Source organism: Nostoc commune NIES-4072 (assembly GCF_003113895.1).
Lineage (GTDB): Bacteria > Cyanobacteriota > Cyanobacteriia > Cyanobacteriales > Nostocaceae > Nostoc > Nostoc commune.
This window is the reverse complement of sequence record NZ_BDUD01000001.1, coordinates 4,318,513-4,433,855: the sequence shown is the minus strand read 5'-3', so window position 1 is coordinate 4,433,855 and position 115,343 is coordinate 4,318,513. Positions and strand designations below refer to the sequence as shown.

98 protein-coding genes, 2 tRNA genes and 4 pseudogenes (1 of these 104 running past the window's edge) are annotated in these 115,343 nt (G+C 41.2%); 57 read left to right on the top strand and 47 right to left on the bottom strand.

Translation table 11 applies throughout. From position 1 onward, the window contains the following. Positions 1-56 precede the first annotated feature (56 nt). The gene (locus tag CDC33_RS19530; RefSeq protein ID WP_109012641.1) at positions 57-314 is read right to left on the bottom strand and encodes an Asr1405/Asl0597 family protein; all 258 of its coding nucleotides are present in this window, start codon (positions 312-314) and stop codon (positions 57-59) included. 465 nt (positions 315-779) lie between these two features. On the opposite strand from CDC33_RS19530, the gene dpsA reads away from it, so the two are divergent. The 7 genes from dpsA (at position 780) to nblB (ending at position 9,779) form a co-directional block, all read left to right on the top strand. Further along, on the top strand, positions 780-1,334 hold the full coding sequence (gene dpsA, locus CDC33_RS19520; protein WP_100898647.1) for a DNA starvation/stress protection protein DpsA: 555 nt from the start codon (positions 780-782) through the stop codon (positions 1,332-1,334). A 552-nt stretch (positions 1,335-1,886) separates the two neighbouring features. Continuing rightward, positions 1,887-5,153 (top strand): carbamoyl-phosphate synthase large subunit, encoded by a 3,267-nt coding sequence (gene carB, locus CDC33_RS19515; protein WP_109009940.1) that lies wholly within the window; start codon positions 1,887-1,889, stop codon positions 5,151-5,153. Positions 5,154-5,784: 631 nt separating this feature from the next. Continuing rightward, on the top strand, positions 5,785-6,741 hold the full coding sequence (locus tag CDC33_RS19510; protein ID WP_109009939.1) for an RNA polymerase sigma factor, RpoD/SigA family: 957 nt from the start codon (positions 5,785-5,787) through the stop codon (positions 6,739-6,741). 259 nt (positions 6,742-7,000) lie between these two features. Next, a complete protein-coding gene (locus CDC33_RS19505) occupies positions 7,001-7,345 on the top strand; it encodes a DUF760 domain-containing protein (protein WP_109009938.1) in 345 nt (114 codons plus the stop codon). 588 nt (positions 7,346-7,933) lie between these two features. After that, entirely contained in the window at positions 7,934-8,455 is a 522-nt protein-coding gene (mutT, locus tag CDC33_RS19500; protein WP_109012640.1) for an 8-oxo-dGTP diphosphatase MutT, read from the top strand. Positions 8,456-8,553: 98 nt separating this feature from the next. Next, positions 8,554-9,018 carry a CBS domain-containing protein gene (locus CDC33_RS19495; protein WP_181374080.1) on the top strand — a complete coding sequence of 155 codons (465 nt, stop codon included), beginning with the start codon at positions 8,554-8,556 and terminating at the stop codon, positions 9,016-9,018. A gap of 95 nt (positions 9,019-9,113) precedes the next feature. Further along, a complete protein-coding gene (gene nblB, locus CDC33_RS19490; protein WP_109009937.1) occupies positions 9,114-9,779 on the top strand; it encodes a phycobilisome degradation protein NblB in 666 nt (221 codons plus the stop codon). Between the two features lie 160 nt (positions 9,780-9,939). On the opposite strand, the gene CDC33_RS19485 is transcribed toward nblB, so the two are convergent. Next, positions 9,940-10,548: a PEP-CTERM sorting domain-containing protein gene (locus CDC33_RS19485; RefSeq protein WP_109009936.1), complete on the bottom strand. Its 609-nt coding sequence runs from the start codon at positions 10,546-10,548 to the stop codon at positions 9,940-9,942. A 555-nt stretch (positions 10,549-11,103) separates the two neighbouring features. Next, positions 11,104-11,622: a DUF456 domain-containing protein gene (locus CDC33_RS19480; protein WP_109009935.1), complete on the bottom strand. Its 519-nt coding sequence runs from the start codon at positions 11,620-11,622 to the stop codon at positions 11,104-11,106. 179 nt (positions 11,623-11,801) lie between these two features. On the opposite strand from CDC33_RS19480, the gene CDC33_RS19475 reads away from it, so the two are divergent. Next, positions 11,802-11,987: a hypothetical protein gene (locus CDC33_RS19475; RefSeq protein WP_181374079.1), complete on the top strand. Its 186-nt coding sequence runs from the start codon at positions 11,802-11,804 to the stop codon at positions 11,985-11,987. A 71-nt stretch (positions 11,988-12,058) separates the two neighbouring features. On the opposite strand, the gene CDC33_RS19470 is transcribed toward CDC33_RS19475, so the two are convergent. From CDC33_RS19470 to rpaB, 3 genes are read right to left on the bottom strand one after another with little or no spacing between them, the layout of a single operon-like run. Then, the gene (locus tag CDC33_RS19470) at positions 12,059-12,697 is read right to left on the bottom strand and encodes a cofactor assembly of complex C subunit B (protein WP_109009934.1); all 639 of its coding nucleotides are present in this window, start codon (positions 12,695-12,697) and stop codon (positions 12,059-12,061) included. A gap of 10 nt (positions 12,698-12,707) precedes the next feature. Beyond that, the gene (locus CDC33_RS41330; RefSeq protein WP_280524423.1) at positions 12,708-12,836 is read right to left on the bottom strand and encodes a hypothetical protein; all 129 of its coding nucleotides are present in this window, start codon (positions 12,834-12,836) and stop codon (positions 12,708-12,710) included. A 4-nt stretch (positions 12,837-12,840) separates the two neighbouring features. Further along, positions 12,841-13,569, bottom strand: coding sequence for a response regulator transcription factor RpaB (rpaB, locus tag CDC33_RS19460; protein ID WP_100898636.1), 729 nt, complete (start codon positions 13,567-13,569; stop codon positions 12,841-12,843). A 170-nt stretch (positions 13,570-13,739) separates the two neighbouring features. Between rpaB and radA the strand changes: the two genes are divergently transcribed. The 7 genes and pseudogenes from radA to CDC33_RS19430 all read left to right on the top strand — a co-directional run bounded on the left by radA (position 13,740) and on the right by CDC33_RS19430 (position 20,132). Then, positions 13,740-15,266, top strand: coding sequence for a DNA repair protein RadA (radA, locus tag CDC33_RS19455; RefSeq protein WP_109009932.1), 1,527 nt, complete (start codon positions 13,740-13,742; stop codon positions 15,264-15,266). A 118-nt stretch (positions 15,267-15,384) separates the two neighbouring features. Next, entirely contained in the window at positions 15,385-16,134 is a 750-nt protein-coding gene (locus CDC33_RS19450; RefSeq protein WP_181374227.1) for a Uma2 family endonuclease, read from the top strand. Positions 16,135-16,420: 286 nt separating this feature from the next. After that, a pseudogene (locus tag CDC33_RS38915) lies at positions 16,421-16,570 on the top strand (serine/threonine-protein kinase); the annotation flags it as partial. Between the two features lie 100 nt (positions 16,571-16,670). Continuing rightward, positions 16,671-16,907 (top strand): hypothetical protein, encoded by a 237-nt coding sequence (locus CDC33_RS19445; RefSeq protein WP_439956617.1) that lies wholly within the window; start codon positions 16,671-16,673, stop codon positions 16,905-16,907. Beyond that, entirely contained in the window at positions 16,900-17,379 is a 480-nt protein-coding gene (locus tag CDC33_RS19440; protein WP_109009931.1) for an HNH endonuclease, read from the top strand. The genes CDC33_RS19445 and CDC33_RS19440 overlap by 8 nt, the downstream gene beginning before the upstream one ends. A gap of 44 nt (positions 17,380-17,423) precedes the next feature. After that, complete coding sequence (locus tag CDC33_RS19435) at positions 17,424-18,278, top strand: Uma2 family endonuclease (protein WP_109009930.1); 855 nt, start codon at positions 17,424-17,426, stop codon at positions 18,276-18,278. A 603-nt stretch (positions 18,279-18,881) separates the two neighbouring features. Next, positions 18,882-20,132 (top strand): serine/threonine-protein kinase, encoded by a 1,251-nt coding sequence (locus CDC33_RS19430; protein WP_109009929.1) that lies wholly within the window; start codon positions 18,882-18,884, stop codon positions 20,130-20,132. 215 nt (positions 20,133-20,347) lie between these two features. On the opposite strand, the gene CDC33_RS19425 is transcribed toward CDC33_RS19430, so the two are convergent. Then, the gene (locus tag CDC33_RS19425) at positions 20,348-21,256 is read right to left on the bottom strand and encodes a c-type heme family protein (RefSeq protein ID WP_109009928.1); all 909 of its coding nucleotides are present in this window, start codon (positions 21,254-21,256) and stop codon (positions 20,348-20,350) included. Between the two features lie 289 nt (positions 21,257-21,545). Here CDC33_RS19425 and CDC33_RS19420 point away from each other — a divergent pair, with 289 nt between their 5' ends. Next, entirely contained in the window at positions 21,546-23,438 is a 1,893-nt protein-coding gene (locus CDC33_RS19420; protein ID WP_109009927.1) for a serine/threonine-protein kinase, read from the top strand. A 100-nt stretch (positions 23,439-23,538) separates the two neighbouring features. On the opposite strand, the gene CDC33_RS19415 is transcribed toward CDC33_RS19420, so the two are convergent. After that, positions 23,539-23,967, bottom strand: a complete 429-nt coding sequence (locus CDC33_RS19415) for a putative toxin-antitoxin system toxin component, PIN family (protein WP_109009926.1) — start codon at positions 23,965-23,967, stop codon at positions 23,539-23,541. Then, positions 23,967-24,188, bottom strand: a complete 222-nt coding sequence (locus CDC33_RS19410; protein ID WP_094327679.1) for an AbrB/MazE/SpoVT family DNA-binding domain-containing protein — start codon at positions 24,186-24,188, stop codon at positions 23,967-23,969. The genes CDC33_RS19415 and CDC33_RS19410 overlap by 1 nt, the downstream gene beginning before the upstream one ends. Positions 24,189-24,345: 157 nt before the next feature. Here CDC33_RS19410 and CDC33_RS19405 point away from each other — a divergent pair, with 157 nt between their 5' ends. Continuing rightward, positions 24,346-25,239, top strand: a complete 894-nt coding sequence (locus CDC33_RS19405; RefSeq protein WP_109012636.1) for an SDH family Clp fold serine proteinase — start codon at positions 24,346-24,348, stop codon at positions 25,237-25,239. A gap of 31 nt (positions 25,240-25,270) precedes the next feature. Here the strand turns inward: CDC33_RS19405 and CDC33_RS19400 are convergent, their stop codons facing one another. Beyond that, positions 25,271-25,972 (bottom strand): peptidoglycan-binding domain-containing protein, encoded by a 702-nt coding sequence (locus tag CDC33_RS19400; RefSeq protein ID WP_109009925.1) that lies wholly within the window; start codon positions 25,970-25,972, stop codon positions 25,271-25,273. 449 nt (positions 25,973-26,421) lie between these two features. Between CDC33_RS19400 and CDC33_RS19395 the strand changes: the two genes are divergently transcribed. The 7 genes from CDC33_RS19395 (at position 26,422) to CDC33_RS19355 (ending at position 35,169) form a co-directional block, all read left to right on the top strand. Continuing rightward, on the top strand, positions 26,422-27,840 hold the full coding sequence (locus CDC33_RS19395; protein ID WP_109009924.1) for a hypothetical protein: 1,419 nt from the start codon (positions 26,422-26,424) through the stop codon (positions 27,838-27,840). Between the two features lie 263 nt (positions 27,841-28,103). Beyond that, positions 28,104-28,565 (top strand): ribosome maturation factor RimP, encoded by a 462-nt coding sequence (rimP, locus tag CDC33_RS19385; protein WP_109009920.1) that lies wholly within the window; start codon positions 28,104-28,106, stop codon positions 28,563-28,565. A 199-nt stretch (positions 28,566-28,764) separates the two neighbouring features. Next, on the top strand, positions 28,765-30,051 hold the full coding sequence (gene nusA / locus CDC33_RS19380) for a transcription termination factor NusA (RefSeq protein WP_181374076.1): 1,287 nt from the start codon (positions 28,765-28,767) through the stop codon (positions 30,049-30,051). 149 nt (positions 30,052-30,200) lie between these two features. Then, on the top strand, positions 30,201-30,470 hold the full coding sequence (locus CDC33_RS19375; protein WP_109009916.1) for a YlxR family protein: 270 nt from the start codon (positions 30,201-30,203) through the stop codon (positions 30,468-30,470). Positions 30,471-30,952: 482 nt separating this feature from the next. Then, on the top strand, positions 30,953-34,108 hold the full coding sequence (gene infB / locus CDC33_RS19365) for a translation initiation factor IF-2 (RefSeq protein WP_109009913.1): 3,156 nt from the start codon (positions 30,953-30,955) through the stop codon (positions 34,106-34,108). Between the two features lie 104 nt (positions 34,109-34,212). Next, the gene (locus CDC33_RS19360) at positions 34,213-34,833 is read left to right on the top strand and encodes a low-complexity tail membrane protein (RefSeq protein ID WP_109009911.1); all 621 of its coding nucleotides are present in this window, start codon (positions 34,213-34,215) and stop codon (positions 34,831-34,833) included. A gap of 138 nt (positions 34,834-34,971) precedes the next feature. Continuing rightward, on the top strand, positions 34,972-35,169 hold the full coding sequence (locus CDC33_RS19355) for a hypothetical protein (protein ID WP_012412012.1): 198 nt from the start codon (positions 34,972-34,974) through the stop codon (positions 35,167-35,169). On the opposite strand, the pseudogene CDC33_RS19350 reads toward CDC33_RS19355, so the two are convergent. Then, positions 35,166-35,528: pseudogene (locus CDC33_RS19350) on the bottom strand (alpha/beta hydrolase); the annotation flags it as partial. The gene CDC33_RS19355 and the pseudogene CDC33_RS19350 sit on opposite strands and share 4 nt — an antisense overlap. Positions 35,529-35,795: 267 nt before the next feature. Continuing rightward, the gene (locus CDC33_RS19345; protein ID WP_109009909.1) at positions 35,796-35,996 is read right to left on the bottom strand and encodes a hypothetical protein; all 201 of its coding nucleotides are present in this window, start codon (positions 35,994-35,996) and stop codon (positions 35,796-35,798) included. 205 nt (positions 35,997-36,201) lie between these two features. On the opposite strand from CDC33_RS19345, the gene CDC33_RS19340 reads away from it, so the two are divergent. Continuing rightward, positions 36,202-37,896: a DUF1565 domain-containing protein gene (locus tag CDC33_RS19340; protein ID WP_109009907.1), complete on the top strand. Its 1,695-nt coding sequence runs from the start codon at positions 36,202-36,204 to the stop codon at positions 37,894-37,896. A 449-nt stretch (positions 37,897-38,345) separates the two neighbouring features. Here the strand turns inward: CDC33_RS19340 and CDC33_RS19335 are convergent, their stop codons facing one another. Then, positions 38,346-38,639, bottom strand: coding sequence for a DUF3493 domain-containing protein (locus tag CDC33_RS19335; RefSeq protein ID WP_109009905.1), 294 nt, complete (start codon positions 38,637-38,639; stop codon positions 38,346-38,348). A gap of 33 nt (positions 38,640-38,672) precedes the next feature. On the opposite strand from CDC33_RS19335, the gene CDC33_RS19330 reads away from it, so the two are divergent. After that, positions 38,673-38,744 (top strand) — tRNA-Thr (locus tag CDC33_RS19330). A 398-nt stretch (positions 38,745-39,142) separates the two neighbouring features. Here the strand turns inward: CDC33_RS19330 and CDC33_RS19325 are convergent. The 3 genes from CDC33_RS19325 to CDC33_RS19315 all read right to left on the bottom strand — a co-directional run bounded on the left by CDC33_RS19325 (position 39,143) and on the right by CDC33_RS19315 (position 40,457). Next, entirely contained in the window at positions 39,143-39,571 is a 429-nt protein-coding gene (locus CDC33_RS19325; protein WP_109009903.1) for a hypothetical protein, read from the bottom strand. Positions 39,572-39,693: 122 nt separating this feature from the next. Beyond that, the gene (locus tag CDC33_RS19320) at positions 39,694-40,086 is read right to left on the bottom strand and encodes a hypothetical protein (RefSeq protein WP_146195841.1); all 393 of its coding nucleotides are present in this window, start codon (positions 40,084-40,086) and stop codon (positions 39,694-39,696) included. Between the two features lie 182 nt (positions 40,087-40,268). After that, positions 40,269-40,457 carry a hypothetical protein gene (locus tag CDC33_RS19315; RefSeq protein ID WP_109009417.1) on the bottom strand — a complete coding sequence of 63 codons (189 nt, stop codon included), beginning with the start codon at positions 40,455-40,457 and terminating at the stop codon, positions 40,269-40,271. 60 nt (positions 40,458-40,517) lie between these two features. Between CDC33_RS19315 and CDC33_RS19310 the strand changes: the two genes are divergently transcribed. Both CDC33_RS19310 and CDC33_RS19305 read left to right on the top strand, forming a co-directional pair. Then, a complete protein-coding gene (locus CDC33_RS19310; protein WP_109009418.1) occupies positions 40,518-41,768 on the top strand; it encodes an RNA-guided endonuclease InsQ/TnpB family protein in 1,251 nt (416 codons plus the stop codon). A gap of 4 nt (positions 41,769-41,772) precedes the next feature. After that, positions 41,773-42,003, top strand: a complete 231-nt coding sequence (locus tag CDC33_RS19305; RefSeq protein WP_244919288.1) for a hypothetical protein — start codon at positions 41,773-41,775, stop codon at positions 42,001-42,003. 182 nt (positions 42,004-42,185) lie between these two features. Here the strand turns inward: CDC33_RS19305 and CDC33_RS19300 are convergent, their stop codons facing one another. The 7 genes from CDC33_RS19300 to CDC33_RS19270 form a co-directional block, all read right to left on the bottom strand. Further along, positions 42,186-43,229, bottom strand: a complete 1,044-nt coding sequence (locus CDC33_RS19300) for a M42 family metallopeptidase (protein ID WP_109009898.1) — start codon at positions 43,227-43,229, stop codon at positions 42,186-42,188. A gap of 13 nt (positions 43,230-43,242) precedes the next feature. Beyond that, positions 43,243-43,407, bottom strand: a complete 165-nt coding sequence (locus CDC33_RS19295; RefSeq protein ID WP_280524455.1) for a PEP-CTERM sorting domain-containing protein — start codon at positions 43,405-43,407, stop codon at positions 43,243-43,245. Between the two features lie 367 nt (positions 43,408-43,774). Then, entirely contained in the window at positions 43,775-45,178 is a 1,404-nt protein-coding gene (locus CDC33_RS19290) for an S-layer homology domain-containing protein (protein ID WP_109009896.1), read from the bottom strand. Between the two features lie 454 nt (positions 45,179-45,632). Further along, on the bottom strand, positions 45,633-46,427 hold the full coding sequence (locus CDC33_RS19285) for a glucosaminidase domain-containing protein (protein ID WP_244919287.1): 795 nt from the start codon (positions 46,425-46,427) through the stop codon (positions 45,633-45,635). A 152-nt stretch (positions 46,428-46,579) separates the two neighbouring features. Continuing rightward, positions 46,580-47,338 carry an N-acetylmuramoyl-L-alanine amidase gene (locus CDC33_RS19280; RefSeq protein ID WP_109009894.1) on the bottom strand — a complete coding sequence of 253 codons (759 nt, stop codon included), beginning with the start codon at positions 47,336-47,338 and terminating at the stop codon, positions 46,580-46,582. Positions 47,339-47,668: 330 nt separating this feature from the next. Then, the gene (locus tag CDC33_RS19275) at positions 47,669-48,289 is read right to left on the bottom strand and encodes a hypothetical protein (protein ID WP_244919286.1); all 621 of its coding nucleotides are present in this window, start codon (positions 48,287-48,289) and stop codon (positions 47,669-47,671) included. Between the two features lie 267 nt (positions 48,290-48,556). Then, complete coding sequence (locus tag CDC33_RS19270; protein WP_109009890.1) at positions 48,557-49,501, bottom strand: DNA polymerase III subunit delta'; 945 nt, start codon at positions 49,499-49,501, stop codon at positions 48,557-48,559. Positions 49,502-49,749: 248 nt separating this feature from the next. On the opposite strand from CDC33_RS19270, the gene CDC33_RS19265 reads away from it, so the two are divergent. Then, positions 49,750-50,331: a DUF411 domain-containing protein gene (locus CDC33_RS19265; RefSeq protein ID WP_109009888.1), complete on the top strand. Its 582-nt coding sequence runs from the start codon at positions 49,750-49,752 to the stop codon at positions 50,329-50,331. Between the two features lie 118 nt (positions 50,332-50,449). Here the strand turns inward: CDC33_RS19265 and CDC33_RS19260 are convergent, their stop codons facing one another. Beyond that, positions 50,450-51,439, bottom strand: a complete 990-nt coding sequence (locus CDC33_RS19260) for a tetratricopeptide repeat protein (protein WP_109009886.1) — start codon at positions 51,437-51,439, stop codon at positions 50,450-50,452. Between the two features lie 251 nt (positions 51,440-51,690). Beyond that, a complete protein-coding gene (locus CDC33_RS19255) occupies positions 51,691-52,080 on the bottom strand; it encodes a hypothetical protein (RefSeq protein WP_109009884.1) in 390 nt (129 codons plus the stop codon). Positions 52,081-52,686: 606 nt separating this feature from the next. On the opposite strand from CDC33_RS19255, the gene CDC33_RS19250 reads away from it, so the two are divergent. The 4 genes from CDC33_RS19250 (at position 52,687) to metX (ending at position 56,425) form a co-directional block, all read left to right on the top strand. Then, on the top strand, positions 52,687-53,577 hold the full coding sequence (locus tag CDC33_RS19250) for an SGNH/GDSL hydrolase family protein (protein ID WP_109009882.1): 891 nt from the start codon (positions 52,687-52,689) through the stop codon (positions 53,575-53,577). Between the two features lie 290 nt (positions 53,578-53,867). Beyond that, positions 53,868-55,172 (top strand): O-acetylhomoserine aminocarboxypropyltransferase/cysteine synthase family protein, encoded by a 1,305-nt coding sequence (locus CDC33_RS19245; protein ID WP_109009880.1) that lies wholly within the window; start codon positions 53,868-53,870, stop codon positions 55,170-55,172. Further along, the gene (locus tag CDC33_RS38900) at positions 55,173-55,376 is read left to right on the top strand and encodes a hypothetical protein (protein ID WP_181374075.1); all 204 of its coding nucleotides are present in this window, start codon (positions 55,173-55,175) and stop codon (positions 55,374-55,376) included. Continuing rightward, on the top strand, positions 55,373-56,425 hold the full coding sequence (gene metX / locus CDC33_RS19240) for a homoserine O-acetyltransferase MetX (protein ID WP_109009878.1): 1,053 nt from the start codon (positions 55,373-55,375) through the stop codon (positions 56,423-56,425). The genes CDC33_RS38900 and metX overlap by 4 nt, the downstream gene beginning before the upstream one ends. A 541-nt stretch (positions 56,426-56,966) precedes the next feature. On the opposite strand, the gene CDC33_RS19235 is transcribed toward metX, so the two are convergent. The 3 genes and pseudogenes from CDC33_RS19235 to CDC33_RS40555 form a co-directional block, all read right to left on the bottom strand. Beyond that, positions 56,967-58,163: an aminotransferase-like domain-containing protein gene (locus CDC33_RS19235; RefSeq protein ID WP_244919285.1), complete on the bottom strand. Its 1,197-nt coding sequence runs from the start codon at positions 58,161-58,163 to the stop codon at positions 56,967-56,969. Between the two features lie 108 nt (positions 58,164-58,271). Then, a pseudogene (locus CDC33_RS41325) lies at positions 58,272-58,418 on the bottom strand (GntR family transcriptional regulator); the annotation flags it as partial. Positions 58,419-58,430: 12 nt separating this feature from the next. Continuing rightward, the gene (locus tag CDC33_RS40555) at positions 58,431-58,571 is read right to left on the bottom strand and encodes a hypothetical protein (protein ID WP_244919284.1); all 141 of its coding nucleotides are present in this window, start codon (positions 58,569-58,571) and stop codon (positions 58,431-58,433) included. Positions 58,572-58,724: 153 nt separating this feature from the next. Here CDC33_RS40555 and CDC33_RS19230 point away from each other — a divergent pair, with 153 nt between their 5' ends. After that, positions 58,725-58,940, top strand: coding sequence for a hypothetical protein (locus tag CDC33_RS19230; protein WP_109012634.1), 216 nt, complete (start codon positions 58,725-58,727; stop codon positions 58,938-58,940). Positions 58,941-59,025: 85 nt separating this feature from the next. Here the strand turns inward: CDC33_RS19230 and CDC33_RS19225 are convergent, their stop codons facing one another. Beyond that, complete coding sequence (locus CDC33_RS19225; protein ID WP_109009876.1) at positions 59,026-60,612, bottom strand: hydantoinase B/oxoprolinase family protein; 1,587 nt, start codon at positions 60,610-60,612, stop codon at positions 59,026-59,028. A gap of 55 nt (positions 60,613-60,667) precedes the next feature. Here CDC33_RS19225 and CDC33_RS19220 point away from each other — a divergent pair, with 55 nt between their 5' ends. Beyond that, on the top strand, positions 60,668-61,150 hold the full coding sequence (locus CDC33_RS19220; RefSeq protein ID WP_109009874.1) for a GNAT family N-acetyltransferase: 483 nt from the start codon (positions 60,668-60,670) through the stop codon (positions 61,148-61,150). A 5-nt stretch (positions 61,151-61,155) separates the two neighbouring features. On the opposite strand, the gene CDC33_RS19215 is transcribed toward CDC33_RS19220, so the two are convergent. Further along, positions 61,156-63,246 carry a hydantoinase/oxoprolinase family protein gene (locus CDC33_RS19215; protein ID WP_109009872.1) on the bottom strand — a complete coding sequence of 697 codons (2,091 nt, stop codon included), beginning with the start codon at positions 63,244-63,246 and terminating at the stop codon, positions 61,156-61,158. Positions 63,247-63,588: 342 nt separating this feature from the next. Next, positions 63,589-66,398: pseudogene (locus tag CDC33_RS19210) on the bottom strand (ATP-binding protein). A 771-nt stretch (positions 66,399-67,169) separates the two neighbouring features. On the opposite strand from CDC33_RS19210, the gene tmk reads away from it, so the two are divergent. Then, entirely contained in the window at positions 67,170-67,805 is a 636-nt protein-coding gene (gene tmk / locus CDC33_RS19205; RefSeq protein ID WP_109009870.1) for a dTMP kinase, read from the top strand. A 122-nt stretch (positions 67,806-67,927) separates the two neighbouring features. On the opposite strand, the gene CDC33_RS19200 is transcribed toward tmk, so the two are convergent. Next, on the bottom strand, positions 67,928-68,230 hold the full coding sequence (locus CDC33_RS19200) for an acylphosphatase (RefSeq protein ID WP_109009867.1): 303 nt from the start codon (positions 68,228-68,230) through the stop codon (positions 67,928-67,930). A 318-nt stretch (positions 68,231-68,548) separates the two neighbouring features. Here CDC33_RS19200 and CDC33_RS19195 point away from each other — a divergent pair, with 318 nt between their 5' ends. The 3 genes from CDC33_RS19195 (at position 68,549) to CDC33_RS19185 (ending at position 72,301) form a co-directional block, all read left to right on the top strand. Continuing rightward, positions 68,549-68,926: a DUF1823 family protein gene (locus tag CDC33_RS19195; RefSeq protein WP_109009865.1), complete on the top strand. Its 378-nt coding sequence runs from the start codon at positions 68,549-68,551 to the stop codon at positions 68,924-68,926. A gap of 312 nt (positions 68,927-69,238) precedes the next feature. Beyond that, the gene (locus tag CDC33_RS19190) at positions 69,239-70,897 is read left to right on the top strand and encodes an alpha-amylase family glycosyl hydrolase (protein ID WP_109009863.1); all 1,659 of its coding nucleotides are present in this window, start codon (positions 69,239-69,241) and stop codon (positions 70,895-70,897) included. 348 nt (positions 70,898-71,245) lie between these two features. Next, positions 71,246-72,301, top strand: a complete 1,056-nt coding sequence (locus CDC33_RS19185) for a 3-deoxy-7-phosphoheptulonate synthase (RefSeq protein ID WP_109009861.1) — start codon at positions 71,246-71,248, stop codon at positions 72,299-72,301. Between the two features lie 409 nt (positions 72,302-72,710). Here the strand turns inward: CDC33_RS19185 and tnpA are convergent, their stop codons facing one another. Beyond that, positions 72,711-73,136 (bottom strand): IS200/IS605 family transposase, encoded by a 426-nt coding sequence (gene tnpA, locus CDC33_RS19180; RefSeq protein WP_109009859.1) that lies wholly within the window; start codon positions 73,134-73,136, stop codon positions 72,711-72,713. A gap of 75 nt (positions 73,137-73,211) precedes the next feature. On the opposite strand from tnpA, the gene CDC33_RS19175 reads away from it, so the two are divergent. Together CDC33_RS19175 and CDC33_RS19170 are read left to right on the top strand one after the other, a co-directional pair. Beyond that, the gene (locus CDC33_RS19175; protein ID WP_109009857.1) at positions 73,212-73,394 is read left to right on the top strand and encodes a hypothetical protein; all 183 of its coding nucleotides are present in this window, start codon (positions 73,212-73,214) and stop codon (positions 73,392-73,394) included. 279 nt (positions 73,395-73,673) lie between these two features. After that, on the top strand, positions 73,674-74,426 hold the full coding sequence (locus tag CDC33_RS19170) for an IS200/IS605 family accessory protein TnpB-related protein (RefSeq protein WP_244919283.1): 753 nt from the start codon (positions 73,674-73,676) through the stop codon (positions 74,424-74,426). A 135-nt stretch (positions 74,427-74,561) separates the two neighbouring features. On the opposite strand, the gene CDC33_RS19165 is transcribed toward CDC33_RS19170, so the two are convergent. After that, the gene (locus tag CDC33_RS19165; RefSeq protein ID WP_109009855.1) at positions 74,562-75,065 is read right to left on the bottom strand and encodes a 2TM domain-containing protein; all 504 of its coding nucleotides are present in this window, start codon (positions 75,063-75,065) and stop codon (positions 74,562-74,564) included. Between the two features lie 253 nt (positions 75,066-75,318). Here CDC33_RS19165 and CDC33_RS19160 point away from each other — a divergent pair, with 253 nt between their 5' ends. Both CDC33_RS19160 and CDC33_RS41320 read left to right on the top strand, forming a co-directional pair. After that, positions 75,319-76,035: an ROK family protein gene (locus CDC33_RS19160; protein WP_109009853.1), complete on the top strand. Its 717-nt coding sequence runs from the start codon at positions 75,319-75,321 to the stop codon at positions 76,033-76,035. A 209-nt stretch (positions 76,036-76,244) separates the two neighbouring features. After that, on the top strand, positions 76,245-76,799 hold the full coding sequence (locus tag CDC33_RS41320; protein WP_109009851.1) for a peptidoglycan-binding domain-containing protein: 555 nt from the start codon (positions 76,245-76,247) through the stop codon (positions 76,797-76,799). Between the two features lie 198 nt (positions 76,800-76,997). Here the strand turns inward: CDC33_RS41320 and CDC33_RS19150 are convergent, their stop codons facing one another. From CDC33_RS19150 to CDC33_RS19135, 4 genes are all read right to left on the bottom strand, one after another. Continuing rightward, the gene (locus tag CDC33_RS19150; RefSeq protein ID WP_244919282.1) at positions 76,998-77,690 is read right to left on the bottom strand and encodes a DUF4276 family protein; all 693 of its coding nucleotides are present in this window, start codon (positions 77,688-77,690) and stop codon (positions 76,998-77,000) included. After that, the gene (locus CDC33_RS19145; protein ID WP_109009847.1) at positions 77,651-78,745 is read right to left on the bottom strand and encodes an AAA family ATPase; all 1,095 of its coding nucleotides are present in this window, start codon (positions 78,743-78,745) and stop codon (positions 77,651-77,653) included. The genes CDC33_RS19150 and CDC33_RS19145 overlap by 40 nt, the downstream gene beginning before the upstream one ends. Before the next feature lie 267 nt (positions 78,746-79,012). Further along, a complete protein-coding gene (locus tag CDC33_RS19140) occupies positions 79,013-81,433 on the bottom strand; it encodes a sucrose synthase (protein ID WP_109009845.1) in 2,421 nt (806 codons plus the stop codon). A gap of 1,286 nt (positions 81,434-82,719) precedes the next feature. Continuing rightward, positions 82,720-82,792, bottom strand: a tRNA-His gene (locus CDC33_RS19135). Between the two features lie 124 nt (positions 82,793-82,916). Between CDC33_RS19135 and CDC33_RS19130 the strand changes: the two genes are divergently transcribed. Next, positions 82,917-83,300 carry a DUF4359 domain-containing protein gene (locus tag CDC33_RS19130; RefSeq protein WP_109009843.1) on the top strand — a complete coding sequence of 128 codons (384 nt, stop codon included), beginning with the start codon at positions 82,917-82,919 and terminating at the stop codon, positions 83,298-83,300. A 41-nt stretch (positions 83,301-83,341) separates the two neighbouring features. On the opposite strand, the gene CDC33_RS19125 is transcribed toward CDC33_RS19130, so the two are convergent. Continuing rightward, positions 83,342-84,070, bottom strand: coding sequence for a PEP-CTERM sorting domain-containing protein (locus CDC33_RS19125; protein WP_109009841.1), 729 nt, complete (start codon positions 84,068-84,070; stop codon positions 83,342-83,344). 206 nt (positions 84,071-84,276) lie between these two features. Here CDC33_RS19125 and CDC33_RS19120 point away from each other — a divergent pair, with 206 nt between their 5' ends. Both CDC33_RS19120 and cobA (CDC33_RS19115) read left to right on the top strand, forming a co-directional pair. Then, entirely contained in the window at positions 84,277-85,044 is a 768-nt protein-coding gene (locus tag CDC33_RS19120) for a sirohydrochlorin chelatase (RefSeq protein WP_109012633.1), read from the top strand. Next, complete coding sequence (gene cobA / locus CDC33_RS19115; protein WP_109009839.1) at positions 85,045-85,824, top strand: uroporphyrinogen-III C-methyltransferase; 780 nt, start codon at positions 85,045-85,047, stop codon at positions 85,822-85,824. It abuts the gene before it with no gap. 30 nt (positions 85,825-85,854) lie between these two features. On the opposite strand, the gene CDC33_RS19110 is transcribed toward cobA (CDC33_RS19115), so the two are convergent. Continuing rightward, the gene (locus CDC33_RS19110) at positions 85,855-86,472 is read right to left on the bottom strand and encodes a hypothetical protein (RefSeq protein WP_109009837.1); all 618 of its coding nucleotides are present in this window, start codon (positions 86,470-86,472) and stop codon (positions 85,855-85,857) included. A 442-nt stretch (positions 86,473-86,914) separates the two neighbouring features. On the opposite strand from CDC33_RS19110, the gene CDC33_RS19105 reads away from it, so the two are divergent. The 8 genes from CDC33_RS19105 to CDC33_RS19070 all read left to right on the top strand — a co-directional run bounded on the left by CDC33_RS19105 (position 86,915) and on the right by CDC33_RS19070 (position 97,959). After that, positions 86,915-87,883 carry a homogentisate phytyltransferase gene (locus tag CDC33_RS19105; RefSeq protein ID WP_109009835.1) on the top strand — a complete coding sequence of 323 codons (969 nt, stop codon included), beginning with the start codon at positions 86,915-86,917 and terminating at the stop codon, positions 87,881-87,883. A 3-nt stretch (positions 87,884-87,886) separates the two neighbouring features. Then, the gene (locus CDC33_RS19100) at positions 87,887-88,360 is read left to right on the top strand and encodes a tetratricopeptide repeat protein (RefSeq protein WP_109009833.1); all 474 of its coding nucleotides are present in this window, start codon (positions 87,887-87,889) and stop codon (positions 88,358-88,360) included. A gap of 622 nt (positions 88,361-88,982) precedes the next feature. Further along, entirely contained in the window at positions 88,983-91,124 is a 2,142-nt protein-coding gene (locus tag CDC33_RS19095) for a hybrid sensor histidine kinase/response regulator (protein WP_244919281.1), read from the top strand. Between the two features lie 176 nt (positions 91,125-91,300). Continuing rightward, complete coding sequence (locus CDC33_RS19090) at positions 91,301-92,527, top strand: tetratricopeptide repeat protein (protein WP_109009831.1); 1,227 nt, start codon at positions 91,301-91,303, stop codon at positions 92,525-92,527. Between the two features lie 488 nt (positions 92,528-93,015). After that, positions 93,016-94,653: a uroporphyrinogen-III C-methyltransferase gene (gene cobA / locus CDC33_RS19085; protein ID WP_109009829.1), complete on the top strand. Its 1,638-nt coding sequence runs from the start codon at positions 93,016-93,018 to the stop codon at positions 94,651-94,653. Between the two features lie 46 nt (positions 94,654-94,699). Then, a complete protein-coding gene (gene coaE, locus CDC33_RS19080; protein WP_109009827.1) occupies positions 94,700-95,296 on the top strand; it encodes a dephospho-CoA kinase in 597 nt (198 codons plus the stop codon). Between the two features lie 611 nt (positions 95,297-95,907). Then, a complete protein-coding gene (locus tag CDC33_RS19075; protein ID WP_109009825.1) occupies positions 95,908-97,395 on the top strand; it encodes an IS5 family transposase in 1,488 nt (495 codons plus the stop codon). A gap of 237 nt (positions 97,396-97,632) precedes the next feature. Further along, the gene (locus CDC33_RS19070) at positions 97,633-97,959 is read left to right on the top strand and encodes a hypothetical protein (protein WP_109009823.1); all 327 of its coding nucleotides are present in this window, start codon (positions 97,633-97,635) and stop codon (positions 97,957-97,959) included. Positions 97,960-98,093: 134 nt separating this feature from the next. On the opposite strand, the gene CDC33_RS19065 is transcribed toward CDC33_RS19070, so the two are convergent. Continuing rightward, the gene (locus CDC33_RS19065) at positions 98,094-98,459 is read right to left on the bottom strand and encodes a DOPA 4,5-dioxygenase family protein (RefSeq protein ID WP_109009821.1); all 366 of its coding nucleotides are present in this window, start codon (positions 98,457-98,459) and stop codon (positions 98,094-98,096) included. A gap of 177 nt (positions 98,460-98,636) precedes the next feature. Beyond that, the gene (locus tag CDC33_RS19060; RefSeq protein ID WP_109009819.1) at positions 98,637-99,167 is read right to left on the bottom strand and encodes a universal stress protein; all 531 of its coding nucleotides are present in this window, start codon (positions 99,165-99,167) and stop codon (positions 98,637-98,639) included. Between the two features lie 387 nt (positions 99,168-99,554). Between CDC33_RS19060 and CDC33_RS19055 the strand changes: the two genes are divergently transcribed. Continuing rightward, positions 99,555-100,160, top strand: a complete 606-nt coding sequence (locus CDC33_RS19055) for a hypothetical protein (protein WP_109009817.1) — start codon at positions 99,555-99,557, stop codon at positions 100,158-100,160. 489 nt (positions 100,161-100,649) lie between these two features. Here the strand turns inward: CDC33_RS19055 and CDC33_RS19050 are convergent, their stop codons facing one another. Beyond that, on the bottom strand, positions 100,650-107,285 hold the full coding sequence (locus CDC33_RS19050; RefSeq protein WP_109009816.1) for a HAMP domain-containing protein: 6,636 nt from the start codon (positions 107,283-107,285) through the stop codon (positions 100,650-100,652). A 402-nt stretch (positions 107,286-107,687) separates the two neighbouring features. On the opposite strand from CDC33_RS19050, the gene CDC33_RS19045 reads away from it, so the two are divergent. Further along, entirely contained in the window at positions 107,688-108,377 is a 690-nt protein-coding gene (locus tag CDC33_RS19045) for a Uma2 family endonuclease (RefSeq protein ID WP_109009815.1), read from the top strand. 499 nt (positions 108,378-108,876) lie between these two features. On the opposite strand, the gene CDC33_RS19040 is transcribed toward CDC33_RS19045, so the two are convergent. Next, the gene (locus CDC33_RS19040) at positions 108,877-109,317 is read right to left on the bottom strand and encodes a hypothetical protein (protein ID WP_109009814.1); all 441 of its coding nucleotides are present in this window, start codon (positions 109,315-109,317) and stop codon (positions 108,877-108,879) included. A 740-nt stretch (positions 109,318-110,057) separates the two neighbouring features. Between CDC33_RS19040 and CDC33_RS19035 the strand changes: the two genes are divergently transcribed. After that, on the top strand, positions 110,058-111,575 hold the full coding sequence (locus CDC33_RS19035; RefSeq protein ID WP_109009813.1) for a glycosyltransferase family protein: 1,518 nt from the start codon (positions 110,058-110,060) through the stop codon (positions 111,573-111,575). Positions 111,576-111,767: 192 nt separating this feature from the next. On the opposite strand, the gene CDC33_RS19030 is transcribed toward CDC33_RS19035, so the two are convergent. From CDC33_RS19030 to bchH, 3 genes are all read right to left on the bottom strand, one after another. Then, positions 111,768-111,953 (bottom strand): type II toxin-antitoxin system HicA family toxin, encoded by a 186-nt coding sequence (locus CDC33_RS19030; RefSeq protein ID WP_109009812.1) that lies wholly within the window; start codon positions 111,951-111,953, stop codon positions 111,768-111,770. Then, positions 111,950-112,171 carry a type II toxin-antitoxin system HicB family antitoxin gene (locus CDC33_RS19025; protein WP_109009811.1) on the bottom strand — a complete coding sequence of 74 codons (222 nt, stop codon included), beginning with the start codon at positions 112,169-112,171 and terminating at the stop codon, positions 111,950-111,952. Before CDC33_RS19025 ends, CDC33_RS19030 begins: the two co-directional genes overlap by 4 nt. Positions 112,172-112,246: 75 nt before the next feature. After that, on the bottom strand, positions 112,247-115,343 hold the 3' portion of the coding sequence (gene bchH / locus CDC33_RS19020) for a magnesium chelatase subunit H (protein WP_109009809.1). Its footprint extends 665 nt past the window's final position; 3,097 of the gene's 3,762 nt are visible here — the last part of the coding sequence; the start codon falls outside the window, past its right edge; the stop codon is at positions 112,247-112,249.

The window sequence follows — 115,343 nt, the reverse complement described above, 5'->3', positions numbered from 1 at the left end:
TAACCTCCTTTTAATTAATACAAGCTATCAAGGGAAATGTTCTCAGTAGCTAAAGATTAGAACTGTTGGTAGCGACTTTTCCAGCAGTGCTCAAGAGTCCAAATCTGGTCTTGGCGAGAGGCTGTTAATCGCCGTATCACACTCCAAAGTTGAACAGCTGTCATAGGAGAGCTAATTTCAACTTGCAATGGCTGGTTAGCCTGACAACTACAGGGAATGTCTAACTCCTTTAGGCGTTGATAGACTTGCCAGCGATCTGCCCAATTCACCTCTACAAGGTGGCTGCTTTCTATTTCTGAACTAAACGATTTCAAGAGAATTGCCCTCAAAGTGCAACAAACTTGCAGTAACTACCGCCATTTAACTCTCTGCTTTTTGAAAGTTTAAAAAGTTTAACCTCTTAAAACCAGCATACCTTAAGTGCAAACAATTCTCAGTAATTTTGGAAAAAAAATCAAATTTTTGCAGCCATTGCATATTGAAAGGGGGCAGAGGGCAGCTTTCAAGGGAGAAGTTTCCCCTTTTCCCCCTGCTCCCTGCCCCCCTGCTCCCTGCTCTTGTTAGGAAAGATGCACATTTAATCTGGGATGTCAATGATAATGATAAAATTATGCAACTTGATGAGCGTGCCATCATCCAGCCGACAATAAACCTGAGATTTTTAGTAAGTAAAAATACAAAATATTGACATGGCGAATTGGCTTGCTCTTATTATTAAAATGTTAATATGTTAAGAATAAGCAGTTAAAATCTATAACTGTTAAAAAGAGAGGAACGCAATGTCTGAAACACAAACTTTGTTACGGAATTTTGGTAATGTATATGACAACCCTGTGTTGTTGGATCACAGCGTAACTGCTCCAGTGACAGAAGGATTCAACGTTGTATTAGCTAGTTTCCAGGCACTATACTTGCAGTACCAAAAGCATCATTTTGTAGTTGAAGGCTCAGAATTTTACTCTCTGCATGAGTTTTTTAACGAAAGCTACAACCAAGTACAAGACCACGTTCATGAAATTGGAGAACGTTTGGATGGACTGGGTGGTGTGCCAGTAGCGACCTTCAGCAAATTAGCAGAATTAACCTGTTTTGAACAAGAATCTGAAGGTGTATACTCTTCTCGCCAGATGGTGGAAAATGACCTAGCTGCCGAACAAGCAATCATTGGCGTAATTCGTCGTCAAGCTGCTCAGGCAGAAAGTTTGGGCGATCGGGGTACACGCTATCTGTACGAAAAGATTTTGTTGAAAACTGAGGAACGTGCATATCATTTATCTCACTTCCTCGCTAAAGACAGCTTAACTTTAGGGTTTGTCCAAGCTGCTCAAAGCTAAAACTCTCATAATCTAGATTTGTCTACCTAGACTGAAAGAAAAAGTTAGCAGCACTAACTCTTAAAATATTATAAAAAATGGCAGAGAATGGTATTTTTATCTATCTGCCATTTTTAATTTAAGTAAACATATTTTCATAATATTTAACATTGCAAATATTTAGCAATTAGATAGTTAATAAATATTTTTAGTTAAGAAATTTATTTATATTTAATAAAATAGATAGGTATATGCCAGAATAAATAATCGTCTTTTGCCAAATCTCACCAAATTAAATAATAAATATTCGCAAAAACTTTAAAAATTTTAGCATCGCAATTAAATAAAATTAGAAATACAAAATACTTATTGGGCATTGGGCATTGGGCATTGGGCATGGGTCAATATCATAGTTCTTCTTCCCCTGCTTCCCCACTCCCCACTTTGTACAGACGCGATTAATCGCGTCTGTTTGTCATCAAACTTAGAAAACTTAATAATAAAAAGCACGAGAGGGGGTAAAGACCCTTAAAATAATCAGGATTTGTATTCTCGTATTCCAAGGCAACTACTATGCCCCGCCGTGATGACCTCCGGAAGATTCTACTGTTAGGCTCTGGCCCAATTGTGATTGGACAAGCCTGTGAGTTTGACTACTCTGGCACTCAAGCCTGCAAAGCGCTGCGAGAAGAAGGCTATGAAGTGGTTTTGGTCAACTCCAACCCTGCAACAATTATGACCGACCCAGAAACGGCCGATCGCACTTACATTGAGCCGTTGACACCAGAATTGGTCGAAAAAGTCATTGAGAAAGAACGCCCTGATGCTCTCCTACCAACGATGGGAGGACAAACCGCCCTCAACATCGCCGTTGCTTTAGCCAAAAATGGCGTGTTGGAAAAGTACAGCGTTGAGTTAATCGGCGCTAAACTACCAGCCATTGAAAAAGCCGAAGATCGAAAACTTTTTGGTGAAGCAATGGCAAGGATCGGAGTAGCTGTATGTCCCAGTGGCACAGCCGAATCTTTAGAAGAAGCCAAAGCTGTTGCCCGCCAAATTGGTAGTTATCCCCTAATTATTCGTCCAGCTTTCACAATGGGTGGAAGTGGCGGCGGTATTGCTTACAACCAAGAAGAATTTGAAGAAATGGCACAGGTGGGTATAGATGCCAGCCCCGTTTCGCAAATTCTCATTGACCAGTCTTTACTCGGCTGGAAAGAATATGAACTCGAAGTGATGCGTGATTTAGCAGATAACGTGGTTATTATCTGCTCCATCGAAAACCTTGACCCGATGGGCATTCACACTGGAGACTCGATTACCGTCGCTCCCGCGCAAACCCTCACTGATAAAGAATATCAAAGGCTGCGGGATATGGCAATCAAAATCATCCGCGAGATCGGTGTGGAAACTGGTGGTTCTAATATTCAATTTGCCGTCAATCCAGTTAATGGGGATGTGGTTGTAATTGAGATGAACCCCCGCGTTTCCCGCAGTTCGGCTTTATCTTCCAAAGCTACGGGTTTCCCCATCGCCAAAATGGCCGCAAAATTGGCTGTGGGCTACACCTTGGATGAAATTAAAAATGACATCACCAAGAAAACTCCCGCGTCTTTTGAGCCGACAATTGACTATGTAGTGACAAAAATCCCTCGCTTCGCCTTTGAAAAGTTCCCCGGTTCCGACCCAGTGCTGACAACCCAAATGAAATCAGTTGGGGAAGCAATGGCAATTGGGCGCACATTCAACGAATCCTTCCAAAAGGCGTTGCGATCGCTCGAAACCGGACGCGCTGGTTGGGGTTGCGACAAAGCCGAAAAATTACCTAGTGGTGAACAAATCCGCGCCCAACTGCGAACACCTAACCCCGATCGCATTTTCTCCGTGCGCCATGCTTTACAACTAGGAATTACTGCTGAGGAAATCTACGAACTAACTGGTATTGACCCTTGGTTCCTAGATAAATTTCAACAACTATTAGATATCGAGAAATTCCTCAAGCGGACACCCTTGCAGCAATTGACAAAAGAGCAACTTTATGAGGTGAAGCGGGACGGATATAGCGATCGCCAGATTGCTTATGCCACCAAAACCACCGAAGATGAAGTTCGCGCTTACCGCAAGTCACTAGGGATTATCCCAGTTTACAAAACCGTAGATACCTGCGCGGCTGAGTTTGAAGCGTTTACTCCCTACTACTATTCTACCTACGAAGAAGAAACAGAGGTAATGCCCGCAACCAAGCCAAAAGTGTTGATTTTGGGTGGTGGCCCCAACCGCATTGGCCAGGGAATTGAGTTTGATTATTGTTGTTGTCACGCCGCTTATGCTTTGAAGAAAGCGGGGTATGAGACGATTATGGTCAACTCTAACCCAGAGACAGTTTCGACAGACTACGATACCAGCGATCGCCTTTACTTTGAGCCATTAACAAAAGAAGATGTTATTAACATCATTGAAACTGAAAATCCAGTCGGGGTGATTGTCCAGTTTGGCGGTCAAACACCATTGAAGTTGGCTCTCCCATTACAAGAATTTCTTAGAAATAACACCTCAGAGCTGCTTACCAAAATTTGGGGTACATCGCCAGATTCCATCGATATGGCAGAAAACCGGGAACGGTTTGAAAAGATTCTTCAACAGTTGAATATCTCCCAACCGCCTAATGGTGTTGCGCGGAGTTACGAAGACGCGCTGATTGTCGCCAAACGCATTGGCTATCCGGTGGTGGTGCGTCCCAGCTATGTGTTAGGGGGACGAGCGATGGAAATCGTTTATTCCGATTCTGAGTTGGAACGCTACATGAGCTTTGCAGTACTCATAGAACCAGAACATCCGATTTTGATTGATAAGTTTTTGGAAAATGCGATCGAAGTCGATGTAGATGCGATCGCCGATCATACAGGACGGGTAGTGATTGGTGGTATCATGGAACACATCGAGCAAGCGGGGATTCACTCAGGAGATTCCGCTTGTTCCTTACCTTCGATTTCCCTATCACCAGCAGTTCTCAATCAAATTCGCACATGGACGGTGCAGTTAGCGCAAGCGCTGTCAGTTGTGGGGTTGATGAATATTCAATTTGCCGTTGTCGGCGCAAGCAGTTATTCTCCGCAAGTTTACATTTTGGAAGCCAACCCCCGCGCCTCGCGTACAGTGCCCTTTGTTTCTAAAGCAACGGGCGTGCAATTGGCAAAACTAGCATCCTTAATTATGTCAGGTAAAACCTTAGAGGAGCTACACTTCACCGAGGAAATCATTCCGACACATATTGCTGTAAAAGAAGCAGTATTACCCTTTAATAAATTCCCAGGAACTGATACAATATTGGGCCCAGAAATGAGATCCACTGGTGAGGTGATGGGGATTGACAGCGACTTTGGCCGGGCTTTTGCCAAAGCGGAAATGGGTGCTGGGGAGCGTTTACCACTAAGTGGAACTGTATTTGTATCAATGAGCGATCGCGATAAAGCTGCTGCCAGTGGTGTGGTGAAGGAGTTTATCGATTTGGGCTTTACAGTAATGGCTACCCTTGGTACACGGCGAGTTCTACTCGAACAGGGGTTAAATATTGAATTAGTGTTAAAACTCCATGAAGGCCGTCCCCACGTCCTAGATGCAATCAAAAACCAGAAAATCCAACTTATTATCAATACACCTTCAGGAGAAGAAGCCCACACTGATGCTAGGTTAATTCGCCGCACAGCTTTAGCCTACAAAATCCCCATAATTACTACCATCGCCGGCGCAAAAGCCACCGTCGCCGCCATCCGTTCTTTACAAAATACGACTTTGGACGTAAAAACCATTCAAGAATATTGCCCGATTGCAAGGGAGTAGGGGAGGTAGGGGGCAGGGAGCAGGGAGCAGGGAAGAAGAACTATTAATTATTGTCCAATGCCCATTCCCCAGTCCCCAGTCCCCAGTACCCAATACCCAATCACCACTCTCTAGTCCCCAGTCCCCAATACCCAATCACCAGTCCCTAATCCCCATTCCCCATTCCCAACAAAAATTAAGTAATTGTTATAAGAGAATGACTATAGTTCTCATTAGAGATACCTTAACAAATATGAGGAAAATTATTTGAACTGAGAATTTCTTAAATTTACTTCAAGTCAGCCTAGAGAGAAAGGGCAACGTTGCATGAACTGGAACAACCAGGAAATTTAATGTCGCTATATAGCCAAAATATTCTCATAAATGTTACAATTGTTAATACGGCTCCAATAGAAAAATGTTTAAAAAGCGACCTTTTATCTAACTGTAGATACTTGTGCAAAGTAGGAAATAGCTGTAACTTTTAGCAGTTAAGAAGCCTAAATTTGATTATTATGAGCAGCCGAGTTTCTCGGATGCGTAAGTTGCAAACCATACTATAGGTTCCCAGCCTAACTGGGTAGCACCCTAAAAAAGCATCTATCCCTTAATGACCCTACCGCCAAACCCATCATTACCAAAGAGTAGCGCCATGAAGACCGCTCAGACAGCCACAGACCTCGTGCGGACTTACCTGCGTGAGATTGGCCGTGTGCCACTCTTAACACACGAGGAAGAGATTTTCTATGGTAAACAGGTGCAACGTTCTTGCACTTTGCACGAATCAAGAGAATCTCTTGCCACCCAGTTAGGTCGTCAACCGACTTTAGAAGAATGGGCCAAAGCGACAAAGCTAGAACCAGCAGAGTTAAACGAAGCGATCGCTGATGGTGAGATTGCCAAGCGTAAGATGGTAGAAGCCAATTTGCGGCTGGTAGTCTCCGTTGCCAAAAAGTACATAAAGCGCAACGTCGATTTACTGGACTTGATCCAAGAAGGTAGTATTGGTATGCAACGAGGCGTAGAAAAGTTTGACCCTACCAAAGGGTATAGATTTTCTACTTATGCCTATTGGTGGATTCGGCAAGCAATTACTCGTGCTATAGCCGAAAAAGCTCGCACCATTCGCCTGCCTATTCATATCACTGAAAAATTAAATAAAATTAAAAAGGCCCAGCGCCAATTGTCTCAAAAATTGGGACGCGCTCCGACAGCTGGTGAACTAGCTGAAGAATTAGAATTAACTCCCAAACAAGTGCGAGAGTATCTAGAAAAGGCGCGTTTGCCCCTTTCTTTAGATTTGCGCTTGGGTGATAATTACGACACCGAACTCGGAGAAATGCTGGAAGATCCAGGAGCATCTCCAGAAGAGTTTGTCATGCAATCTTCCTTATCTTATGACTTAGATCGCCTGATGGGTGATCTTACGCCACAACAGAAGGAAGTCATCACACTACGCTTTGGCTTAACTGATGGGCAAGCCCTGACGCTGGCTAGAATTGGTGAAATCCTGAACATCAGCAGAGAACGAGTTCGGCAAATTGAGCGAGAAGCTTTAACCAAACTTCGCAAGTCTAAAGCCAACATGGGTGAATATTTGGCAAGTTAGGAGTAGAGACGCGATTAATCGCGTCTGTGCAGGAGTGAGGAGTGAGGAGTTTTTAAGTAACTCCTCACTTTTTACTTTATTTATTAGGGTGAGAAAATACGCTGACTTTGGTACGGTTACGCCTACTTCCACTCTTAAGCTTGGCTGTTACATTAGTTGACAGGAAGACAAAAGAGCTAGCTAAGTCTAAACCAAAACAGACATTCAATATTCAAATAACAAGCACCGCAGCTAGCAGTGGTAGTTAAGGAGCTAAAAAATGAATAACTCATCCAATCGTGTCTCAGAATTTTTCAATAGCGAATCAGAAACTAGTGATTTACTATGGCAGTATGTTAAATCCTTGAGTCCAGAAACAGTTACGCAACTATCTAAGCCTAAGTCTGCCGAAGTTTTTCAGGTAATGGAACGGAATATTATAGGACTATTGGGTAATTTACCTTCAGAAAACTTTGGGGTTACTGTGACTACCAGTAGAGAAAGTCTGGGTCGGCTTCTAGCTTCTGCTATGATTAGCGGTTATTTCTTGCGTAATGCTGAACAGAGAATGGATTTTGAAATCGCCCTACAAGGAACTGAAACCAACAGCAGCGAAATTGACTAGAAATGTAATAGTATCAATATTCTTGTTGGGTTTATAGCTAGTCACAGTCATGGCGATATGAATTTAAAATAAACCTCTGCGAAATCTTTGCTCCTAATTCCCAATCAAGAATCAGCTAAATCTTTTTAAAATATCGAAAACAGTGACTCATTAAAGTTGAATTTAAACGTATAGGCGCTTTACTGAACCGCATATTAGGAGTGCAGAGATTAGCGCAGAGGTTTGCAATCTGGTTCTTTATGAGCTTGTGTAGTTTGGTAATCAATTGAATTAGAGGTGTATCTCTAAATGATTAATACACATGCGTAGGTAAACTAACTACGATAAATGATAATTCACAATAAATTCAAACTCGGCAAAGTAGTCTAAACTCTGCCGAGTTTTATTATGAGTCAAGAGCATACTTTGAATCAGGGATTAAAAGTGGAAAATTAAGAACTTTATTGTAAATTAAAGAGTTTAAGACCCCAACTGTTATATGTAGCATTAATTACTCTGCGGGTTTTGCTACAGTCGGGATTTAAATGCCTGTCAGAAATGTCTTTAATTTTGAATTTTGAATCGTTAACTCTGCCTATCTACCCATATATGAGTAAAATAAACTCTCTCCTACCCCATAAAATCATTGGTGTTGCAGTAATTTGGAACGAGCAAGAGCAAATTTTAATTGATCGCCGTCGTCCAGAAGGAGCAATGGGTGGTTTGTGGGAATTTCCTGGCGGTAAAATTGAGCCTGGTGAAACTATCAGCGAGTGTATTCAACGAGAAATTTCCGAAGAACTGGGAATAGTAATTGAAGTAGGAGAGCATCTGATTACTATTGACCACACATATACAGACTTGCGTGTTACCCTCACAGTACATCATTGCCGCCATGTTACAGGCGTTCCCCAGCCTTTAGAATCCGATGAAATTCGTTGGGTAACTTTGGAAGAACTGGAGGAGTTTACTTTTCCTAAAGCAAATATTCAAATTATTGCTGCTTTAAAGGGGATGGGGAGTAGGGAGTGGGGAGTGGGGGGAGATGAGGGAGATGAGGGAGCAGGGGAAGAAGGGGAAGAAGAATTATTAATGATCAATGCCCAATGCCCAATGCCCCATGCCCAATGACCAATACCGTAACAATCTATTAATTGCATCAGGTTGAGTCCCGCAATTTTCTACAATAAGCGCAGGGACTTTGATTAAAAGTGTAAATAAATAAATAAATGCCTAAAACCGTTGCCGATGTGATGAGCCGCGATCCTATTGTCGTCCGGGCGGAAACTCCACTGAATGAAGCTATCCAAATTCTCGCAGAACGCCACATCAGTGGACTACCTGTTGTGGATGATGTCGGTAAATTGGTGGGTATTATATCAGAAACCGATTTGATGTGGCAAGAAACTGGTGTTACTCCACCTGCCTACATCATGTTTCTTGATAGCGTTATCTATTTAAAAAATCCTGCTACTTATGAACGTGATTTGCACAAGGCTTTAGGGCAAACCGTTGGGGAGGTGATGAGTAAAAACCCGATCGCTATTTCCCCTAATAAAACTTTAAGGGAAGCCGCTACAATCATGCACGATCGCAGCGTTCACCGCTTGCCAGTACTTGACGACACGGATCAAGTAATTGGTATCCTTACTCGTGGTGATATTATTCGGGCAATGGCAGCAAGTCAAGATTAATCGTTATTTGTCATTAGTCATTTGTCATTTGTCAAAAGTTTTTTGACTGTTGACGAATGACTGTTTTTTACACCTTTGAAAATCAGGATAATTAGATGAGTATTACTCCGGAGTCTGTTAAGCAATTGCTCAGTTCTGAGAATTTAGGCGATCGCTTACGTGCAGTAAATCAAATCCGCGAACTGGAACCAGGGATCGGCTTTGAATTAATTCAAAGTGCTATTGGCGATAGCAATTCCCGTGTCCGTTACTCGGCGGTGAGTCAAATGGATACACTCGGAACACAAGATTTACAGTTATCCTTGGATATCTTGCGCGATCGCTTGCTTCATGACTCCGAAGTAGATGTACAAGCAGCAGCAGCAGACTGTTTGGGCGCTTTGAAGTTACGTGAAGCTTTTGAAGACTTGCAACACCTTTACCATACAACTGGTGAATGGTTAATACAATTCAGTATTATCGCCACATTAGGAGAGTTGGGCGATCCACGAGCCTTTGAACTACTCAAAGAGGCACTTTCATCAGAAAACGAATTAGTCCAAACTGCTGCTATTAGTTCTTTAGGTGACTTGGGAGATTTACAAGCGGTTCCTTTGTTAGCTCCCTATGCAACCAATCCAGATTGGCAAATTCGTTACAGACTTGTACAAACCTTGACTCGTTTGGGTAGTGCAGAAGCCAAATCTATATTAGAAACTTTGGCTAATGATGAAGTAGATGCGATCGCAACTGAAGCGAAACAATCTTTGCAATCAGTTTAAGTCTATCTCAGATTAATAAAATTGGACTTTAAATAGATTTGTGTGACAAAAGACAAAATTCGACCTGGTTGGAGAAATTTTACATTCCAAGCAAATCGAATTGATAAATTAGAGTTATTTTTAGTTGCTAAAAGTAACTTTTTTATATTTAGAATTAGGTCTATTGAGCGAAACTTTTGCGGCGGCGAGACATAGCCATTACTGCACCTACTGCACCCAAGCCTAATAATGCAGCTGGTTCGGGAACGGCAGTTACAGTAAGACCTTTGAAACTTGCCGAAATTCCACCACCACTGTATGCACTAGTTGCATCTGCTAAAGTACTTAAGGTTGTGAAATCAATGTTGCCTATTGCATTAGTTCCATCCTCAAACACTCCCGTGAAATTAAAGCTGATCTGTGTACCTCCGAAGATTGATGTAAATGCTGGTGTTAGAAGATTAGTTAAACTAAGAAGTTTAATATTGTCTTGAGAACCAACATCTATAAACTTAGAAGGTAAGCTGGCATTTGAGAAGCTGTAAATAGTCCCATTTGTATCGCTCAGAAAATCTCCCTGTTTGACTCCTAACGCAATTGATCCTGGGTTAGGAGCGAAGGTTGTACCAGTATTAGTAATGTTGGCTACAGTACCATTTCCATCAAACGTAAAACCACCAGTGTATGCTTGTGCAGAACCAGCAGAGGTAAACAACCCAGCAGTAGCTAAGGGGATGGCAGCAGTAACAGCTAGAGTTGCATTTAGTAATCTAGATTTAAAATTAATCATTATCGTTTTAGGCTCCTAGTAATAACCTTAAATCAGAGCAATTGCTTTACTTTTAATCTCAGTAATTTATGGAAAATACTGTCAGTGAAAGCGAAATTTGCCTAATGTATTTCTTATCTCCATAAAATCACATAGACTTAGAGCCTGCAATATTTACTGAGTGGTCTTCATCACATCTTTAAGGCCTTACTATCCTTCATGAAATTTTAATTTCTTATATATATGTACTTCGTATATTTCAGACCCCGTAAGGTTTAGATTGTTGGCGATAGCTCCGGCTTTAGGAAAGGCTGTTTATATAGTCTCAACAAAATAGGAATTTTATATACTTATAATTACTTAACTATATTTTAGATAAATGGAGTATCGGTGTATCTTATATAATCTTTTTAGTTACAAATACTTAGTTAAACGGTTCTTCTTGGAGAATCAAGGAGAGAAACCTCTGTATTTGTTTACTATGGATGGTCTTTTTTATCAAATTCCATGTTTGTAATAAATAGCTAACTGCTAGCTATTTATTACTCTTCTCAAATATGTCAGAACTTTGGAATGCTAAGAGCCAAATACCTGTGGCCAAGTTGTCGCAACGAAAACTACAACTGCGGCGATCGCTAACAACCCTTGAATCAAATTTCCAATCAAAGAGCCGACTACAATTCCTATACCCGCTTTAATCGCCAATCCGAATTCACGTCGGTAAAGATACTCACCGATAATTGCTCCCAAAAGCGGGCCTAGTAAAATTCCTAACAGTGGGCCACCAAAAGGCAATGTTGGTAATAATCCTAAAAAACCCACTACTAAACCGACAATTGCGCCAATTTGCCCCCACTTGCTCGCTCCAGCTTGTTTTGCTCCCACATAACTAGCTAAAAAATCCACTCCAACACTCAGCAGTAAAACTATAACCGTCACAATTAAGGGAATCTTGATAGCTGCAAAGGAACTACTAACGATTCCCCAGACGATAATTGCAATTAAGATTAAGCTGCTACCAGGAATGGCAGGAACTACAGCACCAATGATACCCACAACCATTACAGCCAGTAATAGCCAATAAATAATTTGCATAGATAAATTTCTAAATTTACGATTAGGGGCGCACAACTGTACGCCCCTAATGCATATTGTATCTGGGCGAGAAGGAGAAAAATGCTTAGATTTCAACCTGAACCAAATATGATTTTCTAGTTCAATCTGGTAAAATCTCTCTCTATATCGTTCTTGGCTCGTCTTGGTAATTGTCGGTTGTGGGGACTACAGAACCTGGACTTTCCTGGGTACTTATGCGGGCTGGCGAGTTATTGAAATGGGTTGATTCAGGAGAATATGAAAATGTGATTCAACAGAAAAATTTAGAGACACCAGAAGAAACGGAAGAAGAAGGAAAAACACTGGAAGAAAAAGGAGGGTGGAATTTTTTGACTTCTTGGTGATTGAATTTTAGATTTTAGATTTTAGATTTTGGATTGCTGATTTTAAATTAAATTCTAAATTAGGGAATCACCTAAGAGCCAAGAGTAACGGCTAGTTTATCAGCAATTGCGGCAATCCAGTTTTCATCTTGTTTGGTGTAACTGCGAGGAGCATTAGCGCCTAAAATTAGAGCGCCTTGCTTACCAATAGGTTGACAAATTACACCTTGAGTATTTTCTGGTAAATAATCAAATTCAAGCCTACCTGGATATACTTTTAGCGCAACTAGATAAATCGGCTTTTGTTTTTCGAGTACCTGTTTTAAAATTACTCCTGGTACAACCTCAGCTTTAGTACCCAGAATCCCACGACGCAACAAAACTTTACCTTGATAATAAACCACCAGCGATCGCGTTACTGTATTGGTCAACAATAAATGAGATGCCCAGGCTAGCTCTGTTTTCACGGCTTCAGGTAAATCTGCTGCTAGTACAAAACCAACTTCACCAATTAGTTCTACAGTATCAGGCGATCGCGGCTGAACTTGCTGCCAAATTAAACCCGTCAAAATTAACACTGCACTCAAAATCACACCCACCACATCACCACGCGATTGAGATTGGGTTAGTTCTGGTGTCAATAAACGGTTAATCAGCAAAAGTACAGCGCCTAGCCCACCCACGACAATGGGTAGACGCCGCAAAATTCGATTAGGATCAGGTTTGGTCATTAGTCATTAGTCATTGGGCATTGGGCATTGGGCATTGGGCATTGGGCATTGGGCATTGGGCATTGGGCATTGGGCATTGGACAATAATTAATAGTTCTTCTCCCCCTGCTTCCCCTGCTCCCCCTCCCCCCTGCCTCATCTCCTCACTCCTCCCCTGGTTCAATAATTCGCTGGAAAAGATAACCAGTACCTCGGGCTGTAAGAATCAATTCTGGGTTGCTAGGATCATCTTCTAATTTTGCCCGCAGACGGGATATATGCACATCCACTACGCGGGTATCAACATGGCGCTCTGGTGTGTAACCCCAAACTTCCTGCAAAATTTCCGAACGAGAAAAAGCTTCTCCAGAGCGACTGACTAACAACTCTAGTAAGCTGAACTCCATGCCGGTCAATCGAATCCGCTCATCGCCTTTGTAAACTTGACGCTTATTCGTATCGATTTTGATGTTAGCGACATGGATTACTCCAGAACTGGGAATGCCAGAAGCACCGTTTTTATCTACCCGCCGCAATACCGAGCGAATTCGAGCTTCTAACTCTTTGGGGGAAAATGGTTTAACTACGTAGTCATCAGCACCCAATTCTAGACCGGTGATGCGATCGGCCACATCCCCCAAGGCTGTTAGCATAATAATAGGGACATCTGATTCTTTTCGTAATTCTTGACATACACCATAGCCGTCTAGCTTTGGCATCATTACATCTAAAACTACTAGATCAGGATCAGTTTTGCGAAAAATATCTAATGCTTCTTCCCCGTCGCCAGCCGTTACTACATCGTAGCCAATCATGGAAAGGCGCGTTTCCAAAATCCGGCGAATGCTGGCTTCGTCGTCTACCACCAAGATTTTTTCTTTATGGCTTTCCAAGTTTCTCAACGCTCCTTCACTAAAAATTTACATGATTAATTTTTAATACCATAATATTAAGATATCATTCCATCAATTGATTTGGAAAAAGCTCTAAATACTACTATTATTAGTTTTTAGTTTTTTTCAAGAATTAAGTAAATATTAAGATTATTTAATAAGATTTAAGAATGGCAAAGGCAAAAACCTTTTTTGTGTGTAATGAATGTGGAGCAGAATCGCCCCAATGGTTTGGTAAATGTCCTGCTTGTGGCACTTACAACTCTCTAGAAGAACAAATTTCTATTCAATCCTCAGTAGATGTACCCAGTCGGGGAGGAGTGAGTGGTTGGCAATCAACTCAAACTAATGGCAAATCTCAGGCTAAACCAGCTAAAGCGCGAGCCTCTTTAACATTTAACCAAATTACCGATCGCCAAATTGCCCGGTGGGAGTCTGGTTATGGAGAATTGGATCGAGTGCTTGGTGGCGGGGTTGTCCCTGGCTCTATGGTGCTGATTGGTGGCGATCCAGGTATTGGTAAATCGACTTTATTGTTGCAAGTATCAAATCAATTAGCACAGAAATATCGCATCCTTTACGTAACTGGTGAAGAATCGGGACAGCAAGTAAAATTACGAGCTTCTCGTTTAGGAGTATCAAAAAGTGTAAATGTGGTTAATGATGAGAATACCACTGTGGTAGTAGATGCGACACTTCCCATAGACCCTGACAGTATAGGTGCAGATTTATATGTACTACCAGAAACAGATTTAGAAGAAATTTTACGGGAAATAGACTCTTTAAAGCCTAACGTGGCGGTGATTGATAGTATCCAAACAGTGTTTTTTCCAGCGCTGACTTCTGCACCAGGTTCAGTAGCTCAGGTACGGGAATGTACGGCAGCATTGATGAAGGTGGCAAAGCACGAAGATGTCACTATGCTGATTGTGGGACACGTTACCAAAGAAGGAGCGATCGCAGGGCCAAAAGTTTTAGAACATTTAGTGGATACTGTGTTGTATTTTGAAGGCGATCGCTTTGCCTCCCATCGGTTATTACGGACAGTGAAAAACCGTTTTGGGGCAACTCACGAAATCGGCATCTTTGAAATGGTGACAGATGGACTGCGGGAAGTTGCCAACCCCTCAGAGCTATTTTTAGGCAACCGTGATGATCCTGCACCTGGTACTGCCATTGTCGTTGCTTGCGAAGGCACTCGCCCGATAGTTGTAGAATTGCAAGCTTTGGTGAGTCCCACCAGCTATCCCTCACCCCGTCGTGCTGGTACTGGCGTAGATTACAACCGCTTAGTGCAAATTCTTGCCGTCTTAGAAAAACGGGTGGGAATTCCCATGTCGAAATTGGATTCTTACGTTGCTTCTGCGGGTGGGTTGAATGTGGAAGAACCTGCGGTAGATTTGGGAATTGCGATCGCAATTGTAGCTAGTTTCCGCGATCGCATCGTCGATCCAGGTACAGTATTAATCGGTGAAGTTGGCTTAGGTGGACAAGTGCGATCGGTTTCCCAAATGGAATTGCGGTTGAAAGAAGCAGCTAAGTTGGGATTTAAAAGAGCGATCGTGCCAAAAGGGACAAAATTTCCTGACTTAAATATTGAAATATTACCAGTATCTAAAGTAATAGATGCGATTATCGCCGCCATCCCGCATCAGGAATTGACAGCAGACGATTTAGAACCTGATGAAGATGAGTAATTCTGGGACTGGGTACTGGGAAGATGAGCGAGTAGGGGGAGAAGAATTAATAACTAATGCCCAATGCCCAATGCCCAATGCCCAATGCCCAATGCCCAATTCCAAAGGAAAACCCACTATGACAACCCTCACCCAAGACTACCAAATCACTTGGGAAAAACTACCCGATGATTACAAACTCCCAGATGATCCAGTGGACAACATCAATCAACCAGCTTTAGCTGCTGCACTCACGGAAAGCCTACAATTAGTCGGAAAAATTTCAACTAATACTCTAACAACAACTAATTACGGTATTTGTGCCACCCTAAACAACAAAATGGTCATTAAAGCCCCTGATTGGGCTTTTATTGCCAAAATTAATGTTAGTAGAGAAGAAGTAACACGCAGTTATACCCCTCAACTACAAGGTGAAATTCCCGTAATTGTAATGGAATTTATTTCCGATACACAGGAGACAGAATATTCTATCAAAGCGACATATCCCCCAGGGAAATGGTTTTTCTACGAGCGCATCTTAAAAGTACCAAACTACATCATCTTTGAGCCAGATAGCGGCAGTATCGAAATGTATCGCTTACACAACACAGAACAGTACATTTTGCAAGAGCCTGATGAAAATCAACGCTACTGGATAGCAGAAATGAATCTTTACCTTGGGGTGTGGCAAGGTACTCGTGAAAACCGCACAGGAAAGTGGTTGCGGTGGTGGGATGAACAAGGAAACCTTTTACCTTGGGGTTCCGAGTTAGCCGAACAGGAACGCCAGCGTGCCGAACAGGAACGCCAACGCGCCGAACAAGAACGCCAACGCGCTGAACGACTAACAGCACAATTGCGGGCGGCGGGAATTGAGCCAGAAGTGTGATGAATGTTTTAGGAAAAATTAAAAGCCACTGATCCCCGGCTTCTTTGACAAGTCGGGGATCTTATTTCTCACAAATGATTAAGTAGGGCTGAATAGCAGTTGTTAGGTAAGACGAGGGTTTAACAACTGCGATGTCTACGACGGGCTACGCCTACACCATAAGTTTATTACGATTGAATACACTGCTTATTTTAGGCTGCATCAGCAGCACCTTAAATCTTTATCGACACAAGACAGAGTTTTGTGTGTGCCAAAATAAATACCAATAAAACTACGGTTTTTATCTATGGCGTGGAATCCAGGGCAGCAGTTATTTGGCGATCGCTACATAATCGAGAGAAAATTGGGTGAAGGTGGAATTGGCATTACCTATCTAGCAAAAAATCGACGAGGTGAATTGCGAGTCATCAAAACCCTCAGAGAACAAATCCTGGATTACTACATCGGGATTTAAAACCAAGTAATATCAATGTTCATAGCTATTAAAACACTACAATAGAAACACAATATTGATAAATTGTATCGCCCTCAGTATAATGACTGCAATTGCTAGACCTTCATCCTTAATCCGCAGTATCAGAATAGAAAAGCTGGATAAGTTTCACCTATTCAAATTTAATGATGAACTGCAAGCACGGATGGAAGAACTTTTAGAACGCAAAAAAGTTGATTTACTAACTCCAGAAGAAATTATCGAACTTGAAGAGATTGCAGAACTAGATAGGATTTTTACCCATATAAATGCGATGTTAGTAGCTCAACACAATGATTGATGATGCTACTAAAGAAATTGTCCGTAAACGCGCAAATTATCTGTGCGAATATTGCCATTCTCCAGAACGCATTTCCACTACAATATTTACAGTAGACCATTTGATACCAAAGTCTATTGGTGGTTCTGATGAACTTAATAATTTAGCCTTGGCTTGTCGTCGTTGTAATGAACATCGCTACAACTTTGTCGCTGGATATGACTCAGAGACTAAAGCAATAGTACCCCTATTTAATCCTCGTCAACAAATTTGGTCAGAGCATTTTCTTTGGTCAGCAAATGGTAAGACAATTTTTCTTTGGTCAGCAAATGGTAAGACAATTATTGGAGTTACCGCCACTGGTAGAGCAACATGCAAGCGACTTGATATGAACGACGAACGCTATCCAGAAAATGACTCTATTCTGAGTGCGCGAGGTTTTTGGATTCAAGCTGGCTTACATCCTCCTAATGAAGATCCAAGGGCAAAGTAATCAATAAAAATAATAGCCGAAAAATATTAAACCCAATTTTTACTATGACTTCTTCTCCTCACTATATTCGCCAATCTGACCCGCCGCTTCCTCCTTGGGAAACACTACCAACGATGTATGATTTACCAAGTGATAACCCAGAGGAACCAGGCTTGCCAGACGATTTTCACTTTTTACAACCCTTACTTTTATACTTAACTTTTCAGCCGATTAACTGGAATCCGGAACTAGTCTACAGTGCGGCTGACCTTAATCTCTATTATGATTTACAGCATCCTTTGTGGTATAAGCGCCCAGATTGGTTTGGTGTAGTAGGGGTAAGAAAATTATACAAAGGGCAAGACTTACGATTAAGTTATGTAACTTGGCAAGAGCCAGTAAATCCCTTCGTGGTTGTTGAGTTATTATCTCCAGGTACGGAAGACGAAGATTTAGGCACAACAAGAGAAAGTGCAGCAGATAAACCTCCTAGCAAATGGGAAGTTTATGAGCGAATTTTGCGGATTCCTTACTATGTTGTTTTTAGTCGCTATACTAATGAACTTCGGGCTTTTCAGTTAGTCGGCGGTCATTATGAACCGATGAACTTGACTAATGGATACCTACTAATGCCAGAGATAGATTTAAGTTTAGGCTTATGGCAAGGTTCATTTCGAGATATTGAAAGGTTGTGGTTGAGGTGGTTCACTTTGACGGGAGAATTAATTCCCGCACCCGCAGAGGAAGCTGCTGCTGCAACTGAACGAGCTATGATTGCTGAACAAGAAGCTAGGGAAGCTAAACAAGAAGCTATAGAAGCTAAACAAGAAGCTACTCAAGCCAAACGAAAAGCGGAACAATTAGCAGAACGTTTGCGTCAGTTGGGCGTGAATCCGGATGAACTAGATGAATTATTGTAGCTTCAAAAGTATTTTATTATACGTAGCGTAATTTTCTGCTCTTGAGGAATCACTTGTAATGAAAACTTTGATAGCCCATGCCGAAGCAGTTATTTGATAACGATATTAACTCTCAGAAAGATTAATTTTTGAGAGCGATGTCTACGACGAGCTGCGCTAACGCATATTCAGCACTTGAAATACATATAATAATTTTTTCGGGAAGTCTATAGCAACCTTAGTTTTTCTGAGAAACTATCATATCATGCTATATCCTTACTGTTCCAAAGCTCAGTGCCAATTGAATTACTAGAGGTAAAATGTGGTTCATCTGCAAATCCAAAAGGCGATGCCCAGAGCAGTCGCAGAGATTACCGCAGACACTGATTAAATTCTGGCTGCTAAAATACGTAAGTATGAGTAGTATGATCGAACTACTCAGGTAAAAATTGTCTATTTGGTCACACAAGACCGTCGAAAGATTGTAGAAGAGTGTATTTCCTTGTCTTGACAGTGATGCTAACCTCAATTTTAAGGATGTTATAAGCTTTTATCTGCTAGAGTTTCTGACTTTCAGCAAACTGAATAATTAATCAATAATAAAATCGCTAGGAGTGCGATGAAATGTCACAGTCCCCTATGACAAGACCAGAAATAGCTGCTGGAACTCTAATCGATAACCGCTATATTATCCAAAAACTTCTGGGGCAGGGAGGATTGGGGCGAACTTACTTGGCCTTTGACACTCGTCGGTTTAATGAAGCTTGTGTTCTCAAGGAGTTTGCGCCCATTGGCACAGGGGAGAGTGGGCTGGAACAATATCGCAACTTGTTTAAAAGAGAAGCAAAAATTCTTCATCAATTACAACATCCTCAAATTCCCAAGTTTTTGGCTTGCTTTGAAGGAGATGGTCGGTTATTCCTAGTACAAGAGTATGTTGACGGTAAAACATATTCTAGGCTGCTAGGAGAACTTCAACGTCAAGGAAGAAACTTTTCTGAAGAAGAAGTTATAGAGTGGCTAAAAAATCTGCTACCTGTTTTGGAATATGTTCACCAGCACAACATTATCCATCGAGATATTTCGCCTGATAATATCATGTTACCTGATGGTAAGGATCTGCCAGTGCTGATTGATTTCGGTGTAGGCAAGCAAATTGCTGACATGAATGAAAGCAGAAGTTCTAACAACCAGGTGACTTTTGTTGGCAAAATGTCCCTTGTCGGTAAAGTGGGGTATGCTCCGCGTGAACAGATTAGCTTGGGTTTATGTTCTCCCTCTAGTGACCTTTATGCTTTGGGAGTAACAGCTATTGTATTACTCACAGGTAGAGATCCATCCTTACTAATGGATCAATATTCCTTAGAATGGAACTGGCGTTATTATACCTATGTTACTGATGGATTCGCTCAAGTAATCGATCAGATGTTAGCAGATAGACCTAACAAGCGATACCAAGCAGCAAGTGAAGTTCTTATAGATTTAGAGCGGATTGGAGAACCAAAACTGGTAATGTCTCCTGCAATCATGCTTGATGATTTGCCCCCCACCGTATTTAATCCTGAATTTCAGCCTATGTCGGCAATATCGCAGTCATACAACCAACCTGGAGAAACAATTTTTAGTTCACCTACTTCATCAGCTATTCCGCAAATTGGGCAAATCAAAGAACAGCAACCTCCCCTCCAACCAGCATTTATTAAACATTGTCACCAAGAGTTAGCTTACCACATTGGGCCTATGGCAAATATCGTTATAGAAGAAATATTAGATCAAAATCCTTACATTTCACCCGACCAATTTATTGAACTCATAGCCAGGGAAATTCCTGACTTTCAAGCAGCTTTTGAGTTCAAAAAAAGCTTATTCTCATAAATAAATATTTAGGCCACCATTCATTTAGAGATAATTTTGAATTGTTTAACTAATTCTCAAAGTTTAAGTAAAGAGCAACTAAGCGCAGCCATTTTTGTGGTTGAGTCTAAATCTTCGTTGCACAACTGAATCACAAATTACCTTAACGTTCGCGTGGCGTCTCTTAGCGATAGCACAGCGTTAGCAAGGAACGAGCGTCATTACGAATTACTATTTTAATCCCCTATACTTCCTTGAGTGCGTTTGATTCTTTTCATTGCCATTTCTAAACTTAACTGCATCCGTTTAAAGGCTTTAGCTAAATTACCGATTTCATCATTAGACATTTGCTCAAATTCAACTTCCATGTGTCCAGTACTAACTTCTTCAGCGATGCGAGTCATGCGTTTGAGAGGTATAACAACTTGTCGATTCAAGAAATAGTTTACTAACAGGATAGTAGCTATAAAAATAGTTGATACAATTAGAATAATTACTAAGGAAGACTGATGAGCTTTGTTGATGACGTTATTTGCTGGTACTGTAATAATCTGAGCGCCGACAATTTCATTCAGCTTCCACCCAAATCCATTAGCTGTACCATAAAGATTAATCATACTTGGAGGTGCAGCTTCTGGTACACTATGACAGACTAAACAACTTTGTTCAGAAACTGGTAAGGGACGAGCAATATAAAATATATCTCCACCAGGAATTGAGCGAAATCCACTCAGTTCTTTAAGGTCTGATTTATTTCTGAACTTTTCTACAATTTCCGTCTCAAAAACGTCAGCCTTATCCCGAAGATTTGTGGGATTGAGAGTTGCTTCTTTGTAAAAGAAATCACGGTAGTCTGGTGTTTTCCGTAAAATCTCAAATACCTCCCGTGCTGAGTATGCAGGCACACTTTGCGGCAGAAACTCAGTTGCCAATTTATCAGCTAGCTCTGGATTAACTTGAGTATTGGTATATTTACGAATAGAACTCATGGTTTGCATGAGCATAAGACCTGTTGAGCTAATATCTTGTTTAGCATTCTCTCTAAGCAGAGAAGAAAGAGCAAATCCACTCAAGCTTAGACCGAATGTTAGAATTATCAGTAGGAGAATTGTAAATTTTTGTTTCAGCTTTAGATTCTTTAGCATAATTTCACATTACCTACAAGTCAAATTATTGTGACCAAATATCGCTAAAGTCATCGTTTACTTTAGCATGAACAATTAAATAAAATTTTGCTGTAAAGGTATAGTTTACCTAAAACTATTAAGGTATTACCCAACTCTATATTAGTAATTATTGAGGTTAATGAAAATGTTCTCTAAGTAAATAATGCAAAAAGCTACAACAGCGAAACAAAATTGAATTTCCAAAAATTCGTGTTGGCTGTTCTGATACCGTGCCAAAATAAATACCAGGAATTGTCAAATATTACTAATGGTGTGGAATGCAGGAAAGTCTTTATTCGGTGGACGGTACATTATTGAAAGCCAACTAGGTGAAGGCGGAATTGGCATTACTTATCTTGCCAGAAATCAACGGAATCAACTGCGAGTGATTAAAACTCTTAAAGAAGAAATCTTGAATCACCCCGCCTGGATACTCCACCGAAACAAGTTACGGCAAGACTTCCGTGATGAAGCAGTAAGGCTGGCTGTGTGTCATCATCCTCATATAGTACAGATAGAAACCATCTTTGATGAGGGAAATTTGCCCTGCATGGTGATGGATTACATCGAAGGCGAAGACTTAGGACAGCGCCTAAGACGGATGGGAGTGCTATCAGAAGGAGAAGCGCTACTGTACATTAGGCAAATTGGCGACGCTTTAACGCTAATTCACTCTAAAGGGCTGCTGCATCGGGATCTCAAACCACGTAATATTATGATCCGCATTGATAAAGCAGAAGCAGTGCTGATAGATTTTGGCATCGCTAGAGAATTTATTCCCAATATGATCCAAAGGCATACAGTGTATCGTACTCCTGGTTTTGCCCCACCTGAGCAGTATGAATCAGAAGCGCCACGAGGAGAATATATTGATATCTACGCCTTAGCTGCTACTTTGTATAATTTGCTTACCGCAGTTATACCGACAAGTGCAGATGATAGACGCCACAATATTAATTTAGAACCACCACAATATTTTAATCCTAAAATCAGCGACAGGGTAAATCAGGCTATTATGTGCGGCATGGATTTGGAGTCAACCTATCGTCCCCAGTCTGTGCAGGAGTGGTTGGATTTATTGAGTTCTGATACTGGTGGCGATAAAATACCACCAATATCATCTAACTTAGTGATAACGCGTAGACTTAAACCACCTCCACTTGTATTAGATCAACAGAAGTGGCAATGTGTACAGACCCTCAAAGGTCATTCTAGTATGGTTCATGCGATCGCCATTAGCTCAGACGGGCAATTTATTGCTAGCGGCAGTAATGACCATACTATTAAACTTTGGCAACTAGGTACTGGCAAGCTAGTGCGTCAACTAGGTCGTTGGTCTTCTGGTCATTCCAGTATGGTTCATTCCGTCGCCTTTAGCCCAGTCTCCTCAAAGCTTTCTTATCAAAGGGAGTCAGGCAAATCTGCGGGAGTTGCAGAACTGAACTGGGAAATTTTAGCTAGCGGTAGTTGGGATAACACCATCAAATTGTGGGATATAAACACAGGCAAAGAAATTCGTACTCTCACAGGTCATACTAATTGGGTAAATTCCGTTGCCTTTAGTCCAGATGGCAAATTTCTAGCTAGTGGCAGTGTTGACTGCACAATTAAACTGTGGCAAGTACACACAGGCATAGAAACCCAAACTCTGATAGGCCATTCTGACTCAGTTTCGTCAGTTGCCTATTCTCCAACAACGCCTGCAACGAATAGCAAAGATAGACAGCTTGTGGCTAGTGCCAGTACTGATTACACCATTAAATTATGGCAAGTATACACAGGCAGAAACATTTGCACATTATTAGGTCATTCCTTCTTTGTTAACTGTATCGCCTTCAGCAAGGATGGGGAAATTATCGCCAGTGGTAGTGGTGACAACACAATTAAATTGTGGGATGTAAATACAGGCAAAGAAATTCGTACTCTTATTGGTCATTCTGATTCAATTTGGTCAGTTGCCTTTAGCCACGATGGTCAATTTCTTGCTAGTGGCAGTTGGGACAACACTATCAAACTGTGGCACGTACAAAGTGGCAGAGAAATCAGCACACTTGTAGGACATTCTAGTTATGTTCGATGCGTCGCCTTCAGTCCCGATGGTCAAACCCTAGTTAGTGGTGGTGATGACGACACTATCAAGATTTGGCGAAGGGAGTACTAAATAATTCGTAATTTGTAATTCGTAATAATATTAAGTTTTTTAATAATACTTTTCTTTAGTGTAATCAGTGAATTTTAAACCTACAGCATCACCGGAAAAATTAGGGCGACTGACCATCAATAACATTTAGAAAATATTCAGCCGTGATAATCGGGCAAGAAAAATTATCTTTTAGACTGAGTAAATTGCGATCGCCTGTCACAAGATAATCCGCCTCACTGACCATAGCCAAAAGTAAAAAAGGTACATCAAACGGGTCACGACATTCAGGAATTACAGGCAAGCGGTCGGGCATCGCTACAGCTTCACAAAAGAGTATGTAATCCGACAGTAAATCTTCTTGCTCAGTTGGCGTGAGCTTAAACTTTGGATAAGCCAGCACTCGGATTAACTCAGTCGTTGTCGCTTTAGAAACCAGGGGAGTGAAGAGATCGTCCTGCCATGCCAAACGAAGCCTAGATACTCTGCCCCCAAATATCAGCGCCGAGATGATGATATTAGTATCAATTACCACCCGTGGACAACCCATCACGACTGACGCGCCCAAGCCACCGCATCAGCCACATCCTGCTCACTCAGCCCTAAATCCGCCAGCTTAGATCGAACCGCATCAGCCCGATGAATTTTTACAGGAGTCAGAATAATTTGCCCCCCCTCCACCTTTACCTCAAAATACTCAGCCTCCCCAATTTCACGAGTAATACTTTTAGGCAACGTTAATTGATTCTTAGAAGTTAACTTGGCGAGCATGACTTGCCTCCTAGCATTTGCTATCAAAAGTAAGGAATCCTTACTTGAGTATATACATCCTACCTTACTAAATTAAACCTACAGATAGAAATGCGATCGCCCAAAAATTGTCACAATAATGACGACAACCGTTATTTTTGAACAAAAATTAATATTTATGGGCTTTGGTATTGGTGATTTATTCTGGATTTTCCTGCTTCTGACTTCTTTGCAACCCCTTTGGCAAAAACGTCAAGTAGAATATCGGCGCTTGCGTGCTTTACAACAATTCCAGCAGGAACGCAAAAGTCGGGTAATTTTGCTGATTCACCGCCAAGAGTCTATTAGTTTCCTGGGAATTCCCTTATCTCGCTACATTACTATCGAAGACTCAGAACAAATATTGCGAGCAATTCGCCTTACACCCCCAGATGTGCCGATTGACTTAATTTTGCACACTCCTGGTGGTTTGGTTTTAGCTACAGAACAAATCGCCAGAGCATTAATTCGCCACCAGGCAAAAGTTACAGTCTTTGTACCCCACTATGCTATGAGTGGCGGTACAATGCTTGCACTCGCCTCTGATGAAATTATTATGGATGCTAACGCTGTCTTAGGGCCAGTTGATCCCCAGTTAGGTAATTACCCAGCAGCAAGTATCCTAAAAGTAGTTGAAGATAAACCTATCGGTGAGATTGATGACCAAACTCTCATTATGGCCGACCTCTCACGCAAAGCAATTCAACAGGTACAGAGGTTTGTACGAACTCTGCTAAAAGACAGTATACCCAAACAAAAAGTTCTGCCAGAAAATATTGAATCGATTATCGAAGCCTTGACAACTGGCCGCGTCACCCACGACTATCCCATAACTATAGAAGAAGCAACAGAAATGGGGCTGCCCGTAACTGTCGGACTGCCCCATTCTATTTATGATCTCATGGATTTGTACCCACAGCCACAAGGAGGCCGACCCAGCGTCCAGTACATTCCTATGCCTTACAATGACCGCCGTCCAATTTTACCTATGCCCAAGGGCAGACCCTTAGAAGAACCAAATCAAATGACTTGAGAGGATTTGGAGTAGGAGTTTTTGCTGGCGATTAGGGTGTAGTTGTCGGTGTAGCTGTTGGTGTAGCTGTCGGCGTAGCTGTTGGCGTAGCTGTTGGCGTAGCTGTCGGTGTAGGTGTTGGCGTAGCTGTTGGTGTAGCTGTCGGTGTAGCTGTTGGTGTAGCTGTTGGTGTAGCTGTTGGTGTAGCTGTTGGTCTAGCCGTCGGTCTAGCTGTTGGTTTACCCGTCGGTGTAGGTGTTGGTTTAGCTGTTGGCTGACTGATGACTGTCTTTGCTTCTTCATTCAGCTTTTGGCGGAGTGCTAAATTAGCAATTCCAGTTTCTTGCAACTGATATTTTTTCTGATACTCCTTCACCACTTCTTCCGTGCGGGAACCATAAAAATGATCTCGCGGTAGGGGAGGATTTGGCTTTACCACTGCATTCAAATTTGTGTGCAAAATCTGAACGATGTTAGCAGCAAATTGTTGGGTTTTTGGCCCTGCTATTCCATCAACTGGTTTTAGCTTATAACCCGTCTGAAATTCACGAATTGCCTTTTTAGTTTGGTCATCCGTCAAAGGGCCATTTGTTACCTTGACGTTATAGCCTAACCCTCGCAACACAGCACGGAATTGCTGAGGGGTATAGCTACGTTGAGAGGCTGCGAAACCTGTGTCTGCAATTACGACGCTAGCAGTTATCAGGCAAGTAACAGCAAAGTTCGCGCTTGATTTTCCAAACCCACACCACATACTTAAAACTCCTTTGAGTTAAATCAGCAGGATTATAAATGTTAACAGCTGCATTTTAAGTTTGTTTAATAACTTTTTTCGCAATTTTTTAATGTTTTTTGAATAATTTATGAATTATTTTTGTCAAATTTAACTTTCTAGACAAAAACTAATTTGTGTCATCCATCAAAAGGAGTATCTTGTATTAGCAGAGATACAGCATCATTTGAATCGAATCCACCCATTGAACACTAAATTACAGTAGTGCATATATCTGTCACTTGTGTCAAGCTAGAGCGAGGGCAATTAGAGATGCTGCGCGAACGGAGCGGGTTTTGACCACCTTCCTTCAAAATACATTCTGTTAACGGATAGCTAGGGTTTAGCCCATTCTGGCTCCTGAATTCTGTTTCGATAAATGAAAGAGCTTATATTCCAAATAGTCAAAACTGTATAATATATGACAAAGCATGAAAAATATAAAATCTTCTAAACAACAGAATATTTGGTTTGAAAGAATAATGGCAATTACTGCCACCGTAAATTTAGGTTTAGTTTTGTTTAATTTAAGTTACGTACCTTGGCGAGATTTCTACTTGCGAAAACTTCCCCAAATTATTCAGATTTATGACCCAATAAAAGGTATCGAACCCCATCGAGACACAAAAAGTTATCTAGAAACAGTAGACGCATTAGAAGAACAAGTCAACCAAACAGGGTTAGAGTCTTCTCAGGTAAATAGCAGGCTAGATGAAATAAGGCGTCTTAGCAGCGAGATGATTGACAGTAACCCGTTTGCGGGAGTGAATAAGAGTGGGACTCTGGAAAAAATCAAAAAGCGGATGCGATCGCACATTGGTAAAGAATCTGCAAAACAGTCCTTTGCCACTTTTTGGAGTCAGCCCTACCTATCACAAAATGGCTGGGTTAAAGAAATTAATTTTTTTAACGAGAGCATCCGCCCTTTGATTGCCTCTAACTACTTCCGCCAAATCGGTGAAAATGGCGAATTTGTTGATAATTTCTGGATTATTGACTTACCCTTTGTGATTTTATTCGGCATAGAATTGTTAGGGCGCACTTTCTTAATTAGACGCCGACATCCTGGCTTAAGCTGGGTTGAAGCAGTATTGTGGCGTTGGTACGACCTATTTTTACTACTGCCATTTTGGCGGTGGCTGCGAATTTTAGCTGTAGTAATCCGCCTCGATCAAGCGCAGTTGTTAAATTTGCATCCAGTGCGAAAGCAAATTCATCAGGGAATTGTCGCCAACTTTGCTGAAGAACTCACAGAAGTTGTAGTGGTGAGAGTAATTAACCAGGTTCAGGGTTCAATTCAGAAGGGTGACTTAACGCGCTGGCTAGTGCAACAAGAAAATTTACGTCCCTACATAGATATTAATAATGTAAATGAAGTGGAAGCGATCGCAGGTCTTTTAGTAAAGACAATTGTCTACCAAGTGCTACCCGAAATCCAACCTGCGATCGTCGCCATTTTGCGCCACAACATCGAAACCGTCTTCCACCAAGTCCCCGTCTACCGCGACCTTCAGAACCTCCCTGGCGTGGGACAGGCTCAAATCCAGTTAAGCGAACAACTGGCAACTCAAATCATAACTAATCTTTACAAAACGTTAGTTAATGCTGTTGAAGATCCTGTTGGCGCAAAACTCACCAGTCAACTAGTAGAAAGCTTTAGCAAAGTCTTAGGATCTCAAATAAAGGAAAAAAACGTACTCTCAGAAATTCAGAGTTTACTTTTTGACTTCTTAGAGGAAATCAAAATCAACTACGTCCAGCGTTTGTCCCAAGAAGACATAGAGCAAATTATCGATCAAACCAGACAGTTACGAACACAAGTATCAGTTCCAGCAATAGTGAAAAGATGAGGCAGGGGGCAGAAGAAGCAGGGGGAGCAGGGGAGGCAGGGGAGGCAGGGGAGGCAGAATAAGAACTACTGATTATTGAACCATGCCCAATGCCCAATGCCCAATGCCCAATGCCCAATGCCCAACGCCCAATACACGACTATAAAAGAAATGCGCTAAACTACGAATTAGGCGAATCATAATTGATTCGTCACAAGACTTCTTGGAAGATATACCTATCGCAGGAAGTGGGTCAGTGCCCACTTTTTTTATTGAATTTTCTCATGGCTCATCCTTTAGTTCCACAAATTATTGATTTGGCGACACCAGTAGCAGAAGAACTGGGATTGGAAGTGGTTGGCGTGGTTTTTCACACTAACCAAAGTCCACCAGTTTTGCGGGTAGACATTCGCAATCCTGAGCAAGACACCGGGTTAAATGATTGTGAGAGGATGAGCCGTGCTTTAGAAGCCTCCTTAGATGCTGCCCAAATCGTTCCAGATGCTTATGTCCTGGAAGTGTCTAGTCCTGGGATTTCGCGGCAACTGGTAACAGACAGGGAGTTTATTTCCTTTAAAGGATTTCCTGTCATCATCTCCACAATGCCCCCCTACGACGGACAACCAGAGTGGACTGGTCAGTTGATTCGCCGGGATGAGACAGCACTTTACTTAAACCAAAAAGGTCGTGTAGTCGAAATTCCCCGCTCCCTAATTACTAAGGTGCAGCTAGACGAGCGCCGATAAACGGGTGACTAAAGGCTAGGGACTAGGGACTAGGGATTGGAGGAGCAGAGGAGCAGAGGAGCAGAGGAGCAGAGGAGCAGAGGGGAAGTTGCTGCAAGTTTTTCCCCTTTGCACCAATGCCCCATGCCCAATGCCCCATGCCCAATGCCCCATGCCCCATGCCCAGTCCCCATTCCCTAATTTTTAAAGGAGATTGCTTATGTCAATGGTTACTTTACCTGGATTAAAAGAATTAATTGAAAGTATAAGTCGTGAGCGGAATTTACCCCGTCTTGCAGTTCAATCAGCTATTAGAGAAGCACTACTCAAAGGCTACGAACGTTATCGTCGCGCCCAAAATTTAGAACGCAAACAGTTTGACGAAGATTATTTTGAGAATTTTGAAGTAGAACTTGATATTGAAGGAGAAGGCTTTCGCGTTCTTTCCACCAAAACCATTGTCGAAGCAGTCAATAACACAGACCACCAGATTTCCCTAGATGAAGTTCAACAAGTAGCTCCCGAAGCGCAGTTAGGGGACTCTGTGGTGCTGGATGTGACCCCCGACCAAGGAGAGTTTGGTCGGATGGCGGCGATGCAAACCAAGCAGGTACTAGCGCAAAAATTACGGGATCAACAGCGCCAAATGGTGCAAGAAGAGTTCCAAGATTTAGAAGGAACTGTCCTGCAAGCAAGAGTTCTGCGGTTTGAGCGGCAATCAGTAGTTCTGGCAGTTAGCAGTGGCTTTGGTCAACCAGAAGTAGAAGCCGAATTACCAAAGCGGGAACAGCTGCCCAACGATAATTATCGCGCAAATGCCACCTTCAAGGTATATCTCAAAAAAGTCTCCCAAGGTCAGCAACGAGGGCCACAGTTGCTTGTGTCTCGTGCTGATGCTGGTTTGGTGGTTTATTTGTTTGCCAACGAAGTTCCAGAAATCGAAGATGAAGTGGTACGGATTGTTGCCGTAGCGAGGGAGGCAAACCCCCCTTCCCGTTATGTGGGTCCCCGGACTAAAATAGCTGTAGATACCCTTGACCGCGATGTAGACCCAGTAGGCGCTTGTATCGGAGCCAGGGGATCGCGAATTCAAGTGGTAGTTAACGAATTACGTGGTGAAAAAATAGACGTAATTCGCTGGTCGCCAGACCCAGCAACATATATCGCTAATGCTTTAAGTCCAGCACGGGTAGATGAAGTACGCCTAATGGACCCAGAATCCCGGCAAACTCACGTACTAGTGGCCGAAGATCAATTGAGTTTAGCCATAGGCAAAGAAGGACAAAATGTCCGTTTGGCAGCCCGTCTGACTGGTTGGAAAATAGACATCAAAGACAAAGCTAAATATGACTATGCAGGAGAAGATGCTAAGTTTCTGGCTGTAAGAACAAAATATCAATCAGAGGAATCAGAGGAAGACGATCTTGAATATGAGGAAGAATTCGAGGATGAAAATCAGGACGGATCAGAAGAGGAGGATACTTTTGACAATGACGATGATGAATAATTGATTAATTTTGTAAAGTTTTGATACTGTAGATTGTAGTCGTCAGTCTCAAGGATTATTTTCTCAAAAGCTACTTGGTATGAGTAAAAAATAGTCATAATAAACTTCTTTTTACATCCAGAATGCTCGACTGAGATCACCCAGAAGCGATGAAACCAAATTATCGGCGCTGTATTAGTTGCCGGAAAGTAGGCTCAAAAGATGAGTTTTGGCGGATTGTCCGCGTCTTTCCATCGGGAAAGGTACAATTAGATCAGGGCATGGGGCGTTCTGCCTATATTTGTCCGCAAACGAGTTGCTTACAAGCAGCTCAAAAAAAAAATCGACTAGGGCGATCGCTACATGCATCAGTGCCAGAAACACTGTACCAAAGCTTGTTGCAACGTCTAGCCCAGTGCAATACCCAAAACCAAATTTAATTGGAACAACTTTGTGACGTCATCATCAGAGCAATAGTGCGAAACCCGAAGTCGCGCTTTCATAACACCTTCTGTTGATCGTTAAGGTTAGTGCCAAAATAGTAAATGGGTGTAAAAGGCATTCGGCTCTCAAATAATTAAGAGGGGCGAGGCAAGATTCCCAGAACAAGATGTAATCGATTGTGTTGTGGAAGGCTCAGAATCACCAAAACAAGAAACTACAAAATGGCAACCTGGTAGCGCTCAGGCGCAGTTCGGCGTCAGGGGTTCCTATAAAAATCTTTTATTTAAAAAATTTTTATGGGTGTCCCTCAACCATCATTCCTGGTGGGGATGCCATTATTAAACCGAAACATCTCTCTTTCCTGATTGGAGGCACCGGCAAAAACTGAACGGCAGTCTAAAAACAGTAATCCAAGGATGGAGATGTCGCACTCCCAGGCAACCATCCGCTAAAACTGTAAATTAAAGGGGAAGAGTGGATGAACAACGGCAAAGTTAGAATCTATGAATTATCAAAGGAATTGAATTTGGATAACAAAGAGCTACTAGCAATTTGCGACCAGCTCAGCATCTCGGTCAAAAGTCATAGCAGCACGATTTCAGAATCCGAGGCAGAAAGCATCCGCACGGCTGCGGAAAAACTCGCAGCGACGAATGTCTTTGCCAAAAAGGAACTACGTACAACCAACCATAAACCAAACTCACCACCAAACGGCGGATCTGCCCGACCTGCTGCACCCCACAAACAGCAAATTTTGGAAATACGCAAACCCAAAATATTGAGAAATACTACCCCCAACGCCCCAGAGGCGTCAGTTGCTACCAATACCCAAGCTGCCTTGTCTGAAGCTAATCCTCCCTCTCCACCACGGCCTTTCGCTACACCAGTCTCACCCATGAAGCCGGCAGCACCAACTCGACCTGTGCCCCGGACTCAATCTGAGACTCAAGAGCAACCTCCTGTTAAGGACTTGGAACAAACGCCAAATCCAAATCAGGCGTCGGAAAAAATAGCATCCCAAAAACCAGAAAAAATAGTTCCACCCAGACCGAAAGCGGAAAAACCGATTAAACCGCAATTAGCTGCCCCACCGCCAAGACCTGCGGCAGAAGTTGCCCCGGTAGATGAGCCAGTATCCCAGGCAGACAAACCGATTCTTAAACGCGACCAACGGCAACGACCCGTCGAAGGCGATCGCGAACAAATTAAGCCCAGAGTTGCTAAACTGCCAACTGATCAGTCTCCACCAGGTGCACCACAAAGAACAAGTCGTCCTACCCCTGCACCCAGCAGACCAGAGCAGAGGGTCAATAGACCATCTGCACCATCACAACTAGGAGAGGGGCAACGACCCAGACCAGCTCGCCCTGGTGAAGCAGTAGCAGCCGCAATGCCGATCGCTACTCCACCCAGGCAGATGTCAGGAATAGCAGGCAAATCTCAAGGATTGGGTGATGAGCCAATCGTAACACCCGATCTCCTCGATTTAAAACGCCCAACTCCGCCTCGCCCGACCAAAGGCGGCAAAAAGTGGGTAGAAGAGGAAATAATTGACGAAGTTAAAGAGAAGGCTAAAGCTGGCGTTAAAGGCAAGCGGATCAAGCCGATATTGGATGATGAGTTTGAAGAAGATTTGCTAGATGATGACGATCTAGACTCACCAGCCACCGTCCAAGTCAGCCTTTCCATTGCCCGTCCTCCCAAACCCAAAGCGACTCGACCTGTGCAGATGCCAGGCGCAAGCCTTGCTAGCGCCCCAACTGCTAGAGGCAGTAGAAAACCTGGTTCTAAATCTGGTTCTGGCCGTGACCATCAGAATAACCGTCGCCAACAAGAAGCCGATACAAAGCGCGATCGCCCCGAAAAGGTGACGATCACAGGCCCCTTGACTGTGCAAGAACTGTCTGACGTTTTAGCCGTTCCCGATACAGAGATTGTTAAAATCCTGTTCCTCAAAGGCATGGCGGTGAGTATCACCCAAAATCTGGATATTCCCACGATTACCCTGGTAGGAAAAGAACTAGAAATAGAAGTCGAAACCGTCGAGCGAGAAGCAGAAGCTCGGAAAATTACAGAAATGGTCGGCGCAGAAGACCTAGAATATCTCCACCGCCGTCCGCCAGTCGTGACAATTATGGGTCACGTAGACCACGGTAAAACAACTCTGCTCGACTCAATCCGCAAAACAAAAGTGGCTGCTGGCGAAGCTGGCGGTATTACTCAACACATTGGTGCATACCATGTGGATGTGGTACATGAGGGCAAACCACAGCAGATAGTCTTCCTGGATACTCCTGGTCACGAAGCCTTTACAGCTATGCGGGCCAGAGGAGCGCGGGTAACAGACATTGCCGTGTTGGTAGTAGCTGCCGATGATGGTGTCCGTCCTCAAACCATTGAAGCCATTAGCCACGCCCAAGCTGCGGGAGTGCCAATTGTTGTTGCAATTAACAAAATTGACAAAGAAGGGGCACAGCCAGAGCGCGTTAAACAAGAACTTACCCAATATGGTCTGACCTCAGAAGACTGGGGTGGTGAGACAATCATGGTTCCGGTGAGCGCCATCAGAGGTGAAAACCTGGATACGCTCTTAGAGATGATTCTCTTAGTAGCAGAGGTTGCAGAACTATCTGCCAACCCAGATCGTACCGCCAAAGGAACTGTAATTGAAGCACATCTGGATAAAGCCAAGGGAGCAGTTGCTACCCTGCTAATTCAGAATGGCACCCTGCATGTAGGAGATATCTTGGTAGCGGGTTCGGCTTTCGGTAAAGTTCGGGCGATGGTAGATGACAGAGGCAAGAGAGTAGATATTGCTTCTCCTTCCTTTGCCGTCGAGGTACTAGGTTTAAGTGATGTACCAGCAGCAGGCGACGAGTTCGAGGTCTTCCATAACGAGAAAGAAGCCAGAGCGCTCGCTAGCGATCGCGCCGACAGACAACGCTTATCCCGTTTGTTACAGGGTCGTGTTACCCTTACAACCCTATCGGCTCAAGCACAAGAAGGCGAGTTGAAAGAACTCAACTTGATCTTGAAGGGAGACGTACAAGGTTCCGTAGAAGCCATTGTGGGAGCGCTCAAGCAAATCCCGCAAAACGAAGTCCAAATTCGGATGCTGTTGGCTACTGCTGGGGAAATCACCGAGACAGATATCGACTTAGCAGCTGCCAGTAACGCTGTAATTATTGGCTTCAACACCACCTTCGCTAGTGGCGCTAGACAAGCTGCCGATGAAGCGGGTGTAGATGTTCGGGAATACAACGTAATCTACAAACTCCTAGAAGATATTCAAGATGCCTTGGAAGGTCTTTTGGAACCAGAGTTGGTGGAAGAACCCTTGGGTCAAACCGAAGTCCGGGCCGTCTTCCCAGTCGGTCGCGGTGCGGTTGCCGGTTGCTACGTTCAATCTGGCAAGCTAGTTCGCAACTGTAAAGTCAGGGTGCGACGCGGCGGTAAGGTGATCTTTGAAGGCGTCCTTGACTCCCTAAAACGGATGAAAGAAGATAGCCGTGAGGTCAACGCCGGTTATGAATGCGGTGTCGGCATCGATAAATTCAATGATTGGGTTGAAGGTGACATCATCGAAGCCTATCAGATGGTTACGAAGCGCCGCACTCTCACCTTAACAAGGTAGTGTTAAGGGTAAAATGGTTAGAAGTTAGGAGTGATAAATTAAGAGTTAGGAGTTAAAGGCTGCTAATTCTTAACTCCTAACTTTTAACTCATAACTTTTTATATATGCATTCATTTCGCTCTGAACCTATTTTGTGGATTCACGTCGCTGGATTAGCGACGTTGCCTGTTTTTTTAGTCCTCTGCTTATTTTTTCTGTCTGTAGGCGAGCCGTTTTTACCAGTGTGGATGGAGCTATTTTTAGTTGCTGCCATTGGTATTTTGCCTTTGCTATGGATGCAGTTGCGTCGCCCTTTTTATATATTTGCTCTTTTAGGAATAGCCCTAAAGCCAGAAAATCTGACCGAACGGCAGCGAAAAATTCTCTGTTTAATTAATACAAAGGTAAATCGTATCCTAGCATTAGTAGCAGCAGTATTGTCGGTTTGGGTGCTGTGGCAGCTTTACCAAATTGCCCCATTAGTAGCAAATTCAGCTAAATTTCTCCCACAATGGCGCAGCGTTGCATTATTGTTTGCGGGTTTAGCATTTTTAGGCAGCAATCTATTTTTACAAATACCTGTGAGTGTAATGCGAGTTTTAGTGACTAATGACACAGAATTCGCTGGCATAGAGCCATTATCTTTAGAAAAGATTAAGCAGGATTTTACAATTTTAGGAGTACGGGTTAATCAAATCGTGCCCCGGTTGTTGGAATCTTTGTTTAGGATTAATACAGATTCGTAGCAGCCCGTAAAGTATATTATTTAACTTTAAAGGGCTAGAAAGGAGACTAGGGGGAAATGAGGGAGTGAGGGAAAAGAATTAATAACCAATGCCCCATGCCCAATTACCGTTGAAGTTAAAATAAAGGAATGAGAAAGTATGGCTCAAATTCCAGCTTCTAGCGATCGCCAATTTTCTGCTGATACTGAAATTTGGTATAGCCTCAAATGTGCGATCTCCACTAGTTCCGGTTTTCAACGCTGGCAACTAGAACGCGATGCTCAATTACACGGAATTCGCTTGGAACAGCAAGTACAACGGTATTTAAGGGAAACTTTAGAAACTTTAGCTTACTAAACACCAAATAAATCTTGTAGGCTTGTTTGCAAGCGGCGGAGTTGACGGTATGCACCCTGCAAGCGTTTTCCATCAACTTCGACTTCATTAGTAGGATAATTCTTAATAATTTCGATTAGCGACACCTGCCCGTCTTGACTCGCAGAAAGTACCAAAGCAGCTTGCAAAGCCTGCCGATTTGCTCTGTGAGACGGTGTATAAATAACTTGACTAATTTGATCCAAAATAATATTACCAATCCGGCTATTTAGCACTCTATCTAAAAATAGAAGGTTTACCTTCACCGGCTCTGTCAAATATTGACGGATGGCTTTAGGATCTTGTCGCGCCAAAGCAAAATTAACTCGTAGTGAGCGTGAAAGTTCACCTGTTTAGGCAAAGGTAGACAGCTCCTCTACGGAAAGTGATTCACCAAAACAGTGCTGAGTGCCGAGTAACGAGTGCTGAGTAAAAAGTAAAATTAATTGCACTCAGCATATAGGGTCTGAATCCTTACAATTTATTTATGAAAAAAATAAAAATATTTTTTTTGAGACACGTAGTGCAAGAAAAAATACGTCCTTGTTTTCAATCCCCTAGTTTTAACTATGGGGTTATACTCAGCACTCAGCACTCAGTACTCAGCACTACTGAAGGAAGATACCATAGTTTAGCACCACTCGTTCCGCAGCAAAGACGGGCGGGGACAAAAGCAGAAGGCAGGTACTACCTACTAAAAGTAAGGCGCGACGCAGCCCCAAAAATTTAAAACGCATTTCTTGCCATTTCCAATAGGTTTGCTTTTCCTTTAACTCATCCCCCGGCTTCAAGCCGGGGGATTTCAGCATTGTTGACTTGACAGGCCACTGGTAGAATTTTCTGAATAAAAAATATAACTAATGTATAAGTTCTGTGATCTATCTAAGGAATTTAGCTGAATCAGTGGTAATCATCCAGTATAGTTTTGCATGGGTTTTGTAGCAGCTACAAGGCTGCTTGCTATCTTTAACCTTGTTCGACACACTGTAATTCAGCACATCACAGACGGAAAAAATGAACTACCGGGGTTTTCACATTTATCTAGCGGAGATTTTTCGCCTTCTTTCTAGCAGTCATCTCAGATATACTTTACGCGTGGGAGCCGGACTAACGGCAATGGTTGTTGTCTCTAGTGGGTCAATACTACTACCTGATGAGGTTAATGCTGGTGCGACTCACCCAGAAAGTATCGCCCCAATCACAGCACAAGCTCCTGCAACAGCCGCAGTGATTTACGTTAACCCAGCAACTGGTGCAGATAGTGCTGGTGCTGGTGCAACCTCATCTGCACCCTACAAAAGCATAAGTTTCGCTCTCAGTCAAGCCCAACCAGGTGCAGTTATTCAATTAGCACCTGGGAACTATAACCAGGAAAGTGGCGAAACCTTCCCGCTCTTAATGAAACCAGGGGTGACACTGCGGGGTGATGAAACTACTAAAGGTCAGGGGATATTGATTACAGGTGGAGGTTTCTACACTAGTCGCACCTTTGCCAGACAGGACATTACCATCCTTGCCGAACGAGATACCACGATCGCAGGTGTTACTGTCACCAACCCAAATAGCCGGGGTACGGGTGTGTGGGTGGAGTCAACTAATCCGATTATCAAAAACAGTACTTTTACTAACAGTGTCAGAGAAGGTGTTTTTGTCACGGGTACAGCCAATCCCACTATTGAAAGTAACATCTTTGTGCAAAACAAAGGTAACGGGATTTCAATTGCTAGAACTGCCCAAGGAGAAATCAGGAATAACTTATTTCAGGATACTGGTTTTGGTCTAGCGATCGGTGGCACTTCCACACCCCAAATTGTGGAAAATCAAATCGTCCAAAACCAAGATGGTCTTTATATCTCCGAATCAGCCAAACCCGTATTGCGTAAGAATGTCATTCAGAACAATAAGCGGGATGGTGTAGTAGCAACTGTCAATGCTCAACCCGACCTTGGTACTAACGAAAATCCAGGTGGAAATTTGATTCGCAATAACACTCGTTATGATGTGAACAACGCCACAAAAACCAGTCAAATTCTCGCTGTTGGCAACGATATCGATCAGAAAAAGATTTTCGGTTCGGTAAATTTCGTTGCTGCAACTGTTGACGCACCGCCTGGAGGGCCTGTCGCCTTTAAGGATGTGCCAGCAAATTACTGGGCAAAAACCTACATTGAAGCTTTAGCTTCTCAAAATATTATTGCTGGCTTTCCTGATGGCAGCTTTAAACCCAATGATCCTGTAACCCGCGCTCAGTTCGCCACTATTGTCACTAAAGCTCTAACACCACCAAACAAACGCGCAGCCATTAAATTTAAGGATGTACCAAGCAATTTCTGGGCTAACGCTGCAATTCAATCTGCTTACCAGAGTGAATTTGTTTCTGGTTATCCTGATGGCACTTTTAAGCCACAGCAAAAAATTCCCAGAGTGCAGGCGTTAGTATCTTTAGCTAATGGTTTGGGCTTAACTGCGAGTAATAATCAGAATGTCCTTTCCTTTTACACCGATGCTGCCCAGATTCCTAATTATGCGATCGCTCCGGTTGCTGCGGCAACTGCACGGCAATTAGTGATCAACTATCCCACAGCAAAGCAACTAAATCCTAATCGTGAAGCGACTAGAGCCGAAGTTGCTGCCTTTGTTTACCAGGCACTTGTCAATGCTGGACGTGCCCAACCAATTCCTTCATCCTATTTGGTAACAGTTCAGTAAATGCCTAGTACCGCATGGCAAAAGTTAAAAGTCCAAAGTCAAAAAGCTTATAAGGCAGACTTTTTGGCTATTTTGAATGGGTGGTTTATTTCCACCGTGCTGTACTAGTTAGCAAGTTGGAAGCGCCAGACTAACAATTATCAGTCTGGCGCTTCCAAAATTGCGATTTTTTTAATTTTAGAGGTTTTTAAATATAAAATTTGGGGTCTTTAAATATAGCTGACCCCATTTGAATGTGATTGGTTTTATGGTCAGGGTCTTTATATGGGCTGACCCCGTTTCAACGATTTCTAGTTTCTCAGAAATTTTGGCTTTTTGAGATTTCCTAATAATTTTTTTATTTTTTCTCTTTTGATACTTTCATCTTCATCAAAGCCTTAATAAATTTGAAGAATATAAAGATATATCAAAGGAAAGCAATAAAAAATTAACCACTAAAATTTCTCACTTCAGAAATTAGAATTTTTACCCGATTGGGTGCTTCGTTGCCGACGCTGTTCCCAGCGCCAGAGGAAGACCATTAGGGCAACAATTCCTAATTGAAGAGCTAAACTTGGTATTGCACTCTCAAGATTGCGTCCGGCAAGCACTTGGAAGAAAAAAACGAATGCACCGAGTGAGCCAGAAGCACCAAAAGCGATGTAGAAAAATTGTCGTAAGCCGCGATAAGGAGCGGCTATTTCTGCTTTGAGGCTGGCGTATTGTTCAGGGTTAAGGCGATTTTTGCGATTTTGATCTACCATGATTAAATCATGTTATACTCTTAGATTGTGTACGCCGATGTGGCTCAGTGGTAGAGCAGCTGATTCGTAATCAGCAGGCCGTGGGTTCAAATCCCATCATCGGCTTTAATAAAAGTATTGCTCAATAGTCAAGTTTGACACAAATCATGTACAGTTTATTTGTCGTCCGTGACAGATTAATGTCGTTGTGAGAAATTATTGTTATCAAATCTAGATTATTACTGATGATGGTGATTATGTGACAGTGCCACGAATTTAGGTATTTACTACTAATTCGGGAGCGTAGGCGTTGGCGTAGCCTCTCGTAGAGAAGCCCGTCGCAGACATCGCCGCAGCTAAAAATCAAAGCAAACTTGAGCTTCCAGGTAACCTTCCTGATATAGCAAAGATACCCAGATTTTTATATGGCGATCGCATCCTCGATATAACAAAATGTTGGTGACAAAAATCCCCGACTTTTTAGAAAAGTCGGGGATCTGATTTCTTGTTTAAGTAGGTGTGGATTATTGCAGCAAAGGAGTTGTGCCATTACCGTTAGTTGACGCATTGGCAATTGCAGGTTGAGTCGTAAGAACCGCTACAACTGGAGTAACTTTTGAACTAGATTGTTTACTTCGTTTTCGATTAGAGCCGCCAGCCTTGGAATACTCCATACTGTTTTTGCCGTAGACAGTTGCAACTCCACTTAGCATTCGTTCAGACATTTCGGAGAGAGCTTTATCCATCTGGGTTACTGTTTTACGCGATTCTTCCAGATTGGAAACCAGCGTATTATTAGCTTCTAGCATCGCACGGGTAATGTTGATTAGGTGGTTGTAAGCTTCAATGGTTAACCCATGTCCTAAATCCAGATTTTCATCAATAGATTTAAGCAAGGCGAGACGAAGTTGGGCTTTATCAATAGCAGCAGAACCACGAGTTTTTAAAGACATGAGATATCCTTTTTTTAATTTCTTTTTCAAGATAGTGGAGTATCTTTTTGCCTGAGATGGGTAGTTTTGTGGATTTATTTCATTAAAAGTTCAACGAAATAATTACGACTTTGCCTGTGTTTTTACTCATTTTTCATATCGATTTGTTGTTTGAGAATAAGTACAATCAGCAACAGGAACCCCGAAATAACAATTGAGTATCCCGAAATAGCAATTGCATACCCCGAAATAGCAATTGCATACCCCGAAATAGCAATTGCATACCCCGAAATAGCAATTGCGAACTCCGAAATAGCAATTGAGTACCCCGAAATAGCAATTGCATACCCCGAAATAGCAACTGAGTACCCCGAAATAGCAATTGCGAACTCCGAAATAACAAATGCGAACTCCGAAATAACAAATGCGAACTCCGAAATAGCAATTGCGAACTCCGAAATAGCAATTGCGAACTCCGAAATAGCAATTGCGATCGCCAAATCGATAAATGCGTTGGCGTAGCCCAACCCAGGCATCGCCAAAATCACAAACGATAAATTGAAAGTGCTACGGGGCGATCGCTTTGGAAGCAGTGGCCAAAAAATTCCCGTTGTTAGCTAAAGCAGAAGAAGCCCCACGTCTCACCCTGTACTCAGGGGAGCGTGGGATGAATTCACAGGCTGTGAGGAATTGACCAACGAGGGATAGTGAACGCAGTTTACTGGACAATGTTGGTCGTTGGCGAAGCCTCTCGAAGAGATGACGAATTGCCTATCTCTAGGGTTGGTAAAGAATCAATGAGTTCTTCAATTACTTGAGTCATACTTTTGTCAGTGCGAACTGCGTACAATCGTACTTTATTGAGTCTACGCTCACTAATGCGTATCTTTAACTCTTTGTTCTTCATTTGTTCCCCCAATGTTCCCTCGTTTATGTTAACATAATGAGACGAGGATGAGGCGAACAAGTGAGAACAGCGTATCAATACAAACTACGACCAACAACAAAACAAGCCATTGACATAGATAGATGGCTGTCTATGTTATGCGCTCAATATAACTACTTGTTGGCTGATAGATTTGATTGGTACGAGCGCAATCGTTCACCGATTAACGCTTGCCCTCTTGTCTGCCACATACCAGAATTGCGCGATAACCCAGACTATTACTCACAAAAGAAAACGCTACCGCAGCTTAAAAAGACTCATCCTTGGTACGGCGAAATTTACTCGCAGGTACTACAAGATATAGTCAAACGAGTTAAGGTAACTTTTGACCGTTTTCTTAAAGGTGATAGTAATGGAAAACGAAGTGGACGACCTCGGTTTAAGTCACGCGACCGTTATCGCACGTTCACATATCCACAGATGAAGGATGGATGTTTGCAAGGCAATCTAATTACTTTGCCCATGTTCGGCATAGTTAAAGTCCTAAAGCATCGTCCTATTCCAGATGGCTTTAAAATTAAAACTGCATCTGTTACCAAAAAAGCTGATGGATATTATTTAACTTTAAGCCTTGAAGATACGACAGTACCAAATATTAAACCTGATTTCAATGCAGACTCAATTACAGGTATTGATCTCGGTTTAAAAGAGTTTTTGACAACTTCCGAGGGTGATGTTGTTTCAATCCCTCAGCATTACCGGAAATCTCAGAAGCGATTACGGGCTATTCAAAAACGTATCTCACGCCGTAAGAAAGGGAGTAATCGGCGCAAAAAAGCTATTAAACAAGTTGCCAAACAGCACAAAAAAGTAGCTGATAAGCGTAAAGACTTTCACTTCAAAACAGTCAATAATCTACTGAAAAAATATGATGTTGTAGTTCACGAAGATTTAAACGTCAAAGGTCTTTCTCGTTCCATGCTAGCCAAGTCTGTGCATGATGCTGGGTGGTCAAGCTTCTTGTCAATTCTAAGCACCAAAGCCGAAAATGCTGGGTTATTGGTAATTGCAGTGAATCCATCAGGTACTTCCCTTGATTGTTCTAGTTGTGGGGTGAAGGTTCCCAAAAAGTTGCATGAAAGATGGCATTCTTGTCTGTGTGGTTGCAGTCTAGATCGAGATCATAATGCAGCTATCGTAATAAAAAATAGAGCCGTGGGGCATCCGGTTCTTAAAGCTCATCGAGTATCCGTTCGCGTAGCGTCTCCGCCAGGAGAAGCAATAGCTGGATTTGGTGAGAAGCCTACACTGTACTGTACTCAGTCAGTGTAGGAGTATGTCACAACGCACCATCCAAGTAATAGGTATAGCCTTTGGTGGCGGTGCAATAGTTTCTGGTGTTGTCACCCAACACATAGATAAACCCTTTGCACCACAGATAAATTTTAAGTACCCAGTTCACCCCTTGGTGTTATCTTTACTTTGGAGTGTTTTAGCTACCCTTATCTTTGGTATAGTGGCGTGGTGGGTTACTCAACCGAAACCAAAGAGAAATAAACAGAAGTAGGCATTAGAGCAAGTTATCCTACTCACGCCACATCAATAGTAGGAATAATCTTGCTGTGCGATGTCTACGACGGGCTACGCCTACGCGCATTTTCAACAACCAGAAAAATTCACGCTATTTTGGGTTGATATACGTAGTTTACCGCCGTAGGCATCGCTCCTTCAAATCAAAGCCTCTCAATATCACTCAAACTCATTTTCGCAGAAAGCTTTTAACAAATCGATACAATTAGCGATCGCTCCTAAATGAGCAATTTCATATCCATGTGTATTTTGTGTGGGAAATGCTAAACAAGCAGCACGCCCAACATGTCCGAATTTCATGGCAATTGAAGCATCACTACCAAACCCACTTAGAGTTGTTAACTGCACTGGCATATTGAGTTGCTTGGCACTATGGCGCAGTTGTCCATTTAACCCCTCATCATATATCCCATAAGCATCTTGAGATAAAAGTACAGGATTTTCCCCATCTTTAACAGGATATTCTTCAGATAATGGACAAATTTCTAAAGCAATTAAAGCATCCAAAGGCTGATTTTGAGTGAAAAATAGTGCCCCAATTGCTCCCACTTCTTCTTTTGCTGAAGCTACTAAATAAACATCAACAACTGGCTGTTTCAGGTTTTCAGCCAAAGCTAGCAAAATCGCCACAGAGGCTTTGTTATCCAAAGTGTAACCAGCAATATGATCCTTTAACCGAATTGGACGCTTGCGATGCTTGCCGATTACCATTCTAGTTCCAGGTCGAATGCCAGCAGCTTCTAATTCAGCTGATGTAAGCTTCGTTTCAATCCAGGCATTTTCCCATTTAACAGTAGTATCTTCCTGCTGCACTTTCTGGGGCGATTCATGGGAAACGTGGCGGGAACCAAAGCTGAGAATACCGTTAATAGTTTTGTTATCTCCCAGTAAATCGACAACTCCTTCGCCATAAACCCACGGGAAAGAACCGCCGAGTTTGCTGACTTTCACACGACCTTCATCACCGAGACTCTTGACAATTGCGCCAATTTCGTCTTTGTGTGCGGTGATTGCGATCGCTCCGTCTGGATTTTTCCCTGGAATCTTGGCAATAATATTATCGGCGCGATCGCACCAAACTTCTACACCCAGCGCCGCAAATCGTTGCATCAACAACTGGTTAATCTCAGCTTCTACACCACTAGGAGAATGGTGCATGATTAATTCTTCAATAATTTGAAATAAGCGATCGTAATCCCACATTAATACAGTTAGTTTAGTTTTCAACTGTTGTATGAGACAATTGTGCATCAAAAACCCGGTCTGCTGATACAAGTGCTGACCTTTTTTGTTGACGCTTCAGGACTGCGATCGCACCAAAAGCACCAAGAGCTAAAATACCTAAATTTATCGAAGGTTCAGGAACAGACTTAGCCTCAATCGCCGCCAGTGCAGTATCTGCTAACTAAGTACGCCTCTTAAGTTAACTTACGTTGTTTTACTTAACTATGCCTCAAAATTTCATCAAACACAGGTAGAAACGCTGAAAATAGTTAGATTTACATTTTCTTGAGAAAAAATAGCTACATTATAAAGAAATGGCAAAATTTACATTAAAAGATGATAATTGCCCACTTCTATGATAATTACGGACTAAACGCAACAAAATAGGATAAACCATCCTAGTAGTTTATCGCATTAATTTTGAGGCATAAGAGAACAAACCGCGTTCGCGCAAAGCCTCGCAAAGAGCGCGAAGGATAGGTAACACCTTCGGCATAGCTTCTCTATGAGAGGATAGAGCCTCATTACGAATTATTTGAACTTTGCTTTAATTTCAAAGCCTCAGTAGCCGATATACCCTCACCCTGACTGCCGAAATACGACAAAGCCGTAGCAGCCTCAGCACGAGTTACTGGTTTTTTGGGTTGAAACAAAGTCGTATAACCAAACACTCGCCGAATATTTGATTGTTCGCCATTCTGGTAATCAGCCAACACTGCTCTTAAAGCCTTGGGGTCAATTCGCGCCGCATCTTGGAAACCCCAGGTTTGTTTGACCGCATCTAAGTTAGCAGAGGGTAAAGCTTGGCGAGTATCTAGAGGTAATTTCCATAGCAGCAACTGTTCCCGCGTTAGGGGGGCATCAGGACGAAACAAAACTACCGTAGAATCTCCAGACAAAGGACTGGGAATTAACCCAGCTTCGGCTAACCCCTGAATTGCTGGAAAATCAGGGTCTTTTGCAGACACATCACTAAAAACTGGTTGAGTAGTTTCTGATGCCAAGCGAATTTGTTTAGCTGGATTGCTGGCATACATAGCATTGTTAGCAGCAATTAGCCAACGAGCATATTCCCGATGTGTAACAATTTTACCGGGTTCAAACTGTTTACTTGTAGTAGTATTGCTCTTGCTTGCTTCTGGTTCTATAGATAAAACACCTAATGCAGCCAAGTCTTGGATATGTTGCCGCCATTCTTGCGGTGCCTTATTCAAATCGTTGAATTCTTGAGATTCGGCTGTGGCTGTAGAAGTTGTTTGGTTATTAGCCGTACTTGGTGGCTGTGCTGCCAAGTTTGCGGGTGGTATTGGGCCAATAAACTGGGAATCTCCTGGTTGAGGAACGGCGTTAGTATTTTCGTCAGAATTTGTAGTTGGCGTAGATTGTGCCGTTGCAGTACTATTCGGTACGTAGTCAATTAGTAATTCGGTGGCTGTTTGGGGTTGATTTGGTGTAGCGTTAGTAACTGATTTAGGCTGAATGGAAACCTTCAACAGCAAATCGCTACGACGTGCCTCAAACACACCTCCTGCATCATCTGTTGGCTGTTGCAAAATCTGCCAGTTATTTGTTTTAAACTGGCTACTATAAAAGTTAGCAATAAAGTTACTGGGGTCAGAACTCAACCAACGAGTTGAAATTCTGTTTTCTGAGCCGTTAGCAGGTGTCACTTCCTGTAGTTTGGCATTGGAATATAATGGGATATCTTTGGGAAAATCCGGTGGTAACTGAAGTGTTGATTCGTTTTGCTGTGCTTGCGGTTGATTACTCTGAGATTCTCCAAAGACAACTGGATTGCTTTGCAGTTTTGGATCTGCCGCCAAAGATTCCTCAAGGTTTTTGGCAACTGGACTGTTAGCACAGGCTGTTAACGAAGTCAGTAGAACAGCCCAAATTAGAAATACAGCTGGACGTTTGCAGGGAGGCACAGGAAATCACAAATTGAGTTTCAATTCCTACCCTAGCGCAGACTGTTCATTAAATGGGAATTGAGAATGGGGAATAGGAAATGGAATATTGAAACAAACCCATTTCCTCTGCCTCTGTGCTTCTCTATGTCTTAAATGTCACCAAAGTACAATATTAATTCACTTATGTCATCTTGGTAAATGTCTCTTTTGGTGAAGATGATGATATATATCTATTTGTTTTAGCTAAAAATGAGTAAACGGTAGCAAAAGCTACCGTATTGTCTTTGTATTACAGCCATTAGGTTTGATAATTCCCATGCTTATTTATAGAGTTCCCTAAAATTCTAGGAAACTAACATTTTGCAGAAAAAATATAAATAAACCTGAAATACTTGCTAGATAAGAGTTTTGTGATTTGGATGCTCTCAAATCACAGGGATTATGACACGTTAAGGGAGTTTATCGGAAAAAATCAAGTTATGTCTTTGTGATCGAAAGGAACAACAACTTTAATGCGGATCTCTAAAGTTTGATCGTTAATGGTAATTATCATGCGGCGATCGCCTTCTTGTTTAAAGACGAAATCAAATTGCCATTTGCCGTCCTGATTAATTGTTACACTTGCGACTGGAAATTGATCGTCGATCATAATCGACAAAACTTTGCCACTGTCAGCTAAACGTGCTACGCCCTCAACCCTGAAATTTTGCCCTAATTCAACTTCTTTTGGCGCACGAATTAGCTGTAGTTGTTCCACTGAAGCGGGAATGGTAACTCTACCTGCATTAGCTAGTAACTTTTGCGCCTCTGGAAGCAAGTCTACAACTTTACTCACATATTTAGGATCAGATGAATAGCCTTTAGCCTTGAGAAAGCCAAGGAAGTTTTCTGGCGTGTTCGTATAATCTTCTAAGCCTTTATAAGGAGTGCGAGTTAAAAATTTCCAATAACCAATAATAAAAGCATCTATATCTGTAAATTTACAGAACTCAACTTCTTCTGGCTCAGAAGGAACTCTGATTTTCAAAGGTTCAGCAAACCCTTTCATGTCAGGAAATCGCCATTTTAATCCAGCAAAATTATTTGCATTGACAGCAAGATCACTTTTCCCTCTAGCAGACTCTAATAACCATTGTGCAAGGGTAACTTCTTTTAAACTTTGCCGATTAATCTCGGTAATTTTTTCATTTGCAATACCAACTTTTATAAATACTGTGGCTAAATCTTTGTTAAAATAATTCTTTACTAAATCATCTAGCAAGGACATATATTTGCCTATTATAAAGCGTTTTATATACCCAATTTTTTAGAGGAATCGGGAATTTTTTGACCAATGAATTAGATTGGAAGAAGCATCCAGGAGCCAGAAATTAGAATACCAAACTGAATTCTGACTCCTGAATTATGCTTGATAAATAGCTAATCTTTTTCTATAACTTTGCTGTATCCAGCAAAAACAAAATGCTCGTTTCGGTTTACTTTAGTTTTATCAGGCCACTTAACCCAATAATGGTTTTCTTCAAAACGAACATCTAAAACGGGGTAACTCCCTGGCTCAATATCGAATAGAGATTCTTTTGGTAGCTCTGATGCCTGTTCTGTAGAAGGCTTTAGAACTGTTTTTGTTGTAACTTGCAAAATGTAACTTTTATCAGGTTTAGTTTCATCTTTGGACTCACCAATTAATCCATCTTTAATTGCTTCGGCCATTTTTTCAGCATCAAAGCGATCCATATCTGTTTTAGAGTCACAGAAGCAGCACTCAATTAAAATAGCTGGCATTTGTGTATTCTTTATAACAAAGAAACCTGTATTTTTAACCCCTCTGCTATGAAAACCAAGTTTAACAATCTCTTTAAGAACTGATTGAGCAATACCTTGTGATGCATTACTAATGGCAAAAACTTCTGTGCCATTAGCTATACCGTTGAATTTATTAAAGTGAATCGAAATATAGACATTAACGTTATTGGCATTCGCCTTATTAGTTCGTTGTCTCAGAGAATCGGTTACACTGCTAGCGCTTGTGGGAGTGCAATCAATAGCAGTATGACCTGCTGCTTTGAGTTTTTGTATCAATTGTGTCCCAACTGCTTTTGTTAAAGCATCTTCTTGTTTTATACCTGTTGCTCCTGTATCTGGAGGGCAATTGTGCCCCATATCAATACCAAATTTCATAGAGTTAATGTCCTTTTTATAACTTGAGAGGTACGGTTTAATTTAATCTACGTCGCTACCAACAATATAAAAGTAGTAATAATTAAAGAATGATGTCTACGAAGAGCTACGCAGTTGGGCGTTTCGGACTAATATTCTCATAAAGGCTAGCGATCGCCACAATACCTACTTATCTGGTAATTATAGATCATTGTCATGAATTTGATGAGTCTCATCTCTGAATTTCTACATCTCCATCACTGCATCTCGATGCCATTTTTTAATTTGCTTCTCAATTTATGGCGCTATTTCTAGCATGAGAAAACTCAGCATAGCTGTTGGAGACATCGCTTAATAAATGTTTCGCCAAGCTTTCACCGTTCCTTTGCCAATTTCGCTATCAACAGTTTGACCACCTTCCAAGACTAGTCTGATATCTAAGTTCTCATCTGGAGCATTTTTCAAAGCAGTGGCTAATTCTTGACTGACAGCAAAAGTGCCGATTGAACCGTCTAATTGAAAAATTTTTCCCCTGACCTTAAGCAAAAGTTTATCGACTTTCTTGGTAGTGACAAACCTAAGAAACTCAGGTCTAGGATACACACGTCCTGCGGTGTAGAAAGGAGACCTTGCTTCACCCGAATTAACAGTTACGAGAACTCGAATACTCGAAGGAGTCCACAAACTAATAACTTGTGTTGAACCCTCACGGAACAAATAGCCACCTAAGGAGTTGCGGTCGAAAACCCCAAGAAACTCCCCTTCAAAAGGGTCAACGATTCTCACGGCTTTCGACCAAGGTACATCCATATCGGGGGACAGTCCTGCTGATTTGACTACTGGTAAATCACTTGATGCTTTAGCAAGGCTAACTACCTCTTGAACAGTGAAAGCAGGACAAACTTGGGGTGAAAGCATAGCCAAGATAGTCCCTAAAAAAAGAACTGGAATTGTCTGCGGTAAGTTCATCATGAGTCAGGGGTACAATCTTCAAAAACAATAATCGGACAGCCTTTATTAGTCATCTCCCGCAAGACTTTTATTTGCTATGAAGCTTTGACAATTGAGCAAATTCAAGTTTTTGGGGCAATCTTTTAACTTACTGCATCCTCTAGGAGACGCTTCGCGTAGCTTACTATTAATAATACACAAGTACTAATATTTACGGATGCTTAAGTAATATCATTTAATATTGCTAAAAGGCTTAAGGTTTTTATGCAAGAGTTAGTAGATGGAATTTTATTTTTGACATACAGATAAAAGTAGACATTCCCAAACTAGCCGTGGTTGAGCGTAAGAAAGTAAGTATTTACGAGATTGTTCTAGCTGGTTGATGATGCTAGGTTGATGCCACTGCTGCCAGTAAAATTGCTGAAGATAATCAACTAACCACAGTTGGGCTTCTGTATCTAAATCCTTATCAATTTTCTTGGCTAACTCCAAGGCTTTGCGGTAAGAAGCAGGAATTTTTTTTAAGTCTTCGAGTAACTCAGAAGGAATAGCTTGTAATTGCTCGTAAGATGCGATCGCACTTCCGGCACTGCCAGCTGCTATGCTCAATACTGCTTGATTTTGCAAAATTTCTTGATGACCAGTTTGTGTAAGTACAACAGCCAAAGACTGGACATCTAAGCGATAAAAAGGAATGCGTTGACAGCGTGATACTAAAGTTGGCAAAACAGACTCAGGTGTAGGTGCAATTAAAATTAACGTCGCCTGTCCCGGTTCTTCTAAAGTTTTAAGTAAAGCATTCGCTGCTGCTTCTGCCATTGTTTGGGCTTCTTCCAGCACGACTACATTCCTTGGTGCTTCCAAGGGGGGACGACTGAGAAACTCGGTAATTTCCCGAATTTGCTCTAGGCGAATTACAGGCGGTGCTTTACGCTTAAGTCCTTTGTCGGCTGCTTCTGCTGCTGTTAATCGTTGTCCCTGGTATTGGTACGTCGGTTGCACCCACAACAAAGCAGGATGATTCCCTTGACGCAAACGGTTTTGTAAAGCCGCAGTGACTCCCATTTCGCTAGAAAATAGCAATTCCACAAAACACCTGGCTGCTAAACTTCTTCCTACACCATCTGGCCCCACAAATAGATAAGCTGGAGCAACCCGATTTTGAAGGGCAGCCTGAGTGAGTAATTCTATAGCTTGCTGTTGTCCTACAAGTGGTGCAAATGGGTTAATAATTCAGTACCTTCGCCAAAACAATAATATAGAAAACAGAAGGCTGATGTAGTAAAGTTGTTGTCTTATATAAGCACAACTTAGAAGCTACAAAATGCCAATATTTGACATACTAGCACTGTTGCAATGATTTTTACCGCATAAGAATTGTAGCTCTTTTAAAAGCAAAGTAAGCGCATATATACGCAGAGTTTTTTTGAAGAGAATTTGTTACAACAAATTTATGTAATCTTTTACTTAGGAAGTCTTAAATGTCGTACAAACAATTTATTCATTGGTGGCAAAAATACTTACCTCTTATTTTGATACGTGTTGCTGTACGTGCAGTGGTAATAATTTGTCTCACAATAGGGGTGCTGGGCATCTTGGGAAGCACTGCTTCTATGAGTAATGCTCAATTGGTAAGTACTACTAGAGGAGTCCAAGATAAACAGACACCATTAAAATCAACAGCCCTAAATGCTACTGTATATCACAGCCCTGATTGTAATTGTTGTGGCGGGTGGATTGACCACTTAAAGGCACAAGGTTTTCAAATCACAGACTTTTCTACGCCTGACATCGAAACAGTTAAACAAAAGTATAATGTGCCAGATAATTTGTCATCTTGCCACACAGCAATTGTTAATGGATATGTTATCGAAGGACACGTTCCAGCCAACGATATCAAACGTTTGCTTCAAGAAAAGCCAAATGTCGCTGGTTTATCTGTTCCTCAAATGCCCGTAGGCACACCTGGGATGGAGATGGGGGATCGAAAAGACCCGTTTTCTGTGCTTGCTTTTGATCGCAAAGGCTCAGTTGCGGTATTCAATGAATACCCGTCCTCTTGATGTAATCTGGCGTATTCAAAGGATGTTTTAAAAGCGGATTTTCATGTATTTTAGCGATTTATAATCGCCAAAGCCTTTTAAAACATCCTCACATTACCTGAATCAGTGGTAAGAGGTATTACTGGTTAGAATCAGCTTTGATGAACTGCGACAAATGACTTAACCATCTCCCAAGCCGGAAGGGAGATGCTGCACTTGCAACATTTTGAGAAAGAAGCTCAATGGCATGGTTACAATCTTGCAGACTTGCATCTAGTCCCATTGTGTGATAAATTTCGCGGGCATGGCAAAAAGCATCCATCGCTTCTGATTGTCGATTGATTTTTTCTAACACCAGACCCAAATTAAACCAGGCGTTTGCTTCTGCATTTTGGTCATCAAGATTTTTTCTAATCTCTAATGAATATTGATGAAACTCAACCGCCTTTTGGTATTTTCCCAAAGCCTTATAAACATTACCCAAAGCACTTAAAGCCATCGCTTCACCATTGCGTTGGCATTGCCCGCCGTAGGCATCGCAGATGAATCTTGCCAGTTCTAACCATTGCTGGTAAAACTCTATTGCCAGTTGGTACTGCCCCAACGATTCATAAGTATTGCCCAAACTTCCCAGACAAATGCATTCTTCAGTCCAATCGCCTATTTTCTTGGTGATACTCAACCACTGCTGATAATACTCAATCGCTTGTTCGTACTTGCCGAGGCATTCATAAGTATTGCCCAAACTTGCCAAGCAAATGCCTTCCCCAGTACGTTGGTTTTGACCGCCATAGGCATCGCCTATTTTTCTGGTAATACTCAACCACTGGTGATAATATTCAATCGCTCGCTGGTATTTTCCCAGTGATTGGTAAGCGTTGCCCAATCCAGATAAAGATTTAGCTTCCCCGAAGCGATCGCCTATTTCTTTCGCTATATCCAACCACTGCTGATAAAACTCAATTGCCAGGTGATACTCGCCGAGTGACTGGTAAGCATTGCCCAAACTTCCTAGACAAACGACTTCCCGATTGCGATCGCCTGTTTCTCTGGCTTTATGCAAGCACCGCTTTTCAAACTCAATGGACTCGATGTTATTTAGGCTCCCGGATTTAATTACTTCTGTCATTCTCTATAGAAAAGGAAAATTTGTGATCGATAAGCTGTCGATTATACAATTTTCTGTGGCTTTCGCACACTATAAGAGCAACTTATAAGCACAAATTATCTCAAAATTTAGAACTTGTTTTTCAAGATAAAACTTTCTTTTATACACAGTAATTTCTGCGTAGGAAAGGCTTTTATTTATATTGGTAAGAAGGGCATAAATATACTACAATGGAAACTTTCGCTTTTTAAAAAGATATCAGAAAAAGCAAATCAATCAGCAGCAGCATAATCAGGCAAAGCGTTGAGTTGTAAATTAACAGCACTTAGATAATTTGGGTCATTTAAAAGTTGTGATGGTAATTTATCTGCATTAATAGCAGCCTTCACTAAATCTTTTGCAATAATATTTTTGTTAAGAGTTCCAAATACTAGTTCTCCTCCACTAGGAATTCCGTGCTGCTTCAAACCTCCCTGATAAGCAAAAGTAATTAGATTGAAAGGCTGGAGATAACTAACAGAAGTAGAGTTACTGGATAAATTGTTAGAGTTAATAGCTATCTCACTGCTGTTGTTATTTGCTGTTTCAGCGCCAGCAATTCCAGGTACAAGAGTAATAAAAGCAATTATCAGTCCAGAATTTACTAAGGTAACAAGTTTCATAAGGATTTTCTTAGGTAAAATGCGATCGCTGTTCTTTACTAATAGATTCCTCTTTATTATTAATCTCAGCTTCCTTCAGTCAGGTCACCTGATCGGTTGATATATGACTCACCCTTTTGGGTGAGCTAATTGAAGAATAGAAAGAGCAATAAACACTCCTTTAAGTCCAGCCACAGGACAGATGGGTTGAAATTTCCAATTACTTAACTGAGGCTAGTTAAACATTTATGCAATTTTTAATTCGCCTCTTTAGTTCCCCTAATGGGCAAGAATACCTGAACATCTGCAAGTTTAGTAACACAAGTGTATTTATTTGTATAAAAACCATATTTAATTTTTTAAATATACGTAGTAATGCACCAAAACCTTTATGTGGTGCATTACTCTCGGTGATAACGTTTATTAGTGAGATGTGATAAAACACAACAGCGTTGCATTAAGACAATTGGCAAAATCCACACCTGAAAGTATCCGGTTTTGCTCACTAGCTCTGAAGCTAGCTTGTTAAGTTAGAGAAGTACTCAATTGCAAGCTCAATCTTTACTCACAACAATAATCATCAACAGTTGTAAAAACTATTGTCTTTAGGGTTTGCAGAAAAGTTTAATGCAAAGAAAAAAGTGGCTTTTAAGAACGGGACTTGCTCTCCTTATTTTTATCATGGTTGTAGCGGCAAAATTTATGGATAAAACTCATCCCATCTCAGAACTTTATGTATTTGGGGATAGTCTTTCGGATACAGGGATGGTATTCCGGGCGACAGGAGGAATGTACCCACCTAATCCAACTTACTTTCAGGGGCGTTACTCGAATGGTCGGGTTTGGATTGAGTATCTTGGCGAAAGCCTCCATCTCTCCTCTAAACAAACTCATAATTTTGCTTATGGAGGAGCAACTACTGGCAATGTTGGCAACAGCTATGTACCTAGCTTGCTAAATCAAGTGCAGACGTTTACGCAGACACATCAACATACGAATCCAGATGCTTTGTATGTGCTGTGGGCAGGGGCAAATGATTACTTGCAAGGAGTAAGCAGTGCAACTATTCCTGTTAAAAATGTGACAACGGCAATCAACTCTCTAACTGATGTGGGTGCTAAAAAGATTCTGGTTGCAAATTTACCAGATTTAGGACAGTTACCTGCCACTAGGAACAGCGCGAATTCTGGGAACCTCAGTGCATTAACCCAAGCACATAATCAAGGCTTGAGGCGATCGCTCAAGGTACTTAGTCAACAGCATTCCGATCTGGAGATTGTGCAATTAGATGCTAACGCGCTGTATCGAGATGCAATCGCAAATCCCACAGCCTTTAACTTTACTAATGTCATCAGTTCATGTTTGTCTGGCTCTAACACCTGCGGTAAACCAGACCAGTTTTTGTTCTGGGATGGCATTCATCCGACGGCTGCGGCTCATCGCATCATCGGGGAAACTGCTTTCTCAACAATTCAAGAAGCAGGGATAATTAATCCTCGTTCAATGTTGGTTCCCTAACTTAATTGAACAGTTTTTACAGAGATAAAATTCGTATCCGCTCAAAAATGTTTTAGATTACAACATTTTTCATCTATTTGAACCACAATTCTTGGTAGGGGCGCATAGCTAGCTGTGCGCCCCTACAGTATGTTTGAACTAAAAATAACTATAAAATACGGTAAGCTTTAAGAATTACCGTAGATTTCTTTAACACAACACTCAAATAGTGTATTACTTTCTTATATAATTCTTTCCTTCTGCCTCCTGCCCCCTGCCTTCTGCCTTCTGCCTTCTCTTAATAACTGCTTATGTCTGAACAATATCGTTTTGAAACCCTGCAAGTTCATGCTGGACAAGAACCGGCTCCCGGAACTAATGCTCGCGCTGTACCAATTTACCAAACGACTTCCTACGTATTTGACGACGCCGATCACGGAGCGCGGTTATTTGCTCTCCAGGAATTTGGCAACATTTACACCCGGATCATGAATCCGACGACGGATGTATTTGAAAAGCGAATTGCTGCTTTAGAAGGGGGTGTAGCAGCATTAGCAACAGCTAGCGGGCAGGCGGCGCAATTCTTGGCAATCACTACGATCGCTCAGGCTGGGGATAATATTGTTTCCACTAGTTTTTTGTATGGGGGAACATATAACCAATTTAAAGTATCACTACCACGTTTAGGTATTAACGTCAAGTTCGTCGAGGGAGATGATCCAGAAAGTTTCCGTCAGGCGATGGACGATCGCACCAAAGCGTTATACGTTGAAACCATTGGTAATCCTGAATTTAATATTCCCGACTTTGCAGCATTAGCTCACATTGCTCACGAAAACGGCATACCTTTAATTGTGGATAATACCTTCGGTGCTGGTGGGTATTTAGCTCGACCAATTGAACATGGTGCAGACATTGTAGTGCAATCTGCAACTAAATGGATTGGTGGACATGGTACTTCCATTGGTGGCGTAATTGTCGATTCGGGTAAATTTGACTGGGGTAACGGCAAGTTTCCCTTGTTTACCGAGCCAGCACCTGGTTATCATGGACTGAATTTTCAAGAAGTCTTTGGCCCTAGTGGTTCTTTTGGTAACATTGCCTTTATTATCCGCGCCAGAGTCGAAGGGTTACGGGATTTTGGCCCGTCCTTGAGTCCATTTAACGCCTTTCTTTTACTGCAAGGATTAGAGACTCTTTCCTTACGTGTAGATCGGCATGTAAGCAATGCCCTAGAATTGGCTCGGTGGTTAGAGCAACAAGAGCAAGTATTATGGGTTAATTATCCGGGACTTCCTAATCACCCATATCATGAACGAGCGAAGAAATATCTCCGGCATGGCTTTGGGGGAGTTTTAAACTTTGGCATCAAAGGTGGATTGGAGGCGGGTAAAGCTTTTATTAATCATGTAAAATTGGCGAGTCATTTAGCAAATGTTGGCGATGCTAAAACCCTCGTTATTCATCCCGCTTCCACAACCCATCAACAGCTAAGTGATGACGAACAGCTTTCAGCAGGTGTGACACCCGATTTGGTGCGAGTATCAGTGGGAATTGAACATATCGATGATATCAAAGAGGATTTCCAGCAGGCATTCTGGCAAGTTAGGAAATAAATGGGGAATGGGGAATGGGGAATGGGGCATGGGGCATTGGGCATGGGGCATTGGAAAAAAGGACAAGAGGACAAGGAGAATTGGGGACAAGGGGAAACACTTGTTGCAAGTTCTGATTTAAGTCCCCTTGTCCCCTTGCCTCCCCTGCTGCCCCTGCCTCCCCTGCCTCCCCTGCCCCCTGCTCCCACTCCCCACTCCCTATGATCTACTCAGACTTTATCTCACCACAAACCCAGTTTTACCAGTTGACAGTGCCATTTCAACTTGAAGGTGGCGAAACATTAACTGGGGTGCAGGTTGCTTATCGCACTTGGGGACAGTTAAATGCTCAAGGCGATAATGGGGTACTAATTTGTCATGCCTTAACTGGTTCGGCTGACGCTGATGATTGGTGGAAACCTTTGTTTGGTTCAGGGAAAGCTTTCAATCCAGAACACGATTTTATTGTGTGCAGTAACATTTTGGGAAGTTGTTACGGTACAACTGGGCCAACTACCATCAACCCAACAACGGGAAAGCCTTATGGTGTATCCTTCCCTGAGATTACAATCCGAGATATGGTTCACCTGCAAGCTGTACTACTAGAATACCTGGGTGTTCAATCTCTGCGTTTAGTAATAGGCGGTTCGCTCGGTGGGATGCAAGCACTGGAGTGGGCGTTATTATATCCAGAAAAAGTGAAAGCGATCGCACCTATTGCTGTTTCTGGCAGACATTCAGCTTGGTGTATTGGATTAAGTGAAACCCAAAGACAGGCAATTTATGCCGATCCAAACTGGCAAGGAGGGAACTACACCCTGGATGCGCCCCCAAATCAAGGGCTAGCAGTGGCGCGGATGATGGCAATGTCTACTTACCGTTCTTGGGATAGTTTTACAATTCGCTTTGGACGCCAGTATGATGCATCTGAGCAGTTTGCTATAACGAGTTACTTACAGCATCAAGGTCAAAAGCTGACAGAACGATTTGATGCGAACACTTACATTACCCTCACTCATGTAATGGATCGCCATGATGTTGCACGCGATCGCACAGTTCCTAATTTATCAGGTTATGAATCTGTTCTGCGAAGCATCCAGCAACCGACTTTAGTTGTCGCCATTGATTCTGATATCCTCTATCCTCCAGTAGAACAACAAGAATTGGCAAATTTAATCCCTAATGCTCAACTGGCTTGGCTGAAGTCAACCCACGGGCATGATGCATTTTTAATTGACATGGATGCATTGAATGAAATACTAATCTCTTTTTAGGACTTACGCAAAAATTGCTAAAAAGCTTAATTTCTCGAACCGCCAAGACGCCAAGAGCGCCGAGAATTCGTAGAGTGTGCGTAAGTCCTATCTTTTGTGCAAAGTTTAGATTTCCCAGCCTCCTAACTCGACAGATTTAGAAAAAAGTTTGGCGTTTCGAGTTCTGAGCTTGAACTTCCGAGATAAAAGCTCGGCCTTCCGAGTTCTGAGCTTGAACTTCCGAGATAAAAGCTCGGCCTTCCGAGTTCTGAGCTTGAACTTCCGAGATAAAAGCTCGGCCTTCCGAGTTCTGAACTTGAACTTCCGAGATAAAAGCTCGGCCTTCCGAGTTCTGAGCTTGAACTTCCGAGATAAAAGCTCGGCCTTCCGAGTTCTGAGCTTGAGTGATAAGGTTCAGAGGTTGAATTATAGAGAAAAAACCTTAACGCATCGCATTCACTGCTACAAAAACAAATGTAGAGCGGTGATTTATAATTGCCAAGATGTGACGCATTGTGCAAATCACCTTCAGCGCCAAGTAGATTAGGACATCTGTGCTAACCTACAAACTCTGAACAAGCGGTTGATAATTAGATATGCGATGTTTAACGACAAGCCGCTCTGTATTTACGCATCCTCTGGAAATATACTTTTTCAGCAACTTACCCACAATCGAAATACCTTGCTCAATCTCCTCTGGCGGCATACAGAAAGTCAGACGCATCGCTGGATAACCCTGCTTATCGGGGAAAAATGCCGAACCGCACGCCAGGTAGACATTTTGTGCAAAGGCTTCTTTACGAATTGTCCCAATCGGAATATCATCTGGTAACTGTACCCAGAGAAATAACCCACCCGTGGGAACTGTCCACCGGATCTCTTCAGGAAAATAACGCTCTAAAGCTTGCAACATGGTATTACGACTTTGCAGATTATCTGTGCGAAGTCGGCTGAGGTGACGGCGGTAATGTCCTGAAGCGAGATATTCGCTAACTATTGTTTGCGAAATACTGGATGTGTGCAAATCATGGAGCAACTTCCGCTCAATAATTGCTTGATAATGCTTACCTGTAACTACCATATAGCCCACTCGTAAACCAGGCATTAAAGTTTTAGAAAAAGTGCTTAAATAAGTCACTAAATTATTTTTATCTAAAGCTTTAATTGGTGCTGGCACAGCATCAAAATTTATGCCTTCATAAGCATTATCTTCTAAAATAGGACACTCATATTTTTCAGCTAATGCTAATAATTGCTGACGATGAGCTTGTGTTGTCGTCAATCCAGTTGGATTGTGAAAGGTACTAATCGTATAAATTAATTTCGGATGATGGCTGTGTAGATATTGCTTTAATAAATCTAAATTCATTCCCTCCGCAGTCATGGGAATGCCAATAATCTTAGCTCCTAAGTTTTCTAAGATTGAAATTGCACCATAATAGGTGGGAGCTTCGACAATCACCCAATCACCAGGTTGTACATAATAATTCATAGCTAATGACAACCCTTGCTGAGAGCCATTAGTAATAATTAAATCCTCTGGAAAAACCTCCAATCCTTGATGCACTAACATCTGAGCAATTTGTCTGCACAGAGTTAGCTGTCCTTGAGGCATCTCATGAGAAAAGAAAATATCAGCGTCATCTTGCCTTAATGCTCGTCTAGCAATCAGGTTAATATCCTTTGGTGGACGAGGATAACCGTAGCCAAAATTAATCATTCCTGGCTGTGTTTGTGCTTGCACCAGTGGAGTATACATTTCATAAAAAGAACACTTTCCTGGTTTTGTAATTATGACATTTTGGGCTGGAGCGAATTTAGATTCTAAGTTGGTGCTTTTAGGAGAAACGCTGCTGACAAAATATCCTGAACCTTGACGAGCAGAAACAATACCATCTGCTTCTAAAACGTTATATGCTTCAATAATCGTGAGTTTGTTAACTTGTAAACTTTCTGCCAGAGAGCGGATAGAAGGGAGGCGATCGCCACTTTTGAGTGCGCCAGATTTAATCAGATGACTAATGCGTTAGCGTAGCTCGCCGTAGGCATCGCGGATCTGTAAATAAATCGGTTTGTGTGACTGTCGTTCTAACAAAATTTTCATTTTGGCGCACTCGTCAATGACTAAAAAATCATCAATACTGGCAATATAAACTATTTTTGCCAAGTTCACCTAGTACAGTTGAGAGATTTTTTACTATACCAGTTGGGATGGCGCTTAACTGTACTAGATCAAATCTATTAAAACTGTACCTTCTCAGTTGAAAATTCTTAGGTGAAAGTAAAAGTAATAGTTCACTATTTGTTAGGTGCTTTCACTATGAATAAGTTTAATTTACTGTCAAATTTACGAAAATATTGGCAACATTTTACCATCTGGATGGCTAGTGCCTCTGACCTCCAAGTATGGCAGGAATCAGACTGGCGCGGTCAAATTTCTTATTGGCGTGCCTACGATCCAATGACAGGACGTTCTGCCTGTTTTGGTTCTGAAGAAGAAATGCGAGTTTGGATTGATAAGTGTTATTACAAATAAAATATTTTGACAATAAATGTGAGACATAGATAGTTCAGAACAGGCGATGACATTTAGAAACTTTTAATTCAGGAAATTACTGGTACTAGGAGACTTTACCAAATCCGCCTCCGCCAGGAGTTTCTATCACAAAAACATCCCCAGGTTCCATCTCTACTGTTGCTGTGCTGTCTAAATTCTCTTCAATTCCATTTTCACGTTGTACCCAGTTGCGTCCGATAACCCCAGCTTCCCCACCATTTAATCCAAAGGGAGGGACAACCCGATGTCCAGAGAGAATATTAGCTGTCATGGGTTCTAAAAAACGGATGCGGCGGACAACTCCATTACCACCAGAATATTGCCCTTTACCACCGCTATCATGACGAAGACTAAAGCTTTCTAAAAGTACAGGATAACGGGTTTCTAAAACTTCTGGATCGGTTAAACGGGAGTTAGTCATGTGAGAATGAATACCATCAGTTCCATCAAAATCAATTCCTGCTCCAGAGCCGCCGCAGATAGTTTCATAATATTGATATTGCTCATTACCAAAAGTAAAATTATTCATCGTTCCTTGAGAAGCAGCCATGACACCTAAAGCGCCATATAAAGCATCGACAATAGTTTGAGAAGTTTCGACATTACCCGCTACTACTGCTGCTGGATAAGTTGGATTCAGCATACAGCCAACCGGAATAATAATTTCTAGAGGGTTAAGACACCCGGCATTCAGAGGAATATTATCATCAACCAAAGTCCGAAAGACATATAAAACTGCGGCTTGAGTTACAGCTTTAGGAGCATTAAAATTACTTTTTAGTTGCCGAGAAGTTCCAGTAAAATCAATGGTAGCACTACGAGTTTCTGGGTAAATCGTCACTTTAACTTGAATTCGTGCCCCATTATCCATTTCATAAACAAATGAGCCATCCTTGAGAAGATTGATCGCCTTTCTTACCGACTCCTCAGCATTAGCTTGCACAAAGTTCATGTAAGCTTGAACAGTATCAACCCCGTATTGGGAAACCATTTTACAAAGTTCTTGTACTCCCCGTTCATTTGCGGCAATTTGTGCTTTAAAATCAGCGATATTTTGGTTAGGGTTACGAGCAGGATAAGTATGATTTGAAAGGTACTGTCTTACTGCGGTTTCTCGAAAATTTCCCTCTTCAACCAAGAGAAAATTATCAAAAATAAGTCCTTCCTCTTCTACTGTCGTACTGTGGGGAGGCATTGAACCGGGAGTAATTCCACCGATATCTGCTTGGTGTCCACGAGAAGCAACAAAAAATAGGGGAATTGGGCATTGGGCATTGGGCATGGGGAATGGATTATTATCACTATTTTCTATAAAAACAGGGGTAATTGCAGTTACGTCAGGGAGGTGGGTTCCACCGTTATAAGGGTTATTAGATAAATAGACATTTCCTGGTTTTAGGGTGTCACGTTTTTCGTTAATTAAACTGCGGACACTTTCGCTCATTGAGCCTAAATGTACAGGAATGTGGGGGGCATTAGCAACTAATAATCCAGATGAGTCAAAAATAGCGCAGGAGAAATCTAGCCTTTCTTTGATATTTACAGATGCTGCTGTATTTTGGAGAACAATTCCCATTTGTTCGGCGATAAATTGATAGAGATTTTTGAAGATTTCTAAGCGGACGGGATCTGGTTGCGTTGTTGTGTACATGTTTGATTCCTATTCTTTGCTAAAATTATCTACTAAAGTGATTAAAAGTAGTTAAATGAAAATTCGGCCTGCTACACCTGATGACATATTACTAATTTTTTCCTTTATCAAAAAAAAGTCTGAATTTGATAGAAACATTGGTGCTTATTCTGGTGTACTTCAAGTTACTGAGGAGAAAATACGTAAAACAATTTTTGGAACAGTCCCTTTCTCTTACGTTTTATTTGCAGAAACCTCAAAGTGTGTGGTTGGGTTTGCTTTATATGGATTCAGATATTCATCTTTTGTAGGGCAACCGAGTATTTGGCTTGATGATTTGTATGTGGACAAAGATATGAGAAGTCAGGGAGCAGGAGCCGCGTTAATGAGTTATTTAGCTCAAGTAGCAAAGGACAATGACTGTACCCATCTTGCTTGGAATACTGATATTCGCAACAGTCGCGGACTTAGTTTTTATGATAGGGTAGGTGCAAAAGTTACGGAGCAGAAAGGTAATCGCTATTTTTTAACCTGGACACCACAAATACTTGCTGTATAAGCAGTTTATAGACGCTGTAAAATTAAATGATTACGTTCGCTTAATCTTGCTTGCCAATTAGGTTCCACTACAATTGTGCTAATTTTTTCAACAACGATCGCAGGCCCATTAATACTCTCTTCTGGTTGTAAATCTTCTCGTCGATAAACAGGCGTATCATACCATCTATCAGCAGTAAACATCCTTACTATCTCAACGGCTTTGGGAGCTTCAACTATAGAGCGTGTACGAGTAATTAAAGGTTCTTCAGGAGTCTCCATTTTCTGAATTACTTCTACTGAGGCTGATTCGACAATTAAAGTTTTATCTAATTGAATAAAACCATAGCGGGATTTATGTTCATCCTCAAATTTTTGCTGCATCAATACCACATCATCGGCAAAGTTAACGGTTAAAGTAGAGTTAGTTCCTTCATATTTTAAGTTGACTTTCTGAACTATTTCTGTTTGAGGATTAACTTCATTTATTTCACTTCTAGCTTGAGTTTCTAAATATTCCATTAACTGGTGTAATTTAGGAATTAATGCTTGGGTTAAAGGCTGTTCTACTCCTGTTTCTCTAATTGCCCGGACATCAGCTAATCCCATTCCATAAGCAGAGAGAACACCAGCATAAGGGTGAAGAAATATTTTTTTCATTCCCAAGGTATCGGCAATTAAACAAGCAACTTGTCCGCCTGCACCGCCAAAACAACAAAGCACATATTGACTGACATCATAACCCCGTTGTAGACTGATTTTTTTAATTGCGTTCGCCATATTTTCCACTGCGATCGCAATAAATCCAGCAGCTACTTGTTCGGGAGTAGAATGATTTAATGTAGCGGCTTGAATATCTTGGGCTAATTGTGTAAATTGCTGAATTACAGTATCTTTATCTAAAGGTAAATTTCCATCAATTCCAAAAACCGACGGAAAATATTGCGGGTGGATTTTGCCTAACATCACATTAGCATCAGTAACCGCTAATGGCCCCCCGCGTCGGTAACAAGCAGGGCCAGGATTTGAACCAGCAGATTTAGGGCCGACACGATAACTAGAACCATCAAAAAAGAGAATTGAACCGCCTCCAGCCGCAATGGTATTAATTGCTAATACGGGAACTCGCATCCGCGCCCCAGCAATTTCTGAATCTAATTGTCGTTCATACTCTCCTTTAAAGTGGGCGACATCTGTACTTGTCCCTCCCATATCAAAGGTAATAACTAACTCAAAACCTGCTCTTTTACTAGTTTGTACTGCACCGACAATACCACCAGCCGGGCCACTTAAAATACTATCTTTGCCTTGAAATTGTTCAGCTGCGACTAAACCACCGTCAGATTTCATAAACATTAATTTTACTCCAGGTAACTGACTCGCTACTTGGTTGACATAGCGACGTAAAATTGGAGTTAAATAAGCATCAACTACTGTTGTATCTCCTCGACTGACTAATTTCATTAACGGACTAACTTGATGAGATACAGATATTTGTGTAAAGCCGATTTCTTGGGCGATTTTGGCTATTTCTTGTTCGTGTTTGGGATAGCGATCGCTGTGCATAAAAACAATCGCACAACTCCGAATTCCTATGTTGTAAACTACTTGTAATTCATTTTTGACTTGTTGAATATTTACAGGAATTAATTCATTTCCATGAGCATCATAACGTTCATCAATCTCAATTACCTGCTCATATAGCATGGTTGGTAAAACGATATGACAGGCAAAGATGTTAGGACGGTTTTGGTAGCCAATTCGTAGTGCATCTTTAAAACCTTTAGTGATGAAAAGAACGACGCGATCGCCTTTCCTTTCTAAGAGCGCGTTTGTTGCTACCGTTGTCCCCATTTTTACTACTTCTATCGCTTCAGTAGGAATGGATTCGTTGCTAGCAATACCCATGATATCTCGAATTCCTTGGATGGCTGCATCTTGATATTGTTCGGGATTGTCTGAAAGCAGTTTGTAGACTATAATCCATTGCTGATTAGGCAGAGTCACAATTAAAAAACGTTCAGGATGTCTTGAGAGTCTGTCTATAATTGCCTGATTATTAGTAACAGCAACAATATCTGTGAATGTACCACCGCGATCGGCAAAAACTTTTAACATAATTCTGTTTCCTCAACGCTATACAGGTAGCATAACAATGGGTTATGAAGTCTTTCTACTTCAGGTGTGGAATATTTTTCTACATTTCAGCTATATGTTGTCGAGAGTGTCCTAATAAAGATTGACAAATAATTTCTTTGTCAATTTCACTGATTTGTCTTCTATTTGAAGCTGTCTCTAATTTCTCAAAGAAAAGGTCAATATTAATATTTAGCTGTTCTATAACCTGTTGACAGTTTTGACATACCATAATTATCTATCATCCTTTTTTCAAAATGATAGTCTAATTCCTAACTTAGGTGATCCTATGGGTGTCGAACTAATTTCTATTTATGTTGACAATTAGATAGCTTGTTGGTTTAGTGGAATTACAATTACAAATTCTGTACCTTGTCCAGGAGCAGAAATACATTGTAATGTTCCCCGATGTTTTTGAGTGATAATCTGGTAACTAATAGATAAACCTAACCCAGTACCTTTACCAACTGGTTTAGTAGTAAAGAATGGTTCAAATAAGTGTTCTTGTACCTTTTCTGGAATGCCTGTGCCATTATCAGCAATGCGAATAACTACCTGATTTTCGCTAGTGAGTTTAGTATAAATGCGTATCTGGGGAGCAGGAAGCACTTTTTCCCCTACTCCCCACTCACCATTCCCCAGTCCCTCTTCTAAAGCATCGATCGCATTTGCTAGAAGATTCATAAATACCTGATTCAGTTGTCCAGCATAACATTCTACTAATGGCAGATCGCCGTACTCTTTGATAACTTCAATTGGTAGATAGTTAGATTTAGGCTTGAGGCGATGTTCCAGAATCAGCAATGTACTATCGATACCCTCATGGATATTCACAGCTTTCATTTCTGCTTCATCTAAGCGAGAAAAGTTTCGTAGAGATAGGACGATTTCTGTAATTCTTTCAGCGCCAACTTTCATAGAAGCTAGTAAGTTTGGCAAGTCTGCCATCAGAAAATCTAAGTCGATCGCTTCTGTTTCTTCTTGAATTTCCGTTACTGGATTAGGATAGTTTTGTTGGTATAATTGCAGCAGTCCCAATAAATCTTGGATATATTGATTGGCATAGTTTATATTGCCATAGATAAAGTTAACTGGGTTGTTGATTTCGTGCGCTACACCTGCTACCAACTGCCCCAAACTGGACATTTTTTCACTCTGCACCAGTTGAGATGCTAGCTGCTTTGCTTCTTGACGCAATTGTGCTTCTGAGTAGCGCAATATCTGCTCTGCTTGTTTGCGTTGGGTGATATCGTGGAGAATGACAACATACTCCTGAAAATCCTGATGGGGTCGGTCTGAGATGGAAATTTCTAGGATTTTGTTTTTTCCATTGTGAAGTAGGGTTTGTTCGCTGCGCTTTGTCCACTCTTCTGGATAGTAGACTAATGCAGGTAGCCATTTGTTAAGGTGATTTCCCTGCAACTCAGATGGCTTGATACCAAAGAAAGATTCAGTTGCTGGATTAGCTTGCTGGATAATACCTTGATCATTCACAACTAAAATACCATCCTGGGCAACAGTAAACAGGTGTTCGGCAGCTTCTCGTGCTTCTGCGATCGCCACCACTTGCGGTAAACTTGTCCAACAAGCGATCGCTACTCCCACAAATGCCACCGTCATCAGCAGCACCACAAATAGATTTTCACCCCCCGCAGTTGCAACTTTGTTAAATTTGACACCGAATAACCAGCCAACTCCTACTGCGCTGCACAGTAAAAATATCAGGATGCTCACTTGGAGAACTACTGAGTCTTTGATAAATACTACAGGGCGCGATTTATATCGCCGCATCCACCAATTGGCATGGAATGGAGGAAAATTCACACGGCGAATCACTGCATCAATTCCCATAACACCAATGGGAAATAATAGCCCAATTAGCAAGTTGAGCCAACCCCAGGCAAGTCCGCCCACCACTAGCACCACAACTTCTAACAGCAGAATGGCCAAAGATATGCGAGGAAACAAAACTTCCGGGCGATCGCGCCGCAACCAAAGCCCCAAATGCAATAACATAAAGGAGACAAACCAGCCAACATTACCAATGGCTACGATTCGCGCCACATCTCCCCAAATTAGATAGATTAGGCATAGCACCAGTGTCAATGTCAATGCTGGGACAAACACACCCCGGCGTGATACAACGGAAAATACTGATGAAATGTGTTTGTCTAACGCCAACTGATACAAAATTCGCGGGCAATTAGAAACGACCGTTGCCGAACCTAAAAGACTTGCAGCCACCAGCAAAAAGGAAACACTTATAGCGGCTGATTTTCCCCAGAAGGGCTGAGAAGCCGCCACAAGATTCAGAAAAGCATTGTCTTTGAGGCTTGAATCTGTTGCTAACCGCATCATTACCCAAGACCCCCTAAAAAAATAGGTGGCATCATCCAAGCCGCAACATCTAGAAAGCGCAGCGTCTGAGTGGGTTGGCGACTATCGGCGACAAAAGAAGAAGCTGTTTCACAACTGTAGGTGGCATAAGTGACGAAAAAGAACCACTTTGCCCAATCTACAAAGCTCAAAAATGACCAATTGCTAGGAAAAAACCCAGGACTATCACTAGAGAACGTTAACCAGCCAAGACCCTCTACACAAAATATTATTAGCAGTCCAAAGGCTGGAATTATAAAAAACAAATGTAAAATACTTAGGGCGCGAGTCCCACTAAACGCCACGATAAACGGCAACAGTGTAAAGCCAATATCCAGCAATATTTCTGGGCAGGCAATACCCAGCGCCTGCATATTCACCTGAATTAAATCTCTGAGTACGATGGTATTAACTGCTAAGTAGGAAACCCAGTTAAGGAGGTATCCAATTGCGGCATAGCAAGCTAATTGTGGGTAGTTTTGCAGCAGCTTGGTAGCATAATTAGGTGTTCCTCCAGCCACATTCATAAAATGCATACCCAAGCGTTTTACCTGATAATTGAGCAGCATTCCGAAAATCACCGCAGGTATCCAGACAAAAATAGCTTGGGAACCGAGAGCAGCATGAATTGCTGGAACCAATGCTGTCCAGGAAATATGAGCTGTCAAGCCAAAGCCCCAACTTTCAACAGCACTCAGGCTTCTAGTCAAGTGAGGGTAAGAGGATTGGCCCAAAGTAGCATGAGCAGGATGGGACATGATTGGCAGTGCTGGGTGCGATACTGTAATTAAGCTTATTAGCTAGAGTTCCCATCTCTTAAATTTTCTGAACAGAGAGTAGGGGCGCACAGATGTCATTGGTGTCAACTTAACGTAAAAGCCTATTGTGATAAGCATCTCATAATTTTTCGGTGTACCACCTAGATTTTAGATCCCCCCTAACCCCCCTTAAAAACCTACCGTGTACACACAAGTCGAATTTCTTCTTAAATCCCAAAGATTACCTACTTAATCGCAGTGATGGTTATTGAATTCGGGCGGTCGTTTATTGAATTCGGGTACTCGTTTATTGAATTCGGGTACTCGTTTATTGAATTCGGGTACTCGTTTATTGAATTCGGGTGCTCGTTTATTGAATTCGGGTAGTCGTTTATTGAATTCGGGTAGTCGTTTATTGAATTCGGGTAGTCGTTTATTGAATTCAAGCAGTGGTTAGGGTGCAATACGGTTCAGTTATGGACAAGACTTATCCAAATTAATAGGACTTACGCACACTCTACGAATTCTCGGCGCTCTTGGCGTCTTGGCGGTTCGAGAAATTAAGCTTTTTAGCAATTTTTGCGTAAGTCCTATTAAGAAAAAACGAACCACATAGACGCGAAGCGGCTTCCCGCAGGGTAGGGCGCAAAGGACACAAAGGAATAAGAGTTTCAGAGAGTTTTTGCGTAAGTCCTGAAAGGTTTTTGGCGCTAACCCAAGCGTATTGCCTTATATCCAAAAGTTATTTTTAAAGTAGTAAACATAAAAAGTATGAATGGCAAATTAATTGTATTTGAAGGGGTAGAAGGCTGTGGTAAAACCAGCCAAATGCAGCTTTGTTCTAAGTGGTTGGAAAGTCTGGGTGTTTCTGTGGTGGTTACTCGTGAACCCGGTGGAACAGAGTTAGGCTTACATCTTCGCCGCTTGCTATTAGAGAAGACGGAGGATAAACCAGTTGCACAAGTGACAGAACTTTTGTTGTATGCTGCTGACCGATCGCAACACGTTGAACAAGAACTTAAACCGCAACTGCAAGCAGGGAAATATATTTTATGCGATCGCTACACTGACTCTACCATTGCCTACCAAGGATATGGTCGCGGTCTTAACATGAGTTTAATCAATCAGCTTAATCATATTGCCACTGCTGGTTTAGAGAGTGACTTAACTATTTGGCTAGATGTCGATGTCGAAGTAGGACTAGCCCGTAAACGAGGAGATGGAATAGGGTTAGACCGCATTGAACAAGAAACAATCGCTTTTCATCGGCGCGTTCAGCAAGGATACGCAGAGTTAGCAGCATCCTATCCCTCAAGAATTGTGCGGGTAGATGGCAGTTTGAGTAAAGAAGCTGTACAACAAGTCATTCAAGGAATTTTGCGCGTACACTTGAAGGAGTTGCCATAGGCAGACCAATGATTAACGAACTTTGGGGGTTTAAGTCCCCAGCAAGATAGGCAGCACGTTTTGTGTCGGGGTCTAAATCCCCGTCACAAAACGTAATTGCGAATTGCGAATTGCGAATTGGTTTAATCAACCCGTTTAACTTCAAATCCCCGTAACCCTTCCGGTTCTTCATACTCAACCACAACATCTTGAACTACAGCAGCAGGTGGCCCAGAGTGACACCAGCGAACCATGTTATCTACAATATCTTGCGCTCCTTCAAAGACTGCCTCTACTCGATTATCAGGGAGATTTCGCACCCAGCCGGTTAATCCCAACTGCCTAGCTGTATCTACAGTGGAATACCGATAGCCAACTCCTTGGACTCGGCCAGAAATGAATACATGGGCGCGGATGATCTTTGGCAGTGCTGTAGAATTCTGCATAGACTGGTATAATCTTTACGATTTCCAGTCTACCTAGTTTGTGTATACACAAGCTGTTTTTAACTCCAACTAACGAAATTAATCCTGGTCTTCGTCATCATCACCGCGATGTTTGTACTTGCCACCGACTATTCCCCTATTCCCATAATTTTCCTGCTGAGTTAGCGAATCTCCTGATTCAGAGTCACTTTAGTAATTTGTCTATCTTTTGGAAGTGTCACAGAGTAGTGATAAAGTATTTTTCAACACCTACTAACTGTAGTGAATTTAATTAATCAGTAGTTAGTTTCTAAACTTGGAATTTTGAATTGCTTGCTTATGTCTAACTTGCCACCACTCAATACAGAAACAATTTGGGCAATTCTTGAGGAAAAACTTGATGATGCCACAGTCAACGAGTTGCTATGGCATTATTTAGGCTATCGCTATGATTCCTCAACTGCACAATGGGACACTAGCCTAGTTGCACCAGAATGGCAAGATGATTACCCCCAACCACCAAATTTTATTGAATCTCGCCCCGCAACAGTCAAGTTGACTCGTTCAATTACTGTTGAAAATAAACAACTGCTCAAAGAAAAGCTGGGTTTCAAAGGTTACAAAATTGGGGAATTTGGGCCTCGGCAAACTCGCAGGGCGACAGCCGCAGGTTGGTTATTAAGTTATCTGCAACAAACTAACGGCAAAATTGAGTAATCTTATACAGCAGGTATTTAGCAATAACCATTTTAGTTTTACTTAATATTTGCTAATTAATAACTTCATAAACACCTTTAAAATTTAGTATTATAGGCAGCGAGTGTACTAAATATATTCTGAATATTATTTAAAAAACAAATTCTAAAAACAGTCAAAAATAGCTAACAAGTAACTATTTTTATAAAATTTTTATAAATTCATCCTCAAGATAGAAGCACTAGTTATAGAATTATTTCTTTAGAGCGATTTGTAAATTCAATTAAGTATCCGAAAATACTTCTATCAACCCTTGATATTACAAACATTTCTATGGCAAAGCCAATTGAATTTAGTTTATTTGCACCTTATAACAAAGGAGCTGCATTAATTGGTTCTTTTTCTGATTGGCAAGAAATTCCAATGGAGAAAGGTGATGATGGTTATTTTCGTACAAGCGTTGAACTAGAAGACGGCGTTTATAAATATAAATTCCGTGTCCAGTCAAATTCATGGTTTTTTGAACCAGAACAATGGGTTGATGTTACAGATCCTGAGGTAACTGATGTAGATGAACAGAGTGGAAAAGATGATGGCGTTATCCGGGTCAAAGATGGCGAAAGGATTACCGATACCTATATTTGGCAACATGATGATAAACCTTTACCTGCTGACCACGAATTAGTAATTTATGAATTGCATGTTGGTGACTTTTCTGGTGGTGAGGATGACCCTTATGCACGAGGTAAGTACAAACACGTCATTGAAAAGTTAGATTATTTATGCGAACTAGGAATCAACGCTATTGAGTTGATGCCACTTAAAGAATATCCTGGTGATTATAGTTGGGGTTATAACCCCAGGCACTTCTTTGCAACAGAATCTAGTTATGGTTCTACTGCTGAGTTAAAAAATTTGATTGATGAGTGTCATGGTAAAGGTATTCGTGTAATTCTGGACGGTATTTATAACCACTCAGAAGCATCTGCTCCCTTAACACAAATTGACCACGATTATTGGTATCATCATGAACCCCGTGACCCTGATAATAACTGGGGCCCTGAGTTTAATTATGAACATTATGACGAAAAATTAGATATTAAACCAGCGTGGAAATTTATTGGTGAAACAATCCGTTTTTGGATATCAGAATATCATATTGATGGGATTCGCTATGATGCGGCGCGGCAAATTGCTAACTACGATTTCATGCACTGGATTGTTCAGGAAGCCAAAAAAACTGCTAGCATGAAGCCTTTTTATAACGTTGCCGAACATATTCCTGAAACTACCAGCATTACCAATGTAGATGGGCCAATGGATGGTTGCTGGCATGACAGTTTTTATCACTGCATTCTAGAACATATCTGCGGTGATACATTTGATTTAGAGCGTCTCAAAGATGTCATTGACTGCAAGCGCCAAGGCTTCTTAGGTGCCACCAATGTAGTAAATTACCTCACGAACCACGACCATAACCATGTCATGGTTGAATTAGGAAACCGTGAGATTTTTGACGAAGAAGCTTTTAGGCGGGTTAAATTAGGAGTAGCCATCCTAATGACTGCTGTTGGCGTACCTTTAATTTGGATGGGAGAAGAATTTGGGGAGTACAAACCTAAACAACCCGAATCATCGAAAATCGATTGGACGCTGTTAGGTAATGATTTAAATCGTAGTTTATTTGAATCATACAAAGGCTTAACCAACCTACGTAAAAGCAGTCATGCTCTTTACACAGAAAATATTGATTTTATCCACGAAAATCCAGAGGCTAAAGTATTAGCTTATACTCGTTGGAATGATGAAGGTTCTCGTGTAGTCGTAATTGCAAATTTCTCTGAAAATTTCCTAGCTGACTATCATGTTCCTAACTTTCCTAGCCCTGGTACATGGCATGAGTGGACAGGCAATTATGATGTCGAAGCTGGTGACGATGGCATCATAACTGACTTGGGCCCATACGAAGCCAAAGTCTTTGTATGGCAGTAATTATATAGGATTACTATTTGATTTTTGAACGAAATTAGGTATTGTAGAGTGTGTTAGAACGGAGTTCGTAACGCACTACTATCACAGGTTTGATGCCGTACTCTCTGTGCTAACACATCCTACGTATATTTTCAAAAATCAAACCGGATTCGTATATAGACTACTACTGAGCAGATAGCCCAATAGTAAAAAAAAGGGGGAAATATTTCCCCTTTTTCAGTTATTACCTTATTTACATACAATTTAGTGATAAATTTGTCAAGCAAAAAATAAGTCATTTTAAAATTTCATGGGTTTGTGTTACACTCTTGATTTGAAGTGCGTATATAAAATTGCCAGAGCATCCCCATGCACAACAAATTATTTAATAGTAATATCGACAATGCTAACATTGAGAACGATCGCATTTTATTAACTCCCAATGAAATCAAATCAAAATTACCTTTAACACAATTAGCCGAGCAAAGAGTTTTAGCATATAGGCAAGAAATAGAACAGATCCTAGATTTTCAGGATCGGAGAAAATTTATCGTAGTTGGGCCATGCTCAATCCACGACCCAAAAGCAGCACTCGAATATTCTGAGAGATTGAAAAGATTGGCCGAGCGAGTGCAGGATAAGCTGCTACTAATTATGCGAGTGTACTTTGAAAAACCAAGAACAACCGTAGGCTGGAAAGGGTTAATTAATGATCCAGATATGGATGATTCTTTCCATGTAGAAAATGGATTATTAATTGCACGGGAACTATTATTAAAAATTACAGAATTGGGATTACCTGCTGGTACAGAGGCACTAGATCCAATCATACCTCAATATATTAGTGAACTAATTACGTGGTCTGCCATTGGGGCACGCACAACCGAATCACAAACTCACCGCGAAATGGCAAGCGGACTTTCCATGCCTGTGGGTTTTAAAAACGGTACTGACGGGAATATTCAAGTAGCTTTGAATGCCTTACAATCAGCTAGAAACCCGCATAATTTTATCGGAATTAATCAAAACGGACAGGTTAGCGTCTTTCAAACTAAAGGTAATGGCTACGGTCACGTAATTTTAAGGGGTGGTAGTCAACCTAACTTTGATCCAGCAAATGTCAAACTGGTAGAAGAGAAATTAAAACAGGCAGATTTACCACCGAGGATTGTTATTGACTGTAGCCACGGCAATACCAATAAAGATTACAAATTACAAGGCGCTGTCTTAGAAAATATTATTCAGCAAATAGTAGATGGTAATACATCAATAGTTGGCATGATGCTGGAATCGCATTTGCATGAGGGTAGTCAACCAATTACTGGTAAAGAAGAATTAAAATATGGGATTTCTGTAACTGATAAATGTATTGGCTGGGAAGAAACCGAAAAAATTATTTTAGCTGCTCACGAAAAACTTAAATAAATACCTTGGTTACAAAATGAGTTCCGGTGAGCAAGCGATCGCTGTTAACTACGACGGCGATCGCATATAGGAATCGTATTTGATTTTTGAAATTATTTATGTGGGCGGGGAGTAGGGAGTAGGGAGTAGGGAATAGGGAATTAGGCTTTTCGATCTGTACCGAGCTTTTTCAGAAATCAAACATTAGTCCTATATCAGTTAATTCGCTCTAGTAGTACCTCATTAATAACTGTTTGATAGCCTTATTTAGATTTACTCCAGTGGTATTACAGAACCAATATTGCGGTAAATATTACCCCGAATTCTCCTGCGGGGTATTTTTTTGAACAAAAATGTTGAGCGCAGTCCCTACCTAAACTTCGTTTTAGGTAGGGTTAGGGAAACCAGTATAAAATGCTCCCGCAACGATTCATTCTGGTTTCTCTTGGTTCTGGACATATTCTATAAGTTTATCCAGTGGTGCTTGTGCGCCAACACTAATTAACGCATAAGAACCAGACCAAAACTGAGGTTTTTCTGCCCAATAAAACTTTTTTAGATGTTGAGAAAATTCAGAGCGTAACTTCCGAGAAGTTACAGTTTTTATATTATTTACTAATTTAGATAAGTCAACACTGGGATGAGTCTCAATCAACAGATGCAGATGATCTGCTTCTCCACCAAACTCAATTAACTCACATTCCCATTTAAACAGTAATTCATTGATGATTGATTTCATCCTGGTGAGTATTTCCGCCGTTAAAGATTTGCGACGGAATTTAGTTACCAGAACTAAATGATAGATGAGTCTAAAAGCACTGTTAGAACGGGTTTTTAGCTTGATATCATTATCCATAACTAATTCAATAACTATATTGACAATTAAACAGGAGCTTGGTAGTATATCTTTGTCAAGGTCGAGACAAAGCCAATGAGTAAAGCAAGAACTAAAAAGAAACCCATACAGGAAGTTAGAACCGATGTTTGGGAGTTAGTAGCGGATAAAGAGCAAAAACGCCAAATGGTTTTAACAGTAGAGGTATATCAATACGGTTCGGATAAGCATTTTTCACTTTCCTTGTGGTCTGGGGAAAGGGTAAGGGGTAAAGGGTAAAGGATGTATTGAAAACCAATACCTTTTCCCTTTGCCCTTTAACCGAACCGTATTGGACTAACTGCAACGTGCAAAACTTATCCTGCTTTATATAAAGGTCAGCAGGTAAAGTATGGTTTAAATTATCAAACTGTTGATATGAAAGTGTGGAGTGGAACTGATTGGGTATGGCTTAACAATATTCAAGTCAAAAGGCATGGTTGATCTCGTCATCTAATTGATGGTAATCAGATACAATCACCTGCTCTAGTTGTTAGCAAAAACAAAAGTCAACTTTCTATGCCCGTTCAAATTAAGAAGGTTGATACAGAAGACTCTGATTTTGTATGCAGTGTTGATATGGGCATTAACAATGCTGCTACAGTCTCAATTGTTGGTAAAAACGGTACTGTAAAGGCAAGGAAGTTCATTAACCCTGCCAGAGACATAGACCGCAGAAATCAACGTAGAATGATGATTAGGAAGAAATCATCACAAACAGCTAATCTAACAAAACGAAAACTACCTACTGGTTTTTGCAAAGGACTTTACCGCAAGTCAGCCAACATCAATTTAGAAATATCTCGTAAGGTTATGAGAGACATTGTGGAGTTTGCGAAAACTCACAATGTTAAAGTAATTGTGTTTGAGAATTTATCTGGATGGAAAGCTAAGGCAGGTAGAAAGGGTTCTCTGCAAAAGCAAAAATTCCATCTTTGGTGTCACTGTAAAATAGTTGAGTTGACACAACAAAGATGGAATGAATTGGGAGGTAAAATAATTTTTATTAACCCTAAATACACCAGTGCTTACGCTTTTGATGGAAGTGGTAAGGTTAGAAGGAGTAAGATTAATTACTCTTTGGCTGTATTTAAAAATGATAAGCAGTACAACGCTGATCTCTCTGCTTCTTACAATATTGGTGCTAGATACTGGTACTCGTTAATTGTAGGAGATAAGCACTTTTCTAGAGTGTTCGTAGGCAAAAGTTCCAACGACACACTGAGAACGCCAGTAACTCTGGATACGCTGAGAAATCTTAGGGTTTCCTAGCGAAAGAATCCCCAACTATATTGCAAGCAATTAGTTGGGGTGCGTTCAATTAGCAATGTTTACGACAATCTGGTTTACTAGATGCTGCGCGTAGCCTGCTTCTGGGTGGGGGTACGCTAAAGCCAAGCAAATCTATTAAGCCTGTAATGCCTTAAACCACTTATTCAAAACTGTACTGATGGTTTTCTTAATCTCATGCTTACGATTCCACTTCTGGAAAGCCATTTCATACTCTTCGCCTTTCATTTGAAAGGTATTCCAGACATCCAGTCCTACAGGCAATCCGCAGAATAGTAAAATGTACAGTGACCAAGAAATTCCGCCACCAGTGATTAAATTTAGGAGTATAAAAAAGCCATTGAAAATTGCATAATTCCCTAGCCGCTTCTGAAATCTTCTGATCCGGTAAGCGTCAAAAGCCCTTCGCTGTTGGACTTGTCCCTGTTGTATTACCCAATCGCGTTCTGCTAACTTTAAAGAATCAGGTGAAATTTCTAACTCAGCAGCAATTTCTAATATCTGCTCATAAGAAAATTCTGTATCTTTGTCGTCAGCTTGACGAGCGATCGCTAATTGCAGAATTTGTTGAACATCATCTTGGGTATAAGAGCGAAGGCTCTTGGGTTCAAATGTTGTCATAATTCTTTCTCTTATATTACTTTTAATAGAAATTTGCTACCCAATAGATTTTAAGCAGCTACGCCAGTACTATTTCCATTATTCTTACATTAGCAAATCTATTAGTCATTAGGCATTAGTTATTCTCCCCTTACCTCCCTACTCCCTACTCCCCACTCCCCACCAATATAAAGACTCTCCAAATATCTAGATATTATTAAGATGCAGCAGAGGATAATAACTAGGTAACAAGCAGTAAGAAGGATGTAATTCAATGGTTGACGAAAATGGATCGATTCGTACCCTATCGGTTGATATTGGCGGTAGTGGCGTTAAGGCTATGGTTTTGGATATTACGGGGAATCCTGTAACAGAAAGAGCGCGTTTAGATACACCCCAACCTGCTACACCAGAGGTTGTAATTAATGCAATTGTTGTCTTAGCAGCCGCTCAAGGTGAATTCCATCGCGTTTCGGTCGGTTTTCCCGGTGTGGTGCGGTGTGGAGTCACGGAAACTGCGGTAAACCTACATCCAGATTGGATTGGATTTGATTTGGAAACAGCATTATTAAAACATTTAAACAAGCCTGTACGGGTAATTAATGATGCAGACATGCAGGGGTTTGGTGCGATCGCAGGTAAAGGTGTGGAATTGGTGATTACTCTGGGTACGGGGTTTGGTTCGGCTTTATTTGTAGATGGTAAGCTAGTGCCGAATATGGAAATGGGACATCACCCGTTTCGTAAAGGAGAGACTTTCGAGCAACAGTTGGGGCGTGCAGAGTTAGAAAAAATTGGTGAGAAAAGATGGAACAAGCGTTTAGAAAAAGCGATCGCATCCTTGGAACATCTGTTCAATTATGATTGCCTTTACATTGGCGGCGGTGAAGCTGTGAGAGTGAATTTACAGCTACCGTTAAATGTAAAACTCATCCCCAATATCACTGGTTTGTTAGGCGGTATTGCTTTATGGCGAGATGAGAAAAGGTAAAAATTTCAGTATCCACAACTGAGTGTATTAAGCGATATCTCTGAGGGGCTACGCCTACGCACTTTTTATTAAGGTGCTTCTTTCTCAATATTTAAAAATTTTACAAAAATTAACACAGATTAGGTAAGAGAATTGCACAGACATGATGTTCAGTCCTACTGTGGAATTTTATCATATAGTAATCTAAATTCTAGTTAAAATGAATTACAATGACTGAAATTGGTCTGATGATGACGAGGGTGTTAACAATAAGACAAGCATCTGAAGCCAATTTGCCACAGCAGCAATTAGTTCAGATGGAGAATGACGTAAACCAATCAAAACAGAGTCAGTTAGAGATAACTGCTCAAACCACACCACCTGAATTCATGCAGACAGATTGGATTTCTCAGGCTTCTTCCTGTGCGATCGCACCAGAGAAAAAACATATACTTAAGAAAATCAGCAAAAAGAATCCCGGACTAGGTTCTTCTAACTTAGGTGAGTCTAATAAGTATTCTCAGTCTAGAGATAAAGTGCGTACAAAGGCTACAGGACAGTTCCAAAAGTTTAGTAGTCAACCTATGCCGACTCTTTCTTTCGGTAGCTCTGGTGTTGCTGTCAGAGCCTTACAACGGTTGTTAATATCTAATGGTTATGCCGTTAGAGTGGATGGAATCTACGGCGCATTGACAGAGACTGCTGTCAAAGCCTTTCAAAATCAGCAGAATTTAGCAACAGATGGAGTAGTTGGTAAACAAACTTGGCAGGCGTTGACAATTTAGTTAGGAGTAGAGACGCGATTAATCGCGTTTCTACAGGAGTTAGGAGTTATGAAACTTCGTGTTATTCATAATTCCTGATTCATTTGTGAAAATTTAATAAAAAATAATTTTTGTCAATTGGTAATAATGCTGAAAGTTTTCTAGAATATGGAGTATATAAGTACATTTATACTATCTTTTGAGGGCAATATATTCTCTTCAACCGTTACTGCCGCTGATGTTTTCAAGACGCGTTAACCATTGATTGAAATGCTGGCACTGCTGACGTATTGTATCCAACCCAATATCCATTGCAATCAAAGAGCCATGTAATGGCTTTTCATATCCAAGGCAACATTTGATAATTCGTTTGGATGGGGCTGTTGTTGCGCCTTCATTAATATGTTCCGGTGAAAGGAATAAGTTACGCTCTGCCTGTAGGCTATCTACTATACTTTGATCAAACCATGCGAGAAAAGCTTGCGGATTGCTGTACAGGAGTCCCTCAAACTCATGAACCAGTAGATTGGGGAGAAAATTTTGGTGTTTAATGTCTGCGCTCATTTGCTGCTCAAGATATTCAGCTTTCTGAAATGGGTCATTTGTACTAGGCAGAGAACTGCTTCCTGGAAAATCATTTGGCAATCGATATAAATCAAACATCGTAGTGACGAAGGCCGAATCATCTTCAAGGCATTTACGATTCAATTGCGGCTTAATCTTTGCATAACTTACTACCCCGCCCTTACTTATTGAGCTAGTTCGCACAAGAATGGGGTTGAGGTATATGTCTTTTCGCTGAAGATGCTCACAGAGTACTTCTTTTACAAAAGTTTCTTCCGTCTGTCCTTCTACAAAAACATGTATTCGGATCATCGTGAAGGTCTCCCGCCAAGGATATTCTTCTTCCACAGTTCTCCTAAGCTGTAGTCTTCAAGCCATTCGTGTAAATCATCCTCATTCAATCTTCGGAGTGATGATTTACCATGATCCCGATCAACAACAATTACATCTTCCACGCTAAATTCATTGAGCAATTCAACCGACTGAGTTGAAACAATAACTTGTTTTTCTCTTGCGGCGGAACGCATTAACGATGCAAGAACAGTAATTGCATACGGGTGAAGACCTAGCTCAGGTTCATCAACCAAAATGGTTTCAGGTTGAAGGGAAGTAGGTTGCAAAAAGACAGTGACCAGGCAGATAAAACGAAGTGTTCCATCTGAAATAAGATGAGCTTTAAACGGAATATCCTGACCCTGCTCGACCCATTCTAACTCGATCACCTCATTGTTTTGTGGAGAAGGACGTAGATAGAAATCACCAAAAAAAGGAGCAACAAGTCGAATTGTTTTGACAATTCGCCGATAAGATTCAGAATAATTTTCACTTAACAAATATAGGAAAGCTGCAAGATTACGCGCATCAGAACGCAAGTAAACATTATCATTAATCCTGTGTGGTTGCTTGACATAAGCGCTGTCGCTTGTGTCATGAAAATGATAAACCCGCCACTGCCGCATGGTGGGCAATATGTACTTATCAATTCTTGTCCCACTGCCCCGTAAAGCATTAGTCTCAAAATGACCACTACCGATTTCACGCTCACCGCTCATGTTCCACCAAAAAGACTCTTTGGAAAACATCAGACGGTTGTCTTGAGTTGGTTCAAGAGTAGCGAAGTACCCATTGTTTCCAAAATAAAGTTCAATCTCTAGTTGCTCAGTTGTTTTACGGCCAAAATGCAAGATCGCATCGGGGCCACCCTGGCGGCTTACCAAAACTTGCAGATTCCTCTCAAGCATCTGCTGAACCATGCGAAAGAAACCTATGAAGTTAGATTTACCTGCACCATTACATCCAATAAGTACGTTTAGTTTCAAAAGCTTAAGGTCACATTCAGCAATAGACTTAAAGCCCTTCAAAACAATTCTTGATAGTTTGCTGTCACTGGTCAGATCGCTCATGGAATGGTTTCCTGATTTTTAAGCTTTTGGGCTACTTATTTCACAAATAGACCTCAATAGTAATTGTGATTTAGCTCATCTAGCTAGGGTCAGCACATTTTATCAATAATTTCTAATATATTCGCATTAAATCTTACTTGTTGACAATATCTTATACATAGGCGTAGGCGTATGTAAAGGCGTTGCATTGCAACGTCTCTACATATCAAAAATCCTTAATCCAAGCGTATTGAGTTAAATATGGAACAGCTTATCCCTTCTAACTTATTATCGGTATTTATGCTGCTCTAATAACTGTTGCGCTCTTGGCTTGTAAATTAAATAGAACAAAGCCTCAAGATAACGGAACAAATCTTCCCGATTTTCCTTCGAGGTAAAGTTCCAGAAGCCATAAATCCGTGCCAATGATAACAGCTTACTAGTGTGAATTTTCCAAGTATAGGTGCTGTAAACTCGGTCAATTCCTCGCTGCGAAATTTCATTCCAGTAGTTAGGATTTTGTTCGCATTTTGTGATAAAATCGACAATCTTTGTGGCTGTCTGCTCTAAGTTTGTTGGGTTAATCAAAAAGCCATTAACCTTATCTTGAATAATCTCCAGTGGCCCACCAAATTGTGTAGCAAAAGTCGGTAATCCTGAAATCATCGACTCTAAAATTGTCAAACCAAAAGCTTCAAATAAAGCTGGTTGTACAAAAATTCCCTGATGATCGGCAATGACTCGGTAAATTTCACCAGAATCAGTTTTAGTCAGGCGCACACCCAGCCAACGAATCTTGCCGTGGAGATTGTACTCGTCAATTATTTGGTATAGTTTGATAATTTCGTCACGTTCTTCATTGTCGCCTGATTCTTCGACGCGCAATTTACCCGCCACCAAAATTAAATTACAATGCTCTTGTAATTCTTTACTTTGACCATAACATTCAGCTAAACCTGTGAGGTTTTTGATGTGGTCAAGACGCGCCATTGAGAAGAGAGGGCGCTTGTTAGGATCGTCGAGTTTGCCAAAGATTTGCGTGGGGTCTTCCAGAGTAAAAAGTGTTTCTGCAAGGCGTTGGCGATCGCTCTCTACTCGGTCTTTAGTCCGGGTGTAGGGGAAGTAATTATTTTCGTTTACTCCAGGCGGTACGACATTAAATTTGGGACTAAATAATTCAATGCCATTGGTTACATGATACAACTCGGGCATAGTGAAGCACTTATAAGACTCGTACTGTCCCACACTATCCGGTGTTCCCACAATTTCTTGGTAGGTGCTACTGATCACAAAATTGGCAGCATTCATTGCAATCAAGTCAGCTGTGAATTGCAATGAAAAATGATATTTATCCTCTAATTCTTGCCAGTAGAGGTTACTGAACAAGTATTTAGATTTTTCCAAAGCATGGGCAACATTGCATTGGGTAACTTTCAGCCGTCGCGCCAGCAAGAATGCTACTAAATTTCCATCAGTATAGTTTCCAACTATTAAGTCAGGTGTGCCGTGAAATTCTGCCCGTAGTTCTCTTTCTGAATCAATGGCAAAAGTTTCTAGATAAGGCCAAAACTCAAACCGGGAAATCCAGTTTTGAGTCATGTTGGGATTAAATTCCCGTAAAGGAACTCGCAAAATCCAGGCATTTTCGGTACCAAGGACTTTTTCTAGCCGTTGATTACAAAGGGTACCATCACTATTGGGAATCAAGCGGGTGAGAATAATCACCTTTGGCTCGACATTCAATTTCTCTAAACCCGCAAGCAGAACATCTTCTTGTAGCTGCTTCTCTAGGCTCTTTGCCTGGTCAAGGACGTAAACTACCTGACCGCCAGTATCAGGACGTCCCAACACTCCCTCTTGCCCAAACCAACCGTGAGCTGACACCAAGACGATTCTAAAAATCATCGGGACACGAGAAATGAAGGCTTCTAGGGTCAGAGGATCGGCAGAATCAATCAATTCATCGAGAATATTTAAAGTTTCCCGGACTCGCCCTGCGGTGTTACCCCAACCCGGTTCAAAACCCATTGACTGCAATTGGAACCGGAATTGTTCATAGGGTTCCTCTTCGGGGCGATTATTAACAAAACTGATGGCTTTCTTAACTTGTTCGGAAAGTTGCTGCTGTGATTGAATGCGATCGTTAAGCAGCAGTTGCACACCGTTATAGTGGTGTAGCCGCAGAAAATTCAACAAGCTGTCCAGTAATTGTTTGGAGTCTTGAAATATTTTGCTGGATAAATAGCGGTTGAGGTATTGTACTCCCTTACCAATATTTTTGGGGTCGCGGATGACTGGGGTGTAGTCATAAAACGGGCCGAAGTCTAATTCTAGCAGGTCGCCATCGTTAGGATGATATTTATTCACCAAGCGATCGCGCAGATCGAGCAAATCCTGCACAGTCATCGGCTCAATGCTTAAGTCTGATGTCAACCAATAAACTTCTTGGCTGGCAATCTTAGAACGGATAATGAAACAGAAGTTTGAGTCCTCCTGAATAATTTCTTGAGTATAGTAAATCAGTTTGCCTAACTCAGAGGAAGTGTAAAATTCCTCTGGTTTCTGGGACTTTGAGCAATACTCACTATATACATTGAGTATGTCGTTCCGCAGCAAGTACTTCTTTTCTTGTTGGCGTAATTCACTAATAAAGGAACGCAAATCACTTCTTTCTTCACTATCTAAGACTGCTTGAAGCAATTCAGACATGGCAACTCCATTAGATGACGATGTTTGCATTGTTGACTTTCAAGGCGAGGCCAATAAACCTCAACCTTTTGTTAGACCACATATAAACACGAAAGAACACAGATAAATTGTATTTATCTGTGTACCTACAAATATCAAATTTTCAGCAGGCACTTAAATCGTGTTCTTCTTTACTTAAAGTATCTACGACTCAGTATTTTTGGATCTAACTAAAGGAATACAATTTTTATTTCTTTTGATAGATGTTACTAAATAACTGCATCATTGTACTTGGGGCACAAAATCTCATGCCCTCAAATGCTTGAGTTAATCTTTACTATACCATTTATTGATGTGTATCTAATTATTTGCACAATAATAGTGTCAAAATTTAGCTTTCAAGCTCTGTAAAGCTTGCAAATATATACTTTTTTTAATTAGTTCAGATAATTAATATTCATTTTGATAGTAGGGTTAGATAATTTATTCGCGTGTTTTGAGCATTGTTGATGTTTTAGTAATTTGGTTAGCAAGCAATTATTTTGCTATTATCTATTTATCAAAATTTGACACGAAACTTAACTTTTATGTTTGAAGTAAAATTATAAAGATAAAGTTCAATTAATTAAAATAAATTTTTGTTCCAACATAGACTAATTTTTATTTGCCATATTTATAATTGAAGCAAAACTTGTTTAAGTGGGGCGATTTATATGCCTACCAATACACCTAATCCAGTAGCTTCTGACCACAGTATTGGCAATATTCTGATTATATCTATGCTTGCCTTCTGTGGGCTGACTTTTATCATTCTTCTAGGCATTTTCTGATAATTAAATGTGTGTCCAAAAACTTCTAAGACTAAGATTCCCAACTTCTTAAAGAAGTCGGGAATCTTAATTGGACAGATAGCATTGGCTGAAAAAGGGATTGAATTTCAATACAGTTCAGATAAGACCAAAACACTTGTAGAGACGGCGATTTATCGCGTCTTGTAGAGACGGCGATTTATCGCGTCTCGAAAACCCAATTTTGTACAATTAGCCCTTAACTGAACCGTATTGGATTGAATTTAGCTAAATCAAAAAGAAGCCCCACATCTCACCACGAAGCGGGAGAGTTGGATAATCTATACTTGTATGTGTTAAGCTAAGTTATAAGCTAAATTTATGAATAGTTGGTTTGCGAACCTTCCAAGTGCATGAACTTGTAGATGATATAATCCTTGTTATAGTAAAGGCTACGAATGTTCAAAACTACAACCCACCTTTATATAGGAATTTATGAATTATTATTAAATTATCTAGGGCGAACGATGGGACTCGAACCCACGGATGGTGGTACCACAAACCACTGCCTTAACCACTTGGCTACGCTCGCCATTCAACAATTTGAATTATAGCAATAATTTGGCAAGTGATCAAGAGTTTTTCTTCAAGGAACGGACTTAGTTGATTTAGAGTCTCTGGAATTTAACAATTACAATGAATCTTACTTAGCCAACATGAAATCCTTAACGATCATTGCATATACTGGAGCAGCAGCAGGACTCGCCGCCTTGGGTGTGGCAATGGCGAAGACTAATCCCAGTCAGGTTGAGTATGAAGAATATGCAGTGCAACGGTTGACAGAATACTTAAAAACCGATGTATGCAAAAAAACTACCAATCTCATAGAAAATTTAATTCGTTTTAATTGTGATAAGTTGGTTGACTCGGCTAACCCGCAAATCCAAGAAATTCTTTCCAGGACTACAGAAAGACAAAATTATATTATTTTTAGCATTTACCGTACAGATTTAAAGATCAACTCTTGGATACCTTCTTACAAATTTGAAACGGTGGGAGCTTTCGATCAATTTTATACTTACACTGCTGAAAAACAATAAGGCAGACGGTGGAAGAAAAATCAAATCGGATTGCTATGTCTCTATTTGATACTTGCAATATTAATGCTACTGAGTGATTTCGGCTGACGCTTGAGCATGAAAACTACACCTGAAATCCCAAACATTAATAAACTTAATACGGAGGAAGGTTCAGGTACAATGGCAGTCTGATCAATGCGGACGTTATCAATGTCAATAAATAAAACTCCCTCCTCTTCAGATCCAGATGCTACAAGTCGAAGTTTATCAAAGGTAACATCTGATAGGGAAAGCTGCCGATAAAGTATCCCTGTATCATCAGTTTTGAAATTCACTGAATTAGTACCAACAAGTGTTCCATCCAAGTATGCTTCCAGCGTCAGAATATTATCAGTTGCAGGAAACTGCAAATTGAAGATGTCTAAACTCGCAACCGATGCTAATTCTCCTGTGCTTATAGTAGCAGAACCAAATCGTCCAAAACCCACACCCGGCCCAGGAACATAGCCACCAAACGTGAGAACATTTGGTGGAGAGAAAGGTGATTTGAGTGATTCGTTATCTCTTTCTATAACAAAGACAGAAGTCTCACCCGATAGACGTTGATCCAAATCCGAGAATGTGATCCCTCCATCCGTCAGTACTGGTGTAACAAAACCTTCTGTAAAGCTATCGAACGTCGCAAGAGCGGCGGTTGCAGGTGAAGCCACGCCACCAGCACAATACACAAATCCAATTACAGACAATCCTTTGCAGAGATAATATTTGAGGGTATTTGATAGCTTTTTCATAGTTAGTCACAAAAATTACTATATGTACGATAGCGTATTAAGCTGTTAATTAAAGTTAAAAAGTAACAAATGCCCACAAAGGCGATCGCTGGGCATCAAAAGGGCATAGCATAAATATGCAACGCTAAAAAAAAGTAGGATACTCCAATTTTTCTGGATAGACTTTAAGATCAGAAAAATAGCAACTGAGAGTTAAAACATTGCCAATACCATCTGCTTATCTATTGGTATCTCACGGAAGTCGTGATCCGCGCCCAGAAATTGCTATGCAGCAACTAGCAAAGCTGGTATGTAATAAATTGTCAGAAAACCACAACGCATTAAATAACGAACATCAGGTTGATATAGCTGCTTTAGAAATGAATCCTCAACCTTTACATGAGCAGATTCAACAATTTGCTCAGAGGGCTTTTGGCGATGGCTGGGTTGGGCTACAGCAAAGTAAACTATCTCAAAACCAGAATCGGATCAAAATTGTACCGTTATTTCTGCTGCCGGGAGTCCATGTAATGACAGATATTCCTGCCGAAATAGCATTAGCACAACAGGCTATTGGTCAGGATATCATGATTGAGTTGCAACCATACTTAGGCTCTCACCCTAATTTAGAGAAATTGCTGGCCAAGCAAATAGCTGCTATAAAAGCAGAAGCATGGATTCTTCTAGCTCATGGTAGCCGTCGCCCAGGTTCTAAAGAAACTGTGGAATCAATGGCGGCGAGTTTGGGAACAGTAGCTGCTTATTGGGCTAATCCTCCTAGTTTAGAATCGCGGGTGAAAGAATTGGTAGCTGCTGGTTATAAAGAAATTGCAATTCTGCCATACTTTTTATTCGCAGGTGGAATAACTGATGCGATCGCGGCCTCAATAGAGGAGCTAAAATTACAATTTTCTGCGGTGAATTTCCAATTGGCAGAACCACTGGGAGCAAGTGCAGAATTAGCCGAGCTAATTTGGGATTTAACAGATAGATAGATGAACCGCATAGAAAAACAGGAGAACAAGTATTTGGGAAAGGTTTATTTAGTAGGTGCGGGGCCAGGAGATCCAGGACTAATTACCTTGAAGGCAAAAGGTTTATTAGAATGTGCAGATGTAGTTATCTATGATGCCTTAGTGAGTCCAGCAATTCTGGCAATGATTAATCCCCAAGCCGAGCAAATTAACGCTGGTAAGCGCAGGGGAAAACATTCGCTGTTTCAAGAAGAAACAACTCAATTGCTGATTGAGAAAGCGCAGGATCATGCAATTGTGGTGCGGTTAAAAGGTGGTGATCCTTTTATTTTTGGTCGCGGTGGCGAAGAGATGGAAGAATTAGTCAACGCGGGAATATCAACAGAAGTTGTGCCAGGTATTACATCGGGTATTGCAGCCGCCGCATACTCAGGTATCCCATTAACTCATCGGCTATATAGTTCTTCAGTTACATTTGTGACTGGACATGAGGCGGCAGGTAAGTATAGACCGAAGGTGGATTGGAATGCGATCGCCCACGGTTCCGAAACCATTGTAATTTATATGGGAATCCACAATCTGCCTTATATTGTGGAACAATTAAGTGCGGCTGGGTTGAATTTAGAAACACCCATTGCTTTAGTGCGCTGGGGTACACGCCCAGAACAAGAAGAATTAATTGGTACTTTAAAAACAATTGTAGAGCAGGTAGAGCAAACTGGATTTGGTGCGCCTGCGATCGCAGTCATTGGACAAGTAGTAAATATGCACAGTATTTTGTCTAGTTGTCGTCCAGTTTGATGGTTCGCGCAAATGTGGAATCCACTGTCTTTAACTTTCCCGAATCCAAAATGCCAATCCTCCAGCCCGGCCACGAGCTGCAATAAAATCTTCCGTCACTAAAAAGAAGCCAAAGAAAGGTAATTTAGTTATGGACTGGTTGTAGAAATCTTCTGCTTGAATACCAGAACCCATTGGTCTGTTATAAACAACACGACCAAACAGGCTAATAAGCATTTGGTTAAAGTCAAACGCCAATAAATTTTTCTTACTTAAATATTGCACTGGCCCGGTGAGGTTCAACAAAACTGGGCCAAATTCAACCTGATTACTAATTTTGCCCCTGTTTGAATCCTGTCCCAAAGTGGCATTAAAGGAAACATGGATTTTTATAAACTTAGGTACATACAAACCCTTGCCTAATACAATTGTGCCACGCTCTCTGACTTTTTTAGTGCCAGTGGCAAAGCAAAGTTGCCATTTCCCCAGAAGAGACTCAAACGGATAAGTTAACCGTTCCTGCTTGGTAGATTTTTCTGCTTGTAGCAACGCATTTACTAATATTTCAGCACTAGGGGGTGTGCCTCTCTGTCCTTGATACGCAGCCGCAGCTTGGGATAGCACACTCACAAAGTCAAATGGCGTTTTAGATGTCAAATTAGCTGTCATAATTTAACTATTTATTTACTTTTCTGATAGATTGTACCGTTATGGAGAGTAGCAGAAGAGAATCGGGAAGAGGTATTTTCACGCTTGTTTGTCAGATTTTTTCGGCATAGAGCCTTTTTCATAAGGTATATTGATTCTCTTAAGTAGCATTACGGCAAGCTGTAGCAATGGTTTAAGCCGCCGCTACCTTCCCTACAAAATACACTACGTCTAAAGCTTTGGCTCTTGTTAATGACCAAATTCTGTGACAATGGTTAACAATCTGACAATTTAGGCCATGTGGAAAAATTAACGCGAAACCTAACCCCCAGCCCCCTTCCCTAATAGGGAATTGGGAGAATTAAAAGCCTCTCAACAACAGGAGAGAGCAGGAGTGAGGTTTTCTAAATCCCGTGAAAAGTCAGGGTTAACAAATAAGCCGGATAGTGAATCTAAGGTACTCATGAGCCAGAGTTTTCAAAACAGCCCTTTGCCACGCAAACCCGTTCAATCATATTTCCATTGGTTATACGCTTTCTGGAAATTCTCTCGCCCACACACGATTATTGGTACAAGTCTGAGTGTGTTAGGTTTGTATTTTATTGCCATTGCAATTAGTAATAGTACTGTTTCCCCATTCCCTACTCCCCATTCCCTATTCCCTGTTTTAGGAGCATGGATTGCTTGTTTGTGTGGCAATGTCTACATTGTGGGGCTGAATCAGTTAGAAGATGTTGATATTGACAAGATTAATAAGCCTCATTTACCGTTGGCATCAGGTGAGTTCTCTCGACAGACGGGGCAATTAATTGTTGCTTTTACTGGGATTTTGGCGCTAGTTGTAGCGTGGTTAAGTGGGCCATTTTTATTTGGCATGGTAGCAATTAGTTTGGCTATTGGTACTGCTTATTCTTTACCGCCAATTCGCTTGAAACAGTTTCCATTTTGGGCAGCACTATGCATTTTTTCGGTGCGCGGTACGATTGTTAATTTAGGGTTGTATTTGCACTATAGTTGGGTGCTGAAACAAAGCCAAGTAATTCCGCCTGTGGTGTGGGTGCTGACGTTATTTATCTTGGTGTTTACCTTTGCGATCGCAATCTTTAAAGATATACCCGATATGGAAGGCGATCGCCTCTATAATATTTCTACTTTCACTATCAAACTTGGGTCGCAAGCTGTATTTAATCTAGCTCTGTGGGTGATAACTGCCTGCTATCTGGGGATAATTTTAGTTGGTGTGCTACGTGTGGCCTCAATTAACCCCATATTTCTGGTGATTACTCATTTAGCCCTGCTAGTTTGGATGTGGTTGCGGAGTTTGGCAGTAGACTTACAAGATAAAAGTGCGATCGCTCAATTCTACCAATTTATCTGGAAACTATTTTTTATCGAATACCTAATTTTTCCTATCGCCTGTCTTTTGGCTTAGACAATGCTAGAAACCTTTCCTACTAGTTCTATTATCGCTACTGTTGTAGTTGTTCTTAGTCTGTCAATTCTTGGCTATTTTGCTTGGAAAACTTTGATTACCTCAGACTTATTTCAAAAAGGGATTAATCTTGCTCAAGCCAAAGATTACCAAGGAGCAGAAGCAGCCTTTCGCAAAGTGATTTCCATCAACTCTACTAATGATGTGGTGCGCTTGTTTTTGGGAGATGTTTTAAACCAACAAGGCCAAGTAGAAGAAGCAACAGAATTATTTCGGGAAGTGATTCGCCGCAGTCCCAAAAATCCTGACGCTTACTTGCGTCTGGCAAATATTCTCATGCAGCAAGAGCGAGAAGATGAAGCTAAAACTAACCTGCTACAAGCTAAAGATTTATTGCAAAAACAACGCCAACCTGAAAAAGCTAAAAAAATAACTCAACTGTTAGATAAAATGAGTAATAAGTTAAGTCAATCTTAAGTTAAGTCAGAATTGCGGAGATTAAATTTTCCTGTTCTTTCTCCTAATTTTTTTCCCATTCCCCTCATAATGGGGAGAATGGTCTTTGTTTTGCAAATTTACCAGTGTCTACCGTAACTGTATCCGCAATTTTCGCAAGTTTGACCACTTCCTTTATAGCCCTTAAAATTGCAATGTGCTATAAGCTCGATAGCCACAATGCATTGATAGGAGAAAACTTTGATGATTTTAAAAAAATATTATCTTTTTGCAAACATCTATACTAAGAGTTTTTTTTGGATTCTAAAGAGATATTATAGTCTGCTTAAGCACTACAGCAACTAGACACGCTGTATCAGTAATATTTTAATACTAAAATAGTATATCCATTCTCCTTTAAATGAGTTACATCGGTAGGGGCGCACAGCACCCTTAATGACATATACCTTTATCTATGGTTAATATTTTATCTGTTTATCTGTGCAGTAACTGCTATATCAAGCAAGGACAAGAAAGATCCAAAATGACAATTTAACAGCAAAGCCGCCTTCGGTTAGCTTTTAATGCTGATGTGTGAACAAATTGGGCTAATTAAAAAAATAAATTTACTAGGAAATTTTATAAATTAAAAAACTAAGTGTTTATGTCAGACATAATATCAGAATTGTGGACTAATTTTTTTACATCGGGATCATTTATTCCACATGGGCACTGCTATCTATGGCAAACAAATTTAGTTGGATTACACATATTATCTGATGCATTCATTGCACTAGCTTACTACTCGATTCCAGCTACACTCTTCTACTTTGTCCGCAAGCGGCAGGATTTGCCCTTTGATTGGATTTTTCTCTTATTTAGTGCTTTTATCGTAGCTTGCGGCACCACTCATTTAATAGAGATTTGGACGCTTTGGCATCCAATCTATTGGCTGTCGGGTTTTGTCAAAGCAATAACTGCAATGATATCTGTAGTTACAGCAATACAACTTATACCTCTAGTTCCCCAAGCACTGGCACTTCCTAGCCCTGCTCAACTAGAACAAGCAAATCAAGAACTTCAAACACAAATAGCCGAACGCTTACGGGTAGAAAAAGAACTACGAAAATACCAGAATCATCTCGAAGAAATGGTTGCTGTTCGTACCAATGAAATTAGCAAAACTAACGAGCAATTACAACAAGAAATCCTTGAACGCCAACGCATCTTAGAAATTCTTCGACAAAGCGAAGAACGTTCCCGTTACTTGGCTGAGGCAATTCCTCAACTTGTATGGACAACCAATCCTAACGGTGAATGTGATTATTTTAATCAAAATTGGTGCGAATACACTGGGCTAACATTAGAGCAATCCTTGGGTTCTGGTTGGTTGGCTGCATTGCATCCAGATGATATCCAAAATGCTAATGAAGTTTGGTCTAATGCTGTAAAAAACAGCACTATATATAACAATGAATATCGTTTTAAACGGGCTTCTGATGGCTCCTATCGTTGGCAGCTAGCGCGAGGTTTACCACTCAAAGATGAGCAAGGTATTGTAGTAAAGTGGTTTGGAACATGTACAGATATTCACGAACAAAAACAAATACTTGAAGAACGGGCGCACTTGCTGGAATTAGAACAAGTAGCACGAGCTAAAGCAGAAACAGCCAATCGAATTAAAGATGAATTTTTAGCCGTCCTCTCTCACGAATTACGCACTCCACTAAACGCAATTCTCGGCTGGTCAAAACTGCTGCAAACCGGCAGGTTAAATCAAACAAAGACATCTGAAGCACTAGCCACAATCGAGCGGAATGCCACCTTACAGGTGCAACTCATTGAAGACTTGCTAGATATCTCCAGAATTTTACAGGGCAAACTGACGCTAAATATTACAAAGATTAATCTAGAGTCTACGATATTGTCCGCACTACAGACAATGCGTTTAGCAGCAGAAGCAAAATCGATTGAGATAAGTACAGTATTTGAACCCTTGATGGGAGAAGTTATGGGCGACTCTACTCGTTTGCAGCAAGTCGTTTGGAATCTCCTTTCTAACGCTGTAAAATTTACACCTAAGGGAGGAAAGGTAGAAGTACGATTAGAGCAAGCTGATGGCTATGCTCAAATCATAGTTACCGATACAGGTAAGGGAATTAGTGCTGAGTTTTTGCCATTTGTATTTGATTACTTTCGCCAAGCAGATAGTACCTCTACGAGAAATTTTGGTGGATTAGGACTAGGATTGGCAATTGTGCGTAATATTGTCGAGATACATGGCGGTATTGTTAAAGCAGATAGCCACGGTGAGGATAAAGGAGCAACATTTACTGTTAGCTTACCGCTTCTGCAAGATGAAAGCCCAAGCCTGACAGATGAACAAAACTATGCTGTATTATTAACTCCTAAGTCTTTACCTCTGGCTGGTATTCGGGTTTTAGTTGTCGATGATGATGCTGATTCGCTAGATTTTGCTGCTTTTGTATTAGAGCAAGATGGCGCTTTTGTTATCGCTTTATCTTCCGCTTATGAAGCATTACAAACCCTAGCGGAGGTAAAGCTAGATGTGTTAGTCAGCGATATTAGTATGCCCGATATGGATGGCTATATGTTAATACGTAAAGTGAGAAATTTGACACCAGAGCAAGGTGGACAAATTCCAGCGATCGCCTTGACAGCTTTTGCTAGAAACGAAGACCAGCAAGAAGCACTAAAAGCTGGGTTTCAGATGCATTTATCTAAGCCTTTTAACCCAGAAGAATTAATTGCAGCCATTGCTAAACTTGTGTTTCAAAAAGTTTAGCAATTAACTAAAAAAGGATTTTTTACTTTTAATAAAGCCTCATTATATAAGATTAGACTTGTATCAAGTGAGGTTAATCACTTATAATTCCTTCTATAACTCCGCCAAAGATACCCCTAGAAAGGGGAGGCTTTAGACCCAATTTTTCGGTAAACCAAGCAGGTAAAGTAATTAAAATGCTGAAAAACAAGAATGTCCTGGTAGCAGCTATTATCTGGTTGTGTTTGATTAATGGGAATAGTGCCTTTGGTAAAAATGTTGGCGTTGTTTTATCAAAAAATCATGATGCACAGTCTGTAGTTCCTCAGAGCAAAAACGCAGTTGCTAACTTCGAGCAAGGAACCAATCTCTATAAACAAGGAGATTTCAAAGGAGCAGAGGCGGCTTTTCGGAAAGCAATTGAATTAGAACCCAACTTTGCCCAAGCTTATATTGCTTTAGCAAATACTCTCGACGATCAAGGTAAACCACAAGAAGCGATCGCACATTACAAAAAAGCCATTAGCCTCGATGCTAAAAACCCTGGAGCATACTTTAATTTAGGTTTGACTTTAGCAAGACTCAATCAATTAGAACCTGCGATCGCACAATATAAACAAGCTATCAGCCTTGATGCCAACTATGCAGACGCTCACTATAACTTAGGCAATGCTCTCTACGCTCAAGGCAAGCTAACAGAAGCAGTCACCGAATATACAGCAGCTATTCGCCTCAAACCCAATTATGCGCCAACTTACACCCGTCTGGGAAATGCTCTGTACGATCAAGGTGAGTTAGCAGAAGCAATTACTCAGTACAAAAAATCCATTAGCTTTGATCCCAAGTATGCAGACGCTCACTATTACTTAGGGAACGCCTTATATGCTCAAGGAAAGCCAACAGAAGCAATCGCCGAATATACAGCAGCCATTCGCCTCGATCCAAAAAATCCCGCAGGTTACAACGCCTTGGGAAATACTCTGTATGCTCAAGGGAAACTAGAAGAAGCGATCGCACATTACCAAAAAGCCCTCAGCTTCGATCCCAACTATGCAGACGCTCACTATAATTTAGCAAGTGCTTTTTACGCTCAAGGCAAGCTAACAGAAGCAATCGCCGGCTATAGCGAAGCGATTCGCCTCGATCCCAAACATGCACAAGCTTACACGGGTTTGGGAAATGCAATGGATGATCAAGGTAAACCACAAGAAGCGATCGCACATTACAAAAAAGCCATTAGCCTTGTACCCAACGATGCATTCACTTACTATAATTTGGGGATAACTTTGGGAAGAGAACAACAGCTAGAAGAAGCGATCGTTAATCTCAAAAAAGCCAGAGAGTTATTCCAAGCTGAGGAAAACAAAGAGATGGTTGAGCAAGTTGATCTGCTAATCCAAAAAATGAATATCCGAACGAATTGAATAATGGGAATTGGGCATTGGGCATGGGGCATCGCAGCAGAGGAGTGGAGTTCTGATCTGTTTTTGCGAGTATTAAATAGGACTTACGCACACTCTACGAATTCTCGGCGCTCTTGGCGTCTTGGCGGTTCGAGAAATTAAGCTTTTTAGCAATTTTTGCGTAAGTCCTATTAAAGACTCCTTTGCGAGTATCAAAGACTGATTAACCGAGTTCTGAACCTTATTAACGAACTTTGGGGGTTTAAGTCCCCAGCAAGATAGGCAGCACGTTTTGTGTCGGGGTCTAAATCCCCGTCACAAAACGTAATTGCGAATTGCGTTAGCGGAGCGGGGCGTTAGCCCATTGCGAATTGCGAATTGGTTTAATGAGTATCAAAGAGTCATAAAATTATGTTGACACCAAGTTGTATTCTAAAACATATCTCCTCTGCCCCTCTACCTCTACCTCTTCCCCATGCCCAATGCCCAATGCCCAATGCCCAATGCCCATGACTCAAGAAAAGGGTAAAGTCTATCTTGTAGGTGCTGGGCCTGGAGATGTGGCATACCTGACAGTAAAAGCTTACAATCTCTTAGCTGTTGCTCAGGTTTTAGTCTACGATGCTCTGGTAGATGCTCAATTATTGCAGTGCGTACCGCCTGATTGCTTGAAGTTGGATGTCGGGAAACGCGGTGGGAAACCTAGTACAACCCAAGCTGAGATTAACAAGTTACTGGTAAAGCATTGCCAGCAAGGAAAACAAGTTGTACGACTCAAATCAGGCGATCCGTTGATTTTTGGGCGTTGTACTTCCGAAATTGAAGCGCTCAAAGCATCTGGTTGTGATTTTGAACTAGTACCAGGAATTTCCTCAGCCCTTGCAGCGCCTTTGTTAGCAGGAATTCCCCTTACAGATCCGGTGTTGAGTCGCACTTTTGCAGTACTTACAGCTCATGAACCAGAAGTTTTAGACTGGGAGGCACTCTCACGCCTAGAGACATTGGTAATTTTGATGGGAGGGCAACATCTGCCAGAAATTGTACATCAACTGGTGCGACACGGGCGATCGCACTTAACACCCATTGCTATCATTCGCTGGGCAGGAACTCCTCGCCAACAAATTTGGACAGCACAACTGGGCAATATTGTAGAACAAACCACCGAATTATCTCTTTCTCCAGCAGTAATTGTTATTGGCGAAGTTGTTGTGCTACGGAAGTACTTACAACCTGAGAATATATATTTAGACGAAATTATCAAGCAGGAGCCTGGAGAAAAGTGTTCCCAGGTTCCGGCTGTGAACGAGAGTATTTTTATACCCCAACCTATGTTAAGTAACTTCCCCTCATCTAGTCTTCCTCTCAGTGGCAAAACAATCTTAGTGACACGTTCAGTTGGACAATCGAGCCAATTTAGCGATCGCCTCATCGCATTAGGGGCAACAGTAATCGAAATGCCTACCTTAGAAATCGGCCCGCCCTCCTGTTGGGAAGCTTTGGATAATGCGATCGCTCATTTATCTGACTTCGACTGGTTAATTCTCACTTCTACCAATGCCATAGACTACTTTTTTGAAAGGCTAAACGCCCAAGGTAAAGATAGCCGTGCCTTAGCAGGCGTTAAAATTGCCGTCGTTGGTGAGAAAACAGCCTATTGTCTAAAACAACACTCTCTCCAAGCAGATTTTATTCCCCCCAATTTTATTGCCGATTCTTTAGTGGAAAATTTTCCAGAGGATCTGCATGGTAAAAAGGTTTTATTTCCCAGAGTTGAAAGCGGCGGCAGAGAAATTTTAGTTAAAGAATTAACTCTCAAGGGAGCAAAGGTGATAGAAGTTGCCGCATATCAATCTTGTTGTCCGAGTGGTATTCCACCAGAGGCACAGCTAGCTCTTCAAAACCGCAAGATAGATGTAATTACTTTTGCCAGTTCTAAAACTGTGCAATTTTTCTGTCAACTTACTAACAAGATATTTTCCAACAACTCTGATCCTAGTCAATTCTTAGAAGGCGTTTGTATTGCCTCTATCGGGCCTCAAACCTCCAAAACCTGTCATTTTTTATTCAAGCGTGTGGATGTAGAAGCACAAGAATATACTTTAGATGGTTTAACCCAAGCATTGATAACATGGGCGACAAATTATTAGATGAGAAGCAGGGGGCAGGGGGAGAATAACTAATGACTAATGACTAATGACAAAACGTATAATCGGCTTAACTGGCGGTATTGCTACAGGCAAAACCACTGTCACTAATTATTTAGCTAGCGCTTATAACCTGCCAATTCTGGATGCAGATATTTATGCTAGAGAGGCAGTATCTTTAGGTTCACCTATTCTTGGTGCGATCGCAGGGCGTTACGGCAAACAAATTTTACTACCAGATGGCAGCCTCAACCGCCAAAAGCTAGGCGAAATTATCTTTAATCGTCAAGATGAACGCAACTGGATAGACAATTTGATTCATCCTGATGTGCGCGATCGGTTTGAGGAAGCGATCGCCCGATCTTCCTCACAAACACTGGTATTAGTAGTACCTCTATTATTTGAAGCTGGCATGACTGATTTAGTTACAGAAATTTGGGTAGTGCGTTGTTCACAAGAGCAACAGTTACAAAGATTGATACAACGAAACCATTTAAATAGAGAACAGGCGCAAGCCAGGATCAACAGCCAATTATCTATCGAAGAAAAAGTGGCTCATGCAGATGTAGTTTTAGATAACTCTTCCACCCTAGAAGTACTACTGAAGCAAGTAGATGTAGCTCTAAAAACCACAACTAGGGACTAAATACTATTTATATTAAAAAATCTACATAGAATACATTCTCAGAATATAAAATATTTATAAAATAATTATTATTTAGTTCAGTAAAAAATCCTCTTATCTAAACCAGATTTGTAAAATAATTCGGTGGTTTTACAGTTGAAGCTGTGGTTTATAGTAATGTAAATTTAAGTGGTTAATTACTAAAGAACTGCTATAGACCTCTAATCTTATACTGGATAATATGATTATAATAATGCTCAAAATTTAAGGTATAAAATAATCAATAGTTAAATTTTATCTGATATATGCAAAATCATGAATGATTTGAAAGGGTTATTGAGCAAAAGATATCATTGCGTAAAAATTAAATATTAATAGCTAATAATTAAGATTTAAGAAAACTTAATTGAAAATTATCCCTTCTAATTTAGAATTATTTTTCTAAGTACCTTGTCAACGAGCTACTTGTGGGTGCAGGCACTTAATTAGGGGTTGCTGAAAAAGAAAGAAAAGCTGACACTCTGAGATTTTCAGACCAAAGAAGTATATTCAAGTGCAAGACTTGAGGGTAGAATAGCCCAAAATCCTTGCATCACCGTGACCATCAGTACCAAAATGTGCTGTTTATAACCATGTACCGAAAAGAGGATCAACCTCCAGTCTCACCAGAAAATTTTGGACTTCCGTTTGAAGGGAAGTTGTCATCAGATAATCGTTGGATTATGCTGGCGAATTTAATACCCTGGGCAGAATTTGAAGAGGAATATTCATCCGGATTCTCTGTAGAGATGGGAGCGCCAGCAAAGTCGTTTCGGATGGCATTAGGGGCATTAATAATCAAAGAAAAACTAGGAATAAGTGATAGAGAGACAGTAGAACAAATCAAGGAGAATCCTTATCTACAGTACTTTATAGGGATGTCATCGTATATTAATGAAGCTCCATTTGATGCATCGATGTTAGTCCATTTTCGTGAAAGAATTAGTGCAGACTTAGTAAACAAAATAAATCAAGAAACGGTCAAGAGGATGATAGAGGCAACATCTTCGACTTTAGCAACTGAATCAACTGAAAAAAAAACAGAAGAATTAAAAAAAGAAGATAACAAGCCAAAAAATCGGGGGAAATTAATATTAGATGCGACTTGTGCGCCAGCAGACATCAGCTATCCCACAGATTTAGAGCTATTAAATCAAGCAAGAAAACATACAGAAACAATAATAGACCTTCTTTATGAACAGATAAAAGGTACATTAGAGAAAAAGCCAAGAACTTATCGGGATATAGCAAGAATTGACTACTTAAAAGTCGCTAAAAAGCGTCGTGTATCGCCAAAAGATAGGAGAAAAGCGATTAAAAAGCAGCTTCAATATATCAAAAGAAACTTATCCCATATTGACCAGCTAATCATATCAGGCGCGACTCTAGAACAACTAAGTACTAGACAATATAAAATGTTGCTTGTAGTTGTAGAGGTTTATCGTCAACAACTATGGTTGTATGAAAATAAAAAACAGAGTATTGATGACCGAATCGTTAGTTTAAGCCAACCACATATCCGTCCGATTGTCCGGGGTAAGGCTGGAAAAGCCGTGGAATTTGGGGCAAAATTATCAGCTAGCTATTTTGATGGATATGTATTTTTAGACCATATTAGTTGGGATAATTTTAATGAATCAGGAGACTTAAAATCACAAGTGGAAGCTTTTAAAAACTTCACAGGTTATTATCCAGAATCCGTTCATGTAGATAAAATTTATCGCACAAGGGAGAATCGCGCTTGGTGTAAAGAAAGAGGTATTGTCATGAGTGGTCCTCCTTTGGGAAGACCACCAGCCAATGTTAGTAAAGAAAAAAAGAAACAAGATTTAGAATCCGAGAGAATTCGTAATTGTATTGAAGGAAAATTTGGGCAAGCTAAAAGAAGATTTAGTCTCAATCGAGTGATGGCGAAACTTTCCCACACTTCTGAAACTGCAATTGCTATTACTTTTTTAGTGATGAATCTTTCTACTCACCTGTCGCGGGTTTTTTATGCTTTTTTATGTCTATTTTTCAAAAATAGACCTTTTTCCCAGTATGACATAATTGGAAATTATCTTCTAGTTAGCTATAGATAACATAAAGCTATCTCTGTTTATGCTTGAATAACTGGTCAACCCTTGAAATTGCTTTTTTATGACTTTTTCAGCAACCTCTAATTAGACATTGGGTGATGTATTGGTTTTCTAGCTGTTAATGCGATTGATTCCTAACTAAATTCACCTGTTCATTCTGGATTGGTGATTGAAAGGAATTGAGATTCACCTAGAGTTCAGAACTCTTTGTTATAGATTTCTTCTTGGGAAAACTCACTTATGTCTTTGATCAGGACAAGTATGAACTTAAGTTTTAGTTTTTTAAGTAAGTTAGCCCTAGTTAACTTTCCAGCAAACGAATTAAAACAGAAGTATAAAGTACACGATTATAGCCAACTAGTTTCTGGAAGCGACTACGTATTTGAGCGCCTCAATGAAGGAACAATCGGGTATATGACTGGAAGCGGGACAAGGATTAAACCCTGCGATCGCATTATTTTACAAGAAGGTTGTGAATCTTATCAATATCAAGTTGAGGAAGTAGATTATTACTCAGATCCATCCGATATGTGGATAGCTTTACTCAAGCAAGTGCCGATTGACTAAATATTAAAGTCAAGATAATTTATAATTTAAATTTTGTTCAACGCTAATCAGTTTAATGTTCCATAACATGGATTAACAGAAAAAGTTCTACGCCGCATTTTAGAACTTTTACCCAATAAAGTAAGTTAATTATTTTAATTAGATAAAGTCGAATTAAGCCGTCGAAGAAATTCAATATTCAAATCTAGCTTTTCTCCTAACCATAAAGAATTAACTGTGTGGTCAGCCACAGCATCGCCTGTCTCAGGGTGGACGAGAATATCCAATCCCTCACGATTAAGCATTAACCAGGGAACAACTTTATCAAACTGATTCGGTAAGAAAGCAACTTGATACATTCCTTTTGGGTGGGGCCCGATGGGCTTGTCAAACCAGCGTCCGAGTTGCACGTTAAACCTAGCGCCCAATCCTTCACGTACACGCGCAGCTATATCCCGACTGGCGGGGTCGAAGTAAACATGAGCATGAAAACCAGTGATCTTGATAGTATCTTCTTCCATAGATCCACTTTTCGTTCTCAACCCTAATTTTGGGTAGCAGACTTTTTCTTTTTCACTGAAAAAGCGATGTCTACGTTTAATTTTAGCCCAATACCGTGCCGTTAAGGATCGGTTGTGGAGATTGGAGGAAGTAAGTAGGCGAGAATAAACCAAATTTAGAGTTTGGCTCGCTCAGATTTATGCAATATTACTAGTAGTTTCTTTGACAACTTCATGTGTTTTAGAAGCAACTGAAAGATGTACAACATGTACTGTACAAGGAGCATGGTGAAGAACATAATTACTTACACTACCGAGAAATAGTTCCATCAGCCCAGAACGACCTCGACGCCCCATCACAATTAGGTCAGCGCCATAACTATGAGCAAAATCACAAATGATGCGACCAGGATTACCAATATTTTGTGTAAATTCCGTAGTTATACCTGCTGCGTTAGCTTGGGCGCAGAAAGATTGCAACATCTGGATTCCCAGATTTTTAAAGGTATCCCACTGCTTTTGATATAACTCAAAGTTTTGACTGCTCAAACCTGGATAGTAGTCAAAATTAGACAGCGTAGGTACGTAAGGACTACCCTCTTCTTCAGGAGATAGGACATGCACTAGCATTAAGCTAGCTTGTGTTAACTTTGCTAAACCCAAGGCTTCTTCAAAAACCTGTTGCCCTATTTCCGACCGATCTAATGCAACTAGAATCTTTTTAAACATCATAATAGACCTCCGATTTCATTGGTAAATGGTCTTTACGGTTTCTGGTGTCCAAATGCTGGATTGTCAAAAATGACTAATCCCTCAACTATGTTTAGTAACTTGTGAATTTTAAATTTATTAAAGGCTTTCGCCCTATGTTTATGTTTATAGCAAAACAGTTTGAGGAATTTGTGAGGAAGACATTTATCTTTAATTACCAATAAGCGTTATGTTTTATAAAATACATTTTCAAATCAGTATTTAGTTTGGGCAGATTTTCACACCTTAGTCCACTTTACTTTTATTAACATAGTTTGGTTTTTCCCACCTGTTTTACTTAATCTCAGAGTTTATAAGTTCCGAATTTAATGTACAGTTTTTCGTAAGTGGTATTGAGGAAAAAACGTGGAATTTCACAAGTTATTGTATATTTTTACTCTAGTAAAGATTGCTACGTTTGCTCTGGGTATACCTGTATTTGCTCAAATCGCGCAGACTCCCTCCAATTCTTCACAGTCGAGTTGTCGTGCAACTAAAGTAGATACTGTAGTTTTCAAAGAACCTTCAACATCATCCAGCGCTATCAGAATATTGCCGGCAAAAACGAACATTGTTTTAGCATATATACCAGCTAGTGGAGATAGATTTGTCAGAATTAAATCTCCGACTTCAGGGTTTATTCAAACTGCTGTGCTGAAGTTTTGTCAGACGAATAACATCATGAGTAAACCTACTATTGGCAGTGCATGTCGGCGAATTGTACAACCTGTAACTCTACGTGGTCAACCAAGTATAAAAGGGGCTTTTATTACAACACTTAATGCCAACACAATCGTATTTGTGAACTTGGTTACAGGTAATATAGTTAAGTCATACAAATCTGAAAATTATATTTGGGTAGAAATCGACCTTGCCAGAAGTTTCCCTGGAGAGTTATCCGGTAATGGTTGGATAGCTAATACTGACTTTGTAAATACTCCCGGATTAAGCAATCTGGCTTATTGTAGCTAGTAACTTATTTCGCTCAATATTGCCACGCGGTATAAGTTTCTCTATCCGGTAGGGGTAATACCAATTCACAGTTCGCTTTTTCGCCCATTTGCAATTTAGAAACTTAGGCGCAGCAAGACTTTCCTGATTTACATCTGTTGCCTCATTTTGGAGAATTGGTATAACTTGTTCACGCAACCTATAGGATTACTATTTGATTTTTGAACGAAATTAAGTATTGTAGAGTGTGTTAGAACGGAGTTCGTAACGCACTATGAACACGAGTTTGATGCCGTACTCTCCGTGCTAACACATCCTACGTATATTTTCTCCAAATCAAACCGGATTCTTATAGTACCCAACCAACTGTTAGCAGCTTGGGTAGTTTGGGAGATTTAGCTTTTAAAATCCGAATTTGTTGGGGATTAAGAATTTCAATTGCGGAGGTTGAGGGCTGGGTGCGGTGGAGATAAGCTTTTTTCTTCCCCTGCCCCCTGCCCCCTACTATGATCAACGGTATAGCCAAACACGCAATAGTGAAAGCAGTTGTTCAGTATCTACGGGTTTTGTGATGTAGTCTGATGCGCCAGCTTCAATACACTTTTCACGATCGCCTTGCATGGCTTTAGCAGTCAGTGCAATAATCGGCAAAGATTTAAATTGCTCGTTTTCGCGGATTATGCGGGTTGTTTCGTAACCATCCATTTCTGGCATCATTACGTCCATCAAAACCACATCAATATCTGGTGTAGTTTCCAACAGGGTAATCCCCTCCCTGCCGTTTTCAGCGTATAAAACCTGTATTTGATAACGCTCCAGCATACTTGTCAGCGCAAAGATATTACGCACATCGTCGTCTACAATTAGGGCTTTTTTGCCAGCGAGTAAGTAGTCTATGGAATGCAGTTGTTCAAGTATTTGTCGCTTGGGTTCAGGTAAATTTGCTTGGACTCGATGTAAAAATAATGCTGTTTCATCAAGGAGACGTTCGGGCGATCGCACATCTTTAATGATGATTGTTTCGGCAATTCGTCTGAGTTCCGTTTCTTGAGCTTTGCTAATTTCTCTACCTGTGTAGACAATAATTGGTAAAGTTTTACCGTGAGGCAGAAGCTTTATCTGCTCGATAAGTTCAAAGCCAGTCATGTCAGGTAGCCCTAAATCGAGAACGAGGCAATCAAAATGCTGGGAACGAATGGCTTCTAAAGCTGCTGCACCAGTGCCCACAGCAGTGGTACAAACATCACTGTTGCCAATCAACTCAACAATACTAAGCCGTTGAGTGTCGTCGTCTTCGACTACCAACAAATTTTTCACCTGGCGCTCAACAAAACCTTTAATTTTGGCTAACGCTTCGGATATTGTCTCGCTGGTTAAAGGCTTTTGCAGATATGCGATCGCTCCTAGTTGCAAACCGCGCTGTCTTCCTTCCTCAACGGTCATGATATGTACAGGAATGTGACGGGTATTCGGGTCATGCTTGAGACGATCTAATACCGTCCAACCATCCATTTCTGGCAACCTGATATCTAGCAAAATGGCTGAAGGTAGGAATTGCTGCGCTAACATCAAACCTGTACTGCCTGTTTGGGCAGTGATCACCTTGAATCCTTGCTGTTGTGACATCTCTAGCAGGATACGCGCAAAATTAACGTCATCCTCAACAATTAGTAACACGCGATCACCTCTTTCAATAACAGCGCGATCGTCATTAATTAGTGCTGAGGGAGGAGTGGGGAGTGGGGAGCGGGGAATAGGGAGTGGGGAGTAGGTAACGCGATTAATCGTGTCTCTACTAGATTGTGTTGATGTTGACTCAGGACTCAGCACTCGGAACTCAGGACTCAATTGGGGGAAGTAGAACGTAAATGTGCTACCTTGACCGGGTTGACTGATTAGTTTAATTTCGCCGCCAAAGAGACGGGCAATTTCACGGCTAATTGATAAGCCCAATCCGGTACCGCCGTATCTCCGACTGGTAGAGCCATCGGCTTGCTGAAATGCCTCAAAAATCACTTTCTGCTTTTCGGGGGCAATGCCAATGCCTGTATCGCTGACTGAGAAGGCGATGACAATCTGGGCGCGATTTAAAATTTCCTGGTCTTTGCTCCATCCCTGCTTCGCCACCGCAATCTGTAAGCGTACCTCTCCTTTTTCTGTAAATTTAAAAGCATTGGAGAGAAGATTTTTTAACACCTGTTGTAAGCGTTTGACATCTGTATAGATGGTTGTGGGCAATTCGGGAGTCAATTCAATTGTGAAAGCAAGTCCTTTGCTCTGAGCAATTTGTCGGAAGGTGCGCTCAATCTGATCGCCCAATTCTGTTAATGGCATTTGGGTCATGTCAATCGACATAGTTCCAGATTCAATTTTGGCGAGATCGAGAATGTCATTGATTAACGCCAACAAATCAGTACCTGCTGAGTAAATTGTTTGGCTGTATTCAACTTGCTTGGCACTGAGGTTGCGATCAATGTTATCTGACAACAACTTCGCCAAAATCAACAAGCTGTTTAGCGGTGTCCGCAGTTCATGAGACATATTAGCAAGAAACTCTGATTTGTATTTTGAAGAAAGAGCGAGTTGTTCAGCCTTATCTTCCAAAGAAAGTCTTGCTTGTTCAATTTCCCGATTTTTGCGCTCGACTTCTTTCTTTTGCATCGCCAACAACTCTGCCTTTTCTTCTAACTCAGCGTTGGTTTGTTGCAGTTCCTCTTGTTGTCCTTTGAGTAAATCTTCTGAGGTTTTGAGTGATTGGGCTTGTTGTTCTAAGCGCTTGTTGGTTTCCCGGAGTTCATTTTGCTGGGTTTGGAGTTCTTCGGCTAAAGATTGCGACTGCTTGAGTAATTCTTCAGTTCGCATGGATGCTGCGATCGTGTTGAGGACGATCGCTATACTTTCGGTAAGTTGGTCGAAGAATGTTAGATGAATTTCGCTAAAGCGCCGGAAGGATGCTAATTCTATGACTGCTGTCACCTGTCCTTCAAAGAGTACAGGTAACACCACGGCATTAAGTGGAGCCGCTTCTCCTAAACCAGAGGCAATTCTGACATAATCACTTGGCACATCCGTTAGCAGTATTCGCTCTTTTTCTAAAGCGCATTGTCCTACCAAACCTTCACCCAAATAAAAGCGGTTAGCCAAATGTCTGCGTTCGCGGTAAGCGTAGCTACTAATTAGTTTTAAAAACGGTGTATTTTCCCCAGACTCCATCAGGAAGAATACGCCGTGTTGCGCTCCTACTAAGGGTGCTAGTTCTGAGAGAATTAGTTTAGATACGGTTTCCAAGTCGCGCTGACCTTGCAGCATTCGGGTAAACTTGGCGAGGTTAGTTTTCAACCAGTCTTGCTCAGTATTTTTCTGCGTTGTCTCGCGCAGATTAGCAATCATCTGGTTGATGTTGTCTTTGAGTATGGCTACTTCCCCTAATGCTTCGACGGCAATTGAACGAGTTAAATCACCTTTAGTTACAGCTGTAGCAACTTCTGCGATCGCTCTTAATTGAGTTGTCAGTGTAGCAGCAAGTTCATTTACATTATCCGTCAAATCTTTCCAAGTTCCAGCCGCACCAGGGACTCTAGCTTGTCCGCCTAACTTCCCTTCAATTCCCACTTCCCGCGCTACTGTAGTTACCTGATTGGCAAATGTCGCTAGAGTATCAATCATCTCGTTGATTGTCTCTGCCAAGGTTTCGATTTCTCCCTTAGCATCTAGCATCAGTTTCCGTTTCAAGTCACCGTTAGCAACTGCCGTTACAACTCTGGCAATACCGCGCACTTGTGCCGTTAAGTTACCCGCCATCGAGTTAACATTATCTGTTAAATCCTTCCAAGTTCCTGCAACACCTTGGACTTGCGCTTGTCCGCCCAACTTCCCTTCAGTTCCCACTTCCCGCGCCACCCGCGTTACTTCACTAGCAAAGGAACTGAGTTGATCCACCATTGTATTGGTGGTGTTCTTCAAATCTAAAATTTCGCCTTTGGCATCGACGGTAATTTTCTTAGATAAGTCGCCATTCGCTACCGCTTTGGTAACTTCCGCAATGTTGCGAACTTGTCCAGTGAGGTTCCCCGCCATCGAGTTAACGTTATCTGTTAAATCTTTCCAAGTTCCTGCAACTCCTCTGACGTAGGCTTGTACACCCAATTTACCTTCCGTTCCCACCTCACGGGCAACCCTGGTAACTTCTGATGCAAAAGAATTGAGTTGATCCACCATTGTATTAATGGTGTTTTTAAGCTCCTGAATTTCACCTTTCACATCAACAGTGATTTTCTTGGAAAGGTCGCCGTTTGCGACGGCTGTCGTAACTTCGGCAATGTTCCGCACCTGTGCTGTTAAACTTCCCGCCATGAAGTTTACGCTGTCGGTTAAATCCTTCCAAGTGCCGGCTACACCTTTAACTTCTGCTTGTACACCCAGCTTACCTTCAGTTCCCACTTCACGGGCAACTCTTGTAACTTCACTTGCAAAGGAGTTGAGTTGATCCACCATTGTGTTAACAGTGTTTTTCAACTCTAAAATTTCACCTTTGACATCAACGGAGATTTTCTTAGATAAGTCGCCATTAGCTACAGCTGTGGTAACGGCGGCAATGTTTCGCACCTGTGCCGTTAAGCTTCCCGCCATGAAGTTCACGCTGTCGGTGAGATCCTTCCAAGTTCCAGCTACACCGCGCACATCTGCTTGCACACCTAATTTACCTTCGCTTCCCACTTCCCGCGCCACCCGCGTTACTTCACTTGCAAAGGAATTAAGTTGATCCACCATTATATTGATGGTATTCTTGAGTTCCAAAATTTCGCCTTTGACAGCAACAGTAATTTTCTTGGATAAGTCGCCATTGGCGATCGCAGTTGTCACTTCGGCAATGTTCCGCACCTGTGCCGTCAAACTTCCCGCCATGAAGTTCACGCTGTCAGTTAAATCTTTCCAAGTACCAGCAACGTCTTTTACTTCCGCTTGTACACCCAATTTACCTTCAGTTCCCACCTCACGCGCAACTCGCGTCACTTCACTTGCAAAGGAACTGAGTTGATCCACCATTGTATTAATGGTGTTTTTGAGTTCCAGAATTTCACCTTTGACATCGACAGTGATTTTCTTGGATAAGTCGCCTGTTGCAACCGCCGTAGTTACTTCGGCAATATTCCGCACCTGTGCCGTTAAACTTCCCGCCATGAAGTTTACGCTGTCGGTTAAATCTTTCCACGTACCCGCCACGCCGCGCACTTCTGCTTGCACACCTAATTTACCTTCACTTCCTACCTCACGGGCAACCCGTGTTACTTCTGATGCAAAGGAATTGAGTTGATCCACCATTGTGTTAATGGTATTTTTCAACTCCAGAATTTCACCTTTGACATCGACAGTAATTTTCTTGGATAAGTCGCCTGTTGCAACCGCCGTTGTTACTTCGGCAATGTTCCGCACCTGTGCCGTTAAACTTCCCGCCATGAAGTTTACGCTGTCAGTTAAATCTTTCCAGGTTCCAGCCACGCCGCGCACATCGGCTTGCACACCTAGTTTACCTTCACTGCCTACTTCACGAGCAACCCTCGTAACTTCCGATGCAAAGGAACTGAGTTGATCCACCATTATATTGATGGTGTTCTTCAGTTCAAAAATTTCACCTCTAACATCAACGGTGATTTTTTTAGATAGATCGCCATTTGCGATCGCAGTGGCAACTTCGGCAATATTTCGCACCTGTCCGGTGAGATTACCCGCCATTAAGTTAACGTTATCAGTTAAATCTTTCCAAGTCCCTGCAACTCCCCGGACTTCTGCTTGTACGCCTAACTTCCCTTCAGTTCCCACCTCACGCGCAACTCTTGTTACTTCTGATGCAAAGGAATTAAGTTGATCCACCATTGTGTTGATGGTGTTCTTAAGTTCCAGAATTTCACCTTTGACATCAACGGTGATTTTCTTAGATAAGTCGCCATTGGCTACCGCCGTTGTCACTTCCGCAATATTCCGCACCTGTGCCGTCAAGCTTCCCGCCATGAAATTCACACTATCGGTAAGGTCTTTCCACGTACCCGCTACCCCGCGAACTTCTGCTTGACCGCCTAATTTTCCTTCTGCACCCACTTCACGCGCAACTCTTGTTACTTCCGATGCAAAGGAATTAAGTTGATCCACCATGATGTTAACGGTGTTTTTCAACTCTAAAATTTCGCCTTTGACATCAACAGTGATTTTCTTAGAAAGGTCGCCATTTGCTACCGCCGTTGTCACTTCCGCAATGTTACGAACTTGGGCTGTTAAATTCCCTGCCATTAAGTTAACGTTGTCTGTGAGATCCTTCCAAGTCCCTGCCACTCCTTTAACTTCGGCTTGTACACCCAACTTCCCTTCAGTTCCCACCTCACGCGCAACTCTTGTTACTTCACTAGCAAAAGAATTAAGCTGATCCACCATCGTGTTGACGGTGTTTTTTAGTTCTAGAATTTCGCCTTTGACATCGACAGTGATTTTTTTGGATAAGTCACCATTTGCGATCGCAGTTGCAACTTCGGCAATATTGCGAACTTGTCCGGTGAGATTACCCGCCATCAAGTTAACGTTATCAGTCAAATCTTTCCAAGTGCCAGCCACACCTTGCACTTCGGCTTGAACACCCAACTTACCTTCGGTTCCCACTTCCCGCGCCACCCTTGTAACTTCCGATGCAAAGGAACCGAGCCGTTCTACCATCGTATTGACGATATTAGCAGTTTGGAGAAACTCACCTTGCAGAGGTCTGCCATCAATTTCTGTAGCGATCGTTTGGGATAAGTCACCATTGGCGACTGACCGAATTACCCGAGTAGTTTCAGCTGTTGGTTGAACTAAATCTGTAATTAGAGTATTGACAGAAGTAACACAATCTGACCAAGAACCTTGAACATCTCCGAGAGAGGCGCGATCGGCAATTTTGCCTTCTTTGCCGACAACATTACCAATGCGTTGTAGTTCAGCCGCCATCCGCTCATTCTGGTAAATAATCTCATTGAGCGTATCAGCTATTTTCCCTGCCACACCAGTATGGTCTATAGGCATCCGAGCAGAGAAATCACCCTGTTTAACAGCATTCAGCGTTCTTAGTAGCTGATTTAAATCTAGATTATCACTGTCTCTAGTTAACTGTTCGGTTGCCATAGCCGTATCCTTAATCTTAATCCTTGAAGAATTTTTTGTATTTTTTGCACCCCGTACTTATTTAGAGTACTTTTAGCCAATGCTTATCACAATAGAGAGCAGGGGATAGAAAGTGGATCAAATTAATTTTTATGGGTGCGAGTGTAAGCAGTTGATAAAGACTGCTAACTAAATGGTATTGCCGTAGATGTATCTAACATCCCACTTAGCTAATCATAGCTAGTTGGACTCTGTTGTGGAGCATCAATTGTTGGCGATGCTCAACTTGGGCGAGTAAGCGATCGCACAGTCAAACACACAATGACAATTAACATTACGTGAATTCAATTAAATCAATAAATCCTAAGTGATAACTGAGGTTTGCTAAAGTCAGAAATATCCGGCAACTCCAAGGATTGGCAAATGGTTAGAGAGTACTCAGCCCAGAAACATCTGCCTCCGCTTGAAAGTGGCGATCGCCTAACTCGCCCTGAATTTGAACGGCGTTATGCGGCTGCACCCCATATCAAGAAAGCAGAACTGATTGAAGGAATTGTTTACGTGGCATCTCCCTTAAGACATGAACAACATGGCAAACCCCACAGTCGGGTCATAACTTGGTTAGGTGTTTACCAATCACTGACTCCTGGCGTTGATTTGAGTGATGCCGCAACAGTCAGACTAGATTTAGACAATGAACCCCAGCCAGATGCAGCGTTGTTTATTGAACCAGACTCAGGCGGACAAACCCGTTTGAGCAGCGACGGTTACATTGAGGGATCTCCCGAATTGATTGTTGAAATTGCAGCAAGTAGCGTTGCGATCGATACTGGCAGCAAAAAGCAAGTTTATCGCCGTAATGGGGTGTTGGAGTACGTAATCTGGCAATCTTACGAGAATAAAATTGAATGGTTTTACCTAATTGATGGCGACTATCGATTGCTATCTCCTGGTGCAGATGGAATTATTCGCTCTCAGGTGTTTCCGGGTTTATGGTTAGCGGTGGAGGCGCTGTTAAACAATCAGATGGTGCAAGTGTTGGAGGTGGTGCAAGCGGGGTTGAAGTCACCGGAACATAATGCGTTTGTGCAGCACTTGAAGAAACAGGAATAGGAGGGTACGCAATACTTGTCGGGTTTTGGGGAAAAGGAGAAGGGGAAAGGGCAAAGAAAAAACCTTTAACGAACTTTGGGGGTTTAAGTCCCCAGCAAGATAGGCAGCACGTTTTGTGTCGGGGTCTAAATCCCCGTCACAAAACGTAATTGCGAATTGCGTTAGCGAGGAACGAGCGTCATTGCGTTAGCGGAGCGGGGCGTTAGCCCATTGCGAATTGGTTTAATGTATGACTAAACCCTATTAGACATCTCCAGAAATTAATTATGCGTTACCTGAAACCCTTGTAGAGACGTTGCAATGCAACGTCTCTACAATCATTTTCACCAGATGTCTATTAGATTTTACTCAACTCACGATCGCACCCGATACCCCATTCATATAGGAATCCGGTTTGATTTGGAGAAAATATACGTAGGATGTGTTAGCACGGAGAGTACGGCATCAAACTCGTGTTCATAGTGCGTTACGAACTCCGTTCTAACACACTCTACAATACTCAACTCACGATCGCACCCGATACCCCATTCATAGATCCATTTGCAGAAGAAAGCTTAACAGAATCAGCTGCTAAAGAATTGGTGACTTTGGAATTGTCTAGTACGCTTCGCTTCTTCTTGGTATTACCTCGTCTAGCACCACCCGCCATCGCGTATTCTGGGCTGGTTTTACCGTAACGACTGCCAACTCCTAGTAACATTTTTTCTGACATCGCTATTACAGCCTTTTCTGCGTTATTCACGTCATCTGTAAGTTTGTCAATGGTAGATAATGCAGTGTTGTAGGCAGCAAGCTTAGAGCGAAGATTGTTAATTGTTATGGTGTAAGCTTGTATAGTCAATCCTTGGCCAAAGTCAAGTTGTGCACTGATAGATTGTAAACTTTCAATCCGGCGATCGGCTCGTTCTAAAACGGTGGAATTTCTTTTACGACGTGCCATAATGCATCTCTGCTAATAAATTATTAGTACTGTTTTATACCAAAATGTTTCTGATTGTCATGGGCAAATATAGCAAATCAGTTGCAATTACATTTTTAAAAGTTTAGTTAATTTCACTTATACTATATTTTATTCCAGGTATTAAATAGATTCATAAGCTCGTTACAATAATTGCTGCAATGACTTAAGCCTTTCTTATACATGGAAGAACATTTGTTGCAAAGTATTAAACAATTGCAGCAACGACTTATACATTTGCAAGAAAAACTTAAGCCTTTCTTATACATGGAGAAGCATTTGTTGCAAAGTATTAAGCGTTTGCAGCAACGACTTATACATTTGCAAGAAAAACTTAAGCCTTTCTTATACATGAAGTAATATTAGCTGCAAAGGTTTAAATTTTTACAGCCTCAAGCGTAAGAGCGTAGGCGTAGCCCGTCGTAGACATTGCTTTTGCTTGTTGTCTGAGATAATACCTTTTACATAAATCAACTCGTTGCGGCGATAGTGTAGCGTTAGCGATAGCGTTGGGTTATCAAGGAACGAGCGTCGGAATAAACGCCGTTTTGGTACTGGATACTGGGAAAAGTTTTTTAAAATTTAGTGATGGGTAAAGCCTTCACCATAATTATTCGATTTTACACCCAGTCCCCAATCCCTAATTCCCAATCCCTTTTACAATATTTAGAGCTATGAATTGGCTTGACAATATTATATTCATTCAATAGGAGTAAATTTTCATGATTAATCTTCCTAAATTAAATAAAATTGACTTTTTAGTTTTAATTTGTGTTCTGATAATTGGTTTGATAAATTTGCCTTTTCCATTTGCAGGAGATCAAGCACTATTTACAACAGGTGCTTTAGAGATGCAACAAGGAAAGGTACTCTATCGGGATTTTTGGGATCTAAAGCAACCTGGAATTTATTACTTTTATTATTTAGCAGGAAGTTTATTTGGTTTTAATGATATTGGCATCCATATCTTTGAATTTATTTACATGATGCTTTTCTCTATTACATTGCAGCTAACTCTAAAAACTTATTTTCGGCATCAGATAGTAGCAAGCTTAGTACCTTTATTAACGGTTGGTGTTTACTACATTGTTTCATATCATAAGCAATTTACTCAAGTAGAGGGACTAGTTAGTTTTCCTTTATTTTTATGCCTTTGGTTAACTCATCAATCTTTTAACCATGAAGGAAAGCAGAGATTTATTCAACTTTTACTCTCAGGCTTCACGGGTGGAATTGTCCTAATATTTAAATTAATATTTTTGCCCATAATATTTTGTTTTTGGCTAACTGCTTTGCTTCATTCCATATTGATAAAACAGCAAAAAGCTAAAAAAATAGTTCTTGAAATTTGCCTACCAATTTTTCTAGGAATTATCTTTCCTATTTTATTTATTATTATCTATTTTGCCTCAGTGGATAGTTTAGCAATTGTATATAAGACATTTTTTGTATATCCAAGTCAGGTGGTTGCTAATGGCAAATTAAATAAGTCTAGGTTAATTTCTGGAAATCTATGGTTTTTAAAGAATTTTATCACTTTAATTGTAATGGCTATTGTTGCAGTAAATGTATCATTGCGTAAGAATAAAAACTTATTAACCTTGTTATTGGTTGTTTGGTTTGTTTTTGGGCTGGGTGTTATTTTTATCCAAATTAGGTCACTTTGGATATATCATTATCTACTCTTATTTGTACCTACAGGTATTTTAGCAACTAAAGGTTTAGATATATTATGGGAGCGTTTCAATGAATTAAGCTCACCAATAATTAAAATTTTGTTGTCATTGTTGTTTTTATCACCTTTATTATGGAATTTTCAAGTTAAGAGTATCGCTTTAGTTAAGAATAATTTTGCTTTAACTGAAGATACACGATTTAAATATCAGACTGTATTTAGAGGAGATTATAAATTACTTCGTTCAGAGATTGGCTTTCTCTCTCAACCAGGAAGTTTACCTGGTGCAATTTTCGTTGCTGGCGATCCGTCTATTTATTATTTCTCTGGTCGTACTCAAGCAACATCACTAAATGCATGGTCACTTGAATTATTTCTACCTGATCAATGGCCACAACTTCTAGAGGAGTTAGATTCATCCAAGCCTCCTTATATATTTATTACTAATAAATATCACGCTCTGATTCAAGAAAAGTTTCCAAAAATTCTAGAATTGATTGAAAAAAGATATCATATTTTATCCAAAAGCGATGAGAGTGAGAGTGTTTGGTATATTCTAAACTAGAACACAAAAGTTATCTTCATAACTTACTTAGATATAAATCCCAGAACAATCTTTCCTTTGCGAGAAGCTATACTATAAATTTTTGGTAATTTATGTTTAGGTATTGGTACAAATCTTAGAAATATCAGTATTTTATAAACATAACTCAATTTTTCTATTGCACTATTTTAGCTGTGCCATACCACTAGAACACTAGGGTGGGGAAATATCCAAATCTTTGCAAATCTTAATAGCTAAAATATCAACAATCTCAGTATGTCTTGGAACTGCCGAGGTTCTGTTGTTTGATGGATTGTAATAAATTGTATGCCTTCCACCCTCTCGAAGAAACAAACAGCCGTTCTTTTCCAAATGGCGAATCAATTCGCGTCTTTTCACAATTTGACAGTAATCTGTTCACGAAGGACATCTTTGCCGGAGAGTTGTTGCTCTGCGAGTTCCCGATTTGATATTAAAATTAACTCTATCGCTTCCCGTAGGCTTTCTCTAGCTTCTTCCAGAGTTCTCTCTTGGATATTTGCACCAGGTAACTCTTGAACATAGCCAATATACCAATTATCTATCTTTTCATATACAGCAGTAAAAGAATTTTCCATAATTTTTATTAATCATTATTCTCTTTATTTTCATTTTAACAGTGATGCGTTAATAAGCTTTAACGCATCTATTTCTTAAACCGTCACACCCTCCAAATCCTCATCTGTCAACTCATATAACTGACGCAATTTGTCTAACTTATCACTATCAGCTTCCCAGAAACCCCGCCCATGCGCCTCCAACATTCTCCCTAAAATATTGCGAAAAGCTTCAGGATTTGCTTTACGCAATTTATCCGCCATCTCTGCATCTAAAGCATAAGTATCAGCCGCTTGGTCATAAACCCAATCATCGGTAAAATCGGCAGTACCACCCCAACCAATCAACGCCGTCATTCGTTGGGAAATTTCAAAAGCACCACCAGAACCTTGATTCGCCATCGCTTGCGCCCATTTGGGATTTACCAACTTAGTGCGGTACTCCATTCGCAGCAAATCATCTAAATTGCGGGGTGTAGTATCCTTCGAGAAACTTTCTACAAAGCTGGTTGTAACTTTTTTACCGCCTTGTTTTTCTGCCGCCTTTTTCAAACCGCCAGTATTGGCGTAATATTCTTGAATATCAGTTAAACCATATTCTACCGAATCGATTTCTTGAACAATGCGATCGCTAGTTTTTAACAATGTATTCAACACTTCCGGTCTAGCTTGACCTTTATCTTCTCTTCCATAGCTGAATACATTGCGACTTTGCCAAGTATTCCCCAACTCCTCACCAGATTCCCAGTTACCATCAACCACGCGATCGTTCACCAAAGAACCAAAATCACCCGCCGGATTAGAAAACAATCTCGCCGATGCATTCTCTACACCTTGGGCTTTCAAAGCTAAAGCGTGTCTTCTAATAAAATTTTGATCATCCGGTTCATCAGCATCAGCCGCCCGTTGAAATAAATCATCCAACAATTCGATGATATTTACAAAACTATCCCGGAAAATTCCAGACAAATTACCCAACACATCAATGCGGGGATGTCCAACCTCAGCCAACGGCTTCAATTCATAACGAACAATTCTACCAGTTCCTTCCTTAACAGGTTCAGCCCCCACCAATTCCAAAAGAATCCCCAAAGATTCACCCTTAGTTTTAATCGCATCCAATCCCCAAAGCATCACCGCCACCGTTTCTGGATACTTCCCATATTCATCCAAATGCTGGGCGATAATTTTTTGACCAATTTCCCGTCCCCGTTCATACGCAGCAGGTGAAGGCATCCGATAAGGATCTAAAGCATGAATATTCCTCCCCGTAGGTAAAACACCAGCCCCATCCCGTAACAAATCCCCACCAGGCGCAGGCGGAATATACTCCCCATTCAACCCCCTTAACAAATTCGTTAACTCATCCGTAGATTGCATCAACAAATCCCTTATTAATCTTTCTTCTTCTTGGCGCTCTTGGCGTCTTCTCTCCGAGACGCTGCGCGAAGGCGGTTCGTCCCCAAAATAAGCCTCCAAATACGCCCCCAACTCCTCCTCATTCGGTGCTTCCCCCAAAGTATGCAACCCAGAAGAAAACAACCGATTTTCTAAAACCTGCAAATATTCATACAACTCCACTAAATAATCATCAAAAGCATGACCGCTAAACATCCGAACATTCTCCGGCGTAAACGCAATCCCCAACCGTTTAGCATCCTCAAACGGACAATCTGCATCCAACCCAGAGTCCACAATTTTTTTGCAAATCCCTTCCTTCAAAACATAATTCTTTTGCGGATCTTCACGATACTCCGCAATCAAATCACGCAACGCCACCAATTCCTTATACAAATCTGCCCGCCCATAAGGTGGTACATTATGAGAAATTAACACACCATAACCGCGACGTTTCGCCAACATCGATTCAGACGGATTGTTCGCCGCATATATATATAGATTAGGCAAATTTCCTAACAGAATATCCGACCAAGAATAACCCGTATTCCCTAACGGAGAACCAGGCAACCATTCCACCGTACCATGCATCCCAAAGTGAACTAGAGCATCAGCTTGAAACTCATTTTGCAACCATTTATAATAAGCAGCATATTGCGGATGTGGTGTTAAATCTCGTTCAAACATTAAGCGCATCGGGTCGCCTTGTATACCCAAAGGTGGTTGTACACCTATCCAGACATTTCCTAATTGCACACCGCCAATCTGGAATTCGTCACCATAAGTTTTAATACCAGTCCCCGTGAGAGATTTCCATTGTTTTTCAATGCGGGAAGTTTGCAGATATCCCAACCATTTTTCTAGAGTACGGGCGTTAACAGACGCGGGGATATTTTTTGTATCATCAATTTTATCTGCTTCTTTCACCCAGCGAATCAATTCTTCGCCATCTTCCGGTAAATCCCCAACGGTGTAACCTTGTTCTTTGAGTGCATGGAGAAACTTCAGCAAACTACGCGGCACATTTAATAATGCAGCTGTACCCACAGCACCATAGCCAGGAGGAAAGCCATATAAAACGATCGCAATCTTGCGTTCCGATGCAGGTTTTTGCCGCAAAGACACCCAAGTTTTTACCCTACCAATCAATCGCTGCACCCGTTCGGGAACCAGATAAATATTTTCGCCCACCAAACCACCAAGGGGAACGGTATCAATAGCCCCATCTAATTCTGGTAATGCGTACAACACCACACTTTGTAATCCGCCTACACCTTGGCGCGTCCACGAGGAAATATCTTGAATTAATAGTGGTGCAGCAACAATATAAGGTACATTTTTGGCAGTGAGGATGCGCTTTGCAACTTCCACCTGACGCCCAGCTTCCATTGAACCAGCCGGGCCACCCACGAGAGGAAAGCCGATTGTGGAAACGATCGCATCCACTTTTACTGCTTCACTAGATAGTGAGGGAGTTTCTATATTGCCTAGTTGTCGTTGCTGAATTTCATGGTCGGTTGTCATTAAATCTCGTACCGCCACATGTCCTTCTACGCCGTTGATGAAGATGGGTAACGGAGTTAAACCAGCTTGTTCAAAACTGCGAATCAGTTGGGGAATGTATGGTTGTTTGGTGATGACGTGTTTGCGGTAGAGGAGAATTCCGACAACTGGGGAGACGCGATTTGGAGAGGAGACGCGATTTGGAGAGGAGACGCGATTTGGAGAGGAGACGCGATTTGGAGAGACGCGATTTGGAGAGACGCGATGAATCGCGTCTCTACAATGGGTTTTA

Bases quoted from the DNA above. Each gene is read 5' to 3' on its own strand.
- dpsA (WP_100898647.1), top strand. From the start codon at position 780: ATGTCTGAAACACAAACTTTGTTACGGAATTTTGGTAATGTATATGAC.
- carB (WP_109009940.1), top strand. From the start codon at position 1,887: ATGCCCCGCCGTGATGACCTCCGGAAGATTCTACTGTTAGGCTCTGGC.
- CDC33_RS19510 (WP_109009939.1), top strand. From the start codon at position 5,785: ATGAAGACCGCTCAGACAGCCACAGACCTCGTGCGGACTTACCTGCGT.
- CDC33_RS19505 (WP_109009938.1), top strand. From the start codon at position 7,001: ATGAATAACTCATCCAATCGTGTCTCAGAATTTTTCAATAGCGAATCA.
- mutT (WP_109012640.1), top strand. From the start codon at position 7,934: ATGAGTAAAATAAACTCTCTCCTACCCCATAAAATCATTGGTGTTGCA.
- CDC33_RS19495 (WP_181374080.1), top strand. From the start codon at position 8,554: ATGCCTAAAACCGTTGCCGATGTGATGAGCCGCGATCCTATTGTCGTC.
- nblB (WP_109009937.1), top strand. From the start codon at position 9,114: ATGAGTATTACTCCGGAGTCTGTTAAGCAATTGCTCAGTTCTGAGAAT.
- CDC33_RS19485 (WP_109009936.1), bottom strand. From the start codon at position 10,548: ATGATTAATTTTAAATCTAGATTACTAAATGCAACTCTAGCTGTTACT.
- CDC33_RS19480 (WP_109009935.1), bottom strand. From the start codon at position 11,622: ATGCAAATTATTTATTGGCTATTACTGGCTGTAATGGTTGTGGGTATC.
- CDC33_RS19470 (WP_109009934.1), bottom strand. From the start codon at position 12,697: ATGACCAAACCTGATCCTAATCGAATTTTGCGGCGTCTACCCATTGTC.
- CDC33_RS41330 (WP_280524423.1), bottom strand. From the start codon at position 12,836: ATGAGGCAGGGGGGAGGGGGAGCAGGGGAAGCAGGGGGAGAAGAACTA.
- radA (WP_109009932.1), top strand. From the start codon at position 13,740: ATGGCAAAGGCAAAAACCTTTTTTGTGTGTAATGAATGTGGAGCAGAA.
- CDC33_RS19450 (WP_181374227.1), top strand. From the start codon at position 15,385: ATGACAACCCTCACCCAAGACTACCAAATCACTTGGGAAAAACTACCC.
- CDC33_RS19445 (WP_439956617.1), top strand. From the start codon at position 16,671: ATGACTGCAATTGCTAGACCTTCATCCTTAATCCGCAGTATCAGAATA.
- CDC33_RS19440 (WP_109009931.1), top strand. From the start codon at position 16,900: ATGATTGATGATGCTACTAAAGAAATTGTCCGTAAACGCGCAAATTAT.
- CDC33_RS19435 (WP_109009930.1), top strand. From the start codon at position 17,424: ATGACTTCTTCTCCTCACTATATTCGCCAATCTGACCCGCCGCTTCCT.
- CDC33_RS19430 (WP_109009929.1), top strand. From the start codon at position 18,882: ATGTCACAGTCCCCTATGACAAGACCAGAAATAGCTGCTGGAACTCTA.
- CDC33_RS19425 (WP_109009928.1), bottom strand. From the start codon at position 21,256: ATGCTAAAGAATCTAAAGCTGAAACAAAAATTTACAATTCTCCTACTG.
- CDC33_RS19420 (WP_109009927.1), top strand. From the start codon at position 21,546: ATGGTGTGGAATGCAGGAAAGTCTTTATTCGGTGGACGGTACATTATT.
- CDC33_RS19415 (WP_109009926.1), bottom strand. From the start codon at position 23,967: ATGGGTTGTCCACGGGTGGTAATTGATACTAATATCATCATCTCGGCG.
- CDC33_RS19410 (WP_094327679.1), bottom strand. From the start codon at position 24,188: ATGCTCGCCAAGTTAACTTCTAAGAATCAATTAACGTTGCCTAAAAGT.
- CDC33_RS19405 (WP_109012636.1), top strand. From the start codon at position 24,346: ATGGGCTTTGGTATTGGTGATTTATTCTGGATTTTCCTGCTTCTGACT.
- CDC33_RS19400 (WP_109009925.1), bottom strand. From the start codon at position 25,972: ATGTGGTGTGGGTTTGGAAAATCAAGCGCGAACTTTGCTGTTACTTGC.
- CDC33_RS19395 (WP_109009924.1), top strand. From the start codon at position 26,422: ATGAAAAATATAAAATCTTCTAAACAACAGAATATTTGGTTTGAAAGA.
- rimP (WP_109009920.1), top strand. From the start codon at position 28,104: ATGGCTCATCCTTTAGTTCCACAAATTATTGATTTGGCGACACCAGTA.
- nusA (WP_181374076.1), top strand. From the start codon at position 28,765: ATGTCAATGGTTACTTTACCTGGATTAAAAGAATTAATTGAAAGTATA.
- CDC33_RS19375 (WP_109009916.1), top strand. From the start codon at position 30,201: ATGAAACCAAATTATCGGCGCTGTATTAGTTGCCGGAAAGTAGGCTCA.
- infB (WP_109009913.1), top strand. From the start codon at position 30,953: ATGAACAACGGCAAAGTTAGAATCTATGAATTATCAAAGGAATTGAAT.
- CDC33_RS19360 (WP_109009911.1), top strand. From the start codon at position 34,213: ATGCATTCATTTCGCTCTGAACCTATTTTGTGGATTCACGTCGCTGGA.
- CDC33_RS19355 (WP_012412012.1), top strand. From the start codon at position 34,972: ATGGCTCAAATTCCAGCTTCTAGCGATCGCCAATTTTCTGCTGATACT.
- CDC33_RS19345 (WP_109009909.1), bottom strand. From the start codon at position 35,996: ATGCTGAAATCCCCCGGCTTGAAGCCGGGGGATGAGTTAAAGGAAAAG.
- CDC33_RS19340 (WP_109009907.1), top strand. From the start codon at position 36,202: ATGAACTACCGGGGTTTTCACATTTATCTAGCGGAGATTTTTCGCCTT.
- CDC33_RS19335 (WP_109009905.1), bottom strand. From the start codon at position 38,639: ATGGTAGATCAAAATCGCAAAAATCGCCTTAACCCTGAACAATACGCC.
- CDC33_RS19325 (WP_109009903.1), bottom strand. From the start codon at position 39,571: ATGTCTTTAAAAACTCGTGGTTCTGCTGCTATTGATAAAGCCCAACTT.
- CDC33_RS19320 (WP_146195841.1), bottom strand. From the start codon at position 40,086: ATGCCTGGGTTGGGCTACGCCAACGCATTTATCGATTTGGCGATCGCA.
- CDC33_RS19315 (WP_109009417.1), bottom strand. From the start codon at position 40,457: ATGAAGAACAAAGAGTTAAAGATACGCATTAGTGAGCGTAGACTCAAT.
- CDC33_RS19305 (WP_244919288.1), top strand. From the start codon at position 41,773: ATGTCACAACGCACCATCCAAGTAATAGGTATAGCCTTTGGTGGCGGT.
- CDC33_RS19300 (WP_109009898.1), bottom strand. From the start codon at position 43,229: ATGTGGGATTACGATCGCTTATTTCAAATTATTGAAGAATTAATCATG.
- CDC33_RS19285 (WP_244919287.1), bottom strand. From the start codon at position 46,427: ATGTCCTTGCTAGATGATTTAGTAAAGAATTATTTTAACAAAGATTTA.
- CDC33_RS19280 (WP_109009894.1), bottom strand. From the start codon at position 47,338: ATGAAATTTGGTATTGATATGGGGCACAATTGCCCTCCAGATACAGGA.
- CDC33_RS19275 (WP_244919286.1), bottom strand. From the start codon at position 48,289: ATGATGAACTTACCGCAGACAATTCCAGTTCTTTTTTTAGGGACTATC.
- CDC33_RS19265 (WP_109009888.1), top strand. From the start codon at position 49,750: ATGTCGTACAAACAATTTATTCATTGGTGGCAAAAATACTTACCTCTT.
- CDC33_RS19260 (WP_109009886.1), bottom strand. From the start codon at position 51,439: ATGACAGAAGTAATTAAATCCGGGAGCCTAAATAACATCGAGTCCATT.
- CDC33_RS19255 (WP_109009884.1), bottom strand. From the start codon at position 52,080: ATGAAACTTGTTACCTTAGTAAATTCTGGACTGATAATTGCTTTTATT.
- CDC33_RS19250 (WP_109009882.1), top strand. From the start codon at position 52,687: ATGCAAAGAAAAAAGTGGCTTTTAAGAACGGGACTTGCTCTCCTTATT.
- CDC33_RS19245 (WP_109009880.1), top strand. From the start codon at position 53,868: ATGTCTGAACAATATCGTTTTGAAACCCTGCAAGTTCATGCTGGACAA.
- CDC33_RS38900 (WP_181374075.1), top strand. From the start codon at position 55,173: ATGGGGAATGGGGAATGGGGAATGGGGCATGGGGCATTGGGCATGGGG.
- metX (WP_109009878.1), top strand. From the start codon at position 55,373: ATGATCTACTCAGACTTTATCTCACCACAAACCCAGTTTTACCAGTTG.
- CDC33_RS19235 (WP_244919285.1), bottom strand. From the start codon at position 58,163: ATGTATACTCCACTGGTGCAAGCACAAACACAGCCAGGAATGATTAAT.
- CDC33_RS19230 (WP_109012634.1), top strand. From the start codon at position 58,725: ATGAATAAGTTTAATTTACTGTCAAATTTACGAAAATATTGGCAACAT.
- CDC33_RS19225 (WP_109009876.1), bottom strand. From the start codon at position 60,612: ATGTACACAACAACGCAACCAGATCCCGTCCGCTTAGAAATCTTCAAA.
- CDC33_RS19220 (WP_109009874.1), top strand. From the start codon at position 60,668: ATGAAAATTCGGCCTGCTACACCTGATGACATATTACTAATTTTTTCC.
- CDC33_RS19215 (WP_109009872.1), bottom strand. From the start codon at position 63,246: ATGTTAAAAGTTTTTGCCGATCGCGGTGGTACATTCACAGATATTGTT.
- tmk (WP_109009870.1), top strand. From the start codon at position 67,170: ATGAATGGCAAATTAATTGTATTTGAAGGGGTAGAAGGCTGTGGTAAA.
- CDC33_RS19200 (WP_109009867.1), bottom strand. From the start codon at position 68,230: ATGCAGAATTCTACAGCACTGCCAAAGATCATCCGCGCCCATGTATTC.
- CDC33_RS19195 (WP_109009865.1), top strand. From the start codon at position 68,549: ATGTCTAACTTGCCACCACTCAATACAGAAACAATTTGGGCAATTCTT.
- CDC33_RS19190 (WP_109009863.1), top strand. From the start codon at position 69,239: ATGGCAAAGCCAATTGAATTTAGTTTATTTGCACCTTATAACAAAGGA.
- CDC33_RS19185 (WP_109009861.1), top strand. From the start codon at position 71,246: ATGCACAACAAATTATTTAATAGTAATATCGACAATGCTAACATTGAG.
- tnpA (WP_109009859.1), bottom strand. From the start codon at position 73,136: ATGGATAATGATATCAAGCTAAAAACCCGTTCTAACAGTGCTTTTAGA.
- CDC33_RS19175 (WP_109009857.1), top strand. From the start codon at position 73,212: ATGAGTAAAGCAAGAACTAAAAAGAAACCCATACAGGAAGTTAGAACC.
- CDC33_RS19170 (WP_244919283.1), top strand. From the start codon at position 73,674: ATGCCCGTTCAAATTAAGAAGGTTGATACAGAAGACTCTGATTTTGTA.
- CDC33_RS19165 (WP_109009855.1), bottom strand. From the start codon at position 75,065: ATGACAACATTTGAACCCAAGAGCCTTCGCTCTTATACCCAAGATGAT.
- CDC33_RS19160 (WP_109009853.1), top strand. From the start codon at position 75,319: ATGGTTGACGAAAATGGATCGATTCGTACCCTATCGGTTGATATTGGC.
- CDC33_RS41320 (WP_109009851.1), top strand. From the start codon at position 76,245: ATGACTGAAATTGGTCTGATGATGACGAGGGTGTTAACAATAAGACAA.
- CDC33_RS19145 (WP_109009847.1), bottom strand. From the start codon at position 78,745: ATGAGCGATCTGACCAGTGACAGCAAACTATCAAGAATTGTTTTGAAG.
- CDC33_RS19140 (WP_109009845.1), bottom strand. From the start codon at position 81,433: ATGTCTGAATTGCTTCAAGCAGTCTTAGATAGTGAAGAAAGAAGTGAT.
- CDC33_RS19130 (WP_109009843.1), top strand. From the start codon at position 82,917: ATGAAATCCTTAACGATCATTGCATATACTGGAGCAGCAGCAGGACTC.
- CDC33_RS19125 (WP_109009841.1), bottom strand. From the start codon at position 84,070: ATGAAAAAGCTATCAAATACCCTCAAATATTATCTCTGCAAAGGATTG.
- cobA (WP_109009839.1), top strand. From the start codon at position 85,045: ATGAACCGCATAGAAAAACAGGAGAACAAGTATTTGGGAAAGGTTTAT.
- CDC33_RS19110 (WP_109009837.1), bottom strand. From the start codon at position 86,472: ATGACAGCTAATTTGACATCTAAAACGCCATTTGACTTTGTGAGTGTG.
- CDC33_RS19105 (WP_109009835.1), top strand. From the start codon at position 86,915: ATGAGCCAGAGTTTTCAAAACAGCCCTTTGCCACGCAAACCCGTTCAA.
- CDC33_RS19100 (WP_109009833.1), top strand. From the start codon at position 87,887: ATGCTAGAAACCTTTCCTACTAGTTCTATTATCGCTACTGTTGTAGTT.
- CDC33_RS19095 (WP_244919281.1), top strand. From the start codon at position 88,983: ATGTCAGACATAATATCAGAATTGTGGACTAATTTTTTTACATCGGGA.
- CDC33_RS19090 (WP_109009831.1), top strand. From the start codon at position 91,301: ATGCTGAAAAACAAGAATGTCCTGGTAGCAGCTATTATCTGGTTGTGT.
- cobA (WP_109009829.1), top strand. From the start codon at position 93,016: ATGACTCAAGAAAAGGGTAAAGTCTATCTTGTAGGTGCTGGGCCTGGA.
- coaE (WP_109009827.1), top strand. From the start codon at position 94,700: ATGACAAAACGTATAATCGGCTTAACTGGCGGTATTGCTACAGGCAAA.
- CDC33_RS19075 (WP_109009825.1), top strand. From the start codon at position 95,908: ATGTACCGAAAAGAGGATCAACCTCCAGTCTCACCAGAAAATTTTGGA.
- CDC33_RS19070 (WP_109009823.1), top strand. From the start codon at position 97,633: ATGTCTTTGATCAGGACAAGTATGAACTTAAGTTTTAGTTTTTTAAGT.
- CDC33_RS19065 (WP_109009821.1), bottom strand. From the start codon at position 98,459: ATGGAAGAAGATACTATCAAGATCACTGGTTTTCATGCTCATGTTTAC.
- CDC33_RS19060 (WP_109009819.1), bottom strand. From the start codon at position 99,167: ATGTTTAAAAAGATTCTAGTTGCATTAGATCGGTCGGAAATAGGGCAA.
- CDC33_RS19050 (WP_109009816.1), bottom strand. From the start codon at position 107,285: ATGGCAACCGAACAGTTAACTAGAGACAGTGATAATCTAGATTTAAAT.
- CDC33_RS19045 (WP_109009815.1), top strand. From the start codon at position 107,688: ATGGTTAGAGAGTACTCAGCCCAGAAACATCTGCCTCCGCTTGAAAGT.
- CDC33_RS19040 (WP_109009814.1), bottom strand. From the start codon at position 109,317: ATGGCACGTCGTAAAAGAAATTCCACCGTTTTAGAACGAGCCGATCGC.
- CDC33_RS19035 (WP_109009813.1), top strand. From the start codon at position 110,058: ATGATTAATCTTCCTAAATTAAATAAAATTGACTTTTTAGTTTTAATT.
- CDC33_RS19025 (WP_109009811.1), bottom strand. From the start codon at position 112,171: ATGGAAAATTCTTTTACTGCTGTATATGAAAAGATAGATAATTGGTAT.